Genomic DNA, 112,940 nt, shown 5'->3' on the forward strand with positions numbered 1-112,940 from the left:
GGGTCCCCGCTCGGGGCGGTCGCGGTCGAGGCCGCGGTGGAGGAGGCGGCCCGAAGGCACGCCCGACTCCTCGCCGTGCACGTCGTACGGCAGGGGCGGACCGCACGGTCCGGCGCCTCCGACACCGCTGCCGGGCTGCGACTGCTGGAGGACGCGCTCGCGGGGTGGCGGCACAAGTACCCCGACCTGCCGATCGAGGAGCGGGTGCTGATGGGCCACGCCGCCGGCCACCTGATCGAGCTGTCCGCCTCCGCCGGCCTGGTCGTCGTCGGTGCGCGCGGGCGCGGTGGCTTCACCGGAATGCTGCTCGGCTCGGTGAGCCAGGCGCTGCTGCACCAGGCGCAGTGCCCGGTCGTCGTACTCACCCGGGAGTGCCGGGCCAGCACCCCCGCGGCCGCGTAGCGGAGTCCTCGCCCCCGGTACGGCGTCTCGCCTACGGATGCTCCTCACGCACGTGCTTCGGCTGTTCTGTCGGAACCGCTGAGCGATCCGGGGTTTTGCTCGGCCGAGTCAGGCTGGGGACCAGGTTTTTGTCCACAGGTAGCGGATCGGGTTGTGCATCGGATCTGCTTGTGGACAACGATCTTCGTGCCGGCCATCGCCTCTAGACTTCGAACATGTATTCGACAACGCAGGGACCTCTGGGCTGGGACGGCGGCATCGATGCCGAACAGCGGCTGGAGGCTGCGTTGGTCCAGGTCCGCACCATCCTCGGCGACGCCCTGGCCGCGCCGATGTTGTCGCTTCGGGCCGAGCGGCTTGGCCGGTTGTTCGAGTTGCACGGGGCCGACGAGGCGATGATGTCCGCGCTGAAGCTGGCCATGGTCTCCAGGGCCGAGACCTGCGACGTCGGCAAGACGACCGGTGCGGCGACCACGGCGGCGTGGCTGCGCAATGCGCAGCGGATGGGCAGGAAGGACGCCGGCGCCGCCGTGACCCTGGCCAGGGACCTGGACCGTACGGTGACGTTGACCGCGCGGGCTCTTGCCCGTGGGGAGTTGTCGTTTCGGCATGCGCAGGTGATCGCGTTCGCGATCAAGGACCTGCCCGCCTACATCAGCCCCGACCAACTCGCCGAGGCCGAGGACTGGAACTCCTTTCGATACGGCTTCGGCGCAGTGCACATCCTTCCAGCAGCACCACTGGGCACCACAGATCAGATGTCACCTATCCGTGCAGCAGTCCCGGCGAGGGTGCGGCGGGGCCGGAGGCTGCCCACGATCACATCGACCCCCACGACGGCTGTCAGAAGTGTGGCGGTGGCGGGTCGGCCCGGATCCTCGGCCTGCGCGGAGAGCCGCTGTCGGTGGCCACGATCCGCCGGATGGCGTGTGACGCGAACATCATCCCGGTGGTGCTCGGTGGCAACGGGGAGGTCCTGGACGTCGGGATGGCCGACCGGTTCTTCACCGAGGCGCAGCGCCGGGCACTGGCGATCCGCGACGGGTCCCACTGCCACTTCCCGAGCTGTCAGGTCCCCGAGCGGCGCTGTGTCGCCCACCACATGACGGCCTGGGACGACTTCGGACCGACTGATCTCGCGAACGGCGTGCTGCTCTGCAAGACGCACCACACGTTCGTTCACCACAGAGGCTGGCAGGTGCGGATGGGAGCTCACGGCCACCCCGAGTACATCCCACCGGAGTGGGTGGACCCGCACCAGAGGATGTGCCGGACGTGAAGGCAGGTGCCGCCCCTCGAGGTGCTGCCAGGCGGGCACCATGAGCCTGACAGGCTTCCGTCCGTGCGCACCTGGTCCGTGCGCACCTGGTCCGTGCGCACCTGGTCCGTGCGCACCTGGTCCGTGCGCTTCAGTCCGGGCGCCAGGAAGTTTGGTACGGGGAACTCGGCAGGTGATCCGGGCTCGCGTAAAAGAAGATCGCGGCGTCCTCGCGGAGGACGGTGACGCCCTTCAACCAGATGAACCACCGCCCCGGCCGGCCGGCCGCGTCGCGCCAGGTGAACTCGTGGATGACCGTCCCGTACGCCACGTCCGCCTCACCCTGGTAGGCGGCGCCGGTCCAGGCGAACCGCCCGTCCCGGGTCCGGTCGACGGGGACGCGATAGTCGTAGGTCGTACCGTGCCCGACCGCGCACCCCCGCGGGCACTGGCCGGAGAGGTACAACCGTTCGCCCTCGATACCGACCTCGCGTATCCCGCGCCCTCCAGCCGTCAGGTCCTGCCGCCGGCTGACGATGCGCGGGCCCTGGAGCCAGTCCTCGACGAAGAACGTCACCGTGCCGAGCGTGATGCGTCGACCGTGATCGTCGATGCCGTACCGGACGGTGAAGTCGCCCTCGGCCCGCTCCTGGGACAGGCGGGTCCAGCAGCCGACGGGCAGGCAGTACCGGTCGCCGTACTTCGTCAGCAGGGCGGCCATCACCGGCCCGTGGCGAAGTGTCAACGCCTCCTTGGCATTCACCGCGGCCTCGGGTGCGGGACAGGACCAGCCGCCGGACCGTCCACCGGTATCGGAGTCGGCAATGCCGACGACGCCGACGGCATCGGCGCCGGCCGGCCCGGTGCACGGGTCGGCGGTGAGTGCCGCGGTGGTGGCGCGACCTGGGTGATAGATGGTCGCCGCGACGACCGCGGTGGCGAGCACGGCAAGCAGGCCCGGCAGCACCAGCACGGTGAGCAGTAGTCGATGGTCTCGCATTCCGGGTGCGACCTGCCCCGGCCGGCGGCGCGCGAAACTGTGCGGCCAAAGCCGCTGAGTTCAGTGTGGGCTGAGTTCAGGTTTCCGTGTACTGTCCGGGCATGCTCAAGGTCGCCACCCACGCCGACGTGCTGTCCAGGTTCGGGCACGCGCTGTCGGACCCCACGAGGTCACGGATCCTGCTGGCGCTGCGCGAAGGCCCGGGCTACCCGGCAGAACTCTCGGAGACCCTCGGCGTGTCGCGGACGAACATGTCGAACCACCTGGCCTGCCTGCGCGGCTGCGGCCTGGTCGCCGCGGTGCCCGACGGCCGTCGGACACGGTACGAACTCGCCGAGCCGAGCATCGGCCACGCGCTGGGCGACCTGCTCGGGCTGGTGCTCGCGGTCGACCCCGCGGCCTGCCCGACCGCCGAGACCGACGGATGCTGCTGATGGCGGCCCTGACCGGTCGGCTCGCCGACAAGGTGTCCACCAGCCGGCTTCCGGTGGCCACCGACGCCGATCGTCGTGGCCAACTGGCGCGCCGGGTCCGGCTGCTGGTCGCGGCGACGATCACCTACAACGTGGTCGAGGCGGTCGTGGCGATCGCGGCCGGCACCGTCGCCTCCTCCACCGCGTTGATCGGGTTCGGACTCGACTCGGTGATCGAGGTGAGCTCGGCGGCGGCGGTGGCCTGGCAGTTCTCCGCCCGCGACCATGCCGTACGCGAGGCCCGGGAGAAGGTCGCCCTACGTATCATCGCGACCTCCTTCTTCGCACTCGCCGCGTACGTCACCGTGGAGTCCCTCCGTGCCCTGATCGGCGGGGAACAGGCAGCACACTCCACCGTCGGCCTCGTCCTGGCCGCCCTCAGCCTCGCCGTCATGCCGGGCCTGTCCTACGCGCAGCGCCGCGCCGGTCGGCAGCTGGGGTCGGCGAGCGCAGTCGCGGACTCCAAGCAGACGCTGCTGTGCACCTACCTGTCCGCCGTCCTCCTGGTCGGGCTCGCGGTCAACAGCCTGTTCGGCTGGTGGTGGGCCGACCCCCTGGCCGCACTGGTCATCGCCGCGGTCGCGGTCAAGGAGGGGTGGGAGGCATGGCACGGCGACGCGTGCTGCGCGGTGCCGGTAACCCACCTCGGCGACAGCCAGGCGGACCCGGCGGAGGATGCGTGCGGATGCGGACCGGGGTGCGACTGCTGCGATCGGGAGAGGTCCGCGGGGCCGGATCGTTAGGCTCGGTCGAGGCGTTCAGGCAGGGAGAGCGTCGGGGTACGTCGAGCGACACCAGGACGGCGGCACGAGGCTCTGATGCGCATCAGGAAGGCGATCGAGGCCGCCCTCGCCGAGTGACCGCGGAAAACGTCGAACCGGCCCGGCAGTTCAGCCGGGCCGGTTCGACGGAGATGAGGGGCAGCTTCGATGCAGGTCTGCTCCAAACCTGCTCCGACGGAGCAGCGAACCCTGCGGCGGGCTCAGCCGCGGCGGGCGCGGGCGCGCAGCTTCTCCCGGTCGGTCTGCGACAACGCCATCTTGCGCAGCCGGATCGCCGCCGGGGTGACCTCCACACACTCGTCCTCGCGGCAGAACTCCAGCGCCTGCTCCAGCGCCATCTCCCGGGCCGGGACCAGGCGTTCGAGTTCGTCGGCGGTCGAGGAGCGGACGTTGGTCAGCTTCTTCTCCCGGGTGGCGTTGACGTCCATGTCGTCGGGGCGGGAGTTCTCCCCGACCAGCATGCCCTCGTAGACCTCGGTCCCCGGCTTGACGAACAGCGTGCCGCGCTCCTGCATGTTGAAGCAGGCGTACGCCGTGACCGCGCCCCGCCGGTCCGCCACCAGCGAGCCGCGCGGACGCGTCCGCAGGTCGCCCGCCCACGGCTCGTACCCCTCGAACACGTGGTGGATCAGCCCGGTGCCGCGGGTCTCGGTGAGGAACTCGGTGCGGAACCCGATCAGGCCGCGGGCGGGTACGAGGTAGTCCAGACGTACCCAGCCGGTGCCGTGGTTGACCATCTGCTCCAGCCGGCCCTTGCGCAGGCCGAGAAGCTGGGTGACCACGCCGACGTACTCGTCCGGCACGTCGATGGTGACCCGCTCCACCGGCTCCATCCGCTTGCCGTTGATCTCCTGGGTGACGACCTGCGGCTTGCCGACGGTGAGCTCGAACCCCTCGCGGCGCATCAGCTCCACGAGCACGGCGAGCTGCAGCTCACCGCGGCCCTGCACCTCCCAGGTGTCGGGTCGCTCGGTGTTCTGCACCCGGATGGAGACGTTGCCGATGGTCTCCGCGTCCAGCCGGTTCTTCACCAGCCGGGCGGTGACCTTGTCCCCGCTCTGTCCCGACAGCGGCGAGGTGTTGATGCCGATGGTGACCGAGATCGAGGGTTCGTCGACCCGGATCACCGGCAGCGGCTTCGGGTCGTCGGGGTCGGCCAGCGTCTCGCCGATGGTGATGTCGGCGATGCCGGCGATCGCCACGATGTCGCCGGGGCCGGCCTTGTCGGCGGGAACGCGGTCCAGCGCCTCGGTCATCATCATGTCGGTGATCCGGACACGTTCGACCGACCCGTCGGCACGGCACCACGCGACCGTCGCGCCGCGGACGAGCTCACCCTGGTGCACTCGGCACAGCGCCAGCCGGCCGAGGTAGGGCGAGGCGTCGAGGTTGGTGACGTGGGCCTGCAGCGGCGCACCCTCGGCGTAGGTGGGCGGCGGCACGGTGGACAGGATCGTCTCGAACAGCGGCCGCAGGTCCTGGTTGTCGGGGACGGTCCCGTCGGCCGGCTGCTCCAGCGTGGCCCGGCCCGCACGCGCCGAGGCGTACACGATCGGGAAGTCCAGCGCGGTGGCGTCGGCCGAGGGGTCGTCCAGCAGGTCCAGGAAGAGTTCGTACGTCTGGTCGACCACCTCGGCGATCCGGCTGTCGGGCCGGTCCACCTTGTTGATGACCAGAACCACCGGCAGCCCCTTGCGCAGCGCCTTGCGCAGGACGAACCGGGTCTGGGGGAGCGGGCCCTCCGACGCGTCGACCAGCAACAGCACGCCGTCGACCATCTCCAGGGCGCGCTCGACCTCGCCGCCGAAGTCGGCGTGACCCGGGGTGTCGACGATGTTGAGCGTCACCGGGCCGTCGGGGGTCTCCCAGCGGACCGCGGTGTTCTTCGCGAGGATGGTGATGCCCTTCTCGCGTTCGAGGTCCATCGAGTCCATGACTCGTTCGGCTACGTCCTGGTTGTCCCGGAACACTCCGGACTGCCAGAGCATCGAGTCGACAAGGGTGGTTTTTCCGTGGTCGACGTGGGCGATGATCGCGACATTACGGAGGTCGGAGCGGGATGCCATGTCCGCCATCCTCCCTGACGCGCGGGGGCGGCCCGCGCACGGGTCACCCCGAACGCCGCGACCAGACGATCACCGGCCGGGTTCACCACCCACGGTGCTCTTCGGCGCTCCCATTGCAACTTTGTGCGACTCAGTACGACTCAGTGCACTCGGTGCGACTCAGTGCAACTCCCACAGGACCGGCGCGGTGAGTACCCCGGCGTGGCCGAGGCCGAGCGCCGACGTCAGCTCGGCGAGCATCCGGGCCGGGCCGGACGTCGCCGGCAACCCCAGACCGGCGCCCAGACCGGCACTCAGACCGCCACTGGCCGCCGCGGCGCGCTCACTGGACTCCGGCCCGCGCAGGCGCTCGACCACCCCGACCCGGGCGGGGAACCGCAACGTGGCCTCCTCCCGCCCGATGCCGACCCGGGCGCAGGCGATCTCCACCGCGCGCTCGAACCCACCGAACTCGTCGACCAGACCACGCTCGCGGGCGTCGGCTCCGGTCCACACCCGGCCCCGCGCGGCCTTCTCCACGTGATCACGCGACAGGCCACGGTCGGCGGCGACCTTGGCGGTGAAGTCCTCGTACACCTGGTCCAGCCAGTCCTCCAGCCGGCGCCACTCGTCGGCGGTGAAGCGGTGGTATGCCGAGAACATCGCGGCGTTGCGGCCCTCGGCCACTCCGTCGCGGGCGACGCCCACCCGGTCCAGCAGGTCGCGGACGACCGCCTTGCCCCCGAACACCCCGATCGACCCGGTGAGGGTGCCCGGCTGGGCCACGATGCTGTCGGCCGCCATCGACACGAAGTACCCGCCCGAGGCCGCGACCGTGCCCATCGACACCACCACGGGCTTGCCCGCCTCCCGGACCCGGACGACCTCCCGGCGTACCGCGTCGGAGGCGACGTAGGAACCGCCCGGACTGTCCACCCGTACGACCACCGCGCGGACCTTCGGGTCGGCCGCGGCGGCCCGCAGCGCCCCGGCGGCGGTGTCGGAGCCGATCGAGGTGGAGCTGAGGCCACGGCGGCTGGACCGGCCAAGGTGGATGGGCCCGGTGCCGTACACGACGGCGACGCCGGGGGAGCGCTGGAGCCGGGCCAGCGCCTGGCGGGGCTCCAGTTGGCGGGCCTGGCGGTAACGCTGGACGTAGCGGAACGCGACCTCACCGAGCCGCTTGCGCAGGTCGGAGTAAACCTCGTCGCGGTAGCCCAGCCGGTCGACCAGCCCGGCCGCGAGCGCGTCCTTCGCCGACAGCGGCGAACGGTCGACCAGCTCGCGCACCTGATCGGAGGTGAGCTTGCGGCGGGTGCTGACACCCTCGACGACCTGCTCCATCGCCGACGCCGCCAGCCTCCCTGCCGCCTCCCGGTGCGCGTCGCTCATCTGCGTTGCCAGGAAGGTGTCCGCGGCGTTCTTGTACTCGTGCCGGCGCGACAGCTCCGGCACCACCCCGAGCTTTGTCAAGGCGTCCTTGACAAAGACGGCCTCCGCCAGAATGCCGGTCAGGCCGACGTCGCCGGACGGCTGCAGCCACACCTGGTCGAACGCCGACGCGAGGTAGTAGGGCAGCGTCCCCGGACCGAACTCGCCGAAGGTCTCCGACCAGGCCACCGTCGGCTTGCCCGCGTCGGCGAACACGCGCACCGCCGCCCGCAGTTCCTGCACCTGCGCGAACGTCGGCCCCTGCCCACCCACGTGGGCGACCAGTCCGGTCACCGAGGGGTCGAAGGCCGCCAGCCGCAAACCCTCGACCAGGTCCCGGAGCAGTGGGCGGCGCCGGTGCAGCACCGCGCCGATCGGGTCCTGCGGCGGCGCCTCCAGCAGCGGAACGGTCAGGTCCAGTTCGAGCACCGTTGGGGTCATTGCTCCACCCTAGAGCGTGGCTCGGACCCCGGTTGGCCTGATCGCCCCTGGTACGTGACAATGGGGACGCATCGTGAGGGGAGTATTCCTTCGCGGCGGCATCGTCATCACGGTCAGTTCGGCCCCCGCGTCGGCCTGCCCGGTGCCGTCGGCCCGCAATCCGGGCGGAAGAGACCTCCGAGGGAGCAATCGTTTCTTCTCTCGGAGGTTCAGCGCGTGACCATCCAGCCCTGGGTCTGGTTCGCCACCATCGGCGTACTGGTGGCCATCCTTCTCGTCGACGTCCTGGTGATCGGCCGCCGGCCGCACGAGCCGTCGATGCGCGAGTGCACCACCTGGATCGGGCTGTACGTCGGGCTGGCGGTGCTCTTCGGGATCGGCGTCTTCTTCTTCGCCGGCGGGCAGTACGCCGGGGAGTTCTTCGCCGGCTGGATCACCGAGTACAGCCTGTCCATCGACAACCTGTTCGTGTTCCTGGTCATCCTCACCAGGTTCGGCGTACCCCGGGCGTACCAGCAGACCGCACTGCTGATCGGCATCATCCTGGCGCTGATCATGCGCGGCATCTTCATCGCGCTCGGCGCCGCGGCGATCAACGCGTTCGCCTGGGTCTTCTACATCTTCGGCGCCATCCTGATCTACACCGCCATCCAGTTCGTCCGCAGCGGCAACGACCACGACTCCGACTACAAGGAGAACGCGCTGATCCGCTGGGCGAAGAACCACCTCCCGGCGACCGACCAGTACAACGGCGTGAAGCTCACCCTGGTGGAGAACGGCAAGCGCCTGGTCACGCCGATGCTGATGGTGATGATCGCGCTCGGGACCACCGACCTGCTGTTCGCGCTGGACTCCATCCCGGCCATCTACGGCCTCACCAAGGAGCCCTACCTCGTCTTCGCGGCGAACGTCTTCGCGCTGATGGGGCTGCGCCAGCTGTACTTCCTGATCGGCGGGCTGGTCACCCGGCTGGTCTACCTGCCGATCGGGCTCGCGGTCATCCTCGGCTTCATCGGCATCAAGCTCATCCTGCACGCGCTGCACGAGAACAACCTGCCGTTCCTGAACGGCGGCGAGCCACTGCATTCGGTACCCGACATCGGCATCGCCGTGTCTTTGTCGGTGATCGTCGGCACCTTGCTGGTGACCACGGTGGCCAGCCTGTTGAAGAGCCGCAGGACCGAGCGCCGCGAGCACGAGGAGCCGGCCCGCAGCGGCCGGTCCGCCGACTGACGGCGGGGTGGCATCGGCCGGTTCAGTCGGTTCAGTCGGTTCAGTCGGTTCAGTCGGTTCAGTCGGTTCAGTCGGCCAGCCGGCCGGCGAGGTCGACCAGGGTCGCCCGCCGGTCGGCGTTCATCTGCTCCTCCCGGACCTGCTCGCCGGTGCGGGGTGCGTGCAGGAGTACGCCGTCGCTGCCGGGCCCGGCAGCGAACCCCACGTGGTGGATCGACTTCTCCGGCCGGGCGAAGAAGTACAGGTCGCCCGGCCGGGCCTCGCCCACCGGGACACGTCCGGCCGCCTCGGCCTGGTCGTGGGCGTCGCGCGGGACGATCCGGCCGAGCGCGCGGAACGCGATGTGCACCAGCCCTGAACAGTCCAGGCCGAACGCCGACATGCCGCCCCACAGGTAGGGCAGGCCGACGAACCGCCGCGCCTCGGTGAACACGGCCCCGGCCTCCACGTGCTTGCCGTCGCCGGTCGGCCGGACCACGCAGGCCCGCGCGTCGATCCACCCGGACCCGCCGCCGGGCAGCGCGACCCGCACCCGCGTGCCGGTCTCGGCGAGTACGGGAAGGATCGTGGCGTAGGTGAGTTCGGAGGGCAGGCCGTCGCCACGGCTACCAGGGTCCGGCTCCAGGCGTACGGCCTCCACGGTGACGACCGCCTCTGTGCGCGCCGGGACCGCGGCCTGCGCCACGTGGGCACGGGGCACCCAGCCGGGGTAGCCGCGCGGGTCCAGGTCGGAGGGCTGCCAGGGTGCGACCACCCGTAGCCAGTCGCCGCGCTCCTCCAGGACGACCACCGGTTCGCCGGCCAGCAACTGGGTGAGCACCCGGTCGGCCAGGTCGCGGCGGGCCGGCACGTCCAGACCGGCGGCCCAGCCACGCGGGTCGGGTACGGCGGCCACGATCGGGGCGTCGATCTCGCGAGGTGCGTCGGGGCCGGTCCACAGCACGGTGGCGGCGACCCGGACGGCCGACGTCGCGGAGACGGAAAGATCCGGAGCGGGCATGCACGTCACCGTAGTGCCCGGGCGCGCCGGGCGAGCCGCCGCGCCTCCCGCAGCGGTACGGGCGTGCGGGCGGTTCCGGTCGCCAGTCGTACGACCTCGACGGCGGTGTCGGGGTCGGTCCGCCAGCCGGCGTGCGCGACCAGCGGACGGCGACCGGCGCGGGTGCGTACCCACGCCCCGACCGGTGCACCCGCCAGGCTCAGCGTCCCGGCGGCACCGGCCTCGTCGGCCGGCCAGGCACCCGTGGCGAGCAGTGGCCGGTGGGTGACGCCGACCGTCGGCAGGTCCAGTGCGGCGCCGAGGTGGTACGCCAGGCCAGCCGCGCGGGGATGGTCGCGTCCGGTGGCGTTCACCAGCAGGACGTCCGGCGAGACGGTCAGCTCCGCCACCGCGGCCGCCAGCGCGGGGCCCTCCCGCATGGCCAGCAGCCCGGCGACGTAGGGGGCGCGGGCAAGGTCGGTGCGCACGGCCGAGGCGAGCCGCCGCCTCTGCTCGTACGTCACCGCGGCGACCCACAGCGGATCGCCACGCTCACCGAAGCCCTCCACCCCGAGCGGAAAGCAGCAGAAGCAGCCGCCGATCCGGATCGGACGGCCGGCCGGCGGCCGCCAGGGCGCGGGGGAGCGGGCACCGAGTTCGGCCTGCACCTCGGCGAGTTCGGCCGGGTCGTCCGGCCACCAGCGTTCGGGGACACCCACCTGCCCAGCAGACCAGATCGCAACCGGGCGCGCGACATCCCCGCGACGAGCCGCACCCGCGGATCCGTCAGGACATCTCCGGGTCCCGCGGGCTCAGCTCGTAGTGCAGCGTGCGGTAGCGGGCGAGCCGGTGGGTCACCGGCACCGCGACCCCCTGCAGCAGGGGGTACTTGCGGCGCAGCAGCCGGCGGACAGGCCCGGCCTCCGCCTCGGTGAGCAGCCGGGCGGTGGCGACGTCCGCCGGGCCCGTCGCCCGCCCGCGGGTGGTGGACGGTGCGATCTCCACCCGCGGGTCGCGGCGCAGCCGCTTGGCCTTCCCCGCCGAGGAGTAGGTACGGAAGTAGGCGTGCGGGCCGTCGACGACGACGTTGACCGCCGTCGGAACCGGGGTACCGTCGCGCCGGAAGGTGGTCAGCACGACCGTGCGCTGGCGGGCGAACCGCGCGAACGGCGCAGCCGCGGTGCTCGAGGATTTCTGGGTCATGGTCCGGGTTCCTCCAGGTGCGTACGCCGATGCGTACGTCGGTGGGTACGCCAGCCAGGACGGTGCACCCGCCGTGCCCGTGACATCACCGCCGAACGGGTCGCCCCCAGAGGTGGTCCTCCACCAGCAGTTCGTCGACCAGGAACATCCGCCGGCCGCCGTAGCGCAGCCGGGTGAGGAACGCCAGCACCCCGGCCAGGCCGACGTTGTAGTCGGCGACCACACCGGTCAGCGTGTCGTCGGCGACGAGTGCCTTGCCGCCGCGCCGGCAGTGCCGGACCGCGAGCAGCGGAACGAGATCCTCGGCCCAGGCACGGTAGGTGGGGTCGTCGAGGAGTTCCGCGGCGTCCAGCAGGAACTCCCCGTCGCCGGCGAGCCCATGGCAGGCGACCGGCGACGCCGTCCACCGGGCGCGGTAGGCGGCACCGGCGGCAGCTCGGGCGTACTCCGCGAAGCGCTGCTCACCGGTGACGGCGTACAACCGGAGCAGGAACGTTCCCACGCCGGACGAGCCGCTGCACCAGTGCGGCCGCCAGCCGGCCTCGTGCGGCCCGGCCGGCCACCAGGCCGCGCCGTTCTCGTCGGTGTGCGCCGCCCGGCACAGCGCGTCGCCCGCCTCGCCCGCCAGGGTGAGCGCGGCCGAGTCGTCCAGCGCCGTGCCCAGGGCGAGCAGGGTGTAGCCGATGCCGGCGACGCCATGGGCGAATCCGAACGGCCCTTCGGCGGGTTCGGAGCCGGTGGAGGAGACGCGGGCGGGCCAGGTGGGACCGTGCGGCCCGGGCGCGGCCGCCGACCGGAGCGCCTGGGCGCAGGCGGCGGCGCGGCCACCGAAGCGGGTGTCCCGAACGGTCGGCCTGGCGTCGTCACAGGTGAGCGCGGCCAGGTGCAGGTGGGTCAGCGCGGCCCCGGCCAGCCCGTGCGCGACGTCGGCGGTCGGCCAACTGGTCGGCAGCCGCAGCGCCAGCCGCTCCGCCTGGGTGAACAACGGAGGTTCGCCCAGGACGGCCGCCGCATCGGCGAGCACCCAGGCCAGCCCGGCCCGCCCGGAGTACAGCCCGGGCAGCGGCGGGCCGGTCCGGCCGGCGAACTCGGACCGCTCGGACAGCCAGCCGGCGGCCTTGCGCGCGGCCGCGTCCAGCGTGACGGGTGCGAGGTCGAAGGAGGCTCCGTGCCCGTGCGCACGCAGAAGTACGGCGAGGACTCCGGCGGCGCCGTGCTGGACGTCGCACGGGTCGGTGCGGGTCCCCTCGGTGCCGGTGGGCCACAGCCGGTCGCCGTCGGGGCACATCCGGGCGGTCAGGTGGTCGAGGCCGTCGGCGAGGAGTTCCTCCCCGCCGGGCTGGCCGCTCGCGGGGGCGCACATCGTCGGCGGCGTCGTCGGCATGGTCGGCACAGGCGGCATGGTCGGTTCGGGGGCCGGGTCGCAGAGCAGGCGTTCGAGCGCCGCGAGGTCGCATCGGTCGGCTGGGCGCGGAGCGAGCAGTTCACCGATCGCCGGCGCGAACAGCCGGGCCGTGTCGCCGTACGGTGCGATCACCGCCAGCCAGGCGGCCAGCCGGTCGCGGTGGCACCGGTGGCGGGGCACCTCCCGCCCGGCTGGCGCCGCGTGGGCGGTGAGGGCGTGAATGGCCGGGACGTCGGTGTCGTCCGCCGGCAGGAGCGGATCGGAGCCGGTGGCGAGCAGGAAGAACAGGCAGCCGAGGCCGTAGAGGTCGTCGGCGACCGAGACCGGGCCGCGCGAGGCCGGGTCCCGGTCCGGCGCGGCGTACGCGTACGCGAGGCGCACCGCAGACGCCCCCGCCACGGACGCGGAGGCCGTCGGGGGCGAAGGGTCGAAGACCGTCACCGAGCCGTCGACCTGCACCACGAACCGGTCCGGCGACAGGTCGCCCAGCGGGCGACCGGCGCGGTGGGCGGCGCCGACGAGGGCGACCAGCCGGCGGGCCATCATCACGGCCAGGTCGGCGGGGACGCCCGCACCTCCGGCGCAGTGCCGGCGTACCCACTGCCGAAGGGTCTCACCCGGTGGGGGTTCCTCGGCCGGGTCCTCCCCAGCGGAGTCCCCGACCCAGAAGCCGTTCTCCGCGGCCTCCGGTGAAACCGGGCCGGAACCAACCCGTGGATCAGCCGATGGCCGGGCCAGCCTGCGCGGGCCGGGCACGTCCGTCGGGGCGGTCCGGAGCCGGGTCCGGACACCTGCCCCCAACTCGGCACCCATCCGGGTGGCGATTCGGGTGAAGACCACATCGATTCGGGCGAATACCGCGTCCTCGGGTGGGTACACAGTCAGCACCTCCCCGGACGTCGGAGCGAGACCGGGGACCGGAAACAAACCCCGGGCCGGGTTCGAGGCCGCAGTCGTGCGCGCACCTCAGGCAGGCCGTCGTCGTGTGGCGTCACCGGTGTTTCGTCCTCCCGCAGTCACGCGCGCACCCGGGAACCCAGGTGGGCCGGTGCCGCCCGGGGTTTCGGCGACCGTGCCACCTGCCGGTCGTGGTGGATGTCGGCGGCTCCCTCCTCCGTCGACACACACGCACACTTCAGGTGTTCATACGACTACCAACAGCACGCGATCGCGCGCAAGACTTTACGTGACATTTTTCAGAGAATCGGTAACAGGGAGTTATCGATCGCGCGGAACGGGGGACGCCGCGCCGGTTTCGGGGGTACCGGCGTACGCGCGCACGTCCCACGTCGCGGCGGCGACGCTCGCGACGACCGCACACCCAGCGGCCTCGTCGAGGTCGGCGCTCACACACGTCACCAGCACGTACGGCGGTGCGTCCCCGGGCAGTACCAGGGCCGCGCTGTGCCGGATTCCTTCCACCCAGCCGTTCTTGTGGGCCACCGGTGTGCCGGGCGGCAGGCCGGCCACGACGTCCTGGGTCACCTCCTGACCCAGCAGCACGGTCAGCATCTGCGCGCACGCCGGGGCAGAGGCGAGGGTTCCGTCGTAGAGGGAGGTGAGCAGGCCGGCGAGGTCGGCGGCGGTCACCAGGTTGGACAGGCCGGCCTGCTCGGCGCCGTAGTCCTGGATGCCGCGGGCCACCACCGAGTGTCGGGCCCCGGAGGCGGCCCACGCGGAGGCCACGGCCGGCAGCCCCACCCGCTCCAGGACGAGGTTGGTGGCGAGGTTGCTGGATCGTACGATCATCCGCCGGGCCAGCCAGCGCAGGCTCGCCGACCGCCCGAGCAGCGCCCACGGCTCGGGGTCGCTGTCGTAGTCGGCGGTGGCGCGGTAGCGGCTCCCGTCGCCGGTCGCGGACTCGAAGTCGTCGTGCACCGGCACCTGCTCGTCCAGGTCGAGCAGGCCGTCGTCGGCCAGCCGGTACACCGCCGCCAGCACCGCGACCTTCATCGTGCTGGCGGCGTAGTGGGTGGCGTCGGGTTCACGGACGTACGCCGGCGCCTGGCCGGGCCGGCCGAACCACACCGACGCCCGGCCCGGCAGGGCGTCGAGCTCGACCTCGAGTTCTGCGCTGACCGCGGCAACGGCAGGCTGGACCGTGGACTGGGTCTCGGGCTGGGACTGGTCGGGCGGCGAGGTGGGCTGGGGCGCTCCGGTCGGCATGTCGATCAGTCTGGCCGATCGAAGAGCCGCTGCACCATGGCCGTCGCGGTCCGGGCGTCGGCGCCGAGGGAGCGCGCGGCGTCGACGTACTCCTGGGCTGCCGACCGCAGTGGGTCGGCCGCGCCGGCGGGAGCGGCGGCGACCACCGTCCCGTGCCGGCGAGCCGTCGTGAGGATGCCCTCACCCTCGAGTTCCTTGTAGGCGCGGGCCACCGTGCCGGGAGCGATGCCGAGGTCGGTGGCGAGCTGGCGGATCGCGGGCAGCCGGGCGCCGATCGGAAGCTGGCCGCGCTCGACCAGACCGAGGATCTGGTCGCGTACCTGCCGCCAGGGCGCGACGCCGCCGGCGACGTCGACGGTGATCCGGGCGGCCGGGCCGGAGGAGGAGCTCACCGGGTGGCCTCCACCAGTCGCTGCCGCCTCCACGGCGAGATCAGGCCGCACCAGACGACCAGGGCGGCAAGCACGTAGAGCAGGTCGGCCGCATTGAGCACCGACCAGGGCGCCCCCAGCCAGGACGCCTGGACGGGAAAGCCGGGAGCGACCGGTGGCGATCCCACCGCCATCGGATCCATGCTTTCGACGATCCGCTCCGTCAGCGTGCCGGACAGGCCGAGAACCAGCAGCACCGCCGTTCCGGTGGCCACCCGCGCGGTGCGGATCCGCAGCGCGGAGTCGACGGCGGCGTCGGCGGCCAGGGGCGCGCGGGTGAGGGTCAGTCGTACGACCGCCGCGATACTGACCGCGACCAGAACCAGCAGGGCCAACGTCAGCCAGATCGCACCGCTGCCGCGTGGAAGCGAGCTCAGCGCGTCCGAGGTGAGTACTCCTTGCGGGCCGATCCGGCCCGGGTGGCGGTCGGCCCACGCGTGTACCTCGTCCGCCCACGCCTGCACGCCGAGCGCCGGCACGACGCATGCGACAGCCAGTACGAAGATGGTGGCGGAGGCGACGAGCCAGACCCGTGGCACCAGGTCGGTCAGCCGCCGCGGTACCAGGGTGGCGACCCGGGCGGTGGACACCGGCCGGCGCAGGGCCGCGACGAGTTCACCGACCAGGAGGGTGCCCACCAGCGCACCGAGCAGGACGGCCATGGTGCCCACCGTCCCTCGGCCGGCAACCCGGTAGGCGATGGTCAGCAGGATCCCGAGCACGATCAGCACCAGCGGATACAACCGGCGCCGTTCGCGCAGGTAGTCCGCCGCGGCCTCGCACTGCTCCCGGGTCGGCTCGGCGATGCCCCACCGCTGCAGCATCACGAAGCCCTGTACCGGGCCGACCCGGATGACCACTTTCCAGGCGACCACGCCGGCCACCGCCACGACGGCGAGGTAGACCACCAGCTCCGTCAGTCCCATGGAACCCATCTCGAACCCCCGCCTGCACCGGGCAGGCCCGTGCCGGACTCGTTTGTATCGAGCACTTGGCACAATAGTGCGCTGGCGGCGACCGGTGCGCAAGAGGTTTGCCCGGTGACAACTTCCCGGTTCGGATGCGGGAGGGTAGGGACGGTCGATCACCGATCGGTCGACGACGACCGATCGGTGCGGCCTCGAGGTCAGCCGGGTCGACGGGCCGTCGGCCAGGTCCGGTGTAGCGGGCAGGAGGATTCCCGGATGAGTCAGTGGCGAGAGCTGCACGAGGGTTGGACACTTCAGGTGGTGGGCGAGGCCGATGGCGTACCGCCCGAGGTCGCGGACGCGGCGGTTCCGGCGACGGTACCGGGTTGTGTGCACACCGACCTGCTGGCGGCGGACCTGATCCCAGACCCCTACCTGGACCGGGTCGAGTACGACCTGGCCTGGATCGGCCGGGCCGACTGGCGCTACGCCAACTCCTTCGACTGGACGCCGGACGGCTCGGACCGCGTCGACCTGGTCTGCGACGGGCTGGACACCGTGGCCTCCGTCGAGCTGAACGGCGAGGTGGTCGCCACCACCCAGAACATGCACCGCTCCTACCGGTTCGACGTCGGCGGCAGGCTGCGGGAGGGCCGCAACGAGCTGGTGGTGACGTTCGCGTCGGCCCAGCGCTACGCCGAGCAGCTGCGGGACGAGCTCGGCGACCTGCCGGGCCCCAACTCCGCCACCCCCGAGCCGTTCAACTTCATCCGCAAGATGGCCTGCAACTTCGGCTGGGACTGGGGTCCGGTGCTGGTCACCGCGGGCATCTGGAAGTCGATCCGGCTGCACAGCTGGAGCGGCGCCCGGCTGGCCCGGGTCCGTCCCGTGGTGGAGGTCGACCTGGGTGAGGGCCGCGACGTCGCGACCGCCGGCCGGGTGCGGGTGCTGGCCGACGTGGAGTACGCCAAGGCCGCCCCGGCAGACGCTGACGGCGATGTCAGCGGGGACGTCAAGTCCGGCTTGACATTGACCGCGAGCGTGTCGGGATCCCAGGCGGAGGTGGCCGTTCCGGCCGGCGCCACCAGCGCCGAGGTGGAGCTGAGCGTCGAAAGCCCCCGGCTGTGGTGGCCGCACGGGCATGGTGAGCAGCCGCTGTACGACCTGGCGGTCGAGCTGTCCGATGGTTCTGAGGGCGGTCTGGACAGCTGGTCGCGGCGGGTCGGCTTCCGTCAGGTCGAGCTTGACACCGAACCCGATGACACAGCCGACGACGAGGCTGGTTCGGCGTTCACCATCGTCGTCAACGGCGTGCCGGTCTTCGCCCGCGGCGCCAACTGGATCCCCGACGACTGCTTCCCGACCCGCGTCGACGCGGACCGCTACCGCGCCCGGCTCCAGCAGGCCAGGGACGCCCACATCGACCTGCTCCGGGTGTGGGGAGGGGGCCTGTACGAACAGGACACCTTCTACGACGCCGCCGACGAACTCGGCATCCTCGTCTGGCAGGACTTCCTGTTCGCCTGCGCTGCCTACCCGGAGGAGTCGCCGATCGCCGAGGAGGTCGAGGCCGAGGCCCGCGAGAACGTCGCCCGGCTGATGCCGCACCCGAGCCTGGTGCTGTGGAACGGCAACAACGAGAACATCTGGGCGTGGTTCGACTGGGGCTGGCAGCCGCGGGTCGGCGACCGCACCTGGGGCGAGGGCTACTACCTCGACGTGCTGCCGAGGGTGGTCGGCGAGACCGACCCGAGCCGGCCGTACTGGCCGGGCAGCCCGTACTCCGGCACGATGGGCCGCCACCCCAACATCGACGAGCACGGCTGCAAGCACGTCTGGGACGTGTGGAACCAGGTCGACTACTCCGTCTACCGCGACTACGTCCCGAGGTTCGTGGCCGAGTTCGGGTGGCAGGGCCCGCCCGCCTGGTCCACGCTGACCCGTGCGGTGCACGACGAGCCGCTGGCGGCCGACTCACCCGGCGTACTCAGCCACCAGAAGGCCACCGACGGCAACGCCAAGCTCGCCCGCGGCCTCGCACCGCACTTCCCCGAGCCGGGCAACGTCGAGGACTGGCACTGGTCCACCCAGCTCAACCAGGCCCGCGCGCTCACCGTGGGGATCGAGCACTACCGCTCGCACCGGGGACGGTGCATGGGCACGGTCGTGTGGCAGATCAACGACTGCTGGCCGGTCACCTCCTGGGCCGCCGTCGACGGCGACGCCCGGCCCAAGCCGCTGTGGTACGCGCTGCGCAAGGTGTACGACCCGCGGCTGGTCACCGTCCAGCCCCGCCCGGAAGGACTCACGGCGGTCCTTGTCAACGAAGGCCTGCCAGGTGGCGCGGCCACGGGCGTCCCGGCCGGCGGGGTGTGGCAGACGAACCTGGCGGTCGAACGCCGCACGTTCACCGGCGAGGTGCTCGGGCACTGGTCGACCTCGGTGAGTGTCGACCCGGCGTCCACGACGTCGGTGCGGGTGCCGGTCGACGTGGCCACCACGACCGACCCGTCCAGGGAGTACCTCCTGGTCGTCGCCGGGGACCGGCGCACCACGTGGTTCTTCGCCGCGGACAAGGACCTGGCCTACCCCGCGCCGGAGTGGGACCTCGAGGTGAGCGCCGACGGCCCGGTGACCCGGGTGACCGTGTCGGCGCGGACGCTGGTGCGTGACCTCGCGTTGTTCGCCGACCGGCTCGACCCGGCCGCCGGTGTGGACGACATGCTGGTCACGCTGTTGCCGGGAGAGTCGCACACGTTCGAGATCACCGGGCTGACCCGGCAGGTGGACGTGGCGGAGGTCGGCGGCCGGCCGGTGCTGCGCTGCGCCAACGACACGGTCACCCCGGCCAAGTGACGACGAAGGTCCCGGCATCCCACCGAGGGGTGCCGGGACCTTCGTACGTTCGGGCCGAAACGTCGAGCCCGCCAGGCGGAAGCTCAGGGAACGATCTGGATCTTGCGTCCCACACCCGCCTTGAACTGCTCGAGCGCGGCCGCGTAGTCGGCCAGCGGGAAGCGGTCGCTGATCATCACGTCCGGCCGCAAGGCGCCGTTGACGAACAGGTCGCCGGCGCGTTCGAAGCTGTGCAGCACGGCCATCGAGCCGGTGATGGTGATCTCCTGGTTGTAGATCTTGTACGGCTCGATCTGCACCCGCGCGTCGTAGGCGGCCACCCCGAACTGCAGGAACGTCCCGCCGCGCCCGACCCGGGACAGCCCGTCGGAGATCGCGGCCGCGACCCCGGTGCAGTCGACCACGACGTCCCAGCCGCGCGGGAACCCCTCGGTGAGCTCGTCGGCGCTGGTGGCGGTGGCCGAGCAGCCGAGTTCGCGGGCGGTCTCCAGGCGCTTGGGGTTGAGGTCGACGACGTTGACACTGCCCGCCCCGGCCCGCTTGGCGAGTTCCATCATCATCAGGCCCATCGTGCCGGCGCCGTAGATGAGGTAGTGGTCGGCGAGGACGCGGGGGAGTACGTCGAACCCGCGGACCGCGCACGACAGCGGCTCGATCAGCGCCGCGTCACCGGTCTGCACGCTGTCGGGCAGCCGGTAGCAGTTCTTCACCGGTGCGAGGGCGTACTCGGCCGCGCCACCGGCGGTCGTCACCCCGATCGCGGCCCAGTTCTCGCAGAGGTTCCCCCGCGCCCGGCGGCAGTAGTGGCACTCCCCGCAGTGCAGGGACGGGTCGACCGCCACCTGGTCACCGGTGGCGAACTCGGTGACGTTCGCGCCGACGGCGACCACCTCACCGGCGAACTCGTGGCCGGGCACGACCGGCAGCGTCGGGGCGAACTCGCCTTCCAGGATGTGCAGGTCGGTGCCGCAGATCCCGCACGCGGCGACCTTGACCACGACGTCGCGCGGTCCCGGAGTGGGGTCCGGGACACTCTCGACACTGACCTCACCGGGTGCGCTGATGACGGCGGCTTTCACCGGGACTCCTCCTCGTGGTCGTACGGGTGGACCATCGCCTTGATGGTGTTCTCGTCGCGGGCCAGGGCGGTGAGCGCCTGCTCGGCGCCGTCCAGCCCGAAGTGGTGGGTGGCCAGCCGGTCGAGGTCGACCTCGCCGCCGGCGGCCAGGGCGATCGCGGTCGGCCAGGTGTTGGCGTACCGGAACGTCCCGGTCACCTCGATCTCGAAACTCTGCACGTGCGCCAGCGGCAGCGGGATCTCGTCCCCGCCCATGCCGACCAGCACCACCCGGCCGGCCCGGCGCACCCGCCGGATCGCCTCGCCGATCGCGGGCGCGAAGCCGGAGCACTCGATCAGCACGTCCGCCTCGACACCGGCGTCGGCGAGGGAGGTCTCGGCGACGTCGACCGTGGTCGCGCCGAGCGCCCGCGCGGTCTCCAGCCGCTGGGGGAGCACGTCGGTGACCACCACCTCGGCGGCCCCGAACGCGCGCGCGGCCTGCAGCGCGACCAGCCCGATCGGCCCGGCGCCGGTGACGAGCACCCGGGTGCCCGGGCCGACCCGCGCCTTCTGTGAGCTCCACACCCCGACCGACAGCGGCTCCAGCAGCGCCGCCGCGTCGTCGGAGAGGGAGTCGGGCACCGGGTGCGCGAACTCCTCGTGCAGGACGACGTACTCACAGAACGCCCCGTCGATCGGCGGGGTGGCGAAGAACCGCATGTCCGGGCAGAGGTTGTAGCGGCCCGCACGGCACTGCGCGCAGGTGAAACACGGCACGCCCGGCTCCATGGACACCCGCTGCCCGACCTCGTGCCGGGTGGCGCCGGCGCCGCGCCCCACCACGACCCCGCTCGCCTCGTGCCCCAGCACGAGCGGCGCGCGGACGACGAAGTCGCCGATCCGGCCGTGCTCGTAGTAGTGGACGTCGGAACCGCAGGTGCCCACCGAGCGCACCTGGATCAGCACCTCGCGCGGCCCCGGCTCGGGCACCGGCCGCTCCTCCACGGCGAGATCCTTCACCGAACGCAGGACCGCGGCCCGCATGGTCGGGGGAACCGCTTCGCCCATCGTCGTACTCCCTCTCAGTTCCGGCTCGGTCGTCACCATGGTTCCAGCTCATTCTCCGGTGACGGCGCCGAGCGTCAGCCCGGTGACCAGCCACCGGCGGACGGCGAGCCCCGCAAGCATCATCGGGACCACCACGAACGTACCGATCGCGCACAGCTGACCCCAGTCGATGCCGGTCTGTGTCACCAACTGGCTCGCCGCGATCGGCAGCGTCTGGGAGTTGGGGCCGCTGAACACCAGCGCGAACGCGTAGTCGTTCCACGCGAACACCAGGCACAGCACGAACGTCGTCACGAGTCCGGCCTTGGTCAGCGGCAGCACCACCCGCCAGAACGCCTGCCAGCGCGAGCAGCCCGCGACCAGCGCCGACTCCTCCAGGGAGGGCGGCACGTCGGCGAAGAACGCGCTCATCAACCAGATCGCGAACGGCAGGTCGAAGGTGAGGTATGCCAGCACCAGCCCGAACACCGAGTCGATCAGGTTCAACTGCCGGAAGATCAGGAACAGCGGGAGCACCACGGCCGCGATCGGCGCCATCCGGGTGGAGATGATCCAGAACGACAGGTGCCGGCGGCCGCGCATCCGGGTGCGGGACAGGCCATACCCGGCGAGGGCGCCGAGCGCCACGGCGAGCACGGCAGACGCGCCGCCGGCGAGGATGCTGTGCACGAGATAGGGCGTGAGGTCGTTGGCGCCGGAGAACAGGTTGCGGTAGTTGTCCAGCGTGGGCGCGAAGAAGAACTTCGGCGTACCCGAGGTCACGTCCGCCTTGGACTTCAGCGACGACGACAACATCCACACCAGCGGGACGAGGGTCCACACCAGGCCGACGGCGAGCAGCACCCAGGCGAGCGTGCGGGAGCTCTTCGTGCCCCGCTCCAGCGGGCTGGCGGGGGCGGTGGCGCTCATCGGGTGAGTCCCTTCTGGTCGAGGAGCCGGACGAAGATCCGGGCGATCGCGATCGAGACCGCGAGCATCACCAGGCCGATCGTCGCGGCGTACCCGAGGTCGAAGAACCGGAACGCCGTTTCGTACAGCCGCACCGGCACCGTCTTGGTGGCGTCGGCCGGGCCGCCGTTGGTGGTGACCCAGATGATGTCGAAGTAGCGGATGGCGTCCATCGACCGGATCAGCAGCGCCACCAGCAACACGTTGGAGATGGACGGCAGCACGATGTGGCGCAGCGACTGCACGCCGCTCGCCCCGTCGATCGCGGCCGCCTCGCGCACCGACAGCGGCACCGAGGACAGCCCGGCCAGGGTGATCAGCGCGATCAGCGGCGTCCACTCCCACACGTCCATCGCCACCACGGCGGCGAACGCGGAGTACTTCCCGCCCAGGATGTCGCCGGTGTAGCCGGCGCCGCGCAGCAGCCAGGCGTACAGGCCGAACGTGGAGTCGGTGAGGAATCTGCCGAGCAGGCCGACGACGACCGGCGCCACGAACATCGGCAGCAGAAGGAGGCTGAGAACGAGGTTGCGGCCGCGCACCACCCGCCACAGGCACAGTGCGAGCACCACCCCGCCGACCATCTCCAGGCCGACGGTGAGGACGAAGAACGCGGCGGTACGCAGCCAGTTGGCGGCCATGTCGAGGTCGGTGAAGAACCGCACCCAGTTGTCGAAGCCGACCCAGCTGGTGGCGACCCCGCCGAGCAGGCGCACCTGGGAGAAGTTCATCCAGATGATCGCGAGGAACGGCACGATCGACAGGGCGGCCAGCAGGATGACGCCGGGCGCCATCAGCCGTCCCTCGAACGCAAGCCGGGGTTGACGCCGGCCGGTGCGCTGGGCGCCGCTCTCGGAGACGCCGGTGAGGGTGTCGCTCATCTCAGCTCACCCACCCTCGGGCCACGATGCGGTCGATCCGGTCGGCGGTGTCGCGCATCGCCTGCGCCGGCCCGGCGTCGCCGAGCAGCATGCGCGACAGCTGGGTGTAGATGGCGGTGTCGCATTCGTTCCACATCGGGATCTTCGGCCGCAGGCCGATGTTGGCCGGTTTCCACGCCTCGTTGACGGCGTTCGCGGTGAGCATGTTGGGCATCGCCGACGGCCTCTTCTCCGCCTTGCGTACTTCCGGCAGTTCGTAGACCGAGGTGCGGGTGGGGGTCCCGCCGCCGGCCTTGCTCTTGAGGTTGGCGAGCTGGGTGCGCGGCGCGGTCGCCCACACCGCGAACAGCCACGCTGCCCGGCGTTCGTTGGGCAGGGTGTTGGCGCTGATGCCGATGCCGGTGCCGCCGTAGTGGCTGGCCGAACGGGCCGGCCCCTTCGGCAGCCTGGCGTAGCCGACCTTGCCCGGCATGGTGGCCTCGTTGCTGGCGGCGAACTCGTGCCAGTTGGGGCACATCGCGATCCGGCCGGCACGGAAGGCCGCGCCGACGCCGTCCCAGTCCCAGGTGCGCGACGCCGGGTCGGCCGAGGCCAGCAGCCGGTTGTAGAACGCGGCCGCCTCCGCCGCCTCGTCACTGCCCAGCCGGCACCTGCCGGGGTCGGTGGTGCCCAGGCTGCCGACCGCCTTGCCGTTGTCGAAGTAGTCGCCGCCGTAGGACCACAACACGTTGGAGAAGTCGCACATCAGCGAGTCGTGCTGCTTGGCCTGGTGGCCGGTGCCGTACGGGATGTCGTCGGTCTTGTCGTTGAACCATTTCGCGATCGCGGCGTACTGGTTCCACGTGGTGTTCGAACTCGGCGTGGGGTCGAAGCCCAGGTCGTTCGACATCGCGTCGTGGTGCTTGTCGAACAGGTCCTTGCGGTAGTGCCAGATCATCGTCGGGCAGTCGTAGGGCAGGGCGAAGACCTTGTGGTCGTTCTGGAACTTGCCCGCCGCCTCCAGCTGGGTGGGGATGAAGTCGCCGAACCCGCCGCTCAGATGAGGCACCGAGGAGTCCGCGGCCAGCTCGCGCAGGTCGACCAGGCCCTTGGAGTACGGCGCGAGCACCTGGTAGGGGTCGGCGTAGATGACCTGGTACTGCGACTGGCCCGAGGCCAGGTCGAGGGCGACCTTCTGCACCAGAGCGGTCAGCTCCAGGGTCACGATGTTGACCCGGATGCCGGTGAGCTCGGCGAACGGCGCGAGGTTGGCGGCGATGGCCGCGGTGGGCGCGGTGTTCTCGGAGATGAAGTTCAGCGTGGTCCCGGCGAACTGCCGCCACGGATCGCTCGTGGAGGCCCGGGCGACGTCCTTGGGTGAGGAGCAGCCGGACAGTGCGGCTCCGGTGAGGCCGGCCCCGGCCGCGCCGGCGAGGCCACGGAGCAGGGTGCGGCGGGTGGTGGTGCCGGCGGCAGGTGGGGGTAGGGGTGGGGTGGCTCTGTGGGTGGCTCCGCTCATGTCCGAACCTCCGTAGTGCGGGCAGCTCACCGACCATCCACCCGGTTCGGACCAGAGTCAAGCGACAACACACACAACCGCAGGAATCCGGACTCAAACCAACATGCGGGCGCCCTTGTGCAGGCTGCCGCGTTTGCGGCATGCTCGGCGCGTGATGGTCGAGGCGGACAACCGACCGGACAGACTCGGGCTCGGTCGGACAGCCGGGATGTACGCCGAGGAGCGCCAGCTGGAGATCCTCACCCGTGCCCGGGCCGACGGGCGGGTCGAGGTGGCCGGGCTGGCCGACGCGCTGGATGTCACCCAGGAGACCGTGCGGCGCGACCTCACCGTGCTCGAACGCCAGGGCCTGCTCAGACGAGTGCACGGCGGCGCGATCCCGGTGGAGCGACTCGGCTACGAACCCCGGCTCGCCACCCGCCGCGAACAGCAGCGCGAGGAGAAGACGCGGATCGCCCGGGCGGCACTGGACCAGCTCCCCGCCGAGGGCGCGGTGCTCCTCGACAGCGGCTCCACTCCGGAGGCGCTGGCCCGCCTGCTGCCCACCGACCGAGAGCTCACGGTGGTGACCAACTCGCTGCCGATCGCCACGTTGCTCGCCGATCGGCCGCAGCTGTCCGTGTGGAGCCTCGGCGGCCTGGTACGCGGGCGCACCTACGCAACCGTCGACGACTGGGCCCGACGGCAACTGGAGGAGTTGTCGGTGGAGGTGGCGTTCCTCGGCACCAACGCGGTGACCGCCGGCCACGGGCTCAGCACGCCGCTGCCGACCGAGGCGGCGGTGAAGGCCGCGATGGTCGCGGCGGGCAAGCGCCGGGTGCTGCTCGCCGACCACTCGAAGTTCGGCCGGACCAGCTTCTGCCGGTTCGCGGACCTGGCGGACTTCGACGTGGTGGTCACCGGCACCGAGCTCGGCGAGGCCGAGGCCGCCGAGGTCGAGGCGTCCGGCCCCACCGTGGTGCGGGCGTGAGTGCCGTGATCCTCACCGTGACCCCGAACCCGAGCGTGGACCGCACCCTGGACGTCGCCTCCCTGGTCGCCGGCGCGGTCAACCGCGCGAATGGCGCGCACGTCGAGCCCAGCGGCAAGGGCGTCAACGTCACCCGGGCGCTGGCAGCCAACGGCGTCCGGTCGCGTGCCGTGCTGCCGATCGGCGGCGCCGAGGGCGACCAGTTGCGCCGGCTGCTGGAGGAGGAGTCGGTGTCGTACGTCGCTGTGCCGGTGACCGAGCCGGTGCGGGTCAACATCTCCCTGCGTACCCCCGACGGTGTCGTCACCAAGGTCAACGAGCCCGGTCCCATCCTCAGCTGGGGCGAGGCCGACGCGCTCGCGGAGGCCGTGCTCGCCCACCTCGGCCACGGCGACTGGGTGGTCGGTGCGGGAACGCTGCCGCGCGGGGTCTCCGACGACTTCTACGCCGACCTCGCCGAGCGGGTACGCCTGGCCGGCGGGCGCTTCGCGCTGGACTCCAGCGGCGCGGCGCTGCGGAAGGGACTGGCCGGGCGGCCGGCGCTGGTCAAGCCCAACCTGGACGAGCTCGCCGAACTCACCGGCGGCACCCTGCCCACCCTCGACGACGTGCTCACCGCCGCGGCGAAGGTACGACGGACCACCGGTACCGACGTCCTGGTGAGCCTGGGCGAGGAGGGTGCGGTGCTGGTCGGGGACGGTCCGCCGCTGCACGCCCGGGTGGGCAAACCCGTTCGGGTCGCCAGCACCGTCGGAGCGGGGGACAACCTGCTGGCCGGCTTCCTCGCGGTGAACGGCCCGCCCGCCCACCGGCTGCGCGAGGCGGTGGCGTGGGGCACCGCGGCGGTACGCAGCCCACGCAGCCTGGCCGGCGCGGTCACCGACGACGACCGCGCGGTGGTCGTACTCGCGTGATCACGGGTGAGCACGGCCGGCCGACGGTGGTCGGGTAGGTTCCGGGCGTGCGCACACTCGTGATCGGCGACCACTACATTCCCGCGTCCGCCTACGTCGAGGCCCTCGCGGCCGTCGACCTGGACCCCGCCGGAGTCCGTACCGTCGACTGGGCCGGCGGCAAGGCCGACCAGCACGCCGCCCAGCAGCGGATGGAGAAGGAGGGCCCCGGCGTCGTACCCGTGCCCGCCGAGATCGCCGGCGCCGTGGGTGACGCGCAGGCGCTGGCGCTGCACTTCGCGCCGGTACCCGCCGCGGTGCTGGACGCCGGCCCCGACCTGCGCGCGGTCGTGGTGGCCCGGGCCGGACTGGAGAACGTCGACATCGAGGCGGCCACCGCCCGCGGGATCGCGGTGGTGCCGGTCGCCGGCCGCAACGCCTCCGGGGTGGCCGAACTCGCCATCGGCCTGATGATCAGCGAGGGCCGCAGCGTGGCCCGCGCCGACGCGTCGGTCAAGGCCGGCAAGTGGCGCAAGGACTTCGGCGGACCGGGCACCGAGATCGGCGGCAGCACCGTCGGCCTGGTGGGGTTCGGGCACGTGGGCCGGGAGCTGGCCAGGCGGCTGCAGGGCTTCGGCGTACGGCTGCTGGTCGCCGACCCCTACGTTCCCGACGACGTGCTCGCCGCCCACGACGCGACCCGGGTCGACCTGGACACGGTGTTCGCCGAGTCCGACTTCGTGCACGTGCTGGCCCGGCTGACCCCGGAGACCGAGCGGTTCGTCGGCGCCGCGCAGTTCGCCCAGATGAAACCCACCGCGTACTTCGTCAACACCTCCCGCGCCCGCCTGGTCGACCACGACGCGTTGTACGACGCGCTGGCCGGGCGCCGGATCGCCGGCGCCGGCCTGGACGTGTTCGACAGCGAGCCGCTACCGCCCGACAGCCCCTGGCGTTCCCTGGACAACGTCACGCTCACCACGCACTTCGGCGGGGAGACCCACACCACCAACACCCGCTCGGCCCGGCTGGTGGCCGACGCGATCGCCGAACTCCACCGCACCGGGCAGGTGGCGTCGGCGGTGAACGCGGCCGCGCTCGGCTGGGCCTGACCCGCATGGCCGCGACGAGGGCCGGGGGAGCCGACCTGCTGCTCGGGGTGGACGCCGGGCAGACCGTCACCAAGGCGTGCGTCTTCGACCGCGAGGGACGCGAGCTCGGCGCCGGCAGTGCCCGGGTGCAGGTGCGCAGCCCGCGGCCGAACTGGGTCGAACGCGACCTGGACGAGGTGTGGGCCGCGACCGTCGCCGCGATCCGCGCGGCACTGACCGCCGCCGGGGTGAACGGTGCCCGCGTGGGCGCGGTCGGCATCGTCGGCCACAACGACGGGCTGTACCTCCTCGACGAGGCGGGCCGTCCGGTGCGCCCGGCGGTCACCGCGATGGACACCCGCGCACACGACGTGCTGCGGGACTGGCGCGCCGGCCCGGTGTGGGGCCGCGCTTTGGATCTGACCGGGCAGGTGCCGTACGCGGGCTCGCCGTCCACGCTGCTGGCGTGGTTCGCCCGGCACGACCCGGAGGTACTCGACCGCACCCGCTGGGTGCTGTTCTGCAAGGACTGGTTGCGCTATCGCCTCACCGGTGCGATCGCCACCGACCCCAGCGAGGCCAGCTGCGCGTTCACCTCCGTGCATACCCAGGACTACGCGCCGCAGGCACTCGACCTGTACGGGTTGGGCGGGCTGACCGACCGGTTGCCGCCGCTGCTGCCCAGCGCCGCGGTCGCGGGGGAGGTGAACGCCGCCGGGGCGGATGCCACCGGCCTGGCCGCCGGCACGCCGGTGGTCACCGGCGCGCACGACGTGGACGGTACGGCGGTGGGGCTGGGCGCGGTCGAACCCGGCCTGCTCAGCCTGGTGGCCGGCACGTTCAGCATCAACCAGGTGGTCAGCACCGACGTCGTGGTGGACGAACGCTGGCAGGCACGTACGTTCGTCGAGCCGGGACGCTGGCTGGCGATGTCCACCTCCGCGTCGTCGGCCACCAACCTGGACTGGTGGCGCACCGCGTTCGGCGTGCCCGGGACCGACGAGGGGTACGCCACGCTGGAACGCGAGGCCGCCGGCGCGCTGTCCGGTCCGAGCCAGCTCGTCTACCACCCGTTCCTGTACGGGTCGCCGTACGGCGAGACCGCCAGCGCGGCGTTCCTCGGCCTGCGCGGCTGGCACACGCGCGGCGACCTCGTCCGCGGCCTGCTGGAGGGCGTGGTGCTCGGCCACCGGGTGCACGTGGACGCACTGCGGGAACGCTTCGCGCTGGCCGACGTCGCCCGGCTGTCCGGCGGCGCGGCGCGCAGCGCGGTGTGGTCGCAGATGTTCGCCGACGCCCTGGACACCGAGATCGAGGTCGCGGCGGGTACGGAGCTGGGTGCGCGGGGCGCGGCGCTGCTGGCGGCACTCGGCGTCGGGTGGTACCCCTCGCTGGCCGAGACCGCGCAGACCGTACGGATCGTGCGCCGGCACGTGCCCGATCCCACTCGGCGAGCAGTGCTCGACGACGCCTACGGCCGGTTCGTCGCCGTCGCGCAGGCACTCGGCCCCTGGTGGGACGACCACCACGCCGCAAGCGGCGGTTGACAGCGCACGGCTGACCGAGCGGGACCGGTCGGTGAAACCGCCCGTTACGATGTGGACTGCCTGGGTTAGGGTCCCGGGCAGGAAGCGACCCCTTCGAGGAGCTGCGAACATGCCCGGTCGTTCGGGCACGCGTTGACGTCGTAGGCCGCACGCCATGCGCTGGGTGGCGAGGAACCTCGTCGCCCGACCATGCCGGCCAGTCAGCGCGTGCCGCCCCTGACGTGCGGCACAGCGAATCCTCCGCTGCCCGAAACCACCGGTGCGCACCACCGGACATCGGGCTGCCTTCCGAACCGAGGGGTTTCACCCGTGCCGTCCACTCCGTCCGGGGAGTACGCCGCTCCGCCCACCGCGGCAGATGCTCCGAACAGCCCTTCTTCCAGCCCTCCGTACGACACGCCTTCTTCCGGCACCCCGAGTCTGTGGCACGACCGGGACTTCCGCCGGCTCTGGGCCGGCCAGGCCGCCTCCCAGCTCGGCGAACACTCGGCCCTGATGCTGCTGCCGCTGATCGCGGTACTGACCCTGCACGCCGACCCCGGCCAGCTGGGCGTGCTCCGCGCGGTGGGCCAGGCGCCGATCCTGCTGTTCTCCCTCGCCGCCGGTGCGTGGGTGGACCGGTGGCGCACCCGAACGGTGATGGTGGCCACCGACGCCGGCCGCGCGCTGGCGCTGGGTGCAGCCGCGGTCGCGGGCCTGCTCGGTCTGCTCGGCCTGCCGGCGCTGGTCGTCGTCGCGTTCGCCGTGGGTGCCCTGTCGGTGTTCTTCGACGTCGCCTACCAGACGGCACTGGCCCGGATGGTCCGCCGCGACCAGCTGGTGTGGGGCAACAGCGCGCTCGAGGGCAGCCGCTCGGCCGCGCAGATCGGTGGCCCCGCACTCGGCGGCGCAATGGTGTCGATGCTGTCCGCCCCGGTCGGTGCCGCGACCAGCGCGGCGTTCTTCGCCGTGTCGTGCCTGTCCATCCGGCGCATCCGGCACCGCGAGCAGCTGCCGGAACCCGCCGGCGAGCACACCGGGACACCCACCGGCACCCACTCACCGATCTGGCGGCGAATCCGGGAAGGGCTCCGCTTCGTCGCCGCCGACACCTCGCTGCGGACAGTGTGTCTCGCCTCGGCCGCCTTCCAGTTCTGGCTGGCGGCGACGATGACCGGCTACCTGCTGTTCCTGCCGCGGGTGCTGCACCTGTCCGGAACCACCGTCGGCCTGACCCTCGCGGCGGTCGGGCCGGGCGCGCTCGTAGGCGCCCTGCTGGCCGCCCGCCTCCCGCGCCGCTTCGGCTACGGCGTGGTCCTCGTCGCCGCGGCGGCGCTCGGGGACGGCGCGTTTCTCGCCGTGCCCGCGCTCCACGGCTCCTCGGCGGCGACGGTCGCCGTGCTGCTCGCGGTCAACTTCGTGTTCGGAGCCTTCGGCCAGCTGGTGAACGTCACCGTGATGGCCGTCCGCCAGGCCGTGACCCCGGCCGGGTTGCAGGGGCGCGCGGCCGCGACGATCACGTTCGTGGGCATGGGGCTGACCCCGCTCGGCTCCCTGCTGGGTGGTTTCCTCGCCGAACGCTGGGACCTGCGTACCAGCCTGCTGGTGACGGCCGCCGGCATGCTGCTGTCTCCGGCGCTGATGGCGGTGTCCCCGCTCGCCCGGCTGGGCCGGACGCTGCCCACGCCGACTACCTCAGCGCGGGTCGTACCCGGGCCGGGTCCTCAGTGAGCCTGCTCCACGGCGGCGGCGATGGTGACCGCGAATCCGGCCGGGTTGTCGTACGTCATCACGTGCGCGGCACTCGGCACGACGTGCACGGCCACCCCGGCCGGCTCCAGCCCGGTCAGGTCCACGCCGGTGGTGTGCTCGCCGACCAGCAGCGCCCGCGGCATGCTGCCCTGTGCGAACTGCGTACGGAACGTCGGCTCGCGGTCGGCCAGCATCGACACCGACGTACGGTGCATCCCGACCGCCGTCCAGCGTCCGGTGGTGGCGTGGAACACCGACTTGCCGGCGGCGTGCTCGTCCCGGCCGACGACCGCGCGCAGGGCGTCGTAGCCGCGGCGGACGAACGCCTCCTCGGTCTGGGCGGCCACGTGCGCGCTGAGCTCGCCCACGCCGGGGTCGAGGTTGGGTTCGCAGGCGACGAGGGTCCCCACGAGGTCGGGCCGGCGGTGGGCGAGCGCGATGGCGACCGACCCGCCGAGGCTGTGGCCGACCACCGTGGCGCCGCTGAGCCCGTCGGCGTCCAGGACCGCCGCGACCGCGTCGGCGTGCTCCTCGACCGTGTACCCGAACCGCGCGGGGTCGGCCTGGTCGCTCCACCCGGTGCCTACCAGGTCGACCAGCAGCGAGCGATGGTGCCGCAGTGCCGGGTGGGTGACCACGTGCGGGAAGTCGGCCGAGGTCGCCGCGCCGAGACCGGCGACGTAGACGAACACCGGATCCGGGGAACCGGAAGAGTTCGAGGAAGCGGCGGTGTCGCGGGCAGGGAAGTCGCCGGGCAGGTCGAGGTAGCGAACCCAGGAGCCGACGTGGGGCAGGTACACCGAACGCATGACCACCCAGCATGCCGCATCGGCACGCCACCTCCGCGGCCGCGCCGGATGTGCGGCGCTCCGCGCCCCCGACGTGCTTCGGCACCGCCCGGGTGCGAAACTCCCAGGGTTTCTTCAGCTGTTTCCCAGGTTCGGGGCCGATAGTTGTGCGCGATCCCGCGCCGCACGGCCTGCGCGGGGAGGCGGCCCGAATGCCGGATCGTCCGACGAACGGAGCAGACATGAGCCCTGCAGGACGCACTGTCAGCCGGACCACTGTGGTCGGGGTGGCCGCCGCCGCGGCGACCGTCTCCGGGCTCGTGGTGGGCGGCATCGCGCTGGCGGACAACGCCTCCGGACCGCACACCCAGGTCGCGGCACAGCCACAGGCCACGCCGACCGGCAAGCCGACCGCGGCGCAGGCACCGAAGGAACGCGGCATGCGACACCCCGGACGGCCGGGTGGACCCGGCCGGTTCGGACCCGGTGGGCTCGGGATGGCCGGACGCGCCCTGCACGGTGAGTTCGTCGTCGCCAAGCCGGGTGGCGGCTACCAGACCGTGGCCAGCCAGCGCGGCAGCGTCCAGTCGGTCAGCTCCACCGCGATCACGGTGAAGAGCACCGACGGCTACACCCACACCTACGTCGTGGATGCCAGGACGAGGGTCGACGCGCGCCGGGAGGGTGTCGGATCGATCAAGAAGGACCAGCAGGTCGCGGTCGTCGCGACGGTCAGCGGCGGCACCTCGACCGCCGTCCGGATCGTCGACCTGGCCGGGCTCGGGCAGCGCGGGAACATGCGCGGGAACATGCGCCAGATGCCGGCACCCGGCCCGCAGAGCGGCACCAACTAGACGAGATCACTCTCTGCCGGCTGGATTCCTCCGCGGAAGAATCCAGCCGGCACCGGCCCGCGGACGGGTCTACCTGGGTCCCTGGGTCGCCGAGAGGACGTCGCCCGCTGCACTGTCCGGCCCGTCGCCTCGGTGAGCGTTGTTCGCGACGTCCGCGTCGGCGAGATCGATCCCGGCCGTTCTCGCCCCGGCGGGCCCGACGCGGCGCGCGATTCCCGGGTAGTCGACGACCAGACCGTCCCGGTCGAAGACGATGTCGGCGGTGAAGTCGTCGCTGTCGAAGCGGACCACCGCACCGTCACCGTTCGCGCGTACGTGGGTGTAGCGCTGCCGGCTCGGGCGTACCGACAGGTCGGGGACCGACACCCACGCCGTCAGCAACTCGACCGGCTCACCTGCGGTGAGCAGCCCGTGCCGGCGTACCGGCATGGTGTTGGTGAGCGGGGACAGCCCGAGGTCGCAGTCCAGCGCGTCGCCGTAGCGACCTGCCTGCCCGCCCGGCGGCGGTGCGTCCAGGTGCCCCTCGGCATCGGCGAGGATCTCCCAGCGGCCGGCGCCGTCACGGCGCAACTCCAGCACCCGCCGCCAGCCGACGCCGAACGCGTGCACCCGCAGCGACGACGTGGCGTAGTCGTCGCCGGTGGTGAGGGCGTACTCCAGCCGGTACGGCACCGGATCCGCACCGATCGCCGAACCGACCGCGGACAGGTGCCCGCGTGCCAGCTTCACCTCGGCGAGCTCAGCGCCGGCGTCCTTGCACCAGACCAGGGACCGGTGTACGTCGGGGTCCATGCGGCCACCTCCTCGCGGTTGGCGGGAGGTTACCTCCGCGCGGACCCCGCCGGTGCGGAATCGACCAGGCCTGGCCGTGCCTTCGCCGACGCGGCCTGACGCGGACGTCTACCCGGACGTCTTCGCGAGGCCCACCTGGTCGAGGACGAACGCGTGCACCTGCGCCTCGTCCCGCCAGGCGTCGTACCTGCCCGAGGGTCCGCCGTGGCCCGCGCCGAGTTCGGTCTTCAACAGCACGGGTCCGCCACCGGTCATCCGGTCACGCAGCCGGGCGACCCACTTGGCCGGCTCCCAGTAGCTCACCCGCGGGTCGTTCAGCCCGGCGGTGGCGTAGATCGCGGGGTAGTGACTGGCCGAGACGTTGTCGAAGGGCGCGTACGCCTTCATCGCGGCGTACACCTGCGGGTCGGCCACCGGGTTTCCCCACTCGTCCCACTCCCGCACCGTCAACGGCAGCGACGGGTCGAGGATGGTGGTGAGCGCGTCGACGAACGGCACCTCCGCCACCGCCGCGGCGCACAGGTCCGGCCGGATGTTGAGCACGGCACCGATCAGCAGGCCACCCGCAGACCCGCCCCGGATCGCCAGTCCGTCCCGGGTGGTCCAGCCGTTGTCCACCAGGTAGTCGGCGGCGGCCACGAAGTCGGTGAAGGTGTTGGCCTTCTCCAGCCGCTTGCCGTGTTCGTACCACGACCGCCCGAGCTCCCCGCCGCCGCGCACGTGCGCGATGGCGAACGCCACACCCCGGTCCAGCAGTGACAGCCGCAAAGTGGAGAACCACGGGTCCATCGAGTGTTCGTACGACCCGTAGCCGTACAGCAGCACCGGCCCGCCCTCGGGCCGGTCGTCGCGCCACACCAGCGAGATCGGCACCTTCGTCCCGTCCGGAGCGGTGGCCCACTCCCGGGTCGACTGGTAGCGGTCGAGGTCGACGTTCAGCACCGGCTGCCGCTTGCGCAGCCTGCGCGCGTCGGTGGCCAGGTCGACGTCGACGACGGAGTTCGGCGTGGTCAGCGAGGTGTAGTCGATCCGCAGCGTGGTGGTGTCGAACTCCCGGTTGGTGCCGACGTCCACGGTGTAGATGGGCTCCTCGAAGACCATCCGGCGGCGCTCGGAGTCCGCGACGGTGATCACGTCGAGTTCGGTACGCCCGTCGGAGCGCAACGCCACCACCAGATGGTCGGTGAACGCGTCCACCGACACGATCCGAACGCCTTCCTGGTGCGGGATCACGTCCGTCCAGCGTTCCGGGCGGGGGTCCTCCACCGGTGCCTGCGCGAGCCGGAAGTCCGGTCCCTGGTCGTTGGTGACGAACAGGAACCGGTCGGTGTGGTGCTCGAGGGTGTACTCCACGCCGGGCCGGCGCGCGGCGACCAGGCGCCACCGGCCTTCGGGGTCGTCGGTGGGCAGGACGTGCACCTCGCTGGACTCGGTGGCATGCAGGTCCAGCACCAGCCACTCACGCGAACGGGTCCGGGAGATGCCGAGGTAGAACGACTCGTCCTCCTCGGTGAAGATCAGCACGTCCTCGCCCTGGTCGGTGCCGAGCCGGTGCCGCCACAGCTTCCACGGCCGGTGGGCCGGGTCGAGGGTGGTGTAGAAGAGGAAGCCCTCGTCGGCCGACCAGGCCGCGCCGTAGCCCGTCGGGCTGATCGTGTCGGGCAGGTGCTCGCCGGTGCGGAGGTCCTTCACCCGCATCCGGAACTCCTCGCTGCCGTCGGTGTCGACCGAGTAGGCGAGCAGGTGGCCGCTCGGCGAGACCGCGAACGCGCCCAACGCGAAGTAGTCGGTGCCCTCGGCCGCCTCGTTGCAGTCCAGCAGCACCTCCTCCCCGCCGGCGTCCCCGGTGCTGTCCCGGCCGCTGTCCCCGTCACCGACCGGCTGCCGTACGAACAGCGGGTACTGCTTGCCCTCCTGGGTGCGGGTGAAGTACTCCCACGCGCCGTCGCGGGCCGGGACGTCCTCGTCGGTCTCCTTGATCCGCGAGCGGTACTCCTCGAACAGCTCCTCACGCAGGCCGGCCAGATGTGCGAGGGATTCCTCGGTATGGGCGTTCTCGGCCTTCAGATGGGCGAGCACGGCCGGGTCCTCGCGGTCGCGAAGCCAGGCGTACTCGTCGACCCGCTCGTCACCGTGGTGGCGGTGGACGAAGGGACGCTGCTCGGGGCGGGGTGCAGTCGGCATGGCGCCGACATTACCCGGCCGGGGACGCGACGTTCGCCGCCGCGGACGGCCCCGGCGATACCACGACAGGGTCACCCGAACGGCCGTCGTGGTCCGGGCCCTGGTTCGCGCCGATCTCCTCCATGCCCCCGTCGGCGCTTTCCTCGGTGGCGAACTGCGTACGGTGCAACTCGGCGTAGCGGCCGCCGCGGGCGAGCAGTTCGTGGTGGGTGCCGCGTTCGACCACCCGGCCGGCCTCGAGCACCAGGATCAGGTCGGCGGCCCGGACCGTGGACAGCCGGTGCGCGATGACGATGGCGGTCCGGTCGGCCAGCGCCTCACCGAGCGCGGCCTGCACGGCGGCCTCGGAGGTGGAGTCGAGGTGCGCGGTCGCCTCGTCCAGGATCACCACCCGCGGCTGGGCGAGCAGCAGCCGGGCGATGGTCAGCCGCTGGCGTTCACCTCCGGACAGCCGGTAGCCGCGTTCGCCGACCACCGTGTCCAGGCCCTCGGGCAGGCCGGCCACCAGGGCGTCCAGCCGAGCCCGGCGCAGCGCCTCCCACAGCTCGTCGTCACGGGCCTCCGGCCGGGCCAGCAGGAGGTTGGCGCGCAGCGACTCGTGGAAGAGGTGGCCGTCCTGGGTGACCATGCCGATGGTGTCGCGCAGCGAGTCGAACGTCAGGTCGCGTACGTCGGCACCGGACAGCCGCACCGCACCCTCGTCCACGTCGTACAGCCGGGGGATCAGCGAGGCGATGGTCGACTTCCCCGCACCGGAGGAGCCCACCAGCGCCACCATGGCGCCCGGCTCGACCCGGAACGACACGTCGTGCAGCACCTCCTCACCGCCGCGCGTGTCCAGCTTCGCCACCTCCTCAAGCGACGCCAGCGACACCTTGTCGGCGGCCGGGTAGCCGAACCGGACGTGCTCGAACTCCACCGACACCGGCCCGTCCGGCACGCGAACGGCGTCCGGCTTCTGGTCGATCAGCGGCGCCAGGTCGAGCACCTCGAAGACCCGCTCGAAGCTGACCAGCGCGCTCATCACCTCCACCCGGGCGCTGGCCAGCGCGGTCAGCGGCGCGTACAGCCGGGTGAGCAGCAGGGCCAGCGCCACCACGTCGCCGGGGTCGAGCGAGCCGGCGAGGGCGTAGTAGCCGCCGAGCCCGTAGACCAGGGCCAGCGCCAGTGCGGAGACCAGCGTGAGCGCGGCGATGAACACCCACTGCACCATCGCGCTGCGCACGCCGATGTCGCGCACCCGCCGGGCGCGCACCGCGAACTCCGCGGACTCGTTCGCGGGCCGCCCGAACAGCTTGACCAGGGTGGCGCCCGGCGCGGAGAAGCGCTCGGTCATCTGGGTGCTCATCGCGGAGTTGTGGTTGGCCGCCTCACGCTCCAGCCGGGCCAGCCGGTTGCCCATCCGCCGTGCGGGCACCACGAAGATCGGCAGCAGCACCAGCGCCAGCACGGTCAGCTGCCAGGACAGGCCGATCATCACCGCGAGGGTGAGGACCAGGGTGACGAGGTTGCTCACCACCCCGGACAGCGTGTCGCTGAAGGCCCGCTGGGCGCCGAGCACGTCGTTGTTGAGCCGGCTCACCAGCGCGCCGGTCCGGGTGCGGGTGAAGAACGCGACCGGCATGCGCTGAACGTGGTCGAACACGGCCGTGCGCAGGTCGAGGATCAGCCCCTCGCCGATGCGGGCGGACAGCAGCCGGGTGAGGATCCCGAGCCCCGCCTCGGCCACGGCGATGACCGCGATCACGGCGGCCAGGATGAGAACGATCCGCAACGGGGAGCGTTCCACGATTGCGTCCAGGACCCGCCCGGCCAGTACCGGGGTCGCCACCGTCAGGACAGCGGTCACGACGCTGAGCAGCAGGAACTTCGTCAGCTGGGCACGGTGCGGGGCGGCGAACCGGCCGATCCGCCGCAGCGTCGCACGGGAGAACGGCCGGCGTTCGTCCTCGGCGTTCATCGCGTGGTAGAGCGACACCCACGCGGTGGTCTCCATGTCCATGCCCGCTCGGTCCCTTCGCCTCGGTGGCCTGCGCACGTCGTGGTGGACGACGACGTCGTACGGAGATCGACGTCGTACGAACGTCGACGAGGGCGACGCTAGGACCCCAACCAGGGTTGAGGGCAAGCCGCCGCCTCAACGCGGGACACCATCTCAGGCACCACCCCCCAAGCCGCCTCGCCGGCGGCGAGGGGAAGGAGGAGCGAAGCGAGGCCGGACCGGACGTCAGGCCTCGAGGACGACCGCGAGTCCCTGGCCGACGCCGATGCACAGGGCGGCCAGGCCGCGCCCGCCGCCACGACGGCGCAGCTGCCAGGCCAGCGAGGCGACGATCCGCGCGCCTGAGGCCCCGAGCGGGTGCCCGAGCGCGATGGCACCGCCGCGCGGGTTGACGATCTCCGGGTCGAGGTCGCGCCAGTGCGTCAGACAGGCCAGCGCCTGGGCGGCGAAAGCCTCGTTCAGCTCCACCACGTCCAGGTCGCCCCAGCCGAGCCCGGCCCGGGCCAGCGCCTGCTCGGCCGCCCGCACCGGGCCGACGCCGAACAGCCGCGGGTCGACCGCCGCGACGCCCCGGGACACCACCCGGGCGAGCGGGTCCGCCCCGATCGAGCGGGCCGCGTCCTGGTCGCCGAGCAGCAGCGCCGCCGCAGCGTCGTTCAGCGGAGAGGAGTTGCCCGCCGTCACCGACCCGTCCTGGCGGAACGCCGGCCGCAGCGCGGCGAGGACCTCGGCGGTGGTGTCCGGCCGGACGCTCTCGTCGCGGTCCAGGTCGCAGCCGGGTACGGCCGCCACCTCCTCGGCGAACTCCCCGGCCGCCCACGCGGCGGCTGCCCGCCGGTGACTGCGTACGGCGAACGCGTCCTGCGCCGCCCGCGTGATGCCGTACTCACCCGCCAGCGCCTCGGTGGCCTCGCCCAGCGACACCGTCCACTCCGGCGGCATCGCCGGGTTGACCATGCGCCAGCCCAGCGTCGTCGAGTGCAGCGTCTGTGACTCACGCGGGAAGCCCCGCTCGGGTTTGGGCATCACCCACGGCGCGCGGCTCATCGACTCCACCCCGCCGGCAACGCACAGGGACGCGTCGCCGGTGGCGATGGTGCGGCCGGCCGCCAGCACCGCCTCCATCCCCGACCCGCACAGCCGGTTGACGGTGACGCCGGGCACCGACGTCGGCAGGCCCGCCAGCAGCACGGCCATCCGGGCGACGTTGCGGTTGTCCTCGCCCGCGCCGTTGGCGGCACCGAACACCACGTCGTCGACGCGGGCCGGGTCCAGTCCCGGATTGCGGCGGACGAGTTCGCCGACCACGTGGGCGGCGAGGTCGTCCGGGCGTACCGCGGCCAATCCTCCTGCGTACCGGCCGATCGGCGTACGCACGGCGTCGAGCACGAACACCTCGTGGTTCACCGCACCGGCTCCTTCCCGCCCCGTCGCAACCTGACTCCCAGCAAGTGATTCCCGTCCAGCCCGTAGCCCAGCGCATCCCTTTGTGCACAGGCGGTTCACGGCCTTCCGCCATCCTCCGTGGTCGCCGCGCCGGTGTCGAGCCGGGCCGGGCGCGTCGGGTTTCGGGGGAAATTGATCATGGCTATATCGTTCGGCTCGTGCCCGGATCCCGCATACGTTCCGCCGTGCGCCTGCTGGTCGTCGACCCGCTGGACCGGCTCCTCCTCTTCCACGCCAACCCCGGCCGCGAACCCGCGGCCGGATTCTGGTTCTGTCCCGGTGGCGGCGTCCAGGCGGGGGAGTCGCCGCTGCGGGCAGCTGCCCGCGAGCTGCGGGAGGAGACCGGCCTGGAGGTCGATCCCGAACACATGCGGGGCCCGGTGTGGACCCGCCGGCACGTCGTACCCGTGGGCGGCGTGGAGGACGCGAGCGCAGCAGCCAACGGCGGAGGCACCGGGAACGCAGGGAACGCCGGAAACCCCGAAAGCCGCGAGGACCTCCTGGACCAGCGCGAGCAGTTCTTCGTCTACCGCGCGCCCAACACTCCGGCGATCCACGCCATCGGTGACCCGTGGTCGGCGCGCGACGGCCACCAGGTCTATCGATGGTGGAGCCGGCGCGACCTGGAGGCCGGTCCCGCCGACGCGGCCGTGTTCGCGCCCCGCCGGCTGCCCGAACTGTTCCCGGAGATCCTCGCCGGGCGCTGGGAGGACCCACCCCGCGACGTCGGAGTCTGACAGTGCGGACGCAGGCGCGTCCCGCCCGTCCGCCCGGCCTGCTGCCGCGTCGATAAGCGGTGGCCTGCACCGCCGCGTGGCCCTAGTGTCGGCTGCGATGACTTCGACCGTACGAACCAACGGCCCCGCCGGCGACCTTCGCCGCGACCTGGGCGACGGCCTGGTGCTGCGCTGGTCGACGCCCGAGGACACCGACGCCATCGCCGACCTCGCCGGCCGAGTGTTCCGCGACAACGACGACAGCCCGCCCAACGCGTTCATCATGGACATGGTCCGCCGCCACATGCGCGGCGACCACCCGCTGCTCGGACCCGACGACTACGTCGTGGTCGAGGACACCGGGGCGGAGCGGAAACGGCTCGTCGCCTGTGCGTGCTACCAGCAGGAGGAGTGGACCTACGACGGCGTTTCGCTTCCGGTCGGCCGGCCGGAAATCGTCGCCACGGACCCTGAATTCCGCCGCCGAGGACTCGTACGGACGATTTTCGATGCGCTGCACGACCGGTGCGACCAGGACGGAAAACTCGTCCAGTCGATCACCGGAATTCCGAACTTCTACCGGCAGTTCGGTTACGAGTACGCCGTCGACCTCGGCGGCACTCTCTCGTTTCCGCTCTCGCTGCTACCGGAGACGAAGGCCGACGAGCCCGAGCCGTACCGGCTGCGAAAGGCAACCAGGGAAGACGTTCCGGCCCTGATCGCGTGTTACGAGCAGAGCCAGCGGGGGAGTCTGGTGGTCTCCCGGCTCGGCGAGCGGTTCTGGGCGTACCACATCGACGCGGAGAACGAACCCGACGCCAAACGCGGCTATGTCCGCGTACGAATCGTCGAATCCGGCGCGGGGGAGTTCTGCGGGCTGGTGGTGGCGCAGGGAAGTGGCACGCATTTCCGGGTCTCTCTGCTGGAATTCACGCCCGGTACCAACCTCGCCCGAGTTCGGCCCGCACTCGTGCGGGCACTGGTGGACCTCTCCGCGGAGAACCCCGCACCGGACGACACACCGGCCACCAAACTCGTCCTCGAACTCGGCCGGGACCACCCGTTCTACCCGATGATCCCGGCCGAGCACGGGCCCCGCCAGGACCCGCCGTACGCGTGGTACGTACGGGTGCCGGACCTGCCCTCGGTGCTGCGCCGGATCGCCCCCGTGCTGGAACGACGGCTCGCGGACTCGGCCGTGGCCGGCTACGAGGGCGACCTGCTGCTCGACTTCTACCGCACCGCCGTCCGCCTCACGTTCACCGAGGGCAGGCTGACCGCCGTGCGGGACGACGGGCCGGCCGCCCGGCAGGACCGGACACCGCGGGCGGGTTTTCCGCAGCTGGTGTTCCTGCGGGCGCTGTTCGGGCACGCGTCGCTGGACGAACTCCGAACCGCCCACCCCGACGTCGGCACCGACGGCGCGGCCGGGCCGCTGGTGAACGCGTTGTTCCCCAAGCGGCCGTCGCGGCTGTTCGCCCCCTGAGGCGCCCCTGAGGTAGGGACAAAGCGGTCAAACAGGCGCCGACCGGCCGGGGGCGCCGACGTGCTGGGCGGCTCCGGCCCGGCATGGCAGGATCTCGAAGGTGAGCAACACCCCGTCCCCGCAACGCCTGCGTGACCTCGCTCTGCTGCGCCGCGTCCGTGACCGGATCGACCGGGAGTACGCCCAGCCGCTGGACGTCGAGGCGCTCGCCCGTGGCGTGCACATGTCCGCCGGGCACCTGAGCCGCCAGTTCCGGCTGGCCTACGGCGAGTCGCCGTACGGCTATCTGATGACCCGCCGGATCGAGCGCGCGATGGCGCTCCTTCGCCGGGGCGACCTCAGCGTCACCGAGGTGTGTTTCGAGGTCGGCTGCGCGTCGCTGGGCACCTTCAGTACCCGATTCACCGAACTGGTCGGTATGCCGCCGAGCGTCTACAAACGCGAGGCGGCACAGGGGAGCGCGCAACTGCCGGCGTGTGTGGCCAAACAGGTGACCAGACCGATCAGGAATCAAGAAGCACGGCCGATGGAGGCGCGGTTAGCGTGACCGACATGGACATCACCATTCACACCAGCGTCCTCCCGCACGAGGACCCGGAGGCCTCCCTGGCCTTCTACCGCGACAGGCTCGGCTTCGAGGTCCGCCAGGACGTCGGAAAAGGCACCATGCGCTGGATCACCGTCGGACCGCCCGGCCAGCCCGACACCTCGATCCTGCTGGCACCGCCGTTCGCCCACCCGGGCATCACCGACGACGAGCGCCGCACCGTCGCCGAGATGATGGCCAAGGGCACCTATGGCTGGATTCTCCTTGCCACCAAGGATCTTGACGGTACGTTCGAGAAGGTTCAGGCGGGCGACGTGGAGGTCGTGCAGGAGCCGACCGACCAGCCGTACGGCGTCCGCGACTGTGCCTTCCGGGACCCCGCGGGCAACATGGTCCGCATCCAGGAGGTCCGCTGACATGGCCGCCATCAGGTCGATCACCATCGAGGCAGCCGACCCCGCCGCCGCGAACGCCTTCTACGACAGGGCTTTCGGGCTGGGCGACACGATCCGTACGCAGGCCGGCGACGCGCCGACGGCCGGTTTCCGCGGGTGTGCGCTGTCGCTGGTGGTGTCACAACCCGGCACCGTCGACAGCCTGATCGGCACCGCGGTGGAAGCCGGCGCCACGACGCTGAAGCCGGCCACGAAGAGCTTCTGGGGTTACGGGGGAGTCGTCCAGGCGCCCGACGGCACCATCTGGAAGGTCGCGACCTCGGCGAAGAAGAACACCGGCCCGGCCACCCGCAACGTCGACGACATCGTGTTGCTGCTCGGCGTGGGAGACGTCAAGGAGAGCAAGCAGTTCTATGTCAACCATGGTTTGACAGTGAGCAAGAGCTTCGGCAGGAAGTACGTCGAGTTCGACGGCTCGTCCTCGTCGGTCAAGCTGGCGCTTTACGGGCGCAAGGCCGCGGCCAAGGACGTCGGCGTCGACCCGGACGGCTCCGGATCACACCGCATCGTCATCGGCACCGACGACGGACCGTTCACCGACCCCGACGGCTTCGCCTGGGAGCGGGCGTCAGCCTGAGACAGCGCAACGCCGAGGTGCGTGTGGCCAGGCCACCGCGGGAGTCACCCCAGTACGCCTACCAGGGCGCGGACGATCACGGTGTCCACGTCGAGCTCGTCGCGGACGTTGCCGTCAGCCGGGGCAGCGGCGAGTAAGGCGGACAGACGGGGGTGACTTCCCGCGGCGGCGACGTGGCGAAGGTAGGCGGATCGGTGCACGGCGCCGGTGTCCGCGGCAGCCAGCTCGTTCTGGACGAAGAGCGCGGTCAGGCCATTGAGAAGAGCAAATGCCTCGAGCTTGCGAGTCGCGTCGGCCGGGTGGTCGGCGAGCACGGTGAGGACGTGCTCCATGAGGTCGATCCCGTGGGGGCCGAGGCTGGGCCGGCGCATGACCATGGTCGGCAGCCACGGGTGGCGGCGCATGATCTGCCGGGCCTGACGGGCGATGCCCAGCAGGTCGGCCTGCCAGTCACCACTGGGCGCGGGCAGGTGGTATTCGCTCCCGGTGCTGTCGGTCATCAGGTCGAGCAGGTCGTCGCGGGTGGCCACGTAGCGGTACAACGAGGCGGCGCCGGTACCCAGAACCGATGCGACTCGCCGCATGGAGACGGCCGCCAGGCCCTCGCGATCGGCCAGCTCCACCGCGGCAGCGGTGATCTCGGCGCGACTGCGCTCGGCGGGGCGTCCGAGTGGTGCCTGCTCCGGCCGCATCCAGATCACCGGCTCCTGCTGTCCTGCCACCGTCACCTCCAGGTCGACCCGAGCCTACTTGTCGCGTACGGTGTTCGCGAACACCGTACGCGAATTGGAGGGACGATGACGCGCTTCACGCTCAACGGCCAGATCAGGATCGCCTTCGAGGACCTGGGCGGAGCGGGCGGCGACCCGCTGCTGCTGGTCATGGGGCTGGGAGCCTCCCGGTTCTGGTGGCCGGACGGCCTGGTGTCCGAACTGCTCTCGCGCGGCTTCCACGTCGCCGCCTACGACCAGCGCGACGCGGGCGAGTCCACCCACCTGCCCGACCGCCGCGACGGCTCACCGATCAGAGCCCTGGTGCACCGTGGAGCTCCGGCCTACAGCGCCGAGGACCTCGCAGACGACGCGGTCGCCGTCCTCGACGCCCTCGGCTGGGAACGCGGCCACCTCTTCGGCCACTCGATGGGCGGGCTCGTCGCACAGCGCACCGCGATCCGCCACCCGAAGCGCGTGCTGAGCCTGACCTCCTCCTCGGCTGTCCCCAGCGATGCCGGCGGCCCGAGCGTGCTGCGTTACGTGCGCCTCGGGTGCCTGCCTCGTCTCGCCCGGCTCCACCACCCGGACACCCCTCAGGGCAACCTGAACATGGCCGTGGCAGTCGCCCGCCTGCTGGCCGCGCGCGGCCAGCACGTCGACGAACGCGACGTGCGCGATTTCGTCGACAAGGAGGCAGCCCACCAGGTCGCCGGCCTGCGCGACAAGAAGGCGCAGAGCCGTCAGATCGGCGCGAGGTGGCACGGGGGAGTGCTCGCCGAGATCGCCGCGCCGACCCTCGTGCTGCACGGCGAGGGCGACCCGCTGGTGCGCCCGTCGGCCGCGCACGACCTCGCCGACGCCGTACCCGGTGCCCGGCTGCGCACCCTGCCAGGTGTCGGCCACTTTCTCACCCGCGACGTCTGGGCCACATGCGCCGACGAACTGCGCGCGCTGGCCGACCGCGCCAACGAGGTCGACGGGGCTGCACACCGCTGACCGGCATGCGCTATCCCTCAGTCGCTGGCGAGGGGTGAGCTGTCGATGGCCTCAGCAGCGGCACTCATCGTCCATGTAGACAGACCCCGACGTTCGGGACCCGCACCGCTAGCATGCCGGGCAGATCCGCTCGTCTGAAAGGTCGTGCGCTCCTTGTCGTCGACATCTACCGCGAAGCCTGGTCCGAACCCTTGGCGTCTCAGACTTCTGACAAGCAGCGAGGCACTCCCGCTCGCAGCGGAGATCTGGACCTGTTATGACCAGGTCTTCGGCGACTTCGGGGACTACGCCACCTGGCGTTCGGACCTCTTCGCACGCCATGCCGGACGGGACGGCTTCCGCCTGGCGGCCGCAACCGACGACGACCAGATGATCGGGTTCGCCTGGGGTTACCTCGGTCGGCGAGGTCAGTACTGGTCTGATCTGGTCTACGAGGCACTCCCACACGACGTGGCCTCGAAGTGGGTCGGGAACCACTTCGAGTTCGTCGAACTGGCTGTCCTGCCCGCGTATCGCGGCAACGGCCTCGGCCGGGCGCTGCACGATCTGTTGCTGGACGGCGTGCGGCGGCCCTGCCTGCTGAGCACCAGTGACGAGCCGGATGACCCGGCCGTGCATCTGTACACCCGTTCGGGATGGAAGAGCCTGGGGACGCTGCGGCCCGGCGTACAGGTGATGGGCCACGACCGCACCTGAAGCGGCCGCTCTGTCGTTTCCCAGCGATGATCTCGGTCGGGCAGCGAGCCTCAGTCGCTGGCGAGGGGCGAGCTGTCGATGGCCTCGGCGGCGGCACTCATCGATTCGTCCATGTAGACAGACGTCGTGGCCAGGCTGGAATGCCCGGCGATCTGGGCGACCGTTGCGATGTCGACGCCGGCCCGGGCGAGAACCGTCAGCGCCGTGTGCCGGAGGGAGTGCGGTGTCGCCCGGCGGCCGAGGAACTCCTTGGTGTAGCGCTCGACCATGCGCTGCAGGTCACGTGGAGAGAGCCGCTTCCCGCGCACGGACACGAACAACGCGCTGGCCGCGTCCTCGACCCTGATGCGCTCCGCCCGGTCGAGGGAGGTCGGCTGCGGAGGCGGCGGACGCTCCTCGGCGAGGTACCGCTCGATGGTTCTGAGGGTCGCCGACGACAGCGGCAGGTCGCGGGTCTTGCCGCCCTTTCCGCGTACGTGCAGAACCGGCGTTCGGGTCTCCTCGTGCAGCCGGATGTCGCTGCGGTTGGCGCCGCACAGCTCCGAAACCCGTGGCCCCGACTCGACCAGGAGCCGCAGGATCGCCTCGTCGCGAACGGACAGCCTCTGGTCGGCACGCAGGGATTCCTGCGCCCGCCGGCTCGGCGAGGCTCGCAGCAGCAGCGCCTCGTCGACCCGCAGCCCGAGCCGGGAGCCCGCGGCTCGCCGCGGTGTGCGCGGGGCAGCCACCCGGGTGGTGGGATCGACCTGGACGTAACCCTTGTCGGTGGCCCAGCGAAACAGCCCACGTACGGCGGCGAACCAGCGGGCCAGCAGGTGCTGACCGCGACCTGGGGGAGTGGAGCCGTCCTCGGCGATCTTCAGGCCCTTCGTGAAACGGCGATCGGGTGCTTTGGCGATGGCCGTCAGCGCGACTTCCAGCTGGTCGGCCTCGATCGAGTCGAGCATCGTGTCGGGGCCCAGGAGAGTGGTGAAGTCGTCGAGGTCGCGGTGGTAGGCGTGGAGAGTGGCGGCGCTGAGCTGGGAACGCATGACGCGACGCTCGAGCACCTCCAGATACTCCAGCACGGCATCGTGCACGGTCATCGTCGACGCCGATTTCGGCTCACTCATGGCCCAAAACGTACCATGTCGTGTAAGTGCTATTACACGACGTGAATCCTGATTCAGCGACGGCTTGCTCTCGGCCTTCGACGCTCCGTGACAGCAAGACCCGCAGGCCATACAGGGCGTTTTCACTACGCGGCGTCATCGTCTCGCCAGCGGTCAGCACCCGCGCTGACCTGCGGCGATGCCTGATCGCCAGCCTTGGGATGGGTGCGTGGGCGGGTGGTCGATGACTGCGGAGCACGCCAGGGCCGCTGTGAACGCCAAGACGTCAGAATCCTGAGCTGTCCGCAGTCTGCCTTCCACGTACTTGACGCGTGTCGCATCTCAGGTGCGTACGGAATGGAGCGCAACGCACGGCACGGCTCGTCGCCGTCGAAGCCTGAGCAAGGTCGGCCGGGCGGGATCGACTGCATCGAACGGTCCGCACGAACGTCGTAGGGAAGCCCCTCTCGGCCGTCCCCAGCCTCCCTGGCGTTACGCCGATAATGAACATTATGTCAACTGACAAGAGTTGAGTGCTCCTGAACCCTCTCCTCTGCTGCTCAGCTCTCCGGACCCGAACGCCGCGAGCGGAACACCAGTGAGCCGCATGCATCGACCGACCCACACGCGGCACCTGGCGAAACTCATGGCGTTCGCGGCCCGCACGACATCGCCGCACGAGACATCACCGCGTTCGTCTCGCTGAAGGCCGAGCCGTCATCCCCGGGTTCCCAGGACGACCGACCATCCACGTCGCGTAACGCAGAAGTACGCCATGGAGCCGAGGCCGGCCCACCTCTCCCCCGTGACCAACTCCTTTGACCAACCCGCCCCTGAAAGTCCGGGAATCCGTGTCGAATCCGGCCCGAGGTGTTCGTCGCAATGGTGCGTGGCCGCCTACGAGCGGCGCCAGAACCACTGATGCGAGGGAACCATTTTCAACACACCGTTCACCCCGGACCTGATCAAGGCGGAGCAGGACTACCGGTTGGAGCGGGCCAGACGTTCGTTCCGCCCCGTGCGCCGCAGGGCGCGCGTCGACCGGCGTTCTCACGTCCCGGGAAACCGGAGGACCGCGAACCCGCGGCCCGATACCGTCGCTGTCGGACCGCTCACGATCGGCCTACCAGAAGTCCGTACCAGAGGGTTCTTGAAAGCAGTCCGGGACGCGGTGTCGGATCGGGTCCGAGGCGTTCGTAGCAAGGGTGAACGGCCGCTCGCGACGGGCGCCCAGAACCGCAGGAGATGATCCGACATGCAGTACCTCGTATCCGTGATCGACGACACCGCCGGCCTCGCCACCTCCGACGAGATGGCCGCCATCGACGAGTTCAACGACGGGCTCCGCGCCGAGGGCCACTGGGTCTTCGCCGGCGGCCTCGCGTCCCCCAGCGCCGCGACCGTCATCGACAGCCGGGGCGAGGAGACGTTGCTCACCGACGGTCCCTTCCTGGAGTCCAAGGAGCACCTCGCCGGCTTCTGGATCATGGAGGCCGCGGACCTCGACGTGGCGCTCAAGCTCGCCGCAGAGGGCTCGAAGGCGTGCAACCGGAAGGTCGAGGTGCGTCCGTTCCTGTGAGTCCCGTGAGTCCTGTGAGTCCCGTGAGTCCTGTGAGTGCGGTTGACGTGCACAAGGAGATCACCCGAGCCCACCGCGAGGAGTGGGCGCGGGTGGTCGCCTCCCTGACCAGGCGTTTCGGCGACCTCGACATCGCCGAGGAGGCGGCTGCCGAGGCGTTCGCAACCGCCGTCGAGCGGTGGCCGGGCGACGGCGTGCCCCCCAACCCAGGCGCCTGGCTGACCACCACCGCCAACCGCAAGGCCATCGACCGGATCCGGCGTGAGAACAAGCGCGACGACAAGCAGAGGGAGGCCCGGATGTTGTCCGACGACGACGCGCCCGAGCCCCTCGGCGCCATCGACGACGAGCGCCTCCGGCTGGTCTTCACCTGCTGTCACCCGGCGCTGGCGATGGAGACCCGGGTGGCGCTGACGCTGCGGATGGTCGGCGGGCTGACGGTGCTCGAGATCGCCCGGGCCTTCCTGGTGCAGGAGGCCGCCATGGGGCAGCGGATCACCCGGGCGAAGGCGAAGATCAAGGCGGCACGTATCCCCTATCGGGTGCCGGCCGCGGAGGACCTTCCGGCCCGCGTTTCCGGCGTACTCGCCGTTCTCTTCCTGGTGTTCAACGAGGGTTACCTGGCGACCGGCCCGGGCACCGATCCCGTACGCCACGAACTGACCGCGGAGGCGATCCGGCTCACTCGCCTGATCCGGGGGCTCCTGCCCGGCGACGGCGAGGTGGCCGGGCTGCTGGCGCTGATGCTCCTCACCGAGGCGCGCCGCACCGCCCGGGTCTCGGCGAGCGGCGAGCTGGTCTCCCTCGACGAGCAGGACCGTGGCGCCTGGAACGCCGCGCTCATCGCGGAGGGACACCGGCTGGTACGCGAGCGGCTGGCCTCCGGGGTGGCTCCGGGGCGCTACCAGATTCTCGCGGCGATCAACGCCGTGCACACCTACGCCAGGGACGCGCGCGACACCGACTGGTCGCAGGTCGTCGCTCTTTACGACCAGTTGGTCCGTATCGACCACTCCCCGATCGTCGCTCTCAACCGGGCGATCGCGGTCGCCGAGCTCGACGGTCCGGAGGTGGCGCTCGCGGTCGTCGACCGGCTCGAGGACGGGTTGGCCGGCTACCACGCCTACCACGCGACCCGCGCGGACCTGTTGCGCCGGCTCGGCCGTGGCCGGGACTCACGCGCGGCGTACGACCGGGCCATCGAGCTGGCGGGCAATACCGCCGAGATCGCCTACCTGACGCGCCGCCGCGGCCAGCTGGGATAGGCCGGCTCGGCGCCGGCCCGCGCCGAGCCGCGTGCCACACCCGCGGCGGGGACCAATGCGGCAAATCGGGCAATCGTGTTAGCTTCATGCGGACCGAATACAGGTCCGACGGGGAGCGATCGAGCGTGAGCAAGCACCTGAGCAAAGCCACCGCGGCCGTCGGCTCGGCCGCCCTGCTGGCGGTTTCCGCGGTGATCAGCGCACCGGGCACCGCGAACGCTGCCGGGCCGCAGCGTCCCATGACCAAAGGGCCGCGATCGGCGGCCCAGCTCAAGGCGCCCGTGGCTTCGACGGCCATCCGCTGTGAGAAGGACTCCAGCGGGAGGACCGCCCGCCTGTACGACGGCCCGTCCGCCTCCTACCTTTACGACCGCAGGTTCTCCCCTGGCCCGACGGTCCCCCACTCGGAGCTGCGCCACCACACCCCGCAGGGCGTTGCCTGGTGGGACGACTGGAACGGAAAAGGCGACGACCTGCTGCTGGTCTCCGCCCACAACGCGGGCGACACCAACGGGCACGTGATCGGGCTCGACCCCCGGACGCCGGGCAAGGTCGTCGGCATCGTGGCGCTCGGGCCGACCCACGCCGGCGCCATCGGTCTCAACGGCAAGTGGCTCTTCGTCGACGGGCCGAAGAACGGCAAGCGTCACACGATCAACTCCTACCGGCTCGACGCTCTGCGCGCCGAGCTGAGGGCGGGCGGCGGAAGCCTGGATCGTGACGCACAGAAGACGGTCCACGGTGCCTCGTTCCTCACCGTCGACGGCAGCCACCTCTACGCGGGCAGGTTCAACTTCCACGGCAAACGCGACTGGATGTACCGCTACACCATCGCGAGCAACGGGAGGTTGACGCTCGATCCCAAGCCCGGCACCAGGCGAGGTCTGCGATGGGAGACCCCGGCCTCCACCCAGGGCGTCGCCAAGGTGGGCAACCGGTTCCTGTTCAGCACCTCCAGCGGACGCAAGAAGCGCAGCAACCTCTACGTGACGAACGCGTCGCAGACCAACCTCGACAAGGCTTCGCCACGTTGCTTCCGGGCTCCGACGATGGCCCAGGGCATCGCAGTCACCCCTGGCGGCAGGGTGTACCTGAACTTCGAGTCCGGGTCGTACGAGTTCGACGGCTCCAGCGGCGCCAGGGCCAGGAACGTCATCCCGGGCACGCACACGGCAAAGCTCAGCACGCTGACCGGAATTCCCGGTGGCACGCTGCGGCTGGGAACGCTGCACTCCAAGAAGCAGCAGGACACCTTGGGCGAGGACGAGATCGCGATCCACGTCGAGGGCCAGAAGCTCGGCCCGACGATCGACATCGAACAGGGCCAGCGCAAGCGGATCAGGAAGACCATCCAGTTCACCGGCAACGCCCGAATCAGGCTGTACGAGAAGGACTTCCCCGACAGTGACGACTACCTCGGTCAGCGCAAGCTGACGCCGCGCAAGGACAGGGGCATCCTCTCGTTCAAGCGCCGGGGTGCCCACTACCGCCTCAGCTACTCGGTCCGCTGACGACCGGACCGGAAGGTCAGGGCTCCCTCATGCCGGCTCGGCCCGGGGATCGTGGTGATCCCCGGGCCGAGCCGACTCCCCCGCCGGTCAGCCCATCGCGGCGGCGAACATGCCGGGTTCGTACGAGCCGCCCTGCTGGTGCACGATCACGGCGAGCCGGTTGGCGGCGTTGATCAGGGCGACCAGGCAGACCAGCGCGGTGGTCTGGTCCTCGTCGTAGTGCTTGCGCACCTGCGCCCAGGTCTCGTCGGACACACCCTGGTAGGCGTCGGCGAGCCGGGTGCCCTCCTCGGCGAACGCCAGCGCGGCCTGCTCGGCCTCGCTGAACACCGTGGACTCCCGCCACGCCGCCACCAGGTGGAGCCGGACCGCGGTCTCCCCGGCGGCCGCCGCCTCCTTGGTGTGCATGTCGATGCACCAGCCGCAGCCGTTGAGCTGGCTGGCGCGCAGCGACACCAGTTCCTGGGTTGCCTTCGGCAGCGACGACTGCGCGACCACCATGCCGGCGTTCGCGAACCGCTTGGCGAACTTCGCGCCGACCTCGTTCTCGAACAGGTTGAGCCGGGTTTCCATCGCTTCGTTCTCCCTCGCGGTGATGGGTGTTGCGTACTGGACGACCACAAGACCCCGCCGGGCCGGGGCGTGTGACGGTGCCGCCGCGTGACGTACGCCACCGATCGCCACCGATCGCCACCGATCGCCACCGAATCCAGGCGGCCCGCGCCCCCGCGGTCGCTACCAGGGCAGGGGCCCGTTCTCGTTGAAGAAGCCGCCGGTGGGCCCGTCCGCTCCGAGCGTGGCCAGGCGCACCACGACCGCGGCTGCCTGGGCCGGGGTGAGATATCCCCTGTGATCGTTGATGTCGGTGTCCACGTAGCCGGGGTCGGCGGCGTTGACGAGGATGCCCTCCTTGCGCAACTCGTTGGCGTACTGCACGGTCAGCGCGTTCAGTGCGGTCTTGGACGGGGCGTACGCGGCCGAGGCCGGCAGCCCGGCCAGCGGGCCGTTCGGGTCGCCTGCGATGGTCAGGGACGCGATGCCGCTGCTGAGGTTGACGATCCGCGCCGCCGGCGAGCGCCGCAACAACGAGAGCATGGCGTTGGTCACCGCGATCACCCCGAGGACGTTGGTCTCGAACACCGAACGAACCATGTCCAGGTCGACAGTGCTCGGGACCTGGTCGACGGCGTCTTCGGGCGAGACCTGTCCCGAGCCGGTGATGCCCGCGTTGTTGACCAGTACGTCGAGGTGGCCGAACTGCTCCTCGATCCACCTCGCGGCCTCCCGGATGCCGGCCGGGTCGGTGACGTCCAGGGTCACCGCGTGCGCGTTCCCGCCCGCGAGGCGCAGTGCCGCGGCGGCCTCCTCGCCGCGCTGCGGGTTCCTGGCTCCGATCAGGACCGTCGTCCCCAGCGTGGCGAGTTGCTCGGCGGTCGCGCGGCCGATCCCCTTGTTCGCGCCGGTGACGAGGGCGATCTTCTGGTGGGTGCTGTGGTCGTTCATGATCAGACTCCTGGGTTCGAAGGAGAGGGTGTGCCCCTACGTCGCACCAACGGGTCCGTTTGTGACATCGGAAGTGCGCCCCACGCCTGGGTAGGGGGTGTGACGTACGCCACCCGGCGCGGGTGTCACAGGATGGTGGCGACCGGCGTCGTGTGGGTGTGTGTACCGAGGTCGACAGCGAGGAAGCGGAGGAGCCGGCCATGAGCGAGCGAACGACGGACTCGTCGCAGTCGCCACTACGTGACGACGACGGCCGGACCGGCCGGCTCACCGAAGCGTTCGTCGCGCACCGGAACCTGCTCTTCACGATCGCCTACGAGATGCTCGGCTCGGCCGCCGACGCCGAGGACGTCCTGCAGGAGACGTGGCTGCGCTGGGTGGGCGTGGACCCGGACGAGATACGGGATCCCCGGGCGTACCTCGTCCGGATCACCACCCGCCAGGCGCTGAACCACCTGCGCACCCTCGGCCGGCGCAAGGAGTCCTACGTCGGCTCCTGGCTGCCCGAGCCGCTGCTGACCGCGCCCGACGTGGCCGAGGACGTCGAGCTGGCCGAGAGCGTGTCGACGGCGATGCTGCTGGTGCTGGAGACCCTCACGCCGACCGAGCGGGCGGTGTTCGTGCTGCGCGAGGTGTTCGACGTGGAGTACGACCAGATCGCCGAGGCGGTGGACAAGACGCAGGTGGCCGTCCGGCAGATCGCTCACCGGGCGCGCGCCCACGTCGCGGCCCGCAGGCCACGCGAGTCCGTGTCCGCCGCCCAGGCCCGCCGTGCGCTGGAGGCATTCAAGCTCGCGGTCGAGACCGGCGACCTGCAGGGCCTGCTGAACCAGCTCGCGCCGGACGTCGTCGCGGTGGGCGACGGCGGCGGGATCAAGCAGGCAGTACGCCGGCCGGTCGTCGGTGCGGAGAAGGTGGCCCGCCTCTTCGTCGGCGGCATGCGCAGGTTCGGCGCCCAGATGTCGGCCGAGCTGGTGCAGATCAACGGCGGTCCGGCACTGCTCACCCGGCTCGACGGGGAGATCGACGGAATCCTGTCCGTACGCGTCGAGGACGGCCTGGTGACCGCGTTCTACTACGTCCGCAATCCCGAGAAGCTGTCGCGTATCCAGCAGGAGACCGCGATGAGCCGCTGAGTGCGGGTCGCGAGCCGCCGCACCTACGAAAGTCGGTCGCGGGGCTCGCGATCGCTCCTTTCGTCGTACGCCGAGCCGACGCCCAGCCCTGCCGGTCCCGATGGCGTCTGCCGTGGAATGGAGCCCAGAGCGAGGTCCACGACGGGCCTCGTGACAAGCCCCATGACGCGCACAGAAGGGCCACACCCGATGTCCGAATCCGTTTCCCAGCGAGGGACCAGCCGAACCGGCACCGCATCGCCCGTCACCACCACCACCGGCCGGGCCGCGAACGTCGGCCTGTGGGTCGTCCAGGTCGTCACCGCGCTGGCGTTCCTCTTCGCCGCACTGGGCAAGTTCGGCGGGGACCCGATGGTCGTCGCGACGTTCGACAAGATCGGCTTCGGCGACTGGTTCCGTTATTTCATTGGTGTTCTGGAGGTTCTGGGCGCGGTGGCGCTGTTCGTGCCGCGGCTGGCCGGCCTGGCCGGGCTGGCGTTCGTGGCGCTGATGGTCGGCGCGGTCGTGGTGACCGTGGCGGTCGTCGGTGGGAGTGTCGTGCTGCCGCTGGCGCTGCTCGTCCTGTCCGCGGTGATCGCGTGGGGACGGCGGCGGAGCACGGCGAGGTTGTGGGACACGCTCGCCCGGCGCTGACGTCGGTCCTTCGGCGTACGCTCGGGCGGCGTGGACGTGACGGAACCCGACCCGAGACCTGACTCGACACCTGAAGCGAGCCTGGCGACCTGCCAGCGCTCGCTGGGTGACCCGGACGTCACCTACCCGCTCTAGCCACCCATGACCGGTGGGTGCCCGCGGACCAGCACTGGCGAGATCGCGTACCCGGTCGAGGTGGACTACGCCTACGCCCGCGTGCCCGGCGACCTCTTCTCCCCCGCCACGGCGCTGCTGCCGTCGGCGGGGCTGGTCCGGTGGGCACCGCTCGTTCCCCCGCTCGACGTGCCCGGCCTCGGTGAGGGCGGCACACCCCTGGTGGAGCTGGAGCCCGGCGTCCTGGTCAAGGACGAGTCGCGTAATCCGACCTGGAGCCACAAGGATCGCTACAACCGGGTCGCGGTCAGCGCGGCGGCCCGGCTCGGCGCACCGGGGGTGGTCGTCGCGTCGAGCGGAAACCACGGCGCGTCGGCGGCGGCGTACGCGGCCCGGGCCGGCCTGCGGTGCGTGGTGTTCACCGGGGAGAACCTCCCACCGGCAGTGGACGCCTTCCTGCACGCCTACGGTGCGGTGGTGCTGCCGGTTCCGGTGGCCGCGCGGTGGCCGCTGGTACGCCGAGTGGCGGACGAGTTCGGCCTGCACCCGGTAAGCAACCTGACGTTGACACACACCGGTCACGCGTTCGGACCCGAGGGTTACAAGACGATCGCGTACGAGATCCACGCCGACCTCGGGGTGCCGGCGGCGGTGTTCGTACCCACCGGGTACGCCGAACTGCTGTTCGGGGTGTGGAAGGGGTTCACCGAGCTGTGCCGGCTCGGGGTCACCGACCGCGTTCCGCGGATGTACGCGTGCGAGCCGGCGGCGGGCGGTCCGCTGGCGAGGGCGTTGCGGGACGGCGTTGCGGCCACCCACGTCGAGGTGGGACCGGCGGACGCGTACGGCATCGCCTGTCCCGTCGGCGGGGACCGCGGTGTGGTGGCGGTGCGCGAGAGCGGCGGCGAGGCGATCCTGGTCGACAACGAGCAGTTGACAGCGGCGCGGGCCGAGCTCGCGCGCAGCGGCCTGTGGGCCGAGTTGTCCGCCGCCGCGGGGCTGGCCGGGCTGCGTGCCCTCCGGTCCACCGGGAGGTCGCCGGACCTGGACGGCCCGGTCGTGTGCGTGTCCACCTCCAGCGGGTTCAAGGACCGCGCCGTCGGAAGCGGTGCACGTACGAGCAGTCACGAACACGGCGGAGGGGTCGGCGCGGAGTGGGCCGAGGTGTACCGCCGGCTGCGCACCGACGGCATCGGATACTGGTGAGCGACCGCAGAGGAGAGCAAGCATGGCCGAGCTGACCCTGACCACCGTCAACCTCGCCACGCCGGACCCGCCCGGCCTGGCCCGCTTCTACCAGCGGCTGCTGGGCTGGGAGATCACCGCCGAGGAGCCGCACTGGGTCAAGCTGGCCGGCCCGGCCGGTGGGGTCGCGTTGTCGTTCGAGTACGACCGGGCCTACGTCCGCCCGGTGTGGCCGTCGACGCCCACCGAGCAGCAGATGATGATGCACCTGGAGATCAGGGTCGACGACCTGGCGGGCGCGGCGGCCCACGCCCGCGAGTGCGGTGCGACGTTCGCCGGCCACCAGCCCCAGGACGACGTGCGCGTGTGCCTGGATCCGGACGGGCACCCGTTCTGCCTGTGGCTCGGTGAGTGACCGCCGGGCGCCGACCTGTCGTCTCGGTCGTCCCTGTCGGTCCTGAACCCGTTTGCGAGGTCCGGCCGCCGGACGAGAGGATGCGCCGGTGACATACGAACGCCCCGACCCGCCCATGATCGCCGGCGAGCGGGAGATGCTGCGCGCCTTCCTCGACTTCCACCGCGGCACGATCGCGATGAAGTGCGAGGGCCTGTCCGACGAGGAGCTGCGCCGGCAGTCGATGCCGCCGTCCACCCTGTCCCTGCTGGGGCTGGTGCGGCACCTGGCCGAGGTCGAGCGCGCGTGGTTCCGCCGGGTGATCGACGCCGAGGACGTCCCGCTGGTCTGGTCTGACGAGGGCGACTTCCAGGTGGCCTACGACGCGAGCGGCTCCACCCGGTCGGAGGCGTTCGAGGCCTGGCAGGCCGAGGTCGAGCGTTCCCGCCGCATCGAGGCGGCGGCCGAGTCCCTCGACCTGGTGGTGCACAACCCGCGCTGGGGGGAGGACGTGTCGTTGCGCCTGGTGATGCTGCACATGATCCACGAGTACGCCCGGCACAGCGGCCACGCCGACCTCCTCCGCGAGGGGATCGACGGAACCGTCGGCGTGTGAGCGCCGACGGTCTGCCAGCTGCCATGACGATCCCCGAGGCCGAGCACAGCCTTGCGGACCTGCTGGCGCTGCTCGCGGCGGAGGATCGCGACGACCTCGACCTGGCCGGTGCGGTGTTGCGTACGGGCTGGGAAAACCTCGTGGTGGAGACCCGCGACGGCTGGATCCTGCGCTTTCCCCGTCCGGGCGTGGACTTCGAGCGGGAGCTGGCGATCCTGGCCGCGGTCGCCGGGCGGCTGCCGGTCCCGACCCCCGAGGTGGTCTGGACCGGGCGGCGGACGAGGTTCGCGGCGTACCGGAGGCTGACCGGTGCGACGTTCGACCCGGACGGCTACGAACGCGCCTCGGTCGCCGACCGCGACCGCTTGGTGTCGTCGCTGGCGGACTTCCTGGCCGCCATGCACACCTGCCTTTCCCCTGCCCGGATCCGCGAGCTCGCCATCCCGGTGGCGTGGGGATCGTCGGGGGTCCCGGAGGCCGCGACGGGTCCGGAGGGTTCGGAAGGTCCGGAGGGTCCGGAGGGTCCGGAGGGTCCGGAGGGTCCGGTGAGCGAACGCCTCGCCGCCAACCTGCCCCGCATGCCCCGCGCGGCCTGGACGCCGGTCGAGGCTTTGATCGAGGAGTACGCGCGCGCCTGGGAGAACGGCGGTGTCCCCGGCCCCGACGTACTTCTGCACAACGACTTCCACGACGGCAACTTCGTCCTCGACGCGCCGGTCGGAGTGCTCACCGGTGTGTGGGACTTCTCCTGTGTGGCCCGTGGCCGGCCGACCGCCGACCTGAGGTACTTCGCCGACGGGTCAGCGGATCTCCTGCACCGGCTGGCCGGCGCCTACGAACGCCGGACGGGTTGGCCGATGGACGTGCCCGCCGCGGTCGTCGCCCTGCGGGCGGAGAACGTCTGCGACCAGTTGGAGCTGGGGCATCCCGAACGCATCGCCGAACTCACGAAGGGATGGCGGACGACATGACCCGGGTTCTGGTCGTCGGCGGCACCGGCTACCTGGGTGCCGAGCTCGTACGCCAGGGTGTGGCCGCCGGCCACGAGGTGCTCGCCACGCACTCCACCCGTCGCGCGGCCGTCCCGGGTGTCAGCCGGGCCGCGGACCTGTCGGGCGTCGAATGGCGCGTGGTGGACATCCGCCAGAGCGCCGACGTCGCCGCCCTGGTCACCGACGTGCGGCCGGACCTCGTGCTGAACGCCGCGTACGCCAAGACCGACTGGCGCACGAACGCCGACGGTGCGGCGCACGTGGCCCTTGCCTCCGCCCGGGTCGGCGCCCGGCTGGTGCACGTGTCCAGCGACGCGGTGTTCTCCGGCGCCGCGAGCTCCTACGCCGAGGACGCCGTTCCCGACCCGCTGAACCCGTACGGCGCCGCCAAGGCGGCCGCGGAGACGGCGGTCGCCGCGATCGACCCCTCCGCGCTGGTGGCGCGGACGTCGCTGATCCTCGGTGACGGGACCTCTGCCCACGAGGCGTTCGTGCACGCCGTCGCGACCGGTGTGGGCGAAGGCGTGTTGTTCACCGACGACGTGCGGTGCCCGGTGCACGTGGGCGACCTGGCGGCAGCTCTGCTCGAGCTCGCCGGCTCCGGCCACGCCGGAGTCGTCCATGTCGCCGGTTCCGACCCGATCAGCAGGTACGACCTGGGACGGCTGGTGGCCGCGCGGGACGGCCTGGACCCCTCGCTGCTGCCGACCGGGCTGCGGGCGGAGCTGCCGGTTCCCGGGCCGCTCGACGTGCGGCTGGACTGCCGGCGTACGCAGGGTCTTCTTCGTACCCGACTGCGCGGTGCCCGGGAGTTCCTCGCCGGCCCGCCCGTGGACGCCGGACATCCCGGACACTGACCGACCGCCCGCAAGGAGAGGTTGACGACGAACGTGGGAACGATCATCAGCGCCGCCGACGTGGAGACCGTTGTGGCCTACGCCGCGGACACTCTCGGGCAGGCCGAAAGGCAGGACTGGCACGTGCCGGCCGGTGACCTGGAGTGGACCTGCTGGGAGACCATCGAGCACGTCGCGGACGACCTGTTCGCCTACGCCGCCCAGCTCGGGCCGCGCCGCCCGCCGCGCGACACCCACGTGCCGTTCGTGTGTGAGCCGCGGCGCCAGGGCGGGCCGGCCAGCACGATCTTCGCCGAGCCGGAGGGAGGCAACGCAGGTCTGGTGCAGGTGCTGGAGGCGAGCGGCGCGTTCCTGGCGGCGATGGTGAAGACGGTCCCGTCGACGGTGCGCGCGCACCACATCTTCGGGCTCGCCGACCCGGATGGTTTCGCGGCGATGGGAATCGTCGAGGTGCTGGTGCACCTTTCCGACGTGACCGCGGGGCTGGGGCTGACCTGGCAGCCCGACCCGGACCTGTGTGCGCGCGTCCTGACCAGGTTGTTCCCCGACGTGGATCATGGCGACGATCCGTGGGCGGCGCTGCTGTGGGCGACGGGGCGGATTTCCCTGCCGGGCAAGGCGAAACTCGACCGCTGGCGGTGGTACGCCGCACCGGCCCAGGACACCCGCTGACGCCGCGTCGGGCTACCCCGGGAGATCCCGCGGCCGGATCCCGGCGCCCAGCGCGGCGGCAGCCGTGGCGACGAGGAAGGCGCCGGGCAGCGTGACAGCGTCGGCGACGGCGCCGAGAACGGGTGCGCCGACCGCCTGACCGAGGGCGAGGAGCAGGAACGCCGCACCGACGCCGACCACGGGCCGACGGGGAAGGACGCGCGCACCCCAGAGCAGCAGCAGCCCGGTGAGCGCGATGTAGACCGCGCCGAAGGCGGCGCCGGCCGCGACGGCGACGACGGCACTGCTCGCGGCCAGGGCCAGCACGGCCGTGGCCCCACCCAGCGCCAGCATCCCGATGGTCCAGCACCGCGCCGGTCCGGCCCGGGTGGTGAGGTCGCCGGCGAAGGCGCCGAGGAGCCCGGCGGCACCCAGGGCGATCCACATGGTCACGCCGGTGAGGGTGCTGTTGCCGGCGGCAGTGACGAGGTCGCGGCCGAAGGTCCAGGTCGCCGCACTGGCCAGCCCCATCGAGAAGGCCGCGACGAGCAGGCGCCAGCCGCCCCGGGGGACGCGGGCCCTCACTCCGAGCGAGTCGCCTCGGTCGCCGTCCGGCGCGGGCGAGTCACTGGCGAGTCCGGAACGCCGCGGCACGGTGAACCAGACCCACAGCGTGACCACGAGCGAGGCGGCGGAGAACGCCGCCCAGGCCCAGCGCCAGCTCCCGGCGAGGAGCAGCGCGACCGGTCCGGACACGAGCACCCCGAGGCCGGTGCCCGCGTTGACCACGGTCTGCAGCCGGGGTTCCAGGCGCGGCGGCATGAACCGGGCGACGGCCTCGGCCATGGGAGGCGAGGCCAGCCCGGTGCTCGACCCGGCGAGAACCACGCCGAGGGCGAGCACGAAAGGCCCGGGTGCCGCGGCGATGACCGCCGTCCCGGCCGTCGCGCACGCGCCGGCCGCGGCGGCGACGGGACGCGCGCCCCACCGTGAGGTGGCGGCGGTGGCGACCACGATGGCCACGCAGTAGCCGGCGTAGCTGCCGGCCGCCACCGTTCCGGCCGTGGCGGCGTCGAGGTGGAACTCGGCACGAAACGTCGGGACGAACAGACCGTACGCGAACCGCGCCAGGCCGTAGCAGGCCGCGATCAGCGACATGCCGGCAGCGGCCAGGCCGACCGCGCTTGCGTGCCGGGGAGCAGCACTGTCCGTACCGGTCCGGTGCCGCTGCCGATCCGCCGCCGTCACCGGCCCGACCGTGGGTTGCCCCTGTCGCATGCGCCGCTCCTCGGTATACCGATCGGTTTACCCAGTGAGGCTATCAGGCGATTAGCCATACCGGTCGGTTTAGTCGAGGAACTCCACCCGCATCGAGGCGTTCGGTACGGGCATGGTCAGCGCCTCGGCGGCCACCGCGTCCCGCACCGACGGCGGGAGCGCGCGGTCCAGGCCGATCTCCACCCGGCCGCCGCGCCGGCCCCACTGTCCGGCCAGCTCACCGTCGACCAGCACGCCGTTGGGGTGGTACCAGTCGTACGACGTCGTCTTGCGGCGCGCCGCCGGACCGACGAACAGTCCCGCCCGGTCCGCGCCGAGTAGTCCCAGGTCCTCCGTGGGCAGCAACCGCACCCCGCGTACCTCCCCCGCCTGGCGTGCCGCCTGTTCGTCCGCGGCCAGGATCCACGCCGGTTGCCCCTCGAAGTCGACCGGAAGCAGCTCGCCGGACAGCTGCTGCCACACCTGCCGGGCACCTCGCGGGTGCATTCCCGCCCACCACGCGAACGTCCGCGGCGTCGTCGGTCCGAACGCGTGCAGGTGCCGCCGGGCGAGCTCGGCCCGAGCCGCCGCCGGATCGATGTCCGGCGCGGGGATCTCCCGGACCGTGAGCGACCGGGTGTCCCACCGGACGGCGAGCCGGCCGCCGGCCGCGCCCACGCGCACCAGCTGACCCTGGTCCCGAGAGAACCGGGTCGCGCGTACCGCCTCCCCCGCCAGCATCCGGCAGGCCAGGTCCGCCGCCTCGTCGACCTCCCGCCGGACGGCCGGATCGTCGGGCAGCCGCCCGACGGTGAACACGCCGAAGTCCTCGGCCGGCAGGACGTGGACCGCCAGCCGCGGGCTGTAGGTCTGCAGCAACCCGTCGGCCTCCCACGCGGTCGGTTCGCAGGCGTCGACCCGGGCGTGCAGGGACAGCAGTGCCGCCCGCGGGGCGGAGTCCTGCAGACCACACCAGGCGGCCTCGACGTAGCTGCCCGCGGGCAGCCGCTCGACCAGGTGGTGCGCCCTCAGCCGGTGGGCCACCGCCTGGGCACGGGTGACCCGAAGGGCGGCGGTCACGAGTCGTACTCCGTTCGCCTGCGCATGTGCCTGACCGTACGACCCGTGCAGGACAGCTCCGGTCCCCCACGTCCGCTCGGTGGGACCGAATCCACACGGTGCCGATCCGGTGCGTGGTCCGGTGCGTGGTCGGTGCCTGGTCCGTGCCCGGTGCGGAGCATCCAGCGCCGGTGACGGCACAATGAGGGCGATGAGCACCTCTTCCACGTTCGGCACGCTGAAGGCCGTGCCCGCGCTCGACCGGACCGACCTGCTGGCCTCTCCGGTCACCGCCGCGATCCGCGGGTGGGACCACCCCGGCACTCCCGCCGAGGAGTTCCAGGTCGCCGAGATCGATCCCGAGCTGGCCGACACGGCGGCGTTCTGCGCGGCGTACGACGTGGCGCTGGACGCCTCCGCCAACTGCGTGATCATCGCCGGCAAGCGAGGGGGCGAGACCCGCTACGCCGCGTGCATGGTCCTCGCCACCACCCGGGCCGACGTCAACGGCGTGGTCCGGCGGCGCCTGGACGCGCGCAAGGCGTCGTTCGCGCCGATGGACGACGCGGTCGCCCGCACCGGCATGGAGTACGGCGGGATCACCGCGTTCGGCCTGCCCGCCGACTGGCCGGTGCTCGTGGACCGGCGGGTGGCCGAGTCTGCGGGCGTCATCGTGGGCAGCGGCCTGCGCCGGTCGAAGCTGCTGGTGCCGGGCCGGGCGCTTTCGGAGCTACCCGCCGCGGAGGTGCTGGACGACCTCGGGCTGCCAACCTGAGCTTGCGTGCCCCGGGCTTTCCACCGCCACGAGGCGACGAACCTCCGACGGAGGCGGTCAGCCGGAGCTCGGTCGGTTGCCGAACCAGCCGTTCACCTTGTCGCGTACGCCGTCGACCGCGCCGCCCAGGTCGGCGAAGATCTTCGCCAGCGGGTCCTGCGAACGGGCGAAGGCCTCGCGGTAGGAGTCGGCCGCCCGGCGGGCCTCGTCGCTCATCCTGGCGTTGGCATCGTCCTCGCGCCGGGGGTAGTCGCCGTCGAGGATGCGGCGGTAGTCACCGTGGTCCACCCAGTGCCGCAGCTCGGCCGCGCGGACGGCGAGGAACGGGTGGCTGCGGGCCTCCAGCAGCAGCAGTTTGAGGACGCTGTCGCGCAGGTCGCCGCTGGCGTCGTACTCCGCCGCCTGGGCGAGGAACGCGGTGGCGTCGACGTCTTCCAGGTGGCCGCCGGAGGCGAGCTTCATGTGGGTACGCAGCGCGGCGGCCGGGTCCTGGCAGGCCAGCAGGCCGGCCCGGTCCCCTGACAACTCCGCCTTGCGCGACCACTCCATCAGGGCCGCGATGATGGCCCGCAGGCCGAGGACGCCGAGCGGCATCCAGGCGATCGCACCGCTGAGGCGGATCAGGAACACCAGCACCGACTGGTAGAGCGCGTGGCCGCTCTGGGCGTGCCCCAGCTCGTGGCCGAGGACGAACCGCAGCTCCTCTTCGTCCAGCAGGTCGATCAGCCCGCTGTTGACCACGATGAACGGTTTGTCCAGTCCGATGCACATGGCGTTGGGCATCGGCCCGGTCATGACGTACAGCTCCGGGAGCTCCCGCACGTCGAGCGTGGCGGCGGCCTCGGCGTACAGCCGGTGCACCTTGGGGAACTGACGGTCCCCCGCGCGCACCGCCGAGCCGAGGAAGATCAACCGGAGCGCGCGTTCGTTGATCAGCCCGGACAGCTTGCGGAGCACGACGTCGAAGCCCTTGAGCTGGCGTACGGCGACCAGGGCGCCGCGGTCGGCGGGATGCTCCCACGCGCGCGAGCTGACGCCGGTGAGCGTGAGCCGTGACCGGGCCGGCCGGTCCTCGATGTCCGTCATGACCGCTCCCCCATTCGCTGGACACTCGCCCCGAACGCTATCGGGTTCGGGTGCGTCCCGGAACCCAACGACAACGGCGGGTCGGCCCGTGCCGTCACGGGCCGACCCTGTGCCGGCACGGGCCCGGCGCTACCGGCGCAGCAGCATGACGATCGCGATCACGCCGACGGTGACGATCACTCCGCGCAGCAACATCGGGGGCAGTCTGCGGCCCACCCGGGCGCCGAACAGGCCGCCGAGGACCGAGCCGACGGCGATCAGGATGGCGGGCACCCAGGCCACGTGCGCGACCACGATGAAGACGACCGCCGCGACGGCGTTGGCGAGGCCGGCGAGGACGTTCTTGGCGGCGTTTGCCCGCTGCAGCGCCTCGTCCAGCCCGATCCCGAGGATCGCCATCAGAATCACGCCCTGGGCGGCGCCGAAGTAGCCGCCGTAGACGCCGGTCAGGTAGACCATCACCATCAGCAGCCAGCCGCCGTGGTGCCGGTGCACGGGTTCCTTGCGGCGGTCGGCGAGCCATCGTGACAGCCACGGCTGCAGGATCACCAGCAGGACGCCGAGGCCCACCAGGACCGGGACGATCATGTCGAACGCGCTCGACGGGAGCGTGAGCAGCAGGATCGCGCCGGTGACCGCGCCGAGCAGGGACATCGAGCCCAGCCGGATCAGCCGGGTGCGCTGTCCCCTGAGCTCGGCGCGGTAGCCCCAGGCGGCCGCGGCCGACCCGGGGGCGAGCCCGATCGTGTTGGAGACGTTGGCGGTGACCGGCGGGATCCCGAACGCGATCAGGGTCGGGAACGTGATCAGGGTTCCCGACCCGACGATGGCGTTGATCGTGCCGGCCGCCGCCCCCGCGAGGAAGACGGCGAGGTATCCGAGTTCACTCACTCCGGCCGGGGCTCCTGCGCGGCCGGCTGCGCCGGTCCCGCCGAATCCCCGTTGGTCCCGGTCTCCTGCTGGTGCCGCCCGCCCAGACCGCCCTTGGCAGCGTCCTCGGCGGCGGCGATCGCCGCCTGCACCTCCGACTCCGCGTCCTGCAGGGCGGTGTCGGTGGCCTCCTCGGCCTCGGCGGCCTCCACCGCCTGGGGCTTGGGTGTGCGCCGGCGGGTGCGGTCGGCCGCACGCGGGGTGGGCTCGCCCTCCTCGGCGAACTGGCCGACCATCGAGCCGATGCCCTCCAGCGCCTTGCCGATCTCACTCGGGACGATCCACAGCTTGTTGGCGTCGCCCTGGGCGATCTTCGGCAGCATCTGGAGGTACTGGTAGGACAGCAGGCTCTGGTCGGGCTCGCCGTCGTGGATCGCGTTGAAGACGGTCTCGATGGCCTGCGCCTCACCCTGGGCCCGCAGGATCTGTGACTCCCGCTGCGCCTGGGCCCGCAGGATCTGCGACTGCTTCTCGCCCTCGGCGGTGAGGATCGCCGACTGCTTCGCACCCTCGGCGGTGAGGATCGCCGACTGGCGGGTGCCCTCGGCGGTGAGGACCGCGGCCCGCTTGTCGCGGTCGGCCCGCATCTGCTTCTCCATCGAGTCCTGGATGGAGGGCGGCGGGTCGATGCCCTTCAGCTCCACGCGGTTGACCCGGACACCCCACTTGCCGGTGGCCTCGTCCAGGACGCCGCGCAGCTCGGTGTTGATCTGCTCCCGGCTGGTCAGCGTGCGCTCGAGGTCCATGCCGCCGACGATGTTGCGCAGGGTGGTCATGGTGAGCTGTTCGATCGCCTGGATGTAGTTGGCGATCTCGTAGGTCGCGGCCACCGGGTCGGTCACCTGGAAGTAGATCACCGTGTCGATGGAGACGACCAGGTTGTCCTCGGTGATCACCGGCTGCGGCGGGAACGAGACCACCTGCTCACGCAGGTCGATGGTGTAACGAACCTTGTCGACGAACGGCACGATGATCGACAGGCCGGGTCCGAGGGTACGGGCGAACCGGCCCAGCCGTTCGACGATGCCGGCCCGCGCCTGCGGAACGATCCGGACCGATCTGGCCAGGACGACGACCACCAGGAACGCTAATACCAGAAAGAAGATCAAAGGTCCCACGGCTGCTCCGATTCATGGACGTACGCGGTGACGCCCTCGATCGTGAGAACGTCGACGGACTTGCCGGGTTCGATCGTCGAATGCTCGTCGTATGGACGAGCAGTCCAGACCTCTCCCCCGATTTTGACTCTCCCACCGTGGGAGTTGACTTCTTCGACGACCACACCCGTCTTGCCCACCAGCGCGGATATACCCGTGCGGATCGTCGGCGCCTCCTGCAGGTGCCGGAGCGCTACCGGGCGTACCGCCGCGAGCATTCCCATCGCCACGACGATCGCGACCACCACCGAGATGGCAGGCCCGCCGCCGACCAGGGCCGCCAGCGCCCCTGTGGCCGCCCCCGCGGCCACCATCAGGAACACCAGGTCGAGTGTGAGCAGCTCGACGGCGGCGAGTGCCGCCGCAAGCACCGCCCACGCCACCCACAGGTGTTCGCTGATCCAGGCGAGCAGGTTGCCCATAGTCAAAACTTATGCGATCACGGCCTTCTTCTGCCCACCGGCAGGTCACAAAATGTGGACAACCCGCAGATCAGCGGTCCGCCCGTGCGGTCCACCGGTCGTCGGAACGGACGACCTTCAGCGGCAGGCCGAACGTCTCCGACAACGCCGGGGAGGTGAGCGTCTCCCCGATCGGGCCGGCGGCCATCACGCTGCCGCCGCGCAGCAGCAGGACATGGGTGAAGCTCGGCGGGATCTCCTCGACGTGGTGGGTGACCAGCACCGTGGCCGGTGCCCACTCGTCCGCGGCGATCTCGTCGAGAGTGCGCACGAGCGACTCCCGGCCACCGAGGTCCAGGCCCGCCGCGGGCTCGTCCATCAGCAACAGCTCGGGGTCGGTCATCAGCGCCCGGGCGATCTGCACCCGCTTGCGTTCGCCCTCGGACAGGGTGCCGAACGTGCGGTCGGCGTACTCGCCCACACCGAGCCAGGCCAGCAGCCGGCGGGCGCGTTCGTGGTCGACCTCGTCGTAGGCCTCCCGCCAGCGGCCGAGCACGGCGTAGGAGGCCGACACCACCACGTCGTCGACGCGTTCGTGCCGGGGAATCCGGTCGGCGATCGCCGCGCTGGTGAGGCCGATGCGGGGCCGCAGCTCGAACACGTCGACTTGGCCCAGGGTCTCCCCCAGGATGGTCGCGGTGCCGCTGGTCGGGTGCATCCGGGCCGAGGCGATCTGCAGCAGGGTCGTCTTGCCGGCACCGTTGGGGCCGAGCACCACCCAGCGGTGGGCGTCCTCGACGGACCAGGTCACCGCGTCCAGCAGTTTGGTGCCGTTACGGGTGATCGTGACGTCGGTGAGCTCGAGTACAGACCCCATGGGTGCACAACCTACGGCACGAGGTCGCTGTCCTCGCCTGCGGATCAGGGCGGCGGCGACCGTGCACCGGACGGCGCCGGTCGGCGTCTGTCGGCGTCTGTCGGGGCGGGACCCTACGCTGGAACCCATGTCGACCATGGCGATGGTGCCCCGCGCGGTCCGGCTGGCGACCTGGGCCAACTCCTGGTTGGTCGGCGCGACCAGCCTGGACGAGGCCGACGACGCCATCCGGGCCGGGGACGCCGCCCACCACGTGATCGGCCTGCCGGGCCAGGACGAGCCGGTGCCGCTGCTGCTGTCGCTGGGCACGCTGCGCAATCTTGGCACCCGGGCCGTCTCCCCCGCCCTGCCGGTGCCCGGCGACCCGCTCGGGCTGGCCGGGCCGCCGGAGTTCACCGAGGCGGCTGTCGAGGTCGGCGAGGCGGTCGTGTGCGAGGGCGCCGGGCTCGGCCTGGTGCCGCACGTGATCGGTGCCGGCGTCCAGTGGCGCGTGTACGCCGCGACACCGGCCCCTCCGGAGGGGTTCGGCGACGCCTCGCTGGAGCTCGCCCACACCCTGCAAGAGGTGATTGACACCCTCGCCGACCTCGACGTCGCCCGGTGGCGGCCGGAGATGGCCGAGGCGCTCATCGACCTGCGCGAGGTGGGCAGCCGTACCCACGACGGGCTGCCGCCCGGATACGCACCGCGGGCCGAGACGCTGGCCACGCGGGCCCGGCGGTGCCTGCTGGTCTGCGAGCTCGCCCTGGTCGACGAGGGCGGCTCGGCGTCGGCGTACGAAGCCGACTCGCGGCGGCGGGCGCTGCGCCGGCTCGAGCACGCCGCGCGCCGCGCGCTGGTGGCCGCGTGCGCGCCGCCCCGGTAGACCTTCCGCGGTGAAGGTTCCGGGGCGGCGCGCGTCGCGGCCGTACGGCAGCGGCGACCGGTGACGCCTTTCCGGTTCAGCCGGTCTTCGTCATGCCCGCCTTGTCGGCGGCGGCGGCGTTGGACCGCGCGGCCTCCCGGTCCGCGGCCATCTCCTCCACGGTCTTGGTGTGCAGGCGGGCCGCGCCCTCGGTGGTGACGGTCTTCACCCGGGTGCCGTCGCGTTCGGCGGTGGCCAGGCGCTCGCGGGCCGCCGGGATCTCCTCGGCGAACTGCGGCAGCCACCGCGCCTGCTCCACGAGCATCTCGTCGGTCATCTGCCACACCTCCTCGGGGTCGCAGACGGCGCCGACCAGCGGGTCGTGCAGCATCGCCTGCTTGAGCAGGGTGGTGTCGGCGTGCACCGCCGCCTCCTTGCCCATCTCCTGAACCCGGATGCTCGCCGCACAGGTGGCCGCGCACGCCATCGGCAGGTCACCGACGACGGGGATGTTGATGCCGTTGCGGTCGACGTACCCCGGCACCTCCACCACGCTGCCCTGCGGCAGGTTGGTGATCACGCCGTCGTTCGGCACGTTGAAGTGGCCGCGGTAGACCCGCCCGGTCTCCAGCGCCTCGATGATGTACGACCCGTGCTCCTCGCTGCGGTCCTGTGCGGTGATCGGCTTGGGGTCCTCCTTCATCCAGTTCGGGAAGTCGGTCTCGAACCAGTTCCGCCCCTCGGTGCACACGCGCAGGTAGCCGCCGGTCTCGCCGTTGATCCAGCTGGACAGGTCGATCCAGCGTGAGATCTCCTCGGTCCGCTTGCGGTACCACGGGAGGTACTCCGACAGGTGACCGTTGGACTCGGTGCTGTAGTAGCCGAAGCGGCGCAGCACGTCGATGCGGACCTTCTCGGTCTGCGGGTACGTCGGGTGCCCCTCGAACAGTTCCAGCATCTTCGGGATCATGTCGATGCCGCGCCACTGCGCCTTGACGTACCACGTCTGGTGGTTGATGCCGGCGGCCACGATGTCGACCTCGCTGCGGTGCAGCGTCTCGTCCTGCCCGATCAGGCCCTCCCGCTTCGCCCAGTGCTCGATGCAGCGGGTGATCTGCCAGTGGCCGCCCTGGACGCCGTGGCACAGGCCGACGGTACGCACGCCGCCGTACTCGTTGCAGGCCCAGGTGTTCATCGCCATCGGGTTGGAGTAGTTGAGGAACAGCACGTCCGGCTTGGCGACCTCGCGGATGTCGGTGCAGAAGTCCAGCAGCGCGGGGATGGTGCGCTGGGCATACATCACACCGCCCGCGCACAACGTGTCACCGACGCACTGGTCGACGCCGTACTTCAGCGGGATCTCGATGTCGGTCCGGAACGCGTCAAGGCCGCCTTGCCGGATCACCGAGAACACGTAGTCCGCGTCGGCGACGGCCCGGCGGCGTTCCAGGCTCGGCTCGATCGTGGCCGGCAGGCCGCTGGCCTCGATGTCGCGGCGGATCAGCCTGGTCACCATGTCGAGGTTGCGTTCGTTGATGTCGTGGAACGCGAACGTCGTGTCCGCGAGTTCGGGTACGGACAGGATGTCCCGCACCAGGCGGCGGGTGAAGCCGAGCGATCCGGCGCCGAGCATCGCGATTCGGGTTGTCATACGACCAGCGTCGATAGAGATCTGATGTCTCGACAAGCCACCGACGCTCACTCGTCCACTAGCGGTCAGCACGGCCCGCGCCGCGTGCCCGGGTGACGGCGCGGCAACGGCGTACGGTGCGGCATCCTGGCGGGATGGCGGACCAGACGGTTGGCAGGAACGACGGGAACGACGGAGACGAGAGCCACGGCGCGGGCGGGGGCGCTCCGGTCGCGGTGGTCACCGGGGCCGGCTCCGGGGTCGGCCGGGCGGTCGCGGTCGCGCTGGCCGCCGACGGCTACGCGGTGGTGCTCGCCGGGCGGCGGCCCGAGCCGCTGGCGGAGGTGGCGGCGGAGTGCGCGCGGAGGTGGAGGGATGCCGGCCGGCCGGTCGGCGCGGCAGGCGAACCCTCGATCGCCGTACCCACCGACGTCGCCGACCCCGACTCGGTGGCCGCGTTGTTCGACGCGGTACGCACCCACCACGGCCGGCTGGACGTCCTGGTCAACAACGCCGGGCGGAACGCCCCCGCCACCTCGGTCGAGGACGTTCCGCTGGCCGACTGGCGCGCGGTGGTGGACGTCAACCTGACCGGCGCGTTCCTGTGCACCCAGCACGCCGTCCGGCTGATGAAGGCGCAGCGCCCCCGCGGCGGCCGGATCATCAACAACGGTTCACTGTCCGCGCACACGCCGCGCCCGCACTCGGCCGCCTACACCGCCACCAAGCACGCGATCAGCGGGCTCACCAAGGCCACCGCGCTGGACGGCCGCCCATACGACATCGCCTGCGGCCAGATCGACATCGGCAACGCCGCGACCGACATGACCGCCCGGATGTCCGAGGGCGTGGCGCAGCCGGACGGTTCGGTGCGGCCCGAGCCGACCATCGACGTCGCCCACGTGGCCCGCGCGGTGGTCTACATGGCGAGCCTGCCACTGGACGCGAACGTGCCGACGATGACGGTGATGGCGACCCGGATGCCGTACGTCGGCCGCGGCTGAGCTCACGCCCCGACCTCACGCGATCGCCCGGGCGCGCCCCGGGGCTGTGGCGGGCTGTGGCTGCGGGCTCAGGCGGCACCACTAACGTTGCCGACGTGCCAGCGACCGATCCGCCCGCGTCGAAGCCGTCCGTCTCCACCCTGCTCGTCACCCTCACCGGCCGGGACCGCCCCGGCGTGACCTCCGCGGTGTTCGACACCCTGGCGAGGTACCCGGTCGAGGTGCTCGACGTCGAACAGGTCGTCCTGCGCGGCCGGCTGGTCCTCGGCATCCTGGTGACCGCGCCGCGCGACGTGGGCCGGCTGCGGCAGGCGGTGGAGAAGACCGGCCGGGGCCTCGGGATGTACGTCGAGACCGAGGACGGCGCCGGCGACAACCGGCCTCGCCGCAGTGGCCGCAGCCACGTCACGGTCCTCGGCCAGCCGCTGCGGCCGAAGGCGGTCGCGGCGATCGCCGGGCGGATCTCCGACACCGGCGCCAACATCGACCGCATCGTCCGGATCGCCCGCTATCCGGTGGTCGCCATCGAGATGGACGTGTCCGGCGTGGACCCCGACCTGCTGCGCCAGGCGCTCGCCATCGAGGCCGCCGCCACGCAGGTGGACGTGGCCGTCCAGCCGGCCGGCCTGTACCGCCGGGCCAAACGACTGGTCGTCCTGGACGTGGACTCGACCCTGATCCAGGGCGAGGTGATCGAGATGCTCGCCGCGCACGCCGGCTGTGAGGAGGAGGTCGCCCGGGTCACCGCCGAGGCGATGCGGGGCGAACTCGACTTCGCCGAGTCTCTACGCCGGCGGGTGGCACTGCTCGCCGGGGTGGACGCCGGAGCGCTTTCGGAGGTACGCTGCGAGGTTCGGCTCACCCCCGGCGCCCGCACGCTCACCCGTACGCTGCGCCGGCTCGGCTACCAGATCGGCGTGGTCAGCGGCGGGTTCACCCAGGTGGTGGAGCCACTCGCCGCCGAACTCGGCATCGACTTCGTGGCCGCCAACCGGCTGGAGGTCGCCGACGGGCGGCTCACCGGCCGGGTCGAGGGGCCGATCGTGGACCGTCCCGGCAAGGCGGAGGCGCTGCGCGGGTTCGCCGCGGCGGCCGGCGTTCCGTTGTCGCAGACGGTGGCGATCGGCGACGGCGCCAACGACCTGGACATGCTCGCGGCCGCGGGGCTCGGGGTGGCGTTCAACGCCAAGCCGGTGGTCCGCGAGGCCGCCGACACCGCGGTCAGCGTGCCCTACCTGGACGCGATCATCTACCTGCTCGGCATCACCAGGGACGAGGTGGACGCCGCGGACGCGGAGACCACCGAAACAGCTTGACGGACCCCCATCCGGCGGCGAATACTCTGGTTCGAGTAAACGAGCCCGAGTAAAGATCGCTGCCCCGAGCCGGCGGCGGAACCGACCGGAGGAGCGATGGCCACGCCGCGCCAGACCAACCCGCTGGCACTGGCCGTGCTCGTCCTCCTCTACGAGCGGCCCATGCACCCGTACGAGATGTCCACCACGCTGCGCGAGCGGCGCAAGGAGGACAGCATCAAGCTCAACTACGGCTCGCTGTACTCCGTCGTCGCCTCGCTGCAGAAGTCCGGCCTGATCGAGGCGAGGGAGACGCTGCGGGAGGGCAACCGGCCCGAGCGGACGATCTACGCGATCACCGAGCCCGGCAAGGCCCGGATGACCGACTGGCTGAGCGAACTGGTCAGCGTGCCGAAGAAGGAGTTCACCAACTTCGAGGCGGCACTGTCGCTGATGGGTGCGCTCGACCCCCAGGAGGTGCTCCGCCTGCTGGAGCTACGGCTGCGTGCCCTGGAGATGCAACGGACGGCCGGTGAGGCGGTCAAGGCGTCGGCACCGCCCAACTTCCCGCGGATCTTCATGATCGAGTACGACTTCACCTCCGCCCTGCTGGACGCGGAGATCGCGTTCGTGCGCTCCCTCGTCACCGACCTGCGGACGAAGGAGTTCGGCGGCTTCCGGCTCTGGCAGCGGATGTCCGAACTCCGGGCCGGCGACCTTTCCTCCGAGGATGCCTCGGCGATCCTGCGCGAGGAGTTCCCCGACGAGCTCAGCTGGACGGAGGACGGCCGCACGAGCTAGCCCCGCTTCGGCGCTGGGCGCCGACAACGATGCCGACAAGACGCGGCCCCCGACCGAGGTGCGGCAACACCACGATCAGGGGCCGGCGGAACAACCTCGAGTCGAGCCCGTCGCCGGGCGCGGATCCAAGGCCTCCACCGCGCAGGATATCCGCGTACCGCGACCACTCGACTCCTTCACCCCTGGGGTGACCACTCGGTCCACCCCAGGGCAAGCCTGCCCGCCGTCCGGCGGGCACCACACGAAGGAGCACCATGTCCGCGTACGCGGCGTCCGGGGTCCTCGACGACCCCGCACCACTCCCCTCCGGCCGGCCCGCCATCGAGACTGCCGGCCTGGCCAAGACCTACGGCAGCGGCGACAAGGCCGTCCGTGCCCTGGCCGGAATCACCTTCTCCGTGCCCGCTGGCTCGGTCTTCGGACTCCTCGGGCCCAACGGCGCCGGCAAGTCCACCACGGTGAAGATCCTCACCACGCTCTCCCGCGCCGACGCCGGCTCGGCGAGCGTCGCCGGGATCGACGTGCACCGCCACCCCGCGCGGGTACGCCGGGCGATCGGCTACGTCTCCCAGAAACCGGCGTTCGACCCGATGGGCACCGGCCGGGAGAACCTCGTGCTGGCCGGCCGCGTCCACGGGCTGTCCGGGCCGGCCGCCCGGTCCCGGGCGGACGAGCTGCTCGCCCGCTTCGGGCTCACCGAGGCCGGCAACCGGCTGGCCGGCAAGTGGTCGGGCGGCATGCAGCGCAAGCTCGACGTCGCCACCGGCCTGGTGCACCGGCCCTCGGTGCTGTTCATGGACGAACCCACCACCGGACTTGACCCGCAGGCCCGGGCCGAGATGTGGGCCGAGATCGCCCGGCTGGCCCGCGAGGACGGGCTGACCGTGCTGCTCACCACGCACTATCTGGAGGAGGCGGACCGGCTCGCCGACCGGCTGGTGATCATCGACCGCGGCCGGGTTGTCGCCGCCGGTACGCCGGAGGAGCTGAAGGCCCAGCTGGACGGCGACACCGTCCAGGCCGAGATCGCCGCTGCCGACCGGGCCGAGGCGGCCCGGTCGGCGCTGACCGGAGTGCCCGGCGTACAGGACGTCTCCGTGGAGGAGACGACCGTGCGGGCCCGGGTGAGCAACGGCGCGGCCACGCTGCCCGCCGTACTGACCGCCCTGGACGGCGCCCGGGTCGGCCTGACCGCGGTGACCGTGGCCCGGCCCTCCCTCGACGACGTGTACCTGCGCCACGCCGGCCGGTCCTTCGACCGAGCCGACACGGCGTCCCTTCCCCGGCAGGAGACGAACCGATGACCACCCTCCCCGAAACCCCCGTCGAAAGCCGAACGGACGCCCGCACCGGCGTACGGGCCGAGCGGCGGGCCGGCTCGGCCGGCACGTTCCTGGCCCACTCCGCGTACCTCACCGGACGGTGGTTGCGCACCCTGACCCGGCAGCCGGCGTACCTCGCGTTCACCCTGATCCAGCCGATGATCTGGCTGCTGCTGTTCGGCCAGCTGTTCCGGAACGTCGCCCGGCTACCGGGCTTCGGCTCCGGCTCCTACCTGGAGTACCTCACGCCCGGCGTAGTGGTGATGACGGCGATGTTCTCCGCTGGCTGGGCGGGCACGTCGTTCATCCAGGACATGGAACGCGGCGTGATGGACCGCAACCTCACCTCCCCGGTCAGCCGCGGCGCGCTGATCACCGGTTCGCTGGCGTTCCAGGCGGTGACCACCGTGATCCAGTCGCTGATCGTCCTCGCTGTCGGGCTTGCGGCCGGTGCGCGCTTCGCCGGCGGGGTCACGGGCGTGCTGGTCGTCCTGGTGTGCGCCGTACTGCTGGCGGTCGTGTTCGCCGCACTGTCGGACGCGATCGCGTTGCTGGTGCACCAGCAGGAGGCGCTGATCGCGATCTCGCAGTTCCTGATCCTGCCGCTGTCGTTCCTGTCGTCGGTGATGATGGCACCCGCGCTGATGCCTGCCTGGGTGGGCGACGTGGCGAGGTTCAACCCGGTGGACTGGGCCGCCCTCGCCGCCCGGTCGGCGGTCTCCGCGGCACCGGACTGGGGGCTGGTCAGCGGCCGGCTCGGGCTGCTGGTGGCGCTCGTGGCCGCCATGGGCTGGCTGGCGGCGCGGGCGTTCCGCTCCTACCAGCGCTCGGTGTGAGGTCCCGGACCCGGGGTCAGGACGGTTGCCGGATCACCGCGCGGAGCCTGCCCGACCCCGGGCCCACCGTCTTCCACGAGCCCGCGACGTCGAACACCGTGAGCGTGCCGGTGGGATATCCGCCGGCCAGCACGCTCCGGTCCGCTCCGGACGAGCCGTCGTCGAGTGCGGCGGCGAGACTCGCGATCGAGGGGTTGTGCCCCACCACCAGCAGGGTGCGAGCGTCGTCGGGCGCCTCGGTCACCACGTCGAGGAGGTCGTCCAGGGTGTTGTCGTACACCCGCCGATCGAGGTCGACCTCCACCTCGACCTGAGGTGGAGTTGTCTCGACCTCGACTTCAGGTTGAGACTTTCCGGATCGACGGGCGCCGACCGCGGAGTTCGCCGCGATCGCGCCGGCGAACTCCGCCCAGGTCTGCCTGGTCCGCAGCGCGGGCGACACGACTGCCAGGTCGGGCATGACGCCGAGTTCCCTGGCCTGCCGCCCGGCGTAGCCGGACTGTGCCCGGCCACGGCTGGCCAGCGGGCGGTCGGCGTCGGCCACCCCCAACGGTGACTCCGCCTTGCCGTGGCGCAGGAGCAGCAACCGCCGGTTCGTTCGGAGGCTCCTCACCGGATCACCCCTTCCCCGCAGATCACCCGGTGACCGGAACGACGCGGTGGTCACCGGCCGGCGGGAGAGTGCCCGCCAGGTCCCGCAGGGTCAGCGCCGTGCGCAGTGCCGCCTGAGTGCACTCGTAGCCCCGGTCCTCGTGCGACCCGGGCAGCCCGGCGCGGTCCAGCGCCTGCTCGGCGGTGTCGCAGGTGAGCACGCCGAAGCCGACCGGCACCCCGGTCTGGACGCTCACGTCGGTGAGCCCGGCGGTCGCCGCCTGGCACACGTAGTCGAAGTGCGGTGTGCCGCCGCGGACGACGGTACCCAGGGCCACCACGGCCTCCAGGCCCGACCGGGCGAGCCGCGCGGCCACCACCGGAAGCTCGAACGAGCCGGGCACCCGCACCACCACCGGGTCGCTCACCCCGGCCTCGGCGAGCGCTCGCAGCGCGCCGTCCAGCAGGCCGCCCATCACCTCCTCGTGCCACGACGCGGCGACCACGCCGACCCGCAGGCCAGCACCGTCGATCCGGGTGGCGCCCGGCGCGCCCGATCCGCTCATGAAGCCCTCCCGGTGGTCTGCCGAACGACGCCCGCCTCGGCCGGCAGCGCGTGCCCGAGCCGATCCCGCTTGGTCGCGAGGTAACGGGCGTTGTCGCCGTTCGGGGTGATCGTCAGCGGTGTGGTGGCGGTGACGGTCAGGCCGTACGCCTCCAGCCCGGCGCGTTTGGCCGGGTTGTTGGTGAGCAGGCGCATCCGTCCTACGCCGAGGTCGGCGAGGATCTGCGCGCCGATCCAGTAGTCGCGGGCGTCGACCGGCAGCCCGAGGGCGAGGTTGGCCTCCACCGTGTCGTGGCCGGTGTCCTGCAGGGCGTACGCGGACAGCTTGGCCAGCAGGCCGATGCCGCGTCCCTCGTGGCCGCGCAGGTAGACGACCACGCCGTCGCCGGCGGCGGCGACCGCCGCGAGCGCGCGGTCAAGCTGGGGGCCGCAGTCGCAGCGCAGCGAGCCGAACGCGTCGCCGGTGAGGCACTCCGAATGCAGCCGGACCAGCGGATCGCCGTCGGCAGCACCTACGGCTCCGGCCTCGGCCCCCGGTTCGCCGCGGACCAGCGCGACGTGCTCGGACCCGTCGACCGTGCAGCGGTACCCGATTGCCTGGAAGTCGCCGTGCCGGGTCGGTATCCGGGTCTGCGCGACGCGTTCGACCAGCCGCTCGTGCCGGCGGCGGTGGCGTACGAGGTCCTCGATCGTGATCAGCGCGAGGTCGTGCTCGTCGGCGAACCGGCGCAGCGCGTCCCCGCGCATCATCGTGCCGTCGTCCTCGACCAGTTCGGCGAGTACGCCGGCCGGTGGCAGGCCGGCGAGCCGGACCAGGTCGACCGCGGCCTCGGTGTGCCCGCGCCTGACCAGGACTCCGCCGGGCCGGTAGCGCAGTGGGAACACGTGCCCCGGTCGTACGACATCGGTCGGGCCGGCGTCCGGGTCGGCCAGCAGTCGGATGGTGCGTGTGCGGTCCTCGGCGCTGATGCCGGTGGTGATCCCGGTGGCGGCGTCCACCGTCACGCAGAACGCCGTCCGCATCGCGTCCTTGTTGTCCGCGGTCATCGGCCCGACAGCGAGCCGGTCCAGGTCGGCGCCCTCCATCGGTACGCACAGCACGCCGCTGGTGTGCCGCACGGTGAACGCCACCAGCTCCGGGGTCGCGGTGGACGCCGCGAAGATGATGTCGCCCTCGTTCTCGCGGTCCTCGTCGTCGACCACGATCACCGCCCGGCCGGCGGCCAGGTCGGCCAGCGCGCGCCCGACCGGGTCCTGCGGCGAGCTCATGCGGGATCACCCGCCGCCACGGTGTCCGCCGGCTGGGGCGTCGCCGCGATCCGTGCCCGGACGCGGGCCCAGGTGACGAAGCCCAGCACGCAGAACCCGCCGTAGACGAGGTAGAGAATCGCGGACGGGTAGTAGCCCGCCGCCAGCAGCAGCGGCACCCCGACCGCGTCCACCGCGATCCAGATCAGCCAGAACTCCACCCACCCGCGGGCCATGCCGTAGGTGGCGAGGATGCTGCCGGTGAGGATCCAGGCGTCGGCGAGCGGGCCCCACGAGCCCAGCAGGCCGAGGATGTAGGTGAAGACCGCCACGCCCACCGCCGCGCCGGCCAGCATGCCGGCGCGCTCGCGCCAGCTCGCCCACCGCGGTGCGACCGCGCCGCCGTCACCGGCGTCGGTGCGGGCCTGGCGCCACCGCCACCAGCCGTAGGCGCTGACCGCGAAGAAGAACACCTGCCGGCCGGCCTGCCCCCACAGGTCCTTGTCCTGCGGGGCGTGGAAGACACCACCGAGGAAGACGGTGAACAGCAGGATGTTGCCGATCATGCCGACCGGCCAGGCCGCCACCCGGCGGCGCATCCCGAACAGCGCGCTGGCAAGGCCGAAGCCGTTGCCGACGATCTCGCGCCAGAGGATGGTCGAGCCGCCGATGTGCAGTTCGGCTCCGACCAGCCAGGTCAACCAGGTCATGCGTGTGCTCCTTGGGTGTGCGACCGCTCGGCGGGCTGGGCAGCGGGCTCGGCGGTGCTGGTGACGGTGAGTCGTTCGACGTACTTCGCGATGACGTCCACCTCGAGGTTGACCGCAGCACCTGGCTGCTTGCCGCCCAGCGTGGTGACGTCGAGGGTGGTGGGGATGAGCGCGACGGTGAACGCCGGCTCGGGAAGGTCGCGGACCTCGACGACGGTGAGGGACACCCCGTCCACGGCGACGGAGCCCTTCTCCGCGACGTAGCGGGCGAGCGGAGGCGGCAGGGCGATCTCGACGAGGTCCCAGCGGGGGGTGGGCCGGCGGGACAGGATGTGGCCGGTGCCGTCCACGTGGCCCTGCACGATGTGGCCGCCGAGCCGACCGCCGGCGGGGACGGAGCGCTCGAGGTTGACCAGGTGGCCTGGTGCGAGGGCGCCGAGGCTGGTGCGCGACAGTGACTCGGCCATCACGTCGGCGGTGAACCTGCCCTCGCCGGGCTCGACCTCGACCACGGTGAGGCAGCACCCGTCGACGGCGATCGAGTCGCCGTGGCGCGCGTCACTGGTCACCACGGGCCCGCGTACGGTCAACCGCGCGGAGTCCCCCAGGCGCACGAGGTCGACGACCTCGCCGCGTTCTTCGACAATTCCGGTGAACACCGGCTACTCCCTCGCCTTCCGGTCCGCCCGAGCGGGCACCGGGGAAAAGGCGAGGTCACGGCAGGCGCCGACCCGTTGACGCGGACGAGGGGTGCCCTCGCCTGCACAGCGGGTACGGAGCCGTGGCCCGCGTGCTGCCTCCCATCCGGACTTTAACCGTCGGTCCAGGAGTTTCACCTGGTCAACCGGGCGAGGCCGTCGGAACGACTTCGCACGGGTCGCGGACTGTCACCGCCGGTTCGGAATTTCACCGACCCCGGAGCACGCTGCCGAGCATTCAGCTCGTACGACGTTCAGTCTTGCACGGCCCGGCAAGTCCGGGCGCGGCAGTCCGGGCACCCCGAACTCACAGGACCCCGGACCGAGCGGCGGATACGCCCGTTTCGCCGTCGGACCCAGCCGTCATCCCGCCCTCGAATCCGGCCTCGGACCACCTGTCGGACAAGCCTCAGATCCAGAACGTGTCGTGCCGGAGGAAGAACTCCGCGCGCTCGGCCTCGTCGGTCTTCGACAGGTCGGGCAGGCCCTCGAAGTAGCCCTCCCGCGGAGCGCCGGGCGCGAAGTGCAGCAGCATGCTGGCCGGTTCGCCGGACTCGTTGCGGAACGCGTGGATCCCGCCCTCGGGTACGTGCACGTAGTCGCCGGGCTCGGTGTCGAGCCAGCGGGAGCCGTCGAAGATCCGCACCGAGCCGGCGAGGATGTAGAACGACTCCGAGATCGACCGGTGGAAGTGCTCGCTCGGCCCGGACGGCTCCGGGCCCATCTCCCAGCGGTAGAGGCCGAACTCGCCGTTGGTGGAGGCGCCGGTGGACAGGTAGTGGACGCTGCCGCCGGATCGATAGGTGAACTCGGGTGGGCGGCCCGCCGGGCGGTAGGTCGCGCTGACCTCGCCGTCGGAGCCGGCGTAGCGCGGCTTGGGGTACCGCACGTCGGAGTGGTCGTACTCGGGAAAGCTCATGGGAGATTCCTACCCGGTCGGCTTGGACGCTTCCTCCGCCAGCGCACGCAGGTAAGTGACCGCTCGGTCGGGGTCCTCCGCGCCGAACACCGCCGAGCCCGCGACGAACACGTCGGCACCGGCCTCCGCGCAGCGTTCGATGGTCTCCGCCGAGACTCCCCCGTCCACCTGCAGCCACAGGTCGAGCCCCTGCCCGCTCGCGAGCTCACGCGCGCGCCGGATCTTCGGCAGGCACAGGTCGAGGAACTTCTGCCCGCCGAATCCCGGCTCCACCGTCATCACCAGCAGCATGTCCAGCTCGCCCAGCAGGTCGGCGTACGGCTCGACCGGCGTCGCCGGCTTCAACGCCATCCCGGCGCGGGTGCCCAGGGCGCGGAGTTCGCGGGCGAGCCGCACCGGCGCGTGCGCGGCCTCCACGTGGAACGTCACGCTGCCCACCCCGGCGTCTGCGTAGGCGGGTGCCCACCGGTCGGGGTCGTCGATCATCAGGTGGCAGTCGATCGGCAGGTCCGTCGCCGCGAGCAGGGACTCCACCACCGGGAGCCCCAGCGTGAGGTTGGGGACGAAGTGGTTGTCCATCACGTCGACGTGCAGCCAGTCGGCCGCCTGGACCGACTCGGCCGCCTGGGCCAGCCGCGCGAAGTCGGCCGACAGGATGCTCGGTGCTATCTGAACGCCCATGGTGGTCGCGACTCTACTGGGACGCGGGGTCGGTGCCGGTGCGGGTGCCGGTGTCCCCGGTGCGGGTGTCGGTACGGCGCAGCAGGGCGAGGAACATCGCGTCCGTGCCGTGCCGGTGCGGCCACAGCTGGGCCTCCGGGCCGTCGCCGAGGTCGGGTACGCCGGGCAGCAGCGGGCGCGCGTCCAGCCGTTCGACGTCGGAGCGGGCGGCCAGCACGCCGGCCACGACGTCGCGGGTCTCGGCCAGGTGCGGGGAGCAGGTGACGTACGCGACGACGCCGCCCACCCGCACCGAGTTCAGGGCGGTGGTCAGGAGCTTCCCCTGCAGCGGGGTGAGCCCGGCGACGTCACCTGCCGCCCGCCGCCAGCGTGCCTCCGGCCGGCGGCGCAGCGCGCCCAGGCCGGTGCACGGCACGTCGACCAGCACCCGGTCGAAGGTGCCGGGACGCCAGGCCGGCGCGGTGCCGTCGGCGACCACGGTGCCGAGGACGCCGCGGGACGGCCGGCCCCGGGGAGTGAGCGCCCGGGCGACCAGCTCGGCCCGGTGCGGCTGGAGCTCGGCGGCCAGCAACCCGGCCGATCGCCGTCCGGCCAGGCTCGCGAGCAGAGCCGACTTACCGCCGGGTCCAGCGCACAGGTCGAGCCAGCGGTCGTCGCCGCCGTCGCCGGTCAGCGGTGCCTCCGCCAGCGCAGCCGCGACGAGCTGGCTGCCCTCGTCCTGGACGCCGGCGCGGCCCTGGGCCACGGCCTGGATCCGGTGCGGGTCTCCGCCTTCGGTCAGGACGGCGGCGTACGGGGACCATCGGCCGGGTTCGGCGCCCTCGGCACGAAGGTCCGCCACACTCGACCGCCCCGGCCAGGCCGCGAGCGTCACCCGGGGCGGCTCGTTGTCGGCCGCGAGCACGGCGGCCGTTTCTGCGAGGGAACCGCCGAGCGCGGCCGCGAACGCCTCCACCACCCACCGCGGGTGCGCGTGAACCGTGGCGAGGTTGCCGAGCGGATCCTGCTCGTACGCCGGGGCAAGCTCGGCCTGCCAGCCGGGCAGGTCGCGGGCAGCGACCTTCCGCAAGACGGCGTTGACGAACTTCGACGGACCGATCCCGGCTACTCGGCGGGCCAGGTCGACGCTGGTCGCCACCGCCGCGTGCGCGGGCACCCGCATGCCGAGAATCTGGTGTGCGCCAAGGCGAAGGACGTCGCGGACCTCCGGGTCAAGCTTCGTCAAGGGCCGGTTGACACAGCGGGCGAGGACGTCGTCGTAGCCGCCGCGCCGCAGGGTGCCGTGCGCGAGTTCGGTGGCGAAGGCGGCGTCCCGGCCGGACAGGCCGCGCTCACGCAGGGCCGAGGGGAGCACGAGGTTGGCGTAGGCGTCCCGGACCGACACCGCGTGCACCACGTCGTAGGCGGCCAGCCGGGCGGGGTCCACCCCTGCGCGCCGCTGCCCGCCGGCGCCACCAGGGGCGCTCGACTGCCGGCCACCAGATCCGCCGGTCGGGCCCGGCCGGCGCCGGGCCGCGTTGCCCACCCCGCCCGCCCTGCCTCGCTGATCGGTACGGGCGGCGCCGCTGGTTCGTCGCGCACCACCGGACCTGCCGGCACTGCCGGACCTGCCGGAGTTCCCGGGCTCGGACGCCATCAGGTGAGGGACTCCTCGTCGCCGGGGCGTACGCCGCGCGCCCAGTCGGCCGCCGGCATCGCCTGCTTGCCCGGTGGGCGTACCTCACCGAGGGCGACCGGAACGCTGCCGGTGCCCACGAGGACCCTGGACTTCTCCGCCCGCAGCCGCCCCGGCGGCAGCACCTCGGCGTCAGGGACCACGGTGACCGGTCCGAGCTTGACGCGGTCGTCGCGGAACGTCGTCCACGCGCCGGGCGCGGGCGTGGCCGAGCGGACCAGCCGGTCGACGGCGAACGCGGGCGCCTTCCAGTCCACGCGTACGTCGTCCACCTCGACCTTGCGCGCGTAGGTCACGCCGTCGGCGGGCTGGGGCCGGGCCTCCAGCGTGCCCGTGGCGATGCCGTCGAGGGTGTCCGCCAGCAGCCGGGCGCCGCTGCGTGCCAGCCGGTCGAGGAGGTCGCCGGCGGTGTCGGTGGGGCCGATCGGTTCGGTGAGCACGCCGTACACCGGGCCGGCGTCCAGCTCCTCCACGATCTGGAACGTCGACGCACCGGTCACGTCGTCACCGGCGCGGATCGCGTGCTGAACCGGCGCCGCGCCACGCCAGGCGGGCAGCACCGAGAAGTGCAGGTTGATCCAGCCGTACCGGGGAATCTCCAGCACGCTCGCCGGCAGCAGTCCGCCGTACGCGACCACCGGGCAGGCGTCGGGGGCGATCTCGCGCAGCCGGTCGGCGAACGCCGGGTCCTTCGCGGACTTCGGGGTGAGCACCTCGATCCCGGCGGCGCGCGCGCGTTCGGCGACCGGTGACGGGTGCAGCTTGCGCCCCCGGCCCGAGGGCGCGTCCGGCCGGGTCAGCACGGCGACCACCTCGTGCCGCCCGGCGAGGACGGCCTCCAGCGCGGGCACCGCCGCTTCCGGCGTACCCGCGAACAACAATCGCAGCCGGCCGGTCTTCCCCGGCGCCGCGGACTCCCCCGCCACCGCGGCCGGCACTACAGCGCCCGGCCCAGCGTCGGATGCGGTGACACCCGAACCTGCGGCGGCGTGGCGCCGGCCCACTCCGCCTCCCGGATCGCCCGCAGGGCGGCCTTGCGCGCCTCCCGGTCGAGCCGGTCGACGAACAGCACGCCGTCCAGGTGGTCGGTCTCGTGCTGAACACACCGCGCGAGCAGGTCCGAACCCTCCACGGTCACCGGCTCACCGTGCATGTCGTGGCCCTTGGCCACGACCCGCAGCGCGCGCCGGCAGTCGAAGGTGAAACCGGGGATCGACAGGCACCCCTCCGGCCCGAACTGCTCCTCCTCGGACAGGTCGAGCTGGGGGTTGATCAGGTGACCGATGACGTCGTCGACGTGATAGGTGAAGACCCGCAGGCCGACGCCGATCTGCGGCGCGGCCAGGCCGCTGCCGGGTGCGTCGAGCATCGTCTCGGTGAGGTCCGCGACCAGCTTGCGCAGCTCCTTGTCGAAGTCGCGCACGGGCTCGGCCGGGGTCCGCAGCACCGGGTCACCGAACAGTCGGATGGGCTGGACAGCCACGCAGGTCTCCTCGATCAGCTCACAGGCGTCCCCGCCAGTCTACGGACGCCCCGGATCCGGCCCGACCGGGCCATTCGGGGGCCATTGGGACAGGGCGCCACCGCCCACCGTGCCCCCGCCTGTAGGCCACCTCCCCCTAGGGTCGGGGCCATGCGATGGAACGTGCACGGCGAGCGCGAGATCTACTCCAGCGACTGGGTGCGGCTCACCCTGGCCGACGTCGAGGTGCCCGGACTGCGCCGGTTCGACCATCACGTCCTGCGGATGCCCCGCCCCGCCGCCGGCGTGGTAGTCCACGACCCCGGGCGCGGTCTGCTGTTGCTGTACCGCCACCGGTTCATCACCGACACCTGGGGCTGGGAGATCCCGGCCGGCGGCGTCGACACGGGCGAGACCCCGGCGCGGGCCGCCGAGCGGGAGGTCCTCGAGGAGACCGGCTGGCGCCCGGGGCCGTTGCGGGAGCTGGCGGCATACCACCCGAGCAACGGGATCGCCGACCAGCGCTTCCACCTCTTCCTCGCCGAGGGGGCGACCAGGGTGGGTGCGCCGAGCGACCCCAGTGAGGCGGAGCGGGTGGAGTGGGTGCCGCTGCCGGAGGTACGCCGGATCGTGCGCGACGGGGAGATGCGGGACGGACTGTCGTTCAGCGCTGTGCTGTACGCGCTCGCGTTCGACGAGCTCGGCGCCTCCGACCGGCCCGCGACCGAGGAATCGTCGACGGCACCGCTCCCCTGACGGTTCTGCCGGCAGTTCTGCCCGCAGTCCTTCAGGGCTGTACGCCGAGCAGCAGGGCTCACACCGGCAGGCCGGCCGCCTTCAGCTGACCGCGCAGCGTCGACCCGTCCAGGAAGACCTCCGCGCGCAGCCCGACCGAGCGGGCGGCGTGCACGTTGACCGGCACGTCGTCGGTGTAGAACGTCGAGTCCGCGGCCAGGTCGTGCCGGTCGAGGAGCAGCCGGTAGATCGCGGGGTCCGGCTTGGAGACCCGCTCGACACCGGACACGACCGCGCCGTCCAGATCCGCGAGGAACGGCCACTCCTCGCAGGCGACCGTCCACTTCTCGGCGGAGAAGTTCGTCAGCGCGTACGTCGGTACGCCGGCGGCCCGCAGCGTGTCCAGCACCGCGACGGTCTCCTCCAGGGTGCCGGCGACCATCTCCGCCCAGCGTTCGTCGTAGGCATGGATCAGGTCCCGGTGCTCGGGGAACCGGGCGGTCAGCTCGGCCACGCCCTCGGCCCAGGTCCGCCCCGCGTCCTGCGCGGCGTTCCACTCCGGGGTGCACACCTGCGCGAGGAACCGCTCGACCTCAGCCTCGTCGGCCAGCAGCGTGCGGTAGAGGTAGCGAGGGTTCCAGTCCAGCAGGACCCCGCCCACGTCGAACACGACTGCCTGGATCGGCGTTCGGGACGGTGGCTGGGACGGCGAGGCGGGTGGGCGGTCTGCGTGTGTCACGAACGCCGACCCTACCCGCGACGGGCGCCTCACTCGTGGCCTACCCGAGCACGGCGGGGTCGACCTGGACGCGCACCGGCCCCGGCGCCTTGCGGGCACTGCGTACCGCCTGGGCCGCCTTCAGCGCCCCGGACAGGCGAGCCCCGTCTGCCCACCGCACCCGCAGGACGAGCCGGACGACCTCGTCCTCGGCGGCCTGGGGCACCGGTCCGAGCACCTCGGTGCCCGGGGGAAGCTCGACCAGCCCGGCCAGGTCGCGTACGGCGTCCGGCGCGCCGGTCAGGGTGGCCAGCCGCACGGCCGGTGGGAACCTCGCGGCCTCGCGTTCGGCGAGCTCGCGTTCGGCCTGGGCCTGCGGCGACCACCGGACCAGCGCCTGGATAGCCGGAGACCCCGGATCGCCCACGACGACGACCGAGCCGCCCGCACTCGCCGGCCGCACCAGAGCGGCGGCGTTGAGCCAGCGGCGCAGCGCCTCCTCCCCCGCCCGCAGGTCGGCGCGCGCCAGCGCCAGCCAGGAGTCCAGCAGTAACGCGCCGGCGTATCCGCCCTCGGCCACCGGCTCAGCGCCCGGCGTGGCGACCACCAGGGCGGGTTCGGCGCCGACGGTGGCCAGCACGCGCGGGCCGCCGGACGTGCGCACCGGAACTCTGGGGAACGCCCGGCCGAGCTCCTCGGCGGTGCGCCCGGCGCCGACCACGGGGGCGCGCAGTCGGCCTCCGCCGCAGTTGGGGCACCGCCACGACACCGCGGGCCGGCCGCACCATCCGCAGCTCGGCGGTGCGCCGGCGGAGCCGAGCTGGAGCGGTCCGGCGCAGGTCGCGCAGCGTGCCGGGCCCCGGCAGGTCTGGCAGGCCAGGGCGGGGAGATAGCCGGACCGGGGCACCTGCACCAGCACCGGCCCCGAGCCCAGGGCGGCCCGGGCCTGTTCGAACGCCCGGTGTGGCAGCCGCACCGCGCGGGCTGCCGGGTCGCGGGCGAGGTCGGTGTCATTGTCGCCGGCCACCGCGACGCGCGGCCCGCGCTCGCGGACGACGGCGCGCTCGGGGGCCAGCGGTCGCGCCCAGCCGGTGGCCAGCAGGTGAGCTCCCTCGGCGGTGCACGCGAACCCGCCGAGCAGCGCTGCGCAGCCGGACTCGTGCGCCCGCAGCAACAAGACCTCGCGCACGTGGGGGTAGGGGGCGCGCGGCTCGGCGTGCAGGTCGTCACCGTCGTCCCAGCAGGCGACCAGGCCGAGATCGGCGACCGGGGCGAAGGCCGCCGAACGGGTGCCCACCACGCAGCGCACATTGCCGCGCCGGGCGGCCAGGAAACGGCGGTAGCGCTCGGCCGGACCGAGCTCGGCGGTCAGGACGACGTGCCGGTCGGGGCCGAGCACCTCGCCGAACGCGGCGTCCAGCCTGGCCACGTCGCGTTGGTCGGGGACGACCACCAGCACACCCCTGCCGCCGGCGAGGGTCACGGCGGCGGCGTGGGCGAGCGCGGCCGGCCAGTCCTCGCCGGGTACGGCCGTCCAGACCGCGCGCGGCGCGTCGCCGCGGCGCAGAGCCTCGAGAAAGGCGGCACCGGTTTGGTACGAGCTCCACGGGCCGGGCCGCACGGCGTCGGCAGAGTGAGCGAGACGAGCGGACGGTTCACCGTCGGAGGTGCGGGCGGAGTCAGCGCCGGAGCCGGAGTCGGCGGCAGTGCCGGATTCAGCGGCGGCCTTCGGGGCGGCGCCCTCCACCCGCGCGTGACGTGGCGGCACCGCCAGCCGCAGGACGTCGGCGAGCGTGCCGGCGTAACGGTCGGCGACCCGGCGGGCCAGACCGGCGATCTCCGGTGCGAGCACCGGCTCGGCGGACACCACCCGGCGCAACGGCGCAAGCCGGCCGCGGTGGTCGGACTCGGCCACCCGCTCGAGCACGAAGCCGTCGAGGTCCTGCCCGGCGAACCGGACGCGCACCCGCGCCCCGGGCACGCACGTGGCGTGCATTCGTTCGGGGACGAGGTAGTCGAAAGGACGGTCGAGATGCGCCAGCGGCACGTCGACCAGCACGCGCGCGACCGGAAGCTCGCGAGCCGGCTGCTGCGGGGTCGTGGCGCGCGGCTTGCGCACCCTGCCTCGCACCAGCGCCAGCTGGCCCCCGTCGTCCTCGGTCACGGCTGCAAAGAGTAGGGCAGGCCACCGACAGGTGGCCTGCCCCTCTCGCGGGTCAGTGGATCAGCCCAGGCCCGCGGCGCTGCGCAGCTCCTCGGCGCGGTCGGTCCGCTCCCAGGTGAAGTCGGGCAGCTCCCGGCCGAAGTGACCGTAGGCGGCGGTCTGGACGTAGATCGGCCGCCGCAGGTCGAGGTCGCGGATGATCGCCGCCGGGCGCAGGTCGAACACCTGCTGCACGGCCTTCTCGATCACGTCGATCGGTGCGGCCTCGGTGCCGGAGCAGTTGACGTAGAAGCCGACCGGCTGCGCCTTGCCGATGGCGTAGGCGACCTGGCACTCGCACTTCTTCGCCAGCCCCGCGGCGACGATGTTCTTCGCCACCCAGCGCATGGCGTAGGTCGCGGACCGGTCGACCTTTGACGGGTCCTTGCCGCTGAAGGCGCCGCCACCGTGCCGGGCGTACCCGCCGTAGGTGTCGACGATGATCTTCCGGCCGGTCAGGCCCGCGTCGCCCATCGGCCCGCCCAGCTCGAACCGGCCGGTCGGGTTGACGTAGAGCCGGTAGCCGGCGCTCTCGATGTCGAGCTCGTTGATGATCGGCTCGATCACGTGCTGGCGGATGTCCGGGGTCAGCATGTTGTCGAGGTCGATGTTGGCGGCGTGCTGCGTGGACAGCACGATCGTGTCGATCCGGGCGGGCCGGTCGCCGTCGTACTCGATCGTCACCTGCGTCTTGCCGTCGGGACGGAGGTAGGGCAGCGTCCCGTCCTTGCGGACGTCGGTGAGGCGCTTGGACAGCCGGTGCGCGACCGTGATCGGCAGCGGCATCAGCTCGGGGGTCTCGTCGCAGGCGAAGCCGAACATCATGCCCTGGTCGCCCGCACCCTGAAGGTCGATCGGGTCGACCGAGCCGTCGGTGCGTCCCTCGTAGGCCGTGTCCACCCCCTGGGCGATGTCGGGCGACTGCGAGCCGATGGAGACCGTGACACCACAGGAAGCGCCGTCGAAGCCCTTGGCCGAGGAGTCGTAACCGATTTCGAGGATGCGTTCGCGTACCAGCGAGGCGATGTCGGCGTAGGCACTCGTGGTGACCTCGCCGGCCACCACGACCAGCCCGGTCGTCAGCAACGTCTCCACCGCGACCCGGCTACCGGGGTCCTCCGCGAGGAGTGCGTCGAGTACGGAGTCGCTGATCTGGTCGGCGATCTTGTCCGGGTGGCCCTCGGTAACCGACTCGGATGTGAACAGTCGTCGGGACACGGCCATCCTTTCTTCTAGGCACTGCCTTCGTGGCGCCAAGGCACGGTCAGGTGAGCGGTGCGCGCGGAGGCCGCGAGCGGCCGCTCTCGATTGTGCGGTGCCCGCAAGCCTAGCCAGGTCAGCTGGACGGGGGGTCGCCATGGGGGGCGTTTTGGCGAGAATCGCGCTCTGTGCCCACTCCGTGGCGTCGGGCGAGCATTGCGACGGTCGCCGAGATCCGCTTCCGGTAGGCCGCCTGGGCGTAGGAACCGGAGCCGTACAGGTCGCGGTAGACAGGCAGCAGATCGGGGCGCTCCCGGGCGAGCCACTGGTGGTACCACTCCCGCGCGCCGGGCCGCAGGTGCAACACGATCGGGGTGAGGCTGCTCGCCCCGGAGGCGGCGATCGCGCGCACGGTCTCCTCGAGCTGGTCGGGTGCGTCACCGAGGTGCGGGAGGATCGGCGCCATCAGCACCCCGACCCGAAAGCCTGCGTCGGTCAGAGTCCGGACCATCCGCAGCCGGGCCTGCGGGCTCGGGGTCCCCGGCTCCACCCGCCGCCACAGGTCGGCGTCGACCGAACCCACCGAGACGCTGAGCCCCACCTCGACCTGCTGCGCGGCCTCGCGCAGCAGGTCGAGATCGCGCAGCAGCAGCGTGCCCTTGGTCAGGATGGAGAACGGGTTGCCCGCGTCGCGCAGCGCGGTGATGATCCCGGGCATCAGGGCGTACCTGCCCTCGGCCCGCTGGTAACAGTCGACGTTGGTGCCCATCGCCACCGGCTCCCCGCGCCAGCTCGGTCGGGCCAGCTCCCGGCGCAGCACCGCCGCGGCGTTGACCTTGACGATCACCTTGGTGTCGAAGTCGCGTCCGGCGTCGAGGTCGAGGTACTCGTGGGTGCGCCGGGCGAAGCAGTAGACACAGGCATGCCCACAGCCTCGGTAGGGGTTGATCGTCCAGTCGAAGGGCACCCGGGCGGCCGAGGGCACCTTGTTCAGCAGTGACCTGGCGTGGATCTCGTAGAACGTCATCCCCCGGAACTCCGGGGTGTCGAAGGTGCGGGCGCACGCGTCCAGCCCGAACAACGCCAGCTCGGCCGGCTGGTCGGCATCGGTGCCGGAGCGGCCGGCGAGTCGTTGGCTGTCCCATCGCACCGACCCAGCCTATCGAACGCGCGTTCGAGGCGCGGACGCGCCGGCCGCGTGCGGCGCTCAGCCGGTGAACGCCCTGGCCGCCACGAGGTAGACGACCAGGCACGCCAGCATGATCACCAGGGCGCGCAGGGCGGGCCAGCGGGCGGCGCCGTAGCGGCGGACGTTGGCTCGGGCCACCTTGGTGTCGTTCACCGTACGGACGAAGTGCTGGTAGCGCCGCCCGGCCAGGAATGCGATCACCGCCGCGCCGAGGATCAGGACGGTAGCGATTTCGGCCATCCTGGGAGACTAGCCAGCGTCGACCGGCATGGCCGCTTCATGACACGCCGGATGAGGGAACTCCCATGAACGTCGGGCCGGGCGTGTCGGCCGGCGAACGCGGGGAGTCAGCGGGCCGGTACCGAGGGGGGTTCGGCAGCGGCCCAGCGTGCGGCCACGAGGTCCCAGATCTGGTGGGCGAGCGCCTCCTTGGCGCCACGGGGCACCACGGTCTGCGAGCCGTCCGCGCCCAGGATGACCGCCTCGTTGTCGGGGCTCTCGAACCCCTTGTCCGCCCCCACCTCGTTGACCACGAGCAGGTCGCAGCCCTTGCGGGCCAGCTTGGCCCGGCCGTGGTCGAGGACGCCCGCGGTGGCGTCTCCGGTCTCGGCGGCGAAGCCGGCCACCACCAGGCCGGGGCTCGGCCGGTCGTGGGAGAGCTCGGCCAGGATGTCGGGGTTCTGGGTCAGCTCCACCGTCGGGGCAGAACCGTCGTCGGCCTTCTTGATCTTGGCGTCGGCATACGCGGTCGGGCGGAAGTCGGCGGGCGCCGCGGCCATCACCACCGCGTCGGCGTCTCGCGCGGCGGCCAGGACGGCGTCGCGCAACTCCCGCGTCGAGCCGACCCGGGTGACCTTCACCCCGGCCGGGTCGGGCAGTGAGACGTTGGCCGCCACCAGGGTCACCGAGGCGCCGCGCAGGGCCGCGGTGCGGGCGAGTGCGTAGCCCTGTCGCCCGGACGAGCGGTTGCCGAGGTAGCGGACCGGGTCGAGGTACTCCCGGGTGCCGCCGGCACTGACCACGACGTGCCGGCCGGCGAGGTCGGCCACCAGCGGCTCGGAGCCGCGGGCGAGCACACCGCGGCAGACGTCGAAGATCTGCTCCGGCTCCGGCAGCCGGCCCTTACCTGTGTCGACGCCGGTCAGGCGTCCCTCGGCCGGCTCCAGGACCAGCGCTCCCCGCTCGCGCAACGTGGCGACGTTGGCCCGGGTGGCGGGGTGTTCCCACATCTCGGTGTGCATGGCCGGTGCGAACACGACCGGGCAGCGGGCGGTCAGCAGGGTGGAGGTGAGCAGGTCGTCCGCCTGCCCGTGCGCGGCCTTGGCCAGCAGGTCGGCGGTGGCCGGCGCGACCACGACCAGGTCGGCCTGCTGACCGAGCCGGACGTGGGGCACCTCGTGCACGTCGTCCCAGACCGTGGTGTGCACCGGCTGATGGGACAACGCCGCCCAGGTCGCCTCACCGACGAAGCGCAGGGCGCTCTCGGTGGGCACGACCCGGACGTCGTAGGGAACCTCCACCAGCAGGCGCAGCAACGAGCATGCCTTGTAGGCGGCGATGCCGCCTGCGACGCCGAGCACCACGCGAGGTCTGGGGGCACCCGGCATCGTCAGCTCCGAACTCCGGTCGGGAGAACGCGGTCGTCAGGGCCGCTGGAGGTTTGGGTCTGGAGTCGTTCAGGGGTGACGACGGTCGGTGCGTCGTCGCCGGGCGGTCAGGACGCCGCCGGCTGGCCGCCCTCGTCGGTGGGCTCGATGTCCTCGACGGTGAGCAGGCCCTCGTTGATCTCACGCAGCGCGATGGACAGCGGCTTCTCCTGGACGTGGGTGTCCACGAGCGGGCCGACGTACTCGAGCAGGCCCTCGCCCAGCTGGGCGTAGTAGGCGTTGATCTGCCGGGCGCGCTTGGCGGAGAACAAGACGAGCTTGTACTTCGAGTCGCTCTTTTCGAGCAGGTCGTCGATGGGCGGGTACGTGATGCCCTCGGCAGCAGGCTGGGTACCAGACAAGCTCAGGCCTCCGAAGAATATGGTTGGGAGCGCATCAAGGCTACCAACTCCTCCGCGGCGACGCCCACCTCGGTGTTGACGACGGTGACGTCGAACTCCTTCTCGGCGGCCAGCTCCTCCCGGGCGGTCTCCAGCCGGCGCTCCTGCTCCTCCGCCGACTCGGTGCCCCGGCCCAGCAGCCGGCGGACGAGTTCCTCCCAGCTGGGCGGCGCCAGGAACACGAACAGCGCGTCCGGCATCGTCTGGCGGACCTGCCGGGCGCCCTGCAGGTCGATCTCCAGCAGCGCCGGGCGGCCCTCGGTGAGCTTGTCCTGAACCGCGGCCCGCGGGGTGCCGTAGCGGTGGGTGCCGTGCACGACCGCCCACTCCAGCAGGGCGTCGTCGGCGACCATCCGGTCGAACTCCTCGTCGGAGACGAACCAGTAGTGCACCCCGTGGATCTCTCCCGGGCGCGGCCGGCGGGTGGTGGCCGAGACCGAGATCCACACCTCCGGATGCGTACGCCGGATCGCCGCGGCGAGGGTGCCCTTGCCCACGGCCGTCGGGCCGGCGAGCACGGTCAGCCGAGCCACCGGACGTCGGGTCTCCCCCGCCGCGGTCCGGTCGTACACGGTCTCAGGATTCGCCGAACTCACGCTTCAGCGCAGCCACTTGGTTGTCTCCGAGGCCCCGCACGCGGCGGCTCTCGGAGATTCCGATGCGTTCCATGATCTGCTGGGCGCGGACCTTGCCCACGCCCGGCATCGAACAAAGCAGGTCGAACACCCGCATCTTGCCGATCACTTCGTTGGAGTCACGCCCTACCTTGACGACCTCGCCGAGCGAGGCGCCGGAATTTTTGAGTCGGTTCTTCACCTCAGCACGCTCACGCCGGGCCTGTGCGGCCTTCTCCAGCGCGGCCTGCCGGGCTTCGGGGGTCAGGTGAGGTAGCGGCACGGACGGTCACCTCGAGGCTGTACGACGGGTCTTGGGTGCAGCGATTCTTGCTCGGTGGTCCACGTGCTCGGCGGCCGGGGTCCCGAAACCGTCCGTGCATCGCGAACACCCACGATGGACGCGAACCTACCCAGCGGGGACGAGTGCGGCAAACCGGGGTCACCCACTCAGCGCAGCGGAGCGGGCCGGGTCCCGCCGAACGCGACGAACGGCGAGTTGGCGAATCCGGGCTTGGCGTAGCGCAGCGCGGCGCCGTCGGGTGTGACCACCGCTCCCCCGGAAGCCCGCAGGACGGCGTGGCCGGCGGCTGTGTCCCACTCCATCGTCCGGCCGAACCGCGGGTAGACGTCGGCCGCGCCCTCGGCGATCCGGCAGAACTTCAGCGAGCTGCCGGCCTGGACGAACGAGCCCACCTCCACGTCCTCCAGCCACCGCTGCGTCTGCGGGTCGAGGTGGCTGCGGCTGACCAGGGCCCGCGCGCCTGAGTCGGGGGTCGGTACGACCGCGAGCGGCGTGCTGTGGCCGTCCTCGAGGCGTTCGGCGCGACCGGGCCCGCCGACGTACGTCACGCCGATCGCGGGCAGGTGGACCACGCCGAGCACGGGCGTGCCGCCCTCGACCAGGGCGATGTTGACGGTGAACTCGCCGTTGCGGGACAGGAACTCCTTCGTCCCGTCGAGCGGGTCGACCAGCCAGAACGGCGTACCGTCCACGTCCGGCGCGTGGCCGGCGGCGACGGCCTCCTCGGCCACCACCGGGAGGTCGGGCGAGAGTTCGGCCAGCCCGGCCACGATCACCGCCTCCGCGCGCAGGTCGGCCTCGGTCACCGGGGTGCGGTCGGCCTTCTCCCGGGCGCCGGGGTCGGCGGCGGCGTAGACCGCGAGGATCTCCTCACCGGCACGCTCGGCGAGCACCCGGATCCGGTCCACGAGAGTGGCGGTGCCGGTCGAGTCGGTGGTGTCGGACGTGTCAGCGGCGTCGGCAGGCATGGACAGCTTGGACGGCTTGGCAGGCATGGTGCCTATCGTGGCAGACCCACCGGGTGCCGCCTGTGCTCAGGACACGCCCTGGCCCGGCGCGCCCAGCGCGGCGCGCAGCGAGTCGTTCGTACGGTCGGCGGCGTCGGCCAGCGCCTGTGCGGACGGACCGGCGCTCAGGAGTTCGCGGGAGGAGGCCGGTACGACGTTGCGCGCCGCCGCGCCGAAGACGCGCCGCACGTCGGCCGGTGTCGCGCCCTGGGCGCCGAGGCCGGGTGCCAGCAGCGGGCCGTTCACGGCGGTGAAGTCCTCGCCGCTGTCGCCCACCGTCGCGCCGACCACCGCGCCGTAGGACCCCAGCGGTGTGGCGCCCGCGTTGGCGGCCGCGAGCCGGTCGAGGATGCCACCTGCGACCGTGCGGCCGTCCGCACCGCGCGCCCGCTGCACCTGCGCGCCCTCGGGGTTGGAGGTCAGCGCCAGCACGAACACGCCGCTGCCGTGCTTGGCCGCGGTGTCCAGCAGCGGGCGCAGCGACTCGAAGCCGAGGTACGGGCTCGCGGTGAGCGCGTCGGCGAACAGCGGCGAGGCCGGATCGAGGTAGGCCTCGGCGTACGCCTGGACGGTGGACCCGATGTCGCCGCGCTTGGCGTCCAGCAGCACCAGCGCGCCGGCGGCCCGGCTGGTGGCGATCACGCGCTCGAGCACCGCGACGCCGCGGCTGCCGAACCGCTCGAAGAACGCCGACTGCGGCTTCACCACCGCGACCCGGGGCGCGAGGGCCTCGGCGGCGGTGAGGGCGAAGCGTTCCAGCCCGGCCGGGTCGTCGGGCAGGTCCCAGGCCCGCAGCAGGGCGGCGTGCGGGTCGATGCCCGCGCACAGGGGGCCGCGCTCGTCCAGCGCGGCCCGCAGCCGGGCACCGAAGGTCTCCGTCATGTCATGCCTTCCCTTCGCGACCGCTGCCGGAACCGCCGGCAGGCTCGCCGCCGCGGTCCTCGACCCACTCCTCCTGCGCCCACGACTGCAGCGAGCGGACCGTCACCTCACCGGCCCGCAGTGCCTCGATGCCCTGCACCGCGGCCGCCAGGCCCTGCACGGTGGTGATGCACGGGATGTTCGCCATGATCGCCGCGGTGCGGATCTCGTAGCCGTCCACCCGCGGGCTGCCGCCGGAGGTGGTGCCGCGCGGGGTGTTGACGATCAGGTCGAGGTCGCCGGCCGCGATCCGGTGCACGATCGTGGGTTCGCCGTGCGGGCCGGTCCCCTGGGTGGCCTTGCGTACGACACCGGCCACGACGCCGTTGCGGCGCAGCACGTTGGCGGTGCCCTCGGTGGCCAGGATCTCGAACCCGAGGTCGGCCAGCCGCTTGACCGGGAAGATCATGTGCCGCTTGTCGCGGTTGGCGACGGACACGAACACCCGGCCCTTCGTGGGCAGCGCACCGCCGTAGGCGCCGGCCTGGGACTTGGCGAACGCCACCCCGAAGCCGGCGTCGATGCCCATCACCTCGCCGGTGGAGCGCATCTCCGGCCCGAGCAGGGTGTCGATGGCGCGGCCGTCACCGGAGCGGAACCGGTTGAACGGCATCACCGCCTCCTTCACCGCGATCGGCGCGGTGGGCGGCAGTTGGCCGCCGTCACCGGTGGCGGGCAGCATGCCTTCAGTGCGCAGGTCGGCCACCGACGCGCCGAGCATCACCCGGGCGGCGGCCTTGGCCAGCGGCGTCGCCGTCGCCTTGGACACGAACGGCACGGTCCGCGAGGCGCGCGGGTTGGCCTCCAGGACGTAGAGCACGTCGCCGGCCAGGGCGTACTGCACGTTGAGCAGGCCGCGGACACCCACCCCGGCGGCGATCGCCTCGGTGGAGCGGCGGATGCGGGTGATCTCCTCGGTGCCGAGGGTGATCGGCGGCAGGGCGCAGGCGGAGTCGCCGGAGTGGATGCCGGCCTCCTCGATGTGCTCCATCACGCCGGCGAGGTACAGCTCCTGGCCGTCGTAGAGCGCGTCCACGTCGATCTCGACCGCGTCGTCGAGGAACCGGTCGACCAGCACCGGGTGCTCGGGCGAGATCGCCGTCGCCCGGGCGATGTAGTCCTCCAGTGCCGAGTCGTCGTAGACGATCTCCATCCCGCGGCCGCCGAGGACGTACGACGGGCGGACCAGGACGGGGTAGCCGATCTCGTCCGCGATCAGCTTCGCCTCCGCGAACGACGTGGCCGTGCCGTGCTTGGGCGCGGGCAGGCCGGCCTGGGCGAGCACCCGGCCGAACGCGCCGCGCTCCTCGGCCAGGTGGATCGCCTCCGGCGGGGTGCCGACGATGGGGACGCCCGCGTCCTCCAGTCCCTGCGCGAGCCCGAGCGGGGTCTGCCCGCCGAGCTGGCACACCACGCCGGCCACCGGCCCGGCCTGCTCCTCGGCGTGCACGATCTCCAGGACGTCCTCCAGCGTGAGCGGCTCGAAGTAGAGCCGGTCGCTGGTGTCGTAGTCGGTGGAGACGGTCTCGGGGTTGCAGTTGACCATCACCGTCTCGTACCCCGCCTCGTGCAGGGCCAGGGCCGCGTGCACGCAGGAGTAGTCGAACTCGATGCCCTGCCCGATCCGGTTGGGCCCGGAGCCGAGGATGATCACCGCGGGGCGCTCGCGCGGGCCGACCTCGGTCTCCTCGTCGTAGCTGGAGTAGTGGTACGGCGTACGGGCGGCGAACTCCGCCGCGCAGGTGTCGACGGTCTTGTAGACCGGGCGGATGCCGAGTGCCCAGCGGACCCCGCGTACGACGTCCTCGCGCATCCCGCGGATCGCGGCGATCTGCCGGTCGGCGAAGCCGTGCCGCTTGGCCGCGCGCAGCACGTCGGGGGTGAGCTCGGGCGACTGCTCGACATCGGTGGCCACTTCGTACAGCAGGAAGAGCTGGTCGAGGAACCACGGGTCGATCCTGGTCGCCTCGTGCAGTTCCTCCGGCGTCGCACCCGCGCGGATCGCCTCGACGACCTCGCGCAGCCGGCCGTCGTGCGGGGTGGCGATCGAGGCCAGCAGGTCCTCCTTGGCCCGCGGCTCCCCCGACCAGACGAACGCCGCCTCGGACTTCTCGATCGAACGCAGGGCCTTGTTCAGCGCCTCGGTGAAGTTGCGCCCGATCGCCATCGCCTCCCCCACGCTCTTCATGTGCGTGGTGAGGGTCGGGTCGGCGTGCGGGAACTTCTCGAACGCGAACCGCGGCACCTTCACGACCACGTAGTCCAGCGTGGGCTCGAAGGAGGCCGGGGTCTGCTCGGTGATGTCGTTCGGGATCTCGTCCAGGGTGTAGCCGAGGGCGACCTTGGCGGCGATCTTGGCGATCGGGAAGCCGGTGGCCTTCGACGCCAGCGCGCTGGACCGGGACACCCGGGGGTTCATCTCGATCACGATCATCCGGCCGTCGGCCGGGTTGATCGCGAACTGGATGTTGCAGCCGCCGGTGTCCACGCCGACCGCACGGATGACGCCGATGGCGACGTCCCGCATGTGTTGGTACTCGCGGTCGGTGAGTGTCATCGCCGGCGCCACGGTGATGGAGTCGCCGGTGTGCACGCCCATCGGGTCGAGGTTCTCGATGGAGCACACGATGACCACGTTGTCGGCGCGGTCGCGCATGACCTCGAGCTCGTACTCCTTCCAGCCGAGCACCGACTCCTCGAGCAGCACCTCGGTGGTGGGGCTGGCCTGCAGCCCGGAACCGGCGATCCGGCGCAGGTCGTCCTCGTCGTAGGCCATCCCCGACCCGGCGCCGCCCATCGTGAACGACGGGCGCACGACCACCGGGTAGTTGAGCTCGTCGGCGGCCGCCAGGCACTCGTCGAGGGTGTGGCAGATGCGGCTGCGCGCGGACTCCGCGCCGAGCTCGTCGACGATCTTCTTGAACGACTCGCGGTTCTCTCCGCGCTGGATGGCGTCGATGGACGCGCCGATCAGCTCGACGTCGTACTTGGCGAGGACGCCGGACTCGTGCAGCTTGACCGCGGCGTTGAGGGCCGTCTGGCCGCCGAGGGTGGCCAGCAGTGCGTCCGGGCGTTCGAGCGCGATGATCTTCTCGACGTGCTCGGGCGTGATCGGCTCGACGTACGTCGCGTCGGCGAACTCCGGGTCGGTCATGATCGTGGCCGGGTTGGAGTTGACCAGCACCACGCGCAGTCCCTCCGCGCGCAGCACCCGGCAGGCCTGGGTTCCGGAGTAGTCGAACTCCGCGGCCTGGCCGATGACGATCGGGCCGGAGCCGATGACGAGTACCGAGGAGATGTCGGTCCGCTTGGGCATCAGGCGGCTCCTTCCGGGTGAGTGGTCGTCCCCGTGGAGTCGGCCATCAGGCCGACGAACCGGTCGAAGAGGTACGCCGCGTCGTGCGGGCCGGCGGCGGCCTCGGGGTGGTACTGCACGGAGAACGCGCGCACGCGGCCCTCCCGGTCCGACAGCGAGAGGCCTTCGACCACGTCGTCGTTGAGGCACACGTGGGTGACCCGGGCCGGCCCGAAGTCGGTCTCGATCGCGGCATGGGCGTGCCGCCTCGCCTTCCCCGCGGCCGAGGAGTCCCCGGCGTCGTCGGGACTGTCACCGCCGGCGGGCCAGGCCACCGCGAAGCCGTGGTTGTGCGCGGTGATCTCGACCTTGCCGGTGGTGAGGTCCTGTACCGGCTGGTTGATGCCCCGGTGGCCGTAGCGCAGCTTGTAGGTGCCCAGGCCGAGCGCCCGGCCGAACACCTGGTTGCCGAAGCAGATGCCGAAGAACGGGATGCCGCGGGCGAGGACGCCGCGCAGCACCTCCACCGGGTGGTCGGCGGTCTCGGGGTCGCCCGGGCCGTTGGACATGAACACGCCGTCCGGCCCGAGCGCGAGCAGCTGCTCCAGTGTCGTGGTGGCGGGCAGCACGTGCACCTCGACACCGCGTTCGGCCAGCCGGTGCGGAGTCATCGACTTGATGCCGAGGTCGACCGCGGCGACGGTGTAGCGCTCGGTGCCGATGGCGGGTACGACGTACGGCTCGGAGGCGGTGACCTCCGCGGCCAGTTCGGCGCCCACCATCGCGGGGGTGGCGCGGACGCGTTCCAGCAGCGCGTTCGGGTCGGTCTCGGTGCTGGAGATGCCGACCCGCATCGCGCCGCGTTCGCGCAGGTGCCGGGTCAGGGCGCGGGTGTCGACGCCGCAGATGCCGACCACGCCGTCGGCGCGCAGGGCGTCGTCCAGGCTGCGGCGCGAACGCCAGTTGGAGGGCACGCGGGCCGGGTCGCGAACGACGTATCCCGCGACCCAGATGCGGCGCGACTCGGGGTCCTCGTCGTTCATCCCGGTGTTGCCGATGTGCGGGGCCGTCTGGACGACCACCTGGCGGTGGTACGACGGGTCGGTCAGGGTCTCCTGGTAGCCGGTCATCCCCGTGGAGAAGACCGCCTCGCCGAAGGTCTCACCCTCGGCGCCGTAGGACCGGCCGCGGAACACGCGGCCGTCCTCGAGGACCAGCAGGGCACTGGGCTGGGTGTTCCTCGACAACCGTCCTCCACTCACGGGCATGGCTTGGTACGTGGTTCGCTGCGTGGTTCTTCGGCCGGGTGTACGGCCCGGCCGGGGACCGGTTCGGCGGTGGTCACTGCGGCTTCCCGTCCAGGACCGTCGCCCGGCCCCGCAGGAAGGTCGCCACCACCCGGCCGGGCAGCGTCCGGCCGGCGAACGGAGTGTTGCGCGAACGGCTGACCGACTCCGCCGGGTCGACCTCCCAGGAGGCCGCCGGGTCGTAGAGCGTGAGGTTGGCGGGCGCGCCCACCTCGACTCCGTGGCCGTGGCCCGTTAGCCGGCCGATCCGGGCGGGCCGGACCGACATCCGGTCGGCCACCCCCACCCAGTCGAGCAGGCCGGTGTCGACCATGGCTTGCTGCACGACGGGTAGCGCGGTCTCCAGGCCGGTCATCCCCATCGCCGCGGCGAGCCACTCGCATTCCTTGTCCTCCACCGGGTGCGGTGCGTGGTCGGTCGCCACCGCGTCGATGGTGCCGTCGGCGAGCGCGGACCGCAGCGCCTCGACGTCCTCACCCGTGCGCAAGGGCGGGTTGACCTTGTAGATCGGGTCGTAGCTCGCCACCAGGTCCTCGGTGAGCAGCAGGTGGTGGGGCGTCACCTCCGCGGTGACGGGGTAGCCCCGGCTCTTCGCCCAGCGCAGGATCTCCACCGAGCCGGCGGTGGAGACGTGGCAGATGTGGACGCGGGACCCGACGTGCTCGGCCAGCAGCACGTCCCGGGCGATGATCGCCTCCTCCGCGACCGCGGGCCAGCCGCGCAGCCCGAGGACGCCGGACAGCGCGCCCTCGTTCATCTGCGCGCCCTCGGTGAGGCGGGGCTCCTGCGCGTGCTGGGCGATCACGCCGTCGAACGCCTTGACGTACTCCAGCGCGCGCCGCATCAGCACGGCGTCGGACACGCAGTCGCCGTCGTCGCTGAACATGCGTACGCCGGCGGCGGAGTCGGCCATCGCGCCGAGTTCGGCGAGCTTGGTGCCGCCGCGTCCCACGGTGACCGCGCCGATGGGCTGGACGTCGCAGCGGCCGAACTGCTGTCCGAGCCGGTAGACCTGCTCGACGACGCCGGCGGTGTCGGCGGCCGGAAGAGTGTTGGGCATGGCACACACGGCGGTGTAGCCGCCGACCGAGGCCGCGACGGTGCCGGTCTCCACGGTCTCGGAGTCCTCGCGGCCGGGCTCGCGCAGGTGGGTGTGCAGGTCGACCAGGCCGGGCAGCAGCACCAGTCCGGCGGCGTCGACCACGGTGGCGCCCTTCGCCGACGGGCGGCTGCCGACCTGGGCGACGTGCCCGTCGCGGACGAGGACGTCGGTGGGCTTCGCGCCGAGCGGGCTGGCCCCGCGCAGGAGGTAGGTCTCACTCATGGCGTCTCCCTGCTGCGTTGCTCGGGCACGGTGTCGTCGACGGCCGGGCCACCCCCGGCCAGGAGGAGGTACAACGCGGCCATCCGGACGGCCACGCCGTTGGTGACCTGCTCGACGATCACCGACCGGGTGGAGTCGGCGACGTCGGCGGAGATCTCCATGCCGCGGTTCATCGGGCCGGGGTGCATCACCAGCGCATGCTCGGGCAGCGACGCCATCCGGGTCGCGTCCAGGCCGTAGCGGCGGCTGTACTCGCGGGCGCTGGGGAAGAACGCGGCGTTCATGCGTTCGCGCTGCACCCGCAGCATCATCACCACGTCGGTCTTGGGCAGCACGGCGTCCAGGTCGTACGACGTCGAGCAGGACCACTGCTCGATCCCGACCGGCAGCAGGGTGGGCGGTGCCACCAGCGTGATGTCGGCACCGAGGGTCTGCAGCAGCAGCACGTTGGAGCGGGCCACCCGGCTGTGCAGGACGTCGCCGACGATCGCGACCCGGCGCCCCTCCAGGTCGCCGAGGTGGCGGCGCATGGTGAACGCGTCAAGCAGCGCTTGCGTGGGGTGTTCGTGGGTGCCGTCGCCGGCGTTCAGGACGCTGGCGCTGATCCAGTCGGAGGCGGCCAGCCGGTGGGGCGCGCCGCTGGCCGGGTGCCGCACGACCACCGCGTCGGCTCCCATCGCGGCCAGCGTCAGCGCGGTGTCCTTCAGGCTCTCGCCCTTCTCCACGCTGGAACCCTTGGCGGAGAAGTTGATCACGTCCGCCGACAGGCGTTTCGCCGCCGCCTCGAACGAGATGCGGGTGCGGGTGGAGTCCTCGAAGAAGAGGTTGACGACCGTACGACCGCGCAAAGTCGGGAGCTTCTTGATCGGCCGGTCGGCCAGCTCGCGCAGCTTCTCCGCGGTGTCCAGGACGAGCAGTGCCTCGTCCCGGTCGAGATCGCCCGCGGACAACAGGTGTTTCACGACACACCGCCCTCGGTCGATGGTTCCTTCGTGATGACCACGGCCTCGCGGCCGTCGGACTCGTTGAGGTAGACCGCGACCCGCTCGTGTGCCGCGGTGGGGAGATTCTTGCCAACGAAGTCGGCCCGGATCGGCAGCTCCCGGTGCCCGCGGTCGACGAGGACCGCGAGCTGCACCGCGCGTGGGCGGCCGATGTCGTCCAGGGCGGTGAGCGCGGCCCGGATGGTGCGGCCGGAGAAGAGCACGTCGTCGACGAGGACCACGATCCGGCCGTCGATGCCGCCCTCGGGAATGGCGGTGTGACCGAGCGCGCGGGTGGGGCGCAGCCGCAGGTCGTCGCGGTACATCGTCACGTCGAGCGCGCCGACGCCGCCGAATCCGCCCTCGACGGAGCTGATCCGCTCGCCGAGGCGCCGGGCCAGCTCGACCCCGCGGGTGGGAACGCCGAGGAGCACGACGTCGCCGGCGCCCTTGTTGCGTTCGAGAATCTCGTGGGCGATCCGGGTCAGCGCCCTGGTGATGTCGGCCTCGTCGAGCACCGCTCGGTGGCCGTCGCGCCGGTCGGGATCAGGCTCCGGACTCGGCTGGGGGTTCGGATCGCGGGCAGCAGGCATCGAGGTGACCTCCTTCCCCGCCTCTCTGGACGGGCCGTTAAAGGACGTCGTACTGGGTGGTCGGCCTAGGCTCGCGCTGCTCGTTCGGACCGGGCCCAACCGCTGCCGAGACTAGCAGCCCGCCCCGCGCACACCCACGCGGGCGGCGCCCGCCGGTCTCGAGTCCGGTTTCGCGTGCTGCGTCGTGGCAGTTTCGTGGCAGTTCCGTGGCACGTGCCGCACGTCACTTCGAAGCGTCCGCCCCGCGCCCGCCCCCGCGTGGAGGACCCATGGATGATCTTGACGCGGGTCAAGTCCTGGCCAGGTTGGCTTGACGTGGGAGTCGCTCCGGGTTACCGTCACGCTCCGTGACTGTTTTGGGCGCGGCACTCCCGTGTCCCTCGATGATCTAAGGATGGTTGAGCACGGATGCCGAGTGACTACGCACGGTCCCTGGGCGCGAAGCTTCGCGCGATCAGGCAGCAGCAGGGACTTTCTCTCCACGGGGTAGAGCAGAAGTCGAAGGGCCGCTGGAAAGCGGTGGTCGTTGGCTCATACGAACGCGGGGACCGGGCCGTCACCGTCCAGAAGCTCTCCGAGCTCGCCGAGTTCTACGGCGTGCCGATCACCGAGCTCCTCCCCGGCGTGGGCCCGATCGGCGCGGCCGCCGAGCCGCCGCCGAAGCTGGTGCTCGACCTGGAGCGCCTCGGAGAGCTGGAGGGTGTCGAGGTGGCACCGCTGGCGCGTTACGCCGCGACGATCCAGGCTCAGCGCGGCGACTACAACGGCAAGGTCCTGTCCATCCGCAAGGAGGACATGCGGACCCTCGCGGTGATCTACGACGAGCGCCCCAGCGTGCTCGCCGACCGGCTGGTCGCCTGGGGCGTGCTGAACGCCGAGGCGGCCGAGGCGGTCTCCGACGACGAGGCCTGAGCACCGTCGAACACACCGCCCGGGTGCTCGACAGTGTTTGGGCCGGCTCGTCCGGCCCGTCCGGTTCGTCTGGTTCGGCCCGGTCGTGGGGCTGCTCGCCCCGCGACCGGGCCGACCGCGTCCTGCGGATCACTGACTAGCTGACGAAGCCCTTCGCACGCATCCAGTCGCGGGCGACGAGTCCGGGGTCCTCACCGTCGACGTCGACCTTGGCGTTCAGCTCGAGCATCGTGTCGGTGGTCAGCTTCGCCGTCAGCGGCTCCATCACCGCGCGCAGCCGCGGGTACTTGCGGGCGACGTCCTCGCGCACGTTGAAAGCCACGTTGTAGTTGGGGAAGAAGTGCTTGTCGTCGGCGAGCACCTTCAGGTCGAGTGCCTTGATCCGGCCGTCGGTGGTGAACACCTCGCCGAAGTTGCAACGTCCCTTGTCGGTGGCGTCGTAGACGACGCCGGTGCTCATCGTTCGGACATTGCCACGCGGGACCTTCGAGCCGAGCGGAATGCCGTAGGTCTTGAGCATCGGCTCGAAACCGTCGTCACGACTGGCGAACTCCGACTCCACGCAGAAGGTCAGGTCCTTCTGCGGCAGCTTCTTCAGGTCCGAAAGCTTCGAAACACCGAGCTTCTTCGCTTTCTCGGACCTGATCGCGAACGCGTAGGTGTTGTTCATCGGCGCGGGCGCGAACCACTCCAGGTGGTGCTTGGCAAGGTCTTCTTGACGTACTGCCTTCCACTGAGCCATCCGGCCGGTGATCGGTTTGGTCTTGCCCAGGTAGCTGATCCAGGCCGTTCCGGTGTACTCCCAGTTGGCGTCGACGTCGCCGCGCAGAAGTGCCTGGCGTACGGCCACGCTGCCGGTGATGTTGGTCTGGTCGACGACGTCGGCCCCCGCCGTTCGCAGTGCGATCACCGCCATCTTGCCCAGGATCAGCTGCTCGGTGAAGTCCTTCGAGCCCACCACGATGCGGGCGTCCTTGAGCGAGGGTTCGGGCTTGATCGAGCCGGGGTCGGCATCGGGGGCGAACTGCGAGGCGCCCTTCAGCCCGCACCCACTGGCCAGCAGCAGCCCGGCCAGGACGACCAGCGCGACCACTCGTGCCGGTGTCACGCGCCCGATCCGGCGCCCGATGAGGGGCCGGCGAGGCCCGGTGTGGTCCGGATGGGTGTGCTGGGGGTGTTCCTGCGACATCTGACCGGCCTCCCTTCACATGCCCTTGGGTCGGGCGACTTCCTCGACGACCCGGCCGAGCCAGTCGATGAGCAGGGCCAGCGCGGCCACCAGGACCGCGCCGACCACCAGCACGCTGGTGCGCTGGAGCGTGATGCCGGTGGTGATGAGGCTGCCCAGGCCGCCGCCGTCGATGAAGGTGGCGAGCGTCGCCGTGCCGACCAGCAGCACCAGCGCGACCCGGACCCCGGCCAGGATCACCGGTACCGCGAGCACCAGCTCGATGCGCACCAGCACCCTCGTCGCGGACATCCCCATGCCCCGGCCGGCCTCGACCAGGTTCGCGTCGACACCCTGGATACCGGTGATCGTGTTGCGGAGCACCGGGAGAATCGCGTACGCCGCAAGGGCGATCACGCAGGTGCCGAAGCCCAGCCCGAGCCACAGGGCGAGCAGAACGAGCAGGCCGATCGCGGGCGCGGCCTGTCCGATGTTGGCGAGCGCGACGATCACCGGTGCCGCGGCGCGGGTCCGGCGGCGCGTCAGCAGCACCCCGAGCGGCAGCGCGATCACGAGCACGACGGCGGTGGACACCGCGGCCAGCACGATGTGTTCCCAGGTGCGGTCCGCCAGCGCCGAAAGGTCGAGTTGCCGGGCCGCCACCGCGTCGTGGTGGGCCAGCCGGACGTAGGCGACCACGCCCGCGACCATCAGTGCGGCGACCAGCGGCTGGCCGATCCAGCGCTTGCGCGCGGGCCGGCCGGGTGCGTCCTCGGCGAGTTCGAGCGCGTCCGGGTTCGCCGTGGTGGTGCTCACGGCGCTACCCCGTTGGTACCGGCGCCCGCCGACGACGGATCGTCAGGACCTGGTGCCGGCTCGCCCTCGGGTGCGGCCGTGCGCGTGCCGGCGCAGTCGTCGGAACCGAGTTCCTGGATGGCGTTCATCACCGTCTCGACCCGGATGACGCCCTGGTAGGCGTCACGTCGTCCGGTGACCACGACCACGCCGTGGCTGGAGGTGAGCATCGTGTCCAGGGCGTCGTTGAGGGTGGCCTGGGTGCCGACCACGGCCATGCCCTCGTCACGGCGCCGGGCGGCCAGCAAACCCGGCTCGCGGTCGAGATCTCGCAGGGACAGCCACCGAACCGGGCGGCGGCGCTCGTCGAGCTGGATGCAGTGTTCGCGGCCGGCGGAGCGGGTGCGAGCCGCGACTTCGTTCGCCTGCTCCCCCACGGTGGCGGTCACCGCCTCGTCCAGGTCGACGCCGCCGACCCGCTGGAGGCTGAGCTGTTTCAGTGCCGCACCCGCTCCGACGAAGCCCTCCACCGACTCGTCCGCCGGATTGGCCAGGATCTCGGCAGGGGTGTCGTACTGCACGATCCGGGAGCGCTCGGCCAGCACCGCGATCCGGTCGCCGAGCTTCACCGCCTCGTCGAAGTCGTGGGTGACGAACACGATCGTCTTGCCCAGCTCCTCCTGGATCCGCAACAGCTCGTCCTGCAGGTGCTGGCGGGTGATCGGGTCCAGCGCTCCGAACGGCTCGTCCATCAACAGCACCGGAGGGTCGGCCGCCAGTGCCCGGGCGACGCCGACCCGCTGCTGCTGCCCGCCGGACAGCTCGCGCGGGTAGCGGTCGCGGTACTGCGCCGGGTCCAGGCCCACCATGTCCAGGAGCTCTTCAACGCGTTCGGTGGTCCGGGAGCTCTTCCACTTCAGCAGGCCCGGCACGAGCCCGATGTTGGCGCCCACGGTGAGGTGCGGGAACAGGCCACCGGCCTGGATGACGTAGCCGATGCCCCGGCGGAGCTCGTCGGCGTTGCGGCGGCTCACGTCGTCGCCGCCGAGCAGGATCTGCCCGCCGGTGGGTTCGATCAGCCGGTTGATCATCTTCATCGTGGTCGTCTTGCCGCAACCCGACGGACCGACGAAGACGACGATCTCCCCGGCCGGGATGTGCATGCTGACGTCCTCCACCGCGGCAGCTCGCTGGCCGGGATACCGCTTGGTGACGTTGACGAGCTCGATCGGCACGCCGTGGACGTGGTCGGATCGCGCGGCACCGCCGGCGCCGCCGGAATCCCCGGCTCCGGTGGACCCGGCTGGCTGCTGTGTGGACTCAGACACGGATACCCCTCGAGGTCGTGTACTTGCCGACGAGCACGAGGATGCCGTCGAAGATCAGGGCCAGTACGACGACGCCCAACGTGCCTGCCAACGCGGAGTTGACAGAGTTGGCGCCGCCCAACCGGGACAGGCCGGTGAAGATCAGCCCGCCGAGGCCCGGGCCGGAGACGTACGCCGCGATGGCGGCGATTCCCATCACCATCTGGGTGGAGACGCGGATGCCGGCGAGGATCACCGGCCAGGCGAGCGGAATCTCCACCCGGACCAGCGTGGTCAGCCGGCCCATCCCCATGCCGCGGGCCGCGTCGACCAGCGCGGGATCGACCCCGGCCAGTCCGACGACGGCGTTGCGCAGGATGGGCAGGCTGGCGTAGAAGACGACCGCGGTGACGGCCGGTGCCACCCCGATGCCGAGCGGTGCGATCAACAGCCCCAGCAGGGCGAACGACGGGATCGTCAGACCCACGGCGCTGGTGGCGGTGGCGAGGCCGACGGCACGTTGGTTTCGTTGGACGAGCACCGCCACCACGAGGGCGAGCAGCGTGGCCACGACCAGGCACTGCGCCACCATCGAGGCGTGCTGGAAACCCTGGAACACCAGCACTTCACGGCGATCGACGAGGAAGTCCCACAGGTTCACGCGGCGGTCTCCTCCTAGCTGGACTGGCCACCTGGGCTGCCAACCCGGACTTGCCGACTGCCAACCCGGACCTGCGGCAGGCAACCCGGCCTTGCCACCCGAGTCGGGCGTACTCCCCGTGAGTTCCCTGTGAGCGGACTGTTATCCGCAGGGCGGGGCGCCGCCCATCGGTCAGGTGGTCCGGTGCCGACTCGTGTCTATCGAGGTCGGCGGGCCGGGCAGCGTGCCCGGCGTCTCCGGTGTCATGGCGTGCGGCTGCGATGCGGACGGCCCGGGGTGGGGGCACGTCCGGCGCTTGGGCGTCTTTCCTACCGAAATGGCAGCAGAAGTGCAAATTCCCACCGCGGCGCGCGGCATCGCGCGGCGCGCCACGGTGAGCTACGTGAGCGGCGCGCTCAGGGCGGCCGCCCAGGGGGGCGGCCCCTCAGGGCAGCAGGGTCGGCTTCAGCTCCAGCAGGTGCGCCAACAGGCCGTTGACGAAGGCCGGGGACTCCTCGCCTGCCAGCTCCCGGGCCAGCCGGACGGCCTCGCTGATCGCCACCGCGTCGGGCACGTCGTCGGCATAGAGGAGTTCGTACGCACCGACCCGAAGGATGTTGCGGTCGACCGGCGCCATCCGCTCCAGGGTCCAGCCCTGCGCGTGTGCCGCCAACAGCTCGTCCAGCCGCTCGGCGTGCTCGACGACGCCCTCCACCAGCCGGGAGGTGTACTCGGGCACTGGCGGGTCGGCCAGCTCGATCCGGTCGGCCAGGGTGGTCAGCGGCCGGCGGTCGCGCAGCTCGGACTCGTAGAGAACGTCGACCGCCCGCTTGCGTGCCTTCGATCGTGCGGGCACTACACCCGTCCGAGGTAGTCGCCGGAGCGGGTGTCGACCTTGACCTTCTCGCCGGTGGTAATGAACAACGGCACGGCGATCTCGTAGCCGGTCTCCAGCCGGGCCGGCTTGGTGCCGCCAGTCGACCGGTCGCCCTGCAGGCCCGGCTCGGTGTACTCGATGGTCAGCTCGACCGACGCCGGGAGCTCGACGTACAGCGGGACGCCCTCGTGCACCGCGACCGTGGCGTTCTGGTTCTCCAGCATGAAGTGGGCCGCGTCGCCGACGGTCTCCGCGGAGATCGGCAGCTGCTCGTAGGTCGTGGCGTCCATGAAGACGAAGGACTCGCCGTCGTTGTACAGGTAGGTCATCTCGCGCTTGTCGACCGTGGCGACGTCGACCTTCACGTCGGCGTTGAACGTCTTGTCGACCACCTTGCCCGACAGCACGTTCTTCAGCTTGGTGCGCACGACCGCGCCGCCCTTGCCGGGCTTGTGGTGCTGGAACCACACCACGCCCCAGAGCTGGCCGTCGAGGTTGAGCACCATGCCGTTCTTGAGGTCGTTCGTGGTTGCCACTGCGGTATTCGCCTCTCAGCTGCTGCGGTTCGGGTCGTTTCGACCCGTTCGGGCGGAACCGGCCGGAGCCGCTTCCGTCATGCCAGGACGAGGAGGTCCCTGCCGGCCTGGGTGAGCACCTCCACCTCGCCGTCGTGGACGATCAACGTGTCCTCGATGCGGACACCACCGCGGCCCGGCAGGTAGACGCCCGGCTCGATGGTGACAGGAGTGCGAGGGCCGAGTTTACCCTCCGCGGTCCTGGCGAAGAACGGGTCCTCGTGGATCTCCAGCCCGACGCCGTGCCCCAGGCCGTGGGTGAACCGATCGCCGTAGCCCGCGGCGTCGATCACGTCCCGGGCCGCCGCGTCCACGTCCGACAGGGCGACGCCGGGCGTCAGGGCGTGTCGTCCGGCCCGCTGGGCGGCACGGACGACGTCGTGGATCTCCCGCTGCCAGTCCGCCGGCTCCGCACCCACGACGACGGTCCGGGTGCAGTCGGCGTGGTAGCCCTCGTAACGGGCACCGAAGTCGATCTTGAGGAAGTCACCCGGCGCGAGCAGCCGGTCGGTCGGGTGGTGGTGCGGAATGGCCGAGTGCTCCCCACCCGCGACGATCGTGTCGAACGCCAGCGCCTCGGCGCCGGCGGCGAACATCCGCGCCTCCAGGTCGCGGGCGATCTCGCGCTCGGACCGGCCCACGAGCCGGCCGGCGAACAGGTCGGCCAGTGCCTTGGTGGACACCGCACAGGCCTGCCGCAGGTGGTCGAGTTCGATGTGGTCCTTGTCGACCCGCAGCCCCTCCACCGCCCGGTGCAGCGAGCCCGGCGCCAGGCCGGGTTCGAGCGAACGGAGGGACTCCAGCGCGTCGACGGTCAGTGAGTGCGTCTCCACACCGAGCCGCGAGACACCCCACGCGGCCGCGCGCCGCGCCAGCGCCGCCAGCAACTGCCGGTCGACGACGATCTCCAGGTCCGGGCACTGTGCCGCGGACTGGTCGGCGTACCGGCCGTCTGTGGCCAGCACCGCGGCGTCGTCGCCCTCGGTGCCGTCGGCGCGTACCAGCAGGGCGGCGTTGGAGCCGGTGAACCCCGAGAGGTACCGGACGTTGACGAGGTGGGTGATCAGTGCGGCGGGAACGTCCCGGGCGGCGAGCAGGTCGCGCAGCCGGGCCCGGCGGGCGGCGTGAATGTCAGGCACCGTTCCACCCTTGCGCCCCGGCCCGCCCGGGGCAACCCCCGGAGCTGATCAAGCCTTTCCGAGGGTGCTCAGGGACGGTGCGTGGCGGCCACCGCCGACAGCGCCAGGCGGTACGACTCGAACCCGAAGCCCGCGATCGTCCCCGTCGCCACCCCGGCCACCACGCTGGTGTGCCGGAACGCCTCCCGCCGCGCCGGGTTGGTCAGGTGCACCTCGATCAGCGGGGCCGTGAGCTGCGCGCAGGCATCACGTACGGCATAGGAGTAGTGGGTGAACGCGGCGGGGTTCAGCACCACCGGGGTCGAGGTGTCGGCGGCCTCGTGCAGCCAGCCCACCAGCTCCGCCTCCTGGTCGGTCTGGCGGACCTCCACCTCCAGGCCGAGCTCGGCGCCGGTCTTGGCACAGGAGGCCACCAGGTCGGCGTAGGACGTGGAGCCGTAGACGTCCGGCTCGCGCGAACCGAGGCGGCCGAGGTTGGGGCCGTTCAGGACGAGAACACGCACCCGGCCAGGCTAGGGCATCCGCCGGTCGTTTCCCCGCCTGGCCACCGCGCCGTCGGTGGCCAGGGCTGACGGGCCGTGCCTGCGGGATTAGCATCCTCACGTGACCGACGTCCTGGTGGTGATCCTCGCCGGACTCGCCGTCCTCGTGGGGATGGTGCTCTTCCGGCGGCGCGGGCCCGGTGCCGACCGGGCGGTGCCGGGCGGCCGGCCGTATGCGGGATCCGGCCTCCCCGGACAGTCGGGGCAGCCTGGGCAGGCCGGCCGGTCCGGGCAGTCCCGGTTCACCGAACGCGGGCAGCCCGCCCGGACGGACACCGCGCGGATCCTGAACCAGCCGGTCGACCCGATGGTCGTGGCCGTGGTGGTGGCGCTGCTCGGCCAGAACAAGAAGGTCAAGGCCGTCAAGGAACTGCGAGACTCGACCCGGCTCGGCCTGGCCGACGCCAAGGCACTGGTCGAGGCAATCGCCGCCGGGCACCGTCCACCCACGGTGGTACTGCGCGGCGACGCGGTCGACGTCACCCCGCCCACCGCGTCCACCCCGTTCACCGAGGAACCCGAGTCGCCGGACACCTCGCCGGCCGACCTGGCCGCGCGGGCCCGTTCGCTGCGGTCGCAGGGCCGTGAGATCGAGGCGGTCCGGCTGGTCCGGGCCGAGACCGGAATGGGCCTGGCCGACGCGCAGCGGTTCGTCCGCTCCCTGGGCTGAGCCCCCGCGCTCCGCGCAGCCCCACGAGTCACGAGCGGAGGTGTCCCGCGGATGCGGATGAAGGAGATGGTGGCGCGGACCGGCGTACACGAGCGCCTGCTGCGCTACTACGAGCAGCAGGGGCTGCTCGCCCCCGACCGGCTGCCGAGCGGTTACCGCATCTACAGCGAGACCGACGTGGAGGCCGTCCGGCGGATCCGCTGCCTGCTCGCCGCCGGCCTGCCGACGGCGACGATCGCCCAGGTGCTGCCATGCGTGCGTACCGACGACGACCGGCTCGTCCCCACCTGCCCCGATCTGGTCGCCCAGCTTCGCCGGGAACGCGAGCGCATCAGCCGCGCCATCGACGAGCTCGCCACCTCGCGGGAGATGCTGGACCACGTGCTGTCCGCGGCCCCCTCGGCGTCGGCCCCTGCCTCGACGCCGGAACCGGCGCCGGAGTCGAGCCGGTACGCCTGACCCGGGTGTGCGGGTGCGCGCGGCCGGGAAGCCTTTCTGCCATGAGCGCCTGCGAGGTCTGCGGCAACGACTACTGGATGTCGTTCGAGGTACACACCGGAAGCGGTGCGGTGCACACGTTCGACTCCTTCGAGTGCGCGGTGCAGCGGCTGGCTCCGGTGTGTGAGCAGTGCCGCTGCCGGATCATCGGACACGGGGTGGAGGTCGACGGCAGGTTCTTCTGCTGCGCCCACTGCGCCCGCGGCTCCGGTGCCGCGCACGGCAAGGAGATCAGGGACGCCGCGGGCGTACGCCCCGGCTGAGGGTGCCGCCCAGCCATTGGGCCCGCGGGCCTGCGCCTGCGGGGTTCAGCCCGAGATCGTGTCGTACGCCGAGCGCATCAGCGCGGTGTCGGGTCCCTCGAGCAGGCCCGGCTTGGCCAGGCCGTCGAGGACGACGAAGCGTACGAGATCTCCGCGCGCCTTCTTGTCCAGCCGCATCCCGGCCAGCAGGTTCGGCCAGTCGGCCCCGCGGTAGGCGGTCGGCAGGCCGAGCAGTTCAAGAATGTCGCGGTGCCGCCGCGCCGTCTGCTCGTCCAGTCGGCCGGCCAGCCGGGCGAGTTCGGCGACGTAGACCAGGCCGACCGACACCGCGGCGCCGTGCCGCCAGCGGTAGTGCTCGGCACGCTCGATCGCGTGCCCCATGGTGTGCCCGTAGTTGAGCACCTCACGGCCGATGCCGCCGCCGGCGGTGGCCGAGGTCTCGGTGAGGTCGTCGGCGACGACCGCGGCCTTGATCCGGACCGAGCGTTCCACGAGTTCGGCGGTGAGGTCGCCGGCCGGGTCGCCGGCCGGGTCGGCGGCGGCAGCGGGGTCGGCCTCGATCAGGTCCAGGATCACCGGGTCGGCGATGAACCCGCACTTGACCACCTCGGCCAGCCCGCTCACGTAGTCGGGCGCCGGCAGGGTGCGCAGGGCGGCCAGGTCGCACAGGACGCCGACCGGCTCGTGGAAGGCGCCGACGAGGTTCTTTCCCTCGGCGGTGTTGATGCCGGTCTTGCCGCCGACGGCCGCGTCGACCATGCCGAGCAACGTGGTCGGCACCTGTACGACCGCCACGCCGCGCAGCCAGGTGGCCGCGACGAAGCCGGCGAGGTCGGTGGTCGCTCCCCCGCCGACCCCGACCAGCGCGTCGGAGCGGGTGAAGCCCCACTCGCCGAGCGCGGACCAGCAGCGGGCGGCGACCTCGGCCGTCTTGGACTGCTCGGCGTCGGGGACCTCCAGGAGGTACGCCGAGAAGCCGCGCCCGGTCAGCAGGTCGCGGATCCGCTCCCCGGTCGCGGTCAGGGCCTGCTGGTGCACGACGGCGACCTTGCGTACGCCGTCGCCGAGCAGGCCGGGCAGCTCGTGGAGGACGTTCGTTCCGACGACGACGTCGTAGGGCCGGGAGGTGCGGACCGGGATCCGGACGGACTCGCTCACGGCCGGTGCTCCCCCGCCGGGCCGGTGCCCCGCACCGTGCGGACCACCTCGCCGGCGATGTCGGCGGGCTCGCGCCCGTCGGTGGAGATCACCACCGAGGCGACCTCGCCGTAGAGCGGACGCCGGGCGTCCATCAGCTGCTTGAGCTGGCCGCGGACGTTCCCGAGCAGCAGCGGCCGGGAGGTGTCCAGGCCGACCCGGCGGGCCGCGTCGGCGAGCGAGACGTCCAGGAACACCACGTGCTGGCTGCACAGGTCCCGGCGGGTGTCGGCGTCCAGGACCGCACCGCCGCCGAGGGCGAGTACGCCCGGATGCTCGGTCAGCGCCCGGCGGACGGCGGCGCGTTCCAGCCGGCGAAACGCGACCTCGCCCTGGTCGACGAAGATGTCCGCGATCACCGATCCGGTCTCGGTCTCCACGTCGGTGTCGGTGTCGCGGAACGTCACGCCGAGCAGTTCGGCGACCAGCGTGCCCACGGTGCTCTTGCCGGCACCCGGCGGGCCGATGAGGACCACTCGGGGCGCGCTCACCGGATGCTCAGCTGGTCGAGGTAGGAGGCGACGTTGCGCCGGGTCTCCGGCACCGAGTCTCCGCCGAACTTCTCGAGTACGGCGTCGGCGACGACCAGGGCCACCATCGCCTCGGCGACCACACCGGCGGCCGGCACCGCGCACACGTCGGAGCGCTGGTGGTGGGCCCGAGCCTCCTCGCCGGTGGCCACGTCGACGGTCCGCAGGGCACGCGGCACGGTGGAGATCGGCTTCATCGCCGCGCGTACCCGCAGCAGCTCACCGGTCGACATGCCGCCCTCGGTTCCGCCGGAACGCCCGGAGGTGCGGCGCAGACCGTCGTCGCGGCGTTCGATCTCGTCCTGGGCGGCCGACCCGCGGGTCCTGGCCAGTTCGAACCCGTCGCCGACCTCGACACCCTTGATCGCCTGGATGCCCATCAGCGCGGCCGCGAGCCGGGCGTCGAGGCGACGGTCCCAGTGCACGTGGCTGCCGAGTCCGGGCGGAAGTCCCCACACGACCACCTCGACGACGCCGCCGAGGGTGTCGCCCTCCTTGTGCGCGGTGTCCACCTCGGCCACCATCGCCTGGCTGGTGGCGGGGTCCAGGCAGCGCACCGGGTCGGCGTCGATCCGCTCCAGGTCACCCGCCGACGGAACGCTGCCCGCCGGCGCGCGCACCGTGCCCAGCTCGACGACGTGGCTGAGGACCGTCGCATCCAGTGCCTGGCTCAGGAACGCCGTGGCGACCGATCCGAGCGCGACCCGGGCCGCGGTCTCCCGGGCGCTGGCGCGTTCGAGCACCGGGCGGGCCTCGTCGAAGCCGTACTTCTGCATCCCCACCAGGTCGGCGTGGCCGGGGCGGGGCCGGGTCAGCGGGGCGTTGCGGGCCAGGCTGGCGAGTTCGTCGAGGTCCACCGGGTCGGCGGCCATCACCTTGGCCCACTTGGGCCACTCGCTGTTGCCGACGCGCACCGCGACCGGACCACCGAGCGTGCGGCCGTGCCGGACGCCGCCGAGGAAGTCCAGCTCGTCACGTTCGAACGACATCCGGGCGCCGCGGCCGTAGCCCAGCCGCCGACGAGCCAGCTGCCGGCTGACGTCGTCAGTGGTGATCTGGACGCCGGCCGGCAGTCCCTCGAGAAT

General features: G+C 72.0%; 111 protein-coding genes, 1 pseudogene and 1 riboswitch (2 of these 113 running past the window's edge). Of the genes and pseudogenes, 43 read left to right on the forward strand and 69 right to left on the reverse strand.

Translation table 11 applies throughout. The annotated features are described in order from the left end of the window. The 3 genes and pseudogenes from F4554_RS15355 to F4554_RS15360 form a co-directional block, all read left to right on the forward strand. A protein-coding gene (locus F4554_RS15355; protein ID WP_179788001.1) for a universal stress protein crosses the window boundary here: on the forward strand, positions 1–402 show its 3' end. 483 nt of this gene lie to the left of the window's left edge; 402 of the gene's 885 nt are visible here — the last part of the coding sequence; the start codon falls outside the window, past its left edge; its stop codon occupies positions 400–402. A gap of 398 nt (positions 403–800) precedes the next feature. Continuing rightward, a pseudogene (locus tag F4554_RS34025) lies at positions 801–1,046 on the forward strand (DUF222 domain-containing protein); the annotation flags it as partial. A gap of 278 nt (positions 1,047–1,324) precedes the next feature. Then, a complete protein-coding gene (locus tag F4554_RS15360) occupies positions 1,325–1,681 on the forward strand; it encodes an HNH endonuclease (RefSeq protein WP_179788002.1) in 357 nt (118 codons plus the stop codon). A gap of 130 nt (positions 1,682–1,811) precedes the next feature. Here F4554_RS15360 and F4554_RS15365 read toward each other — a convergent pair whose 3' ends face one another. Then, positions 1,812–2,660, reverse strand: a complete 849-nt coding sequence (locus F4554_RS15365; protein WP_179788003.1) for a hypothetical protein — start codon at positions 2,658–2,660, stop codon at positions 1,812–1,814. 101 nt (positions 2,661–2,761) lie between these two features. Here F4554_RS15365 and F4554_RS15370 point away from each other — a divergent pair, with 101 nt between their 5' ends. Further along, entirely contained in the window at positions 2,762–3,094 is a 333-nt protein-coding gene (locus F4554_RS15370) for an ArsR/SmtB family transcription factor (RefSeq protein WP_179788004.1), read from the forward strand. Next, a complete protein-coding gene (locus F4554_RS15375) occupies positions 3,094–3,876 on the forward strand; it encodes a cation efflux transmembrane domain-containing protein (RefSeq protein ID WP_179788005.1) in 783 nt (260 codons plus the stop codon). Before F4554_RS15370 ends, F4554_RS15375 begins: the two co-directional genes overlap by 1 nt. A 239-nt stretch (positions 3,877–4,115) precedes the next feature. On the opposite strand, the gene typA is transcribed toward F4554_RS15375, so the two are convergent. Then, complete coding sequence (typA, locus tag F4554_RS15380; RefSeq protein WP_179788006.1) at positions 4,116–5,981, reverse strand: translational GTPase TypA; 1,866 nt, start codon at positions 5,979–5,981, stop codon at positions 4,116–4,118. A gap of 159 nt (positions 5,982–6,140) precedes the next feature. Continuing rightward, entirely contained in the window at positions 6,141–7,832 is a 1,692-nt protein-coding gene (gene sppA, locus F4554_RS15385) for a signal peptide peptidase SppA (protein WP_179788007.1), read from the reverse strand. A 216-nt stretch (positions 7,833–8,048) separates the two neighbouring features. Here sppA and F4554_RS15390 point away from each other — a divergent pair, with 216 nt between their 5' ends. Next, positions 8,049–9,065 (forward strand): TerC/Alx family metal homeostasis membrane protein, encoded by a 1,017-nt coding sequence (locus tag F4554_RS15390; protein ID WP_179788008.1) that lies wholly within the window; start codon positions 8,049–8,051, stop codon positions 9,063–9,065. Positions 9,066–9,132: 67 nt separating this feature from the next. Here F4554_RS15390 and F4554_RS15395 read toward each other — a convergent pair whose 3' ends face one another. The 7 genes from F4554_RS15395 to F4554_RS15425 all read right to left on the reverse strand — a co-directional run bounded on the left by F4554_RS15395 (position 9,133) and on the right by F4554_RS15425 (position 16,175). Continuing rightward, a complete protein-coding gene (locus F4554_RS15395; protein ID WP_179788009.1) occupies positions 9,133–10,065 on the reverse strand; it encodes a C40 family peptidase in 933 nt (310 codons plus the stop codon). 5 nt (positions 10,066–10,070) lie between these two features. Further along, complete coding sequence (locus tag F4554_RS15400; protein WP_179788010.1) at positions 10,071–10,763, reverse strand: endonuclease V; 693 nt, start codon at positions 10,761–10,763, stop codon at positions 10,071–10,073. Between the two features lie 67 nt (positions 10,764–10,830). After that, on the reverse strand, positions 10,831–11,247 hold the full coding sequence (locus F4554_RS15405; RefSeq protein ID WP_179788011.1) for a PPOX class F420-dependent oxidoreductase: 417 nt from the start codon (positions 11,245–11,247) through the stop codon (positions 10,831–10,833). Positions 11,248–11,332: 85 nt separating this feature from the next. Beyond that, positions 11,333–13,531 carry a lanthionine synthetase LanC family protein gene (locus F4554_RS33615; RefSeq protein WP_179788012.1) on the reverse strand — a complete coding sequence of 733 codons (2,199 nt, stop codon included), beginning with the start codon at positions 13,529–13,531 and terminating at the stop codon, positions 11,333–11,335. A gap of 339 nt (positions 13,532–13,870) precedes the next feature. Beyond that, the gene (locus tag F4554_RS15415) at positions 13,871–14,818 is read right to left on the reverse strand and encodes a serine hydrolase (protein WP_179788013.1); all 948 of its coding nucleotides are present in this window, start codon (positions 14,816–14,818) and stop codon (positions 13,871–13,873) included. 5 nt (positions 14,819–14,823) lie between these two features. Beyond that, entirely contained in the window at positions 14,824–15,210 is a 387-nt protein-coding gene (locus F4554_RS15420; RefSeq protein WP_179788014.1) for a GntR family transcriptional regulator, read from the reverse strand. Continuing rightward, on the reverse strand, positions 15,207–16,175 hold the full coding sequence (locus F4554_RS15425; RefSeq protein ID WP_179788015.1) for a hypothetical protein: 969 nt from the start codon (positions 16,173–16,175) through the stop codon (positions 15,207–15,209). Before F4554_RS15425 ends, F4554_RS15420 begins: the two co-directional genes overlap by 4 nt. Before the next feature lie 258 nt (positions 16,176–16,433). Here F4554_RS15425 and F4554_RS15430 point away from each other — a divergent pair, with 258 nt between their 5' ends. Continuing rightward, positions 16,434–19,013, forward strand: a complete 2,580-nt coding sequence (locus F4554_RS15430) for a glycoside hydrolase family 2 protein (protein ID WP_179788016.1) — start codon at positions 16,434–16,436, stop codon at positions 19,011–19,013. A gap of 83 nt (positions 19,014–19,096) precedes the next feature. On the opposite strand, the gene F4554_RS33620 is transcribed toward F4554_RS15430, so the two are convergent. Genes F4554_RS33620 through F4554_RS15455 form a run of 5 tightly spaced genes read right to left on the reverse strand, consistent with a single transcriptional unit; the run spans position 19,097 to position 24,468 of the window. Further along, entirely contained in the window at positions 19,097–20,092 is a 996-nt protein-coding gene (locus F4554_RS33620; protein ID WP_179788017.1) for an alcohol dehydrogenase catalytic domain-containing protein, read from the reverse strand. After that, entirely contained in the window at positions 20,089–21,141 is a 1,053-nt protein-coding gene (locus F4554_RS15440) for an NAD(P)-dependent alcohol dehydrogenase (protein WP_238341313.1), read from the reverse strand. Before F4554_RS15440 ends, F4554_RS33620 begins: the two co-directional genes overlap by 4 nt. A 48-nt stretch (positions 21,142–21,189) precedes the next feature. Continuing rightward, positions 21,190–22,050: a carbohydrate ABC transporter permease gene (locus F4554_RS15445; RefSeq protein WP_179788018.1), complete on the reverse strand. Its 861-nt coding sequence runs from the start codon at positions 22,048–22,050 to the stop codon at positions 21,190–21,192. Further along, on the reverse strand, positions 22,047–22,970 hold the full coding sequence (locus F4554_RS15450; protein ID WP_179788019.1) for a carbohydrate ABC transporter permease: 924 nt from the start codon (positions 22,968–22,970) through the stop codon (positions 22,047–22,049). The genes F4554_RS15445 and F4554_RS15450 overlap by 4 nt, the downstream gene beginning before the upstream one ends. A 1-nt stretch (position 22,971) precedes the next feature. Further along, positions 22,972–24,468 carry an ABC transporter substrate-binding protein gene (locus F4554_RS15455; protein ID WP_179788020.1) on the reverse strand — a complete coding sequence of 499 codons (1,497 nt, stop codon included), beginning with the start codon at positions 24,466–24,468 and terminating at the stop codon, positions 22,972–22,974. 154 nt (positions 24,469–24,622) lie between these two features. Between F4554_RS15455 and F4554_RS15460 the strand changes: the two genes are divergently transcribed. The 5 genes from F4554_RS15460 to F4554_RS15480 all read left to right on the forward strand — a co-directional run bounded on the left by F4554_RS15460 (position 24,623) and on the right by F4554_RS15480 (position 30,679). After that, positions 24,623–25,438, forward strand: coding sequence for a DeoR/GlpR family DNA-binding transcription regulator (locus tag F4554_RS15460; protein ID WP_238342003.1), 816 nt, complete (start codon positions 24,623–24,625; stop codon positions 25,436–25,438). After that, positions 25,435–26,352 (forward strand): hexose kinase, encoded by a 918-nt coding sequence (locus F4554_RS15465; RefSeq protein WP_179788021.1) that lies wholly within the window; start codon positions 25,435–25,437, stop codon positions 26,350–26,352. Before F4554_RS15460 ends, F4554_RS15465 begins: the two co-directional genes overlap by 4 nt. A gap of 47 nt (positions 26,353–26,399) precedes the next feature. After that, a complete protein-coding gene (locus F4554_RS15470; protein ID WP_179788022.1) occupies positions 26,400–27,443 on the forward strand; it encodes a 2-hydroxyacid dehydrogenase in 1,044 nt (347 codons plus the stop codon). A 5-nt stretch (positions 27,444–27,448) separates the two neighbouring features. After that, positions 27,449–28,969 carry an FGGY-family carbohydrate kinase gene (locus F4554_RS15475; protein WP_179788023.1) on the forward strand — a complete coding sequence of 507 codons (1,521 nt, stop codon included), beginning with the start codon at positions 27,449–27,451 and terminating at the stop codon, positions 28,967–28,969. Between the two features lie 309 nt (positions 28,970–29,278). Continuing rightward, positions 29,279–30,679, forward strand: coding sequence for an MFS transporter (locus F4554_RS15480; RefSeq protein WP_337796058.1), 1,401 nt, complete (start codon positions 29,279–29,281; stop codon positions 30,677–30,679). Here F4554_RS15480 and F4554_RS15485 read toward each other — a convergent pair. After that, positions 30,673–31,509, reverse strand: coding sequence for an alpha/beta fold hydrolase (locus F4554_RS15485; RefSeq protein ID WP_179788025.1), 837 nt, complete (start codon positions 31,507–31,509; stop codon positions 30,673–30,675). The two genes, F4554_RS15480 and F4554_RS15485, sit on opposite strands and share 7 nt — an antisense overlap. Positions 31,510–31,730: 221 nt before the next feature. On the opposite strand from F4554_RS15485, the gene F4554_RS15490 reads away from it, so the two are divergent. Then, entirely contained in the window at positions 31,731–32,342 is a 612-nt protein-coding gene (locus F4554_RS15490) for a hypothetical protein (protein ID WP_179788026.1), read from the forward strand. Positions 32,343–32,411: 69 nt separating this feature from the next. Here F4554_RS15490 and F4554_RS15495 read toward each other — a convergent pair whose 3' ends face one another. The 4 genes from F4554_RS15495 to F4554_RS15510 form a co-directional block, all read right to left on the reverse strand. Beyond that, positions 32,412–33,134 (reverse strand): putative glycolipid-binding domain-containing protein, encoded by a 723-nt coding sequence (locus tag F4554_RS15495; RefSeq protein WP_179788027.1) that lies wholly within the window; start codon positions 33,132–33,134, stop codon positions 32,412–32,414. 108 nt (positions 33,135–33,242) lie between these two features. Further along, positions 33,243–35,318 (reverse strand): S9 family peptidase, encoded by a 2,076-nt coding sequence (locus tag F4554_RS15500; RefSeq protein WP_179788028.1) that lies wholly within the window; start codon positions 35,316–35,318, stop codon positions 33,243–33,245. 10 nt (positions 35,319–35,328) lie between these two features. Next, complete coding sequence (locus F4554_RS15505) at positions 35,329–37,320, reverse strand: ABC transporter ATP-binding protein (RefSeq protein WP_179788029.1); 1,992 nt, start codon at positions 37,318–37,320, stop codon at positions 35,329–35,331. 225 nt (positions 37,321–37,545) lie between these two features. Beyond that, positions 37,546–38,727 carry an acetyl-CoA C-acyltransferase gene (locus F4554_RS15510; RefSeq protein ID WP_179788030.1) on the reverse strand — a complete coding sequence of 394 codons (1,182 nt, stop codon included), beginning with the start codon at positions 38,725–38,727 and terminating at the stop codon, positions 37,546–37,548. Positions 38,728–38,924: 197 nt separating this feature from the next. On the opposite strand from F4554_RS15510, the gene F4554_RS15515 reads away from it, so the two are divergent. From F4554_RS15515 to F4554_RS15535, 5 genes are all read left to right on the forward strand, one after another. Further along, positions 38,925–39,503: an NUDIX domain-containing protein gene (locus tag F4554_RS15515; RefSeq protein WP_179788031.1), complete on the forward strand. Its 579-nt coding sequence runs from the start codon at positions 38,925–38,927 to the stop codon at positions 39,501–39,503. Between the two features lie 97 nt (positions 39,504–39,600). Further along, positions 39,601–40,968, forward strand: coding sequence for a GNAT family N-acetyltransferase (locus F4554_RS15520; RefSeq protein WP_179788032.1), 1,368 nt, complete (start codon positions 39,601–39,603; stop codon positions 40,966–40,968). Between the two features lie 100 nt (positions 40,969–41,068). Beyond that, on the forward strand, positions 41,069–41,515 hold the full coding sequence (locus F4554_RS15525; protein WP_179788033.1) for a helix-turn-helix domain-containing protein: 447 nt from the start codon (positions 41,069–41,071) through the stop codon (positions 41,513–41,515). A gap of 5 nt (positions 41,516–41,520) precedes the next feature. Next, positions 41,521–41,931 (forward strand): VOC family protein, encoded by a 411-nt coding sequence (locus F4554_RS15530; RefSeq protein ID WP_179788034.1) that lies wholly within the window; start codon positions 41,521–41,523, stop codon positions 41,929–41,931. 1 nt (position 41,932) lies between these two features. After that, entirely contained in the window at positions 41,933–42,547 is a 615-nt protein-coding gene (locus F4554_RS15535) for a VOC family protein (RefSeq protein WP_179788035.1), read from the forward strand. Positions 42,548–42,591: 44 nt separating this feature from the next. On the opposite strand, the gene F4554_RS15540 is transcribed toward F4554_RS15535, so the two are convergent. Next, positions 42,592–43,269 (reverse strand): TetR/AcrR family transcriptional regulator C-terminal domain-containing protein, encoded by a 678-nt coding sequence (locus tag F4554_RS15540; RefSeq protein ID WP_202889307.1) that lies wholly within the window; start codon positions 43,267–43,269, stop codon positions 42,592–42,594. Between the two features lie 75 nt (positions 43,270–43,344). On the opposite strand from F4554_RS15540, the gene F4554_RS15545 reads away from it, so the two are divergent. Together F4554_RS15545 and F4554_RS15550 are read left to right on the forward strand one after the other, a co-directional pair. Then, positions 43,345–44,256 carry an alpha/beta fold hydrolase gene (locus F4554_RS15545; RefSeq protein ID WP_179788036.1) on the forward strand — a complete coding sequence of 304 codons (912 nt, stop codon included), beginning with the start codon at positions 43,345–43,347 and terminating at the stop codon, positions 44,254–44,256. Between the two features lie 153 nt (positions 44,257–44,409). Then, entirely contained in the window at positions 44,410–44,952 is a 543-nt protein-coding gene (locus F4554_RS15550) for a GNAT family N-acetyltransferase (RefSeq protein ID WP_179788037.1), read from the forward strand. Between the two features lie 50 nt (positions 44,953–45,002). On the opposite strand, the gene F4554_RS15555 is transcribed toward F4554_RS15550, so the two are convergent. Beyond that, a complete protein-coding gene (locus F4554_RS15555) occupies positions 45,003–46,064 on the reverse strand; it encodes a tyrosine-type recombinase/integrase (protein ID WP_179788038.1) in 1,062 nt (353 codons plus the stop codon). Between the two features lie 1,234 nt (positions 46,065–47,298). Between F4554_RS15555 and F4554_RS15560 the strand changes: the two genes are divergently transcribed. From F4554_RS15560 to F4554_RS15570, 3 genes are all read left to right on the forward strand, one after another. Continuing rightward, positions 47,299–47,622 carry a YciI family protein gene (locus F4554_RS15560; RefSeq protein ID WP_179788039.1) on the forward strand — a complete coding sequence of 108 codons (324 nt, stop codon included), beginning with the start codon at positions 47,299–47,301 and terminating at the stop codon, positions 47,620–47,622. Positions 47,623–47,654: 32 nt separating this feature from the next. Beyond that, the gene (locus tag F4554_RS15565; protein ID WP_179788040.1) at positions 47,655–48,887 is read left to right on the forward strand and encodes a DUF6596 domain-containing protein; all 1,233 of its coding nucleotides are present in this window, start codon (positions 47,655–47,657) and stop codon (positions 48,885–48,887) included. Positions 48,888–49,012: 125 nt separating this feature from the next. Then, positions 49,013–50,398 (forward strand): hypothetical protein, encoded by a 1,386-nt coding sequence (locus tag F4554_RS15570; protein ID WP_179788041.1) that lies wholly within the window; start codon positions 49,013–49,015, stop codon positions 50,396–50,398. 87 nt (positions 50,399–50,485) lie between these two features. Here F4554_RS15570 and F4554_RS15575 read toward each other — a convergent pair whose 3' ends face one another. Both F4554_RS15575 and F4554_RS15580 read right to left on the reverse strand, forming a co-directional pair. After that, positions 50,486–50,971, reverse strand: a complete 486-nt coding sequence (locus tag F4554_RS15575) for a carboxymuconolactone decarboxylase family protein (protein ID WP_179788042.1) — start codon at positions 50,969–50,971, stop codon at positions 50,486–50,488. Between the two features lie 162 nt (positions 50,972–51,133). Then, entirely contained in the window at positions 51,134–51,901 is a 768-nt protein-coding gene (locus F4554_RS15580) for an SDR family oxidoreductase (protein ID WP_179788043.1), read from the reverse strand. A 200-nt stretch (positions 51,902–52,101) separates the two neighbouring features. On the opposite strand from F4554_RS15580, the gene F4554_RS15585 reads away from it, so the two are divergent. The 8 genes from F4554_RS15585 to F4554_RS15620 all read left to right on the forward strand — a co-directional run bounded on the left by F4554_RS15585 (position 52,102) and on the right by F4554_RS15620 (position 58,500). Then, the gene (locus F4554_RS15585; protein ID WP_179788044.1) at positions 52,102–53,037 is read left to right on the forward strand and encodes an RNA polymerase sigma-70 factor; all 936 of its coding nucleotides are present in this window, start codon (positions 52,102–52,104) and stop codon (positions 53,035–53,037) included. Positions 53,038–53,226: 189 nt separating this feature from the next. Then, the gene (locus F4554_RS15590; RefSeq protein WP_179788045.1) at positions 53,227–53,670 is read left to right on the forward strand and encodes a DoxX family protein; all 444 of its coding nucleotides are present in this window, start codon (positions 53,227–53,229) and stop codon (positions 53,668–53,670) included. Positions 53,671–53,811: 141 nt separating this feature from the next. Beyond that, positions 53,812–54,990, forward strand: a complete 1,179-nt coding sequence (locus F4554_RS15595; RefSeq protein ID WP_179788046.1) for a threonine synthase — start codon at positions 53,812–53,814, stop codon at positions 54,988–54,990. Positions 54,991–55,012: 22 nt separating this feature from the next. After that, positions 55,013–55,384, forward strand: coding sequence for a VOC family protein (locus F4554_RS15600; protein WP_179788047.1), 372 nt, complete (start codon positions 55,013–55,015; stop codon positions 55,382–55,384). A gap of 88 nt (positions 55,385–55,472) precedes the next feature. Then, complete coding sequence (locus F4554_RS15605) at positions 55,473–55,979, forward strand: DinB family protein (RefSeq protein ID WP_179788048.1); 507 nt, start codon at positions 55,473–55,475, stop codon at positions 55,977–55,979. 23 nt (positions 55,980–56,002) lie between these two features. After that, the gene (locus F4554_RS15610) at positions 56,003–56,950 is read left to right on the forward strand and encodes a phosphotransferase family protein (protein ID WP_179788049.1); all 948 of its coding nucleotides are present in this window, start codon (positions 56,003–56,005) and stop codon (positions 56,948–56,950) included. Beyond that, complete coding sequence (locus F4554_RS15615) at positions 56,947–57,828, forward strand: SDR family oxidoreductase (protein WP_179788050.1); 882 nt, start codon at positions 56,947–56,949, stop codon at positions 57,826–57,828. Before F4554_RS15610 ends, F4554_RS15615 begins: the two co-directional genes overlap by 4 nt. A gap of 21 nt (positions 57,829–57,849) precedes the next feature. Next, complete coding sequence (locus F4554_RS15620) at positions 57,850–58,500, forward strand: hypothetical protein (RefSeq protein WP_202889308.1); 651 nt, start codon at positions 57,850–57,852, stop codon at positions 58,498–58,500. Between the two features lie 12 nt (positions 58,501–58,512). Here the strand turns inward: F4554_RS15620 and F4554_RS15625 are convergent, their stop codons facing one another. Next, a complete protein-coding gene (locus tag F4554_RS15625) occupies positions 58,513–59,757 on the reverse strand; it encodes an MFS transporter (protein WP_179788051.1) in 1,245 nt (414 codons plus the stop codon). Between the two features lie 69 nt (positions 59,758–59,826). Then, the gene (locus F4554_RS15630) at positions 59,827–60,816 is read right to left on the reverse strand and encodes a DNA glycosylase AlkZ-like family protein (RefSeq protein ID WP_179788052.1); all 990 of its coding nucleotides are present in this window, start codon (positions 60,814–60,816) and stop codon (positions 59,827–59,829) included. 190 nt (positions 60,817–61,006) lie between these two features. On the opposite strand from F4554_RS15630, the gene F4554_RS15635 reads away from it, so the two are divergent. Next, complete coding sequence (locus F4554_RS15635) at positions 61,007–61,570, forward strand: YbaK/EbsC family protein (RefSeq protein WP_179788053.1); 564 nt, start codon at positions 61,007–61,009, stop codon at positions 61,568–61,570. 57 nt (positions 61,571–61,627) lie between these two features. On the opposite strand, the gene F4554_RS15640 is transcribed toward F4554_RS15635, so the two are convergent. From F4554_RS15640 to F4554_RS15660, 5 genes are all read right to left on the reverse strand, one after another. Beyond that, positions 61,628–62,656 (reverse strand): M48 family metallopeptidase, encoded by a 1,029-nt coding sequence (locus tag F4554_RS15640; protein WP_179788054.1) that lies wholly within the window; start codon positions 62,654–62,656, stop codon positions 61,628–61,630. Positions 62,657–62,785: 129 nt separating this feature from the next. After that, positions 62,786–63,547, reverse strand: coding sequence for a TSUP family transporter (locus F4554_RS15645; RefSeq protein WP_179788055.1), 762 nt, complete (start codon positions 63,545–63,547; stop codon positions 62,786–62,788). Next, on the reverse strand, positions 63,544–64,704 hold the full coding sequence (locus F4554_RS15650; protein ID WP_179788056.1) for an SPFH domain-containing protein: 1,161 nt from the start codon (positions 64,702–64,704) through the stop codon (positions 63,544–63,546). Before F4554_RS15650 ends, F4554_RS15645 begins: the two co-directional genes overlap by 4 nt. Next, the gene (locus F4554_RS15655; RefSeq protein ID WP_179788057.1) at positions 64,692–65,165 is read right to left on the reverse strand and encodes an NfeD family protein; all 474 of its coding nucleotides are present in this window, start codon (positions 65,163–65,165) and stop codon (positions 64,692–64,694) included. The genes F4554_RS15650 and F4554_RS15655 overlap by 13 nt, the downstream gene beginning before the upstream one ends. A gap of 70 nt (positions 65,166–65,235) precedes the next feature. Then, positions 65,236–66,021, reverse strand: coding sequence for an ABC transporter ATP-binding protein (locus F4554_RS15660; RefSeq protein WP_179788058.1), 786 nt, complete (start codon positions 66,019–66,021; stop codon positions 65,236–65,238). Positions 66,022–66,148: 127 nt separating this feature from the next. Here F4554_RS15660 and F4554_RS15665 point away from each other — a divergent pair, with 127 nt between their 5' ends. Further along, positions 66,149–66,886, forward strand: coding sequence for a hypothetical protein (locus F4554_RS15665; RefSeq protein WP_238341315.1), 738 nt, complete (start codon positions 66,149–66,151; stop codon positions 66,884–66,886). A gap of 76 nt (positions 66,887–66,962) precedes the next feature. Here F4554_RS15665 and melA read toward each other — a convergent pair whose 3' ends face one another. Continuing rightward, positions 66,963–68,516, reverse strand: a complete 1,554-nt coding sequence (gene melA / locus F4554_RS15670) for an alpha-glucosidase/alpha-galactosidase (protein WP_179788059.1) — start codon at positions 68,514–68,516, stop codon at positions 66,963–66,965. A 134-nt stretch (positions 68,517–68,650) separates the two neighbouring features. Between melA and F4554_RS15675 the strand changes: the two genes are divergently transcribed. From F4554_RS15675 to F4554_RS15695, 5 genes are all read left to right on the forward strand, one after another. Beyond that, on the forward strand, positions 68,651–69,499 hold the full coding sequence (locus tag F4554_RS15675) for an SDR family oxidoreductase (protein ID WP_179788060.1): 849 nt from the start codon (positions 68,651–68,653) through the stop codon (positions 69,497–69,499). 95 nt (positions 69,500–69,594) lie between these two features. After that, the gene (serB, locus tag F4554_RS15680; RefSeq protein ID WP_179788061.1) at positions 69,595–70,815 is read left to right on the forward strand and encodes a phosphoserine phosphatase SerB; all 1,221 of its coding nucleotides are present in this window, start codon (positions 69,595–69,597) and stop codon (positions 70,813–70,815) included. Between the two features lie 96 nt (positions 70,816–70,911). Beyond that, positions 70,912–71,595, forward strand: coding sequence for a PadR family transcriptional regulator (locus tag F4554_RS15685; protein ID WP_179788062.1), 684 nt, complete (start codon positions 70,912–70,914; stop codon positions 71,593–71,595). A 254-nt stretch (positions 71,596–71,849) separates the two neighbouring features. Beyond that, positions 71,850–72,899, forward strand: a complete 1,050-nt coding sequence (locus F4554_RS15690) for an ABC transporter ATP-binding protein (RefSeq protein WP_179788063.1) — start codon at positions 71,850–71,852, stop codon at positions 72,897–72,899. Beyond that, positions 72,896–73,753: an ABC transporter permease gene (locus F4554_RS15695; protein WP_179788064.1), complete on the forward strand. Its 858-nt coding sequence runs from the start codon at positions 72,896–72,898 to the stop codon at positions 73,751–73,753. The genes F4554_RS15690 and F4554_RS15695 overlap by 4 nt, the downstream gene beginning before the upstream one ends. Positions 73,754–73,769: 16 nt before the next feature. On the opposite strand, the gene F4554_RS15700 is transcribed toward F4554_RS15695, so the two are convergent. From F4554_RS15700 to def, 10 genes are all read right to left on the reverse strand, one after another. Continuing rightward, positions 73,770–74,366 (reverse strand): histidine phosphatase family protein, encoded by a 597-nt coding sequence (locus F4554_RS15700; protein ID WP_202889309.1) that lies wholly within the window; start codon positions 74,364–74,366, stop codon positions 73,770–73,772. A 22-nt stretch (positions 74,367–74,388) separates the two neighbouring features. Further along, positions 74,389–74,910, reverse strand: a complete 522-nt coding sequence (ribH, locus tag F4554_RS15705) for a 6,7-dimethyl-8-ribityllumazine synthase (protein ID WP_179788065.1) — start codon at positions 74,908–74,910, stop codon at positions 74,389–74,391. Continuing rightward, positions 74,907–76,178 carry a bifunctional 3,4-dihydroxy-2-butanone-4-phosphate synthase/GTP cyclohydrolase II gene (locus F4554_RS15710; RefSeq protein WP_179788066.1) on the reverse strand — a complete coding sequence of 424 codons (1,272 nt, stop codon included), beginning with the start codon at positions 76,176–76,178 and terminating at the stop codon, positions 74,907–74,909. The genes ribH and F4554_RS15710 overlap by 4 nt, the downstream gene beginning before the upstream one ends. Continuing rightward, complete coding sequence (gene pnuC, locus F4554_RS15715; RefSeq protein WP_179788067.1) at positions 76,175–76,867, reverse strand: nicotinamide riboside transporter PnuC; 693 nt, start codon at positions 76,865–76,867, stop codon at positions 76,175–76,177. The genes F4554_RS15710 and pnuC overlap by 4 nt, the downstream gene beginning before the upstream one ends. Next, positions 76,864–77,526 (reverse strand): riboflavin synthase, encoded by a 663-nt coding sequence (locus F4554_RS15720; RefSeq protein WP_179788068.1) that lies wholly within the window; start codon positions 77,524–77,526, stop codon positions 76,864–76,866. Before F4554_RS15720 ends, pnuC begins: the two co-directional genes overlap by 4 nt. Positions 77,527–77,653: 127 nt before the next feature. Continuing rightward, a riboswitch (FMN riboswitch) is annotated at positions 77,654–77,795 on the reverse strand. A 179-nt stretch (positions 77,796–77,974) separates the two neighbouring features. Beyond that, positions 77,975–78,484, reverse strand: coding sequence for a cupin domain-containing protein (locus F4554_RS15725; protein WP_202889310.1), 510 nt, complete (start codon positions 78,482–78,484; stop codon positions 77,975–77,977). A gap of 9 nt (positions 78,485–78,493) precedes the next feature. Then, on the reverse strand, positions 78,494–79,165 hold the full coding sequence (gene rpe, locus F4554_RS15730) for a ribulose-phosphate 3-epimerase (protein WP_179788069.1): 672 nt from the start codon (positions 79,163–79,165) through the stop codon (positions 78,494–78,496). Positions 79,166–79,178: 13 nt separating this feature from the next. Continuing rightward, positions 79,179–80,801 carry an RsmB/NOP family class I SAM-dependent RNA methyltransferase gene (locus F4554_RS15735; RefSeq protein WP_179788070.1) on the reverse strand — a complete coding sequence of 541 codons (1,623 nt, stop codon included), beginning with the start codon at positions 80,799–80,801 and terminating at the stop codon, positions 79,179–79,181. Beyond that, complete coding sequence (gene fmt, locus F4554_RS15740) at positions 80,801–81,727, reverse strand: methionyl-tRNA formyltransferase (protein WP_179791574.1); 927 nt, start codon at positions 81,725–81,727, stop codon at positions 80,801–80,803. The genes F4554_RS15735 and fmt overlap by 1 nt, the downstream gene beginning before the upstream one ends. Positions 81,728–81,777: 50 nt before the next feature. Continuing rightward, positions 81,778–82,323: a peptide deformylase gene (gene def, locus F4554_RS15745; RefSeq protein WP_337796059.1), complete on the reverse strand. Its 546-nt coding sequence runs from the start codon at positions 82,321–82,323 to the stop codon at positions 81,778–81,780. Positions 82,324–82,473: 150 nt separating this feature from the next. On the opposite strand from def, the gene F4554_RS15750 reads away from it, so the two are divergent. After that, positions 82,474–83,058 carry an NUDIX hydrolase gene (locus tag F4554_RS15750; protein WP_179788071.1) on the forward strand — a complete coding sequence of 195 codons (585 nt, stop codon included), beginning with the start codon at positions 82,474–82,476 and terminating at the stop codon, positions 83,056–83,058. Positions 83,059–83,116: 58 nt separating this feature from the next. Here F4554_RS15750 and F4554_RS15755 read toward each other — a convergent pair whose 3' ends face one another. The 16 genes from F4554_RS15755 to pyrR form a co-directional block, all read right to left on the reverse strand. Continuing rightward, on the reverse strand, positions 83,117–83,776 hold the full coding sequence (locus F4554_RS15755) for an HAD family hydrolase (protein WP_337796060.1): 660 nt from the start codon (positions 83,774–83,776) through the stop codon (positions 83,117–83,119). A gap of 40 nt (positions 83,777–83,816) precedes the next feature. Beyond that, a complete protein-coding gene (locus F4554_RS15760) occupies positions 83,817–85,919 on the reverse strand; it encodes a primosomal protein N' (protein ID WP_179788072.1) in 2,103 nt (700 codons plus the stop codon). Between the two features lie 60 nt (positions 85,920–85,979). Next, positions 85,980–87,176, reverse strand: a complete 1,197-nt coding sequence (gene metK, locus F4554_RS15765; RefSeq protein WP_337796061.1) for a methionine adenosyltransferase — start codon at positions 87,174–87,176, stop codon at positions 85,980–85,982. Between the two features lie 118 nt (positions 87,177–87,294). Then, positions 87,295–88,308: an Rv2578c family radical SAM protein gene (locus F4554_RS15770; protein ID WP_179788074.1), complete on the reverse strand. Its 1,014-nt coding sequence runs from the start codon at positions 88,306–88,308 to the stop codon at positions 87,295–87,297. A 57-nt stretch (positions 88,309–88,365) separates the two neighbouring features. Further along, positions 88,366–88,587 (reverse strand): hypothetical protein, encoded by a 222-nt coding sequence (locus F4554_RS15775; protein WP_179788075.1) that lies wholly within the window; start codon positions 88,585–88,587, stop codon positions 88,366–88,368. Positions 88,588–88,694: 107 nt separating this feature from the next. Then, positions 88,695–89,954, reverse strand: coding sequence for a bifunctional phosphopantothenoylcysteine decarboxylase/phosphopantothenate--cysteine ligase CoaBC (gene coaBC / locus F4554_RS15780; RefSeq protein WP_179788076.1), 1,260 nt, complete (start codon positions 89,952–89,954; stop codon positions 88,695–88,697). A 107-nt stretch (positions 89,955–90,061) separates the two neighbouring features. Next, positions 90,062–90,355 carry a DNA-directed RNA polymerase subunit omega gene (gene rpoZ / locus F4554_RS15785; RefSeq protein WP_092655223.1) on the reverse strand — a complete coding sequence of 98 codons (294 nt, stop codon included), beginning with the start codon at positions 90,353–90,355 and terminating at the stop codon, positions 90,062–90,064. 2 nt (positions 90,356–90,357) lie between these two features. Further along, a complete protein-coding gene (gene gmk / locus F4554_RS15790) occupies positions 90,358–90,966 on the reverse strand; it encodes a guanylate kinase (RefSeq protein WP_179788077.1) in 609 nt (202 codons plus the stop codon). Between the two features lie 4 nt (positions 90,967–90,970). Further along, positions 90,971–91,291, reverse strand: a complete 321-nt coding sequence (gene mihF, locus F4554_RS15795) for an integration host factor, actinobacterial type (RefSeq protein ID WP_179788078.1) — start codon at positions 91,289–91,291, stop codon at positions 90,971–90,973. A gap of 167 nt (positions 91,292–91,458) precedes the next feature. Then, complete coding sequence (gene cysQ, locus F4554_RS15800) at positions 91,459–92,307, reverse strand: 3'(2'),5'-bisphosphate nucleotidase CysQ (protein WP_238341316.1); 849 nt, start codon at positions 92,305–92,307, stop codon at positions 91,459–91,461. A gap of 39 nt (positions 92,308–92,346) precedes the next feature. Beyond that, a complete protein-coding gene (gene pyrF / locus F4554_RS15805) occupies positions 92,347–93,201 on the reverse strand; it encodes an orotidine-5'-phosphate decarboxylase (RefSeq protein ID WP_179788079.1) in 855 nt (284 codons plus the stop codon). Between the two features lies 1 nt (position 93,202). After that, positions 93,203–96,556 (reverse strand): carbamoyl-phosphate synthase large subunit, encoded by a 3,354-nt coding sequence (carB, locus tag F4554_RS15810; protein ID WP_179788080.1) that lies wholly within the window; start codon positions 96,554–96,556, stop codon positions 93,203–93,205. Further along, on the reverse strand, positions 96,556–97,803 hold the full coding sequence (gene carA, locus F4554_RS15815; protein WP_179788081.1) for a glutamine-hydrolyzing carbamoyl-phosphate synthase small subunit: 1,248 nt from the start codon (positions 97,801–97,803) through the stop codon (positions 96,556–96,558). The genes carB and carA overlap by 1 nt, the downstream gene beginning before the upstream one ends. A gap of 73 nt (positions 97,804–97,876) precedes the next feature. Further along, positions 97,877–99,166, reverse strand: coding sequence for a dihydroorotase (locus tag F4554_RS15820; RefSeq protein WP_179788082.1), 1,290 nt, complete (start codon positions 99,164–99,166; stop codon positions 97,877–97,879). After that, positions 99,163–100,128 (reverse strand): aspartate carbamoyltransferase catalytic subunit, encoded by a 966-nt coding sequence (locus F4554_RS15825; RefSeq protein ID WP_179788083.1) that lies wholly within the window; start codon positions 100,126–100,128, stop codon positions 99,163–99,165. Before F4554_RS15825 ends, F4554_RS15820 begins: the two co-directional genes overlap by 4 nt. Further along, entirely contained in the window at positions 100,125–100,742 is a 618-nt protein-coding gene (pyrR, locus tag F4554_RS15830; RefSeq protein WP_179788084.1) for a bifunctional pyr operon transcriptional regulator/uracil phosphoribosyltransferase PyrR, read from the reverse strand. Before pyrR ends, F4554_RS15825 begins: the two co-directional genes overlap by 4 nt. A gap of 408 nt (positions 100,743–101,150) precedes the next feature. On the opposite strand from pyrR, the gene bldD reads away from it, so the two are divergent. Continuing rightward, a complete protein-coding gene (gene bldD / locus F4554_RS15835) occupies positions 101,151–101,654 on the forward strand; it encodes a transcriptional regulator BldD (RefSeq protein ID WP_092655214.1) in 504 nt (167 codons plus the stop codon). A 136-nt stretch (positions 101,655–101,790) separates the two neighbouring features. Here bldD and F4554_RS15840 read toward each other — a convergent pair whose 3' ends face one another. The 8 genes from F4554_RS15840 to aroQ form a co-directional block, all read right to left on the reverse strand. Then, on the reverse strand, positions 101,791–102,843 hold the full coding sequence (locus tag F4554_RS15840; RefSeq protein ID WP_179788085.1) for a glycine betaine ABC transporter substrate-binding protein: 1,053 nt from the start codon (positions 102,841–102,843) through the stop codon (positions 101,791–101,793). 15 nt (positions 102,844–102,858) lie between these two features. Beyond that, positions 102,859–103,638, reverse strand: coding sequence for an ABC transporter permease (locus F4554_RS15845; protein WP_337796062.1), 780 nt, complete (start codon positions 103,636–103,638; stop codon positions 102,859–102,861). Next, a complete protein-coding gene (locus F4554_RS15850) occupies positions 103,635–104,945 on the reverse strand; it encodes a betaine/proline/choline family ABC transporter ATP-binding protein (RefSeq protein WP_179788086.1) in 1,311 nt (436 codons plus the stop codon). The genes F4554_RS15845 and F4554_RS15850 overlap by 4 nt, the downstream gene beginning before the upstream one ends. Beyond that, complete coding sequence (locus tag F4554_RS15855) at positions 104,938–105,585, reverse strand: ABC transporter permease (RefSeq protein WP_337796063.1); 648 nt, start codon at positions 105,583–105,585, stop codon at positions 104,938–104,940. Before F4554_RS15855 ends, F4554_RS15850 begins: the two co-directional genes overlap by 8 nt. A gap of 424 nt (positions 105,586–106,009) precedes the next feature. After that, the gene (gene nusB / locus F4554_RS15860; RefSeq protein ID WP_179788087.1) at positions 106,010–106,420 is read right to left on the reverse strand and encodes a transcription antitermination factor NusB; all 411 of its coding nucleotides are present in this window, start codon (positions 106,418–106,420) and stop codon (positions 106,010–106,012) included. Continuing rightward, positions 106,420–106,977 (reverse strand): elongation factor P, encoded by a 558-nt coding sequence (gene efp, locus F4554_RS15865; protein ID WP_179788088.1) that lies wholly within the window; start codon positions 106,975–106,977, stop codon positions 106,420–106,422. The genes nusB and efp overlap by 1 nt, the downstream gene beginning before the upstream one ends. A 77-nt stretch (positions 106,978–107,054) precedes the next feature. Continuing rightward, positions 107,055–108,155, reverse strand: a complete 1,101-nt coding sequence (locus F4554_RS15870; RefSeq protein ID WP_179788089.1) for a M24 family metallopeptidase — start codon at positions 108,153–108,155, stop codon at positions 107,055–107,057. Between the two features lie 68 nt (positions 108,156–108,223). Then, positions 108,224–108,658 (reverse strand): type II 3-dehydroquinate dehydratase, encoded by a 435-nt coding sequence (gene aroQ / locus F4554_RS15875; protein WP_092655208.1) that lies wholly within the window; start codon positions 108,656–108,658, stop codon positions 108,224–108,226. Between the two features lie 100 nt (positions 108,659–108,758). Between aroQ and F4554_RS33625 the strand changes: the two genes are divergently transcribed. From F4554_RS33625 to F4554_RS15890, 3 genes are read left to right on the forward strand one after another with little or no spacing between them, the layout of a single operon-like run. Further along, positions 108,759–109,367, forward strand: a complete 609-nt coding sequence (locus F4554_RS33625) for a ribosomal protein L7/L12 (protein WP_179788090.1) — start codon at positions 108,759–108,761, stop codon at positions 109,365–109,367. Positions 109,368–109,418: 51 nt separating this feature from the next. Beyond that, positions 109,419–109,826 (forward strand): MerR family transcriptional regulator, encoded by a 408-nt coding sequence (locus F4554_RS15885; RefSeq protein WP_179788091.1) that lies wholly within the window; start codon positions 109,419–109,421, stop codon positions 109,824–109,826. 41 nt (positions 109,827–109,867) lie between these two features. Continuing rightward, positions 109,868–110,128: a Prokaryotic metallothionein gene (locus F4554_RS15890; RefSeq protein WP_092882752.1), complete on the forward strand. Its 261-nt coding sequence runs from the start codon at positions 109,868–109,870 to the stop codon at positions 110,126–110,128. A gap of 45 nt (positions 110,129–110,173) precedes the next feature. On the opposite strand, the gene aroB is transcribed toward F4554_RS15890, so the two are convergent. The 3 genes in view from aroB to aroC are tightly spaced (each overlapping or abutting the next) and all read right to left on the reverse strand, a layout consistent with a single transcriptional unit that may run on beyond the window. Then, positions 110,174–111,286: a 3-dehydroquinate synthase gene (gene aroB, locus F4554_RS15895; RefSeq protein ID WP_179788092.1), complete on the reverse strand. Its 1,113-nt coding sequence runs from the start codon at positions 111,284–111,286 to the stop codon at positions 110,174–110,176. After that, complete coding sequence (locus F4554_RS15900; RefSeq protein WP_179788093.1) at positions 111,283–111,816, reverse strand: shikimate kinase; 534 nt, start codon at positions 111,814–111,816, stop codon at positions 111,283–111,285. Before F4554_RS15900 ends, aroB begins: the two co-directional genes overlap by 4 nt. Next, positions 111,813–112,940, reverse strand: the 3' portion of a protein-coding gene (gene aroC / locus F4554_RS15905; RefSeq protein WP_179788094.1) for a chorismate synthase. 51 nt of this gene lie beyond the right edge of the window; the window shows 1,128 of its 1,179 coding nt (coding positions 52–1,179); the start codon falls outside the window, past its right edge; its stop codon occupies positions 111,813–111,815. The genes F4554_RS15900 and aroC overlap by 4 nt, the downstream gene beginning before the upstream one ends.

It is taken from the genome of Actinopolymorpha rutila (genome assembly GCF_013407855.1).
In the GTDB taxonomy this organism is placed as follows: domain Bacteria; phylum Actinomycetota; class Actinomycetes; order Propionibacteriales; family Actinopolymorphaceae; genus Actinopolymorpha; species Actinopolymorpha rutila.

What these genes read in the sequence shown, in the direction of transcription:
- F4554_RS15360 (WP_179788002.1), top strand. Translation starts at nt 1,325, where the DNA reads ATGGCGTGTGACGCGAACATCATCCCGGTGGTGCTCGGTGGCAACGGG.
- F4554_RS15365 (WP_179788003.1), bottom strand. Translation starts at nt 2,660, where the DNA reads ATGCGAGACCATCGACTACTGCTCACCGTGCTGGTGCTGCCGGGCCTG.
- F4554_RS15370 (WP_179788004.1), top strand. Translation starts at nt 2,762, where the DNA reads ATGCTCAAGGTCGCCACCCACGCCGACGTGCTGTCCAGGTTCGGGCAC.
- F4554_RS15375 (WP_179788005.1), top strand. Translation starts at nt 3,094, where the DNA reads ATGGCGGCCCTGACCGGTCGGCTCGCCGACAAGGTGTCCACCAGCCGG.
- typA (WP_179788006.1), bottom strand. Translation starts at nt 5,981, where the DNA reads ATGGCATCCCGCTCCGACCTCCGTAATGTCGCGATCATCGCCCACGTC.
- sppA (WP_179788007.1), bottom strand. Translation starts at nt 7,832, where the DNA reads ATGACCCCAACGGTGCTCGAACTGGACCTGACCGTTCCGCTGCTGGAG.
- F4554_RS15395 (WP_179788009.1), bottom strand. Translation starts at nt 10,065, where the DNA reads ATGCCCGCTCCGGATCTTTCCGTCTCCGCGACGTCGGCCGTCCGGGTC.
- F4554_RS15405 (WP_179788011.1), bottom strand. Translation starts at nt 11,247, where the DNA reads ATGACCCAGAAATCCTCGAGCACCGCGGCTGCGCCGTTCGCGCGGTTC.
- F4554_RS15415 (WP_179788013.1), bottom strand. Translation starts at nt 14,818, where the DNA reads ATGCCGACCGGAGCGCCCCAGCCCACCTCGCCGCCCGACCAGTCCCAG.
- F4554_RS15425 (WP_179788015.1), bottom strand. Translation starts at nt 16,175, where the DNA reads ATGGGACTGACGGAGCTGGTGGTCTACCTCGCCGTCGTGGCGGTGGCC.
- F4554_RS15430 (WP_179788016.1), top strand. Translation starts at nt 16,434, where the DNA reads ATGAGTCAGTGGCGAGAGCTGCACGAGGGTTGGACACTTCAGGTGGTG.
- F4554_RS15440 (WP_238341313.1), bottom strand. Translation starts at nt 21,141, where the DNA reads ATGGGCGAAGCGGTTCCCCCGACCATGCGGGCCGCGGTCCTGCGTTCG.
- F4554_RS15445 (WP_179788018.1), bottom strand. Translation starts at nt 22,050, where the DNA reads ATGAGCGCCACCGCCCCCGCCAGCCCGCTGGAGCGGGGCACGAAGAGC.
- F4554_RS15450 (WP_179788019.1), bottom strand. Translation starts at nt 22,970, where the DNA reads ATGAGCGACACCCTCACCGGCGTCTCCGAGAGCGGCGCCCAGCGCACC.
- F4554_RS15455 (WP_179788020.1), bottom strand. Translation starts at nt 24,468, where the DNA reads ATGAGCGGAGCCACCCACAGAGCCACCCCACCCCTACCCCCACCTGCC.
- F4554_RS15460 (WP_238342003.1), top strand. Translation starts at nt 24,623, where the DNA reads ATGGTCGAGGCGGACAACCGACCGGACAGACTCGGGCTCGGTCGGACA.
- F4554_RS15475 (WP_179788023.1), top strand. Translation starts at nt 27,449, where the DNA reads ATGGCCGCGACGAGGGCCGGGGGAGCCGACCTGCTGCTCGGGGTGGAC.
- F4554_RS15485 (WP_179788025.1), bottom strand. Translation starts at nt 31,509, where the DNA reads ATGCGTTCGGTGTACCTGCCCCACGTCGGCTCCTGGGTTCGCTACCTC.
- F4554_RS15490 (WP_179788026.1), top strand. Translation starts at nt 31,731, where the DNA reads ATGAGCCCTGCAGGACGCACTGTCAGCCGGACCACTGTGGTCGGGGTG.
- F4554_RS15495 (WP_179788027.1), bottom strand. Translation starts at nt 33,134, where the DNA reads ATGGACCCCGACGTACACCGGTCCCTGGTCTGGTGCAAGGACGCCGGC.
- F4554_RS15500 (WP_179788028.1), bottom strand. Translation starts at nt 35,318, where the DNA reads ATGCCGACTGCACCCCGCCCCGAGCAGCGTCCCTTCGTCCACCGCCAC.
- F4554_RS15505 (WP_179788029.1), bottom strand. Translation starts at nt 37,320, where the DNA reads ATGGACATGGAGACCACCGCGTGGGTGTCGCTCTACCACGCGATGAAC.
- F4554_RS15520 (WP_179788032.1), top strand. Translation starts at nt 39,601, where the DNA reads ATGACTTCGACCGTACGAACCAACGGCCCCGCCGGCGACCTTCGCCGC.
- F4554_RS15530 (WP_179788034.1), top strand. Translation starts at nt 41,521, where the DNA reads ATGGACATCACCATTCACACCAGCGTCCTCCCGCACGAGGACCCGGAG.
- F4554_RS15535 (WP_179788035.1), top strand. Translation starts at nt 41,933, where the DNA reads ATGGCCGCCATCAGGTCGATCACCATCGAGGCAGCCGACCCCGCCGCC.
- F4554_RS15545 (WP_179788036.1), top strand. Translation starts at nt 43,345, where the DNA reads ATGACGCGCTTCACGCTCAACGGCCAGATCAGGATCGCCTTCGAGGAC.
- F4554_RS15555 (WP_179788038.1), bottom strand. Translation starts at nt 46,064, where the DNA reads ATGAGTGAGCCGAAATCGGCGTCGACGATGACCGTGCACGATGCCGTG.
- F4554_RS15560 (WP_179788039.1), top strand. Translation starts at nt 47,299, where the DNA reads ATGCAGTACCTCGTATCCGTGATCGACGACACCGCCGGCCTCGCCACC.
- F4554_RS15575 (WP_179788042.1), bottom strand. Translation starts at nt 50,971, where the DNA reads ATGGAAACCCGGCTCAACCTGTTCGAGAACGAGGTCGGCGCGAAGTTC.
- F4554_RS15580 (WP_179788043.1), bottom strand. Translation starts at nt 51,901, where the DNA reads ATGAACGACCACAGCACCCACCAGAAGATCGCCCTCGTCACCGGCGCG.
- F4554_RS15585 (WP_179788044.1), top strand. Translation starts at nt 52,102, where the DNA reads ATGAGCGAGCGAACGACGGACTCGTCGCAGTCGCCACTACGTGACGAC.
- F4554_RS15590 (WP_179788045.1), top strand. Translation starts at nt 53,227, where the DNA reads ATGTCCGAATCCGTTTCCCAGCGAGGGACCAGCCGAACCGGCACCGCA.
- F4554_RS15595 (WP_179788046.1), top strand. Translation starts at nt 53,812, where the DNA reads ATGACCGGTGGGTGCCCGCGGACCAGCACTGGCGAGATCGCGTACCCG.
- F4554_RS15600 (WP_179788047.1), top strand. Translation starts at nt 55,013, where the DNA reads ATGGCCGAGCTGACCCTGACCACCGTCAACCTCGCCACGCCGGACCCG.
- F4554_RS15610 (WP_179788049.1), top strand. Translation starts at nt 56,003, where the DNA reads ATGACGATCCCCGAGGCCGAGCACAGCCTTGCGGACCTGCTGGCGCTG.
- F4554_RS15615 (WP_179788050.1), top strand. Translation starts at nt 56,947, where the DNA reads ATGACCCGGGTTCTGGTCGTCGGCGGCACCGGCTACCTGGGTGCCGAG.
- F4554_RS15625 (WP_179788051.1), bottom strand. Translation starts at nt 59,757, where the DNA reads ATGCGACAGGGGCAACCCACGGTCGGGCCGGTGACGGCGGCGGATCGG.
- F4554_RS15635 (WP_179788053.1), top strand. Translation starts at nt 61,007, where the DNA reads ATGAGCACCTCTTCCACGTTCGGCACGCTGAAGGCCGTGCCCGCGCTC.
- F4554_RS15640 (WP_179788054.1), bottom strand. Translation starts at nt 62,656, where the DNA reads ATGACGGACATCGAGGACCGGCCGGCCCGGTCACGGCTCACGCTCACC.
- F4554_RS15655 (WP_179788057.1), bottom strand. Translation starts at nt 65,165, where the DNA reads ATGGGCAACCTGCTCGCCTGGATCAGCGAACACCTGTGGGTGGCGTGG.
- F4554_RS15660 (WP_179788058.1), bottom strand. Translation starts at nt 66,021, where the DNA reads ATGGGGTCTGTACTCGAGCTCACCGACGTCACGATCACCCGTAACGGC.
- F4554_RS15665 (WP_238341315.1), top strand. Translation starts at nt 66,149, where the DNA reads ATGTCGACCATGGCGATGGTGCCCCGCGCGGTCCGGCTGGCGACCTGG.
- melA (WP_179788059.1), bottom strand. Translation starts at nt 68,516, where the DNA reads ATGACAACCCGAATCGCGATGCTCGGCGCCGGATCGCTCGGCTTCACC.
- F4554_RS15675 (WP_179788060.1), top strand. Translation starts at nt 68,651, where the DNA reads ATGGCGGACCAGACGGTTGGCAGGAACGACGGGAACGACGGAGACGAG.
- F4554_RS15685 (WP_179788062.1), top strand. Translation starts at nt 70,912, where the DNA reads ATGGCCACGCCGCGCCAGACCAACCCGCTGGCACTGGCCGTGCTCGTC.
- F4554_RS15690 (WP_179788063.1), top strand. Translation starts at nt 71,850, where the DNA reads ATGTCCGCGTACGCGGCGTCCGGGGTCCTCGACGACCCCGCACCACTC.
- F4554_RS15695 (WP_179788064.1), top strand. Translation starts at nt 72,896, where the DNA reads ATGACCACCCTCCCCGAAACCCCCGTCGAAAGCCGAACGGACGCCCGC.
- ribH (WP_179788065.1), bottom strand. Translation starts at nt 74,910, where the DNA reads ATGAGCGGATCGGGCGCGCCGGGCGCCACCCGGATCGACGGTGCTGGC.
- F4554_RS15710 (WP_179788066.1), bottom strand. Translation starts at nt 76,178, where the DNA reads ATGAGCTCGCCGCAGGACCCGGTCGGGCGCGCGCTGGCCGACCTGGCC.
- pnuC (WP_179788067.1), bottom strand. Translation starts at nt 76,867, where the DNA reads ATGACCTGGTTGACCTGGCTGGTCGGAGCCGAACTGCACATCGGCGGC.
- F4554_RS15725 (WP_202889310.1), bottom strand. Translation starts at nt 78,484, where the DNA reads ATGAGCTTTCCCGAGTACGACCACTCCGACGTGCGGTACCCCAAGCCG.
- rpe (WP_179788069.1), bottom strand. Translation starts at nt 79,165, where the DNA reads ATGGGCGTTCAGATAGCACCGAGCATCCTGTCGGCCGACTTCGCGCGG.
- F4554_RS15735 (WP_179788070.1), bottom strand. Translation starts at nt 80,801, where the DNA reads ATGGCGTCCGAGCCCGGGAACTCCGGCAGGTCCGGCAGTGCCGGCAGG.
- F4554_RS15750 (WP_179788071.1), top strand. Translation starts at nt 82,474, where the DNA reads ATGCGATGGAACGTGCACGGCGAGCGCGAGATCTACTCCAGCGACTGG.
- F4554_RS15775 (WP_179788075.1), bottom strand. Translation starts at nt 88,587, where the DNA reads ATGGCCGAAATCGCTACCGTCCTGATCCTCGGCGCGGCGGTGATCGCA.
- coaBC (WP_179788076.1), bottom strand. Translation starts at nt 89,954, where the DNA reads ATGCCGGGTGCCCCCAGACCTCGCGTGGTGCTCGGCGTCGCAGGCGGC.
- cysQ (WP_238341316.1), bottom strand. Translation starts at nt 92,307, where the DNA reads ATGCCTGCCAAGCCGTCCAAGCTGTCCATGCCTGCCGACGCCGCTGAC.
- pyrF (WP_179788079.1), bottom strand. Translation starts at nt 93,201, where the DNA reads ATGACGGAGACCTTCGGTGCCCGGCTGCGGGCCGCGCTGGACGAGCGC.
- carB (WP_179788080.1), bottom strand. Translation starts at nt 96,556, where the DNA reads ATGCCCAAGCGGACCGACATCTCCTCGGTACTCGTCATCGGCTCCGGC.
- carA (WP_179788081.1), bottom strand. Translation starts at nt 97,803, where the DNA reads ATGCCCGTGAGTGGAGGACGGTTGTCGAGGAACACCCAGCCCAGTGCC.
- F4554_RS15820 (WP_179788082.1), bottom strand. Translation starts at nt 99,166, where the DNA reads ATGAGTGAGACCTACCTCCTGCGCGGGGCCAGCCCGCTCGGCGCGAAG.
- pyrR (WP_179788084.1), bottom strand. Translation starts at nt 100,742, where the DNA reads ATGCCTGCTGCCCGCGATCCGAACCCCCAGCCGAGTCCGGAGCCTGAT.
- bldD (WP_092655214.1), top strand. Translation starts at nt 101,151, where the DNA reads ATGCCGAGTGACTACGCACGGTCCCTGGGCGCGAAGCTTCGCGCGATC.
- F4554_RS15840 (WP_179788085.1), bottom strand. Translation starts at nt 102,843, where the DNA reads ATGTCGCAGGAACACCCCCAGCACACCCATCCGGACCACACCGGGCCT.
- F4554_RS15885 (WP_179788091.1), top strand. Translation starts at nt 109,419, where the DNA reads ATGCGGATGAAGGAGATGGTGGCGCGGACCGGCGTACACGAGCGCCTG.
- F4554_RS15890 (WP_092882752.1), top strand. Translation starts at nt 109,868, where the DNA reads ATGAGCGCCTGCGAGGTCTGCGGCAACGACTACTGGATGTCGTTCGAG.